The sequence below is a fragment of the Xylanibacter ruminicola genome (genome assembly GCF_900142525.1).
In the GTDB taxonomy this organism is placed as follows: Bacteria; Bacteroidota; Bacteroidia; order Bacteroidales; family Bacteroidaceae; genus Prevotella; species Prevotella ruminicola_A.
Window position 1 is genome coordinate 57,672 of the sequence record NZ_FRBD01000009.1, and the last position, 87,157, is coordinate 144,828.

Annotated in this window: 66 protein-coding genes and 2 tRNA genes (1 of these 68 running past the window's edge); 19 read left to right on the forward strand and 49 right to left on the reverse strand. The window is 44.7% G+C overall.

Annotation, left to right across the window (positions count from 1 at the left end):
* The 9 genes in view from BUB86_RS07070 to BUB86_RS07110 are tightly spaced (at most 49 nt apart) and all read left to right on the forward strand, a layout consistent with a single transcriptional unit that may run on beyond the window.
* Positions 1-657, forward strand: the 3' portion of a protein-coding gene (locus tag BUB86_RS07070) for an SIR2 family protein (protein WP_073207511.1). The gene continues 2,178 nt to the left of window position 1, outside the view; 657 of the gene's 2,835 nt are visible here — the last part of the coding sequence; the start codon falls outside the window, past its left edge; the stop codon is at positions 655-657.
* Between the two features lie 40 nt (positions 658-697).
* Complete coding sequence (locus BUB86_RS07075; RefSeq protein ID WP_073207516.1) at positions 698-3,244, forward strand: PglZ domain-containing protein; 2,547 nt, start codon at positions 698-700, stop codon at positions 3,242-3,244.
* 12 nt (positions 3,245-3,256) lie between these two features.
* Positions 3,257-5,329, forward strand: a complete 2,073-nt coding sequence (gene brxL / locus BUB86_RS07080; RefSeq protein ID WP_073207518.1) for a BREX system Lon protease-like protein BrxL — start codon at positions 3,257-3,259, stop codon at positions 5,327-5,329.
* Positions 5,330-5,335: 6 nt separating this feature from the next.
* Entirely contained in the window at positions 5,336-5,701 is a 366-nt protein-coding gene (locus BUB86_RS17850; protein WP_073207522.1) for a hypothetical protein, read from the forward strand.
* A 10-nt stretch (positions 5,702-5,711) separates the two neighbouring features.
* On the forward strand, positions 5,712-5,987 hold the full coding sequence (locus BUB86_RS07090; protein WP_175549432.1) for a hypothetical protein: 276 nt from the start codon (positions 5,712-5,714) through the stop codon (positions 5,985-5,987).
* A gap of 4 nt (positions 5,988-5,991) precedes the next feature.
* Positions 5,992-7,254: a DUF262 domain-containing protein gene (locus BUB86_RS07095; RefSeq protein WP_073207529.1), complete on the forward strand. Its 1,263-nt coding sequence runs from the start codon at positions 5,992-5,994 to the stop codon at positions 7,252-7,254.
* A gap of 10 nt (positions 7,255-7,264) precedes the next feature.
* Positions 7,265-9,163, forward strand: coding sequence for a DUF262 domain-containing protein (locus BUB86_RS07100; protein WP_073207532.1), 1,899 nt, complete (start codon positions 7,265-7,267; stop codon positions 9,161-9,163).
* A gap of 43 nt (positions 9,164-9,206) precedes the next feature.
* Positions 9,207-9,644 (forward strand): NUDIX domain-containing protein, encoded by a 438-nt coding sequence (locus BUB86_RS07105; RefSeq protein WP_073207534.1) that lies wholly within the window; start codon positions 9,207-9,209, stop codon positions 9,642-9,644.
* A 49-nt stretch (positions 9,645-9,693) separates the two neighbouring features.
* Positions 9,694-10,626: a PGN_0703 family putative restriction endonuclease gene (locus BUB86_RS07110; RefSeq protein WP_073207537.1), complete on the forward strand. Its 933-nt coding sequence runs from the start codon at positions 9,694-9,696 to the stop codon at positions 10,624-10,626.
* Between the two features lie 34 nt (positions 10,627-10,660).
* Here BUB86_RS07110 and BUB86_RS07115 read toward each other — a convergent pair whose 3' ends face one another.
* The 6 genes from BUB86_RS07115 to BUB86_RS07140 form a co-directional block, all read right to left on the reverse strand.
* A complete protein-coding gene (locus BUB86_RS07115) occupies positions 10,661-11,929 on the reverse strand; it encodes an ATP-binding protein (RefSeq protein WP_254795119.1) in 1,269 nt (422 codons plus the stop codon).
* Positions 11,930-13,120: 1,191 nt separating this feature from the next.
* Positions 13,121-13,435: a hypothetical protein gene (locus tag BUB86_RS07120; protein ID WP_027454886.1), complete on the reverse strand. Its 315-nt coding sequence runs from the start codon at positions 13,433-13,435 to the stop codon at positions 13,121-13,123.
* Positions 13,436-13,485: 50 nt separating this feature from the next.
* On the reverse strand, positions 13,486-14,142 hold the full coding sequence (locus tag BUB86_RS07125; RefSeq protein ID WP_073207544.1) for a ParA family protein: 657 nt from the start codon (positions 14,140-14,142) through the stop codon (positions 13,486-13,488).
* A gap of 31 nt (positions 14,143-14,173) precedes the next feature.
* Positions 14,174-15,619 (reverse strand): replicative DNA helicase, encoded by a 1,446-nt coding sequence (gene dnaB / locus BUB86_RS07130; protein WP_081373145.1) that lies wholly within the window; start codon positions 15,617-15,619, stop codon positions 14,174-14,176.
* A gap of 17 nt (positions 15,620-15,636) precedes the next feature.
* A complete protein-coding gene (locus BUB86_RS07135) occupies positions 15,637-16,869 on the reverse strand; it encodes a hypothetical protein (RefSeq protein WP_139261495.1) in 1,233 nt (410 codons plus the stop codon).
* A 153-nt stretch (positions 16,870-17,022) separates the two neighbouring features.
* Positions 17,023-17,424, reverse strand: a complete 402-nt coding sequence (locus tag BUB86_RS07140) for a helix-turn-helix domain-containing protein (RefSeq protein ID WP_073207554.1) — start codon at positions 17,422-17,424, stop codon at positions 17,023-17,025.
* A gap of 177 nt (positions 17,425-17,601) precedes the next feature.
* Between BUB86_RS07140 and BUB86_RS07145 the strand changes: the two genes are divergently transcribed.
* Positions 17,602-18,294, forward strand: coding sequence for a helix-turn-helix transcriptional regulator (locus BUB86_RS07145; protein WP_073207557.1), 693 nt, complete (start codon positions 17,602-17,604; stop codon positions 18,292-18,294).
* Positions 18,295-18,338: 44 nt separating this feature from the next.
* On the opposite strand, the gene BUB86_RS07150 is transcribed toward BUB86_RS07145, so the two are convergent.
* From BUB86_RS07150 to BUB86_RS07180, 7 genes are all read right to left on the reverse strand, one after another.
* On the reverse strand, positions 18,339-19,946 hold the full coding sequence (locus BUB86_RS07150; RefSeq protein WP_139261497.1) for a site-specific integrase: 1,608 nt from the start codon (positions 19,944-19,946) through the stop codon (positions 18,339-18,341).
* 23 nt (positions 19,947-19,969) lie between these two features.
* The gene (locus BUB86_RS07155; RefSeq protein ID WP_073207563.1) at positions 19,970-20,266 is read right to left on the reverse strand and encodes a DUF1016 N-terminal domain-containing protein; all 297 of its coding nucleotides are present in this window, start codon (positions 20,264-20,266) and stop codon (positions 19,970-19,972) included.
* Positions 20,267-20,607: 341 nt separating this feature from the next.
* On the reverse strand, positions 20,608-21,084 hold the full coding sequence (locus BUB86_RS07160; RefSeq protein WP_073207568.1) for a nucleoside deaminase: 477 nt from the start codon (positions 21,082-21,084) through the stop codon (positions 20,608-20,610).
* Positions 21,085-21,092: 8 nt separating this feature from the next.
* A complete protein-coding gene (locus tag BUB86_RS07165) occupies positions 21,093-22,919 on the reverse strand; it encodes a DUF349 domain-containing protein (protein ID WP_073207572.1) in 1,827 nt (608 codons plus the stop codon).
* A 115-nt stretch (positions 22,920-23,034) separates the two neighbouring features.
* Entirely contained in the window at positions 23,035-23,961 is a 927-nt protein-coding gene (locus tag BUB86_RS07170) for a magnesium transporter CorA family protein (protein ID WP_073207575.1), read from the reverse strand.
* Positions 23,962-24,296: 335 nt separating this feature from the next.
* Positions 24,297-25,754 (reverse strand): aminoacyl-histidine dipeptidase, encoded by a 1,458-nt coding sequence (locus tag BUB86_RS07175; protein ID WP_073207578.1) that lies wholly within the window; start codon positions 25,752-25,754, stop codon positions 24,297-24,299.
* Entirely contained in the window at positions 25,751-26,791 is a 1,041-nt protein-coding gene (locus tag BUB86_RS07180) for a lysylphosphatidylglycerol synthase transmembrane domain-containing protein (RefSeq protein WP_073207581.1), read from the reverse strand. The genes BUB86_RS07175 and BUB86_RS07180 overlap by 4 nt, the downstream gene beginning before the upstream one ends.
* 448 nt (positions 26,792-27,239) lie before the next feature.
* Between BUB86_RS07180 and rsmA the strand changes: the two genes are divergently transcribed.
* Entirely contained in the window at positions 27,240-28,034 is a 795-nt protein-coding gene (gene rsmA / locus BUB86_RS07190) for a 16S rRNA (adenine(1518)-N(6)/adenine(1519)-N(6))-dimethyltransferase RsmA (RefSeq protein ID WP_073207587.1), read from the forward strand.
* A gap of 2 nt (positions 28,035-28,036) precedes the next feature.
* On the opposite strand, the gene BUB86_RS07195 is transcribed toward rsmA, so the two are convergent.
* On the reverse strand, positions 28,037-28,255 hold the full coding sequence (locus BUB86_RS07195) for a hypothetical protein (RefSeq protein ID WP_073207590.1): 219 nt from the start codon (positions 28,253-28,255) through the stop codon (positions 28,037-28,039).
* A 144-nt stretch (positions 28,256-28,399) separates the two neighbouring features.
* Here BUB86_RS07195 and BUB86_RS07200 point away from each other — a divergent pair, with 144 nt between their 5' ends.
* Together BUB86_RS07200 and BUB86_RS17585 are read left to right on the forward strand one after the other, a co-directional pair.
* The gene (locus BUB86_RS07200; RefSeq protein WP_073207595.1) at positions 28,400-28,621 is read left to right on the forward strand and encodes a hypothetical protein; all 222 of its coding nucleotides are present in this window, start codon (positions 28,400-28,402) and stop codon (positions 28,619-28,621) included.
* 141 nt (positions 28,622-28,762) lie between these two features.
* Positions 28,763-28,864, forward strand: coding sequence for a smalltalk protein (locus BUB86_RS17585; protein ID WP_175549433.1), 102 nt, complete (start codon positions 28,763-28,765; stop codon positions 28,862-28,864).
* A gap of 2 nt (positions 28,865-28,866) precedes the next feature.
* Here BUB86_RS17585 and BUB86_RS07205 read toward each other — a convergent pair whose 3' ends face one another.
* The 8 genes from BUB86_RS07205 to BUB86_RS07240 form a co-directional block, all read right to left on the reverse strand.
* Entirely contained in the window at positions 28,867-30,609 is a 1,743-nt protein-coding gene (locus tag BUB86_RS07205; protein ID WP_081373140.1) for an alpha-amylase family glycosyl hydrolase, read from the reverse strand.
* Positions 30,610-30,696: 87 nt separating this feature from the next.
* Complete coding sequence (locus BUB86_RS07210; RefSeq protein ID WP_073207598.1) at positions 30,697-32,706, reverse strand: glycoside hydrolase family 97 protein; 2,010 nt, start codon at positions 32,704-32,706, stop codon at positions 30,697-30,699.
* Between the two features lie 3 nt (positions 32,707-32,709).
* Positions 32,710-33,894 carry a glycoside hydrolase family 71/99-like protein gene (locus BUB86_RS07215; RefSeq protein ID WP_073207718.1) on the reverse strand — a complete coding sequence of 395 codons (1,185 nt, stop codon included), beginning with the start codon at positions 33,892-33,894 and terminating at the stop codon, positions 32,710-32,712.
* Position 33,895: 1 nt separating this feature from the next.
* Positions 33,896-35,425: a RagB/SusD family nutrient uptake outer membrane protein gene (locus tag BUB86_RS07220; RefSeq protein ID WP_081373146.1), complete on the reverse strand. Its 1,530-nt coding sequence runs from the start codon at positions 35,423-35,425 to the stop codon at positions 33,896-33,898.
* Between the two features lie 32 nt (positions 35,426-35,457).
* A complete protein-coding gene (locus BUB86_RS07225) occupies positions 35,458-38,412 on the reverse strand; it encodes a SusC/RagA family TonB-linked outer membrane protein (RefSeq protein WP_073207604.1) in 2,955 nt (984 codons plus the stop codon).
* A gap of 38 nt (positions 38,413-38,450) precedes the next feature.
* Positions 38,451-39,779 carry a hypothetical protein gene (locus BUB86_RS07230; RefSeq protein WP_073207607.1) on the reverse strand — a complete coding sequence of 443 codons (1,329 nt, stop codon included), beginning with the start codon at positions 39,777-39,779 and terminating at the stop codon, positions 38,451-38,453.
* An 18-nt stretch (positions 39,780-39,797) separates the two neighbouring features.
* On the reverse strand, positions 39,798-40,295 hold the full coding sequence (locus tag BUB86_RS07235) for a DUF5004 domain-containing protein (protein WP_073207610.1): 498 nt from the start codon (positions 40,293-40,295) through the stop codon (positions 39,798-39,800).
* A gap of 198 nt (positions 40,296-40,493) precedes the next feature.
* A complete protein-coding gene (locus tag BUB86_RS07240; protein WP_073207614.1) occupies positions 40,494-42,092 on the reverse strand; it encodes a DUF6377 domain-containing protein in 1,599 nt (532 codons plus the stop codon).
* Positions 42,093-42,237: 145 nt separating this feature from the next.
* On the opposite strand from BUB86_RS07240, the gene BUB86_RS07245 reads away from it, so the two are divergent.
* A tRNA-Tyr gene (locus tag BUB86_RS07245) sits at positions 42,238-42,320 on the forward strand.
* 558 nt (positions 42,321-42,878) lie between these two features.
* Here BUB86_RS07245 and BUB86_RS07250 read toward each other — a convergent pair.
* The 13 genes from BUB86_RS07250 to lptB all read right to left on the reverse strand — a co-directional run bounded on the left by BUB86_RS07250 (position 42,879) and on the right by lptB (position 59,891).
* Positions 42,879-44,264 (reverse strand): MATE family efflux transporter, encoded by a 1,386-nt coding sequence (locus BUB86_RS07250; RefSeq protein ID WP_073207617.1) that lies wholly within the window; start codon positions 44,262-44,264, stop codon positions 42,879-42,881.
* 63 nt (positions 44,265-44,327) lie between these two features.
* Positions 44,328-44,402, reverse strand: a tRNA-Val gene (locus tag BUB86_RS07255).
* A 95-nt stretch (positions 44,403-44,497) separates the two neighbouring features.
* On the reverse strand, positions 44,498-46,339 hold the full coding sequence (mutL, locus tag BUB86_RS07260; protein WP_073207620.1) for a DNA mismatch repair endonuclease MutL: 1,842 nt from the start codon (positions 46,337-46,339) through the stop codon (positions 44,498-44,500).
* A gap of 7 nt (positions 46,340-46,346) precedes the next feature.
* Positions 46,347-47,909 (reverse strand): OstA-like protein, encoded by a 1,563-nt coding sequence (locus BUB86_RS07265; protein WP_254795120.1) that lies wholly within the window; start codon positions 47,907-47,909, stop codon positions 46,347-46,349.
* A 17-nt stretch (positions 47,910-47,926) separates the two neighbouring features.
* Positions 47,927-49,306: a peptidylprolyl isomerase gene (locus tag BUB86_RS07270; RefSeq protein ID WP_254795121.1), complete on the reverse strand. Its 1,380-nt coding sequence runs from the start codon at positions 49,304-49,306 to the stop codon at positions 47,927-47,929.
* The gene (locus BUB86_RS07275) at positions 49,303-50,739 is read right to left on the reverse strand and encodes a peptidylprolyl isomerase (RefSeq protein WP_081373142.1); all 1,437 of its coding nucleotides are present in this window, start codon (positions 50,737-50,739) and stop codon (positions 49,303-49,305) included. Before BUB86_RS07275 ends, BUB86_RS07270 begins: the two co-directional genes overlap by 4 nt.
* A 2-nt stretch (positions 50,740-50,741) precedes the next feature.
* A complete protein-coding gene (guaB, locus tag BUB86_RS07280; protein ID WP_073207627.1) occupies positions 50,742-52,223 on the reverse strand; it encodes an IMP dehydrogenase in 1,482 nt (493 codons plus the stop codon).
* Between the two features lie 85 nt (positions 52,224-52,308).
* Positions 52,309-53,364 carry a hypothetical protein gene (locus BUB86_RS07285; RefSeq protein ID WP_139261499.1) on the reverse strand — a complete coding sequence of 352 codons (1,056 nt, stop codon included), beginning with the start codon at positions 53,362-53,364 and terminating at the stop codon, positions 52,309-52,311.
* Between the two features lie 7 nt (positions 53,365-53,371).
* Positions 53,372-55,552, reverse strand: a complete 2,181-nt coding sequence (recQ, locus tag BUB86_RS07290; RefSeq protein ID WP_073207633.1) for a DNA helicase RecQ — start codon at positions 55,550-55,552, stop codon at positions 53,372-53,374.
* A 13-nt stretch (positions 55,553-55,565) separates the two neighbouring features.
* Positions 55,566-56,804 carry an ATP-dependent Clp protease ATP-binding subunit ClpX gene (gene clpX / locus BUB86_RS07295; protein WP_073207636.1) on the reverse strand — a complete coding sequence of 413 codons (1,239 nt, stop codon included), beginning with the start codon at positions 56,802-56,804 and terminating at the stop codon, positions 55,566-55,568.
* A 41-nt stretch (positions 56,805-56,845) separates the two neighbouring features.
* Positions 56,846-57,514, reverse strand: coding sequence for an ATP-dependent Clp endopeptidase proteolytic subunit ClpP (gene clpP / locus BUB86_RS07300; RefSeq protein ID WP_073207639.1), 669 nt, complete (start codon positions 57,512-57,514; stop codon positions 56,846-56,848).
* Between the two features lie 127 nt (positions 57,515-57,641).
* Positions 57,642-59,003 carry a trigger factor gene (gene tig, locus BUB86_RS07305; protein ID WP_073207642.1) on the reverse strand — a complete coding sequence of 454 codons (1,362 nt, stop codon included), beginning with the start codon at positions 59,001-59,003 and terminating at the stop codon, positions 57,642-57,644.
* 90 nt (positions 59,004-59,093) lie between these two features.
* A complete protein-coding gene (gene lptB / locus BUB86_RS07310; RefSeq protein ID WP_073207645.1) occupies positions 59,094-59,891 on the reverse strand; it encodes an LPS export ABC transporter ATP-binding protein in 798 nt (265 codons plus the stop codon).
* 147 nt (positions 59,892-60,038) lie between these two features.
* Here lptB and BUB86_RS07315 point away from each other — a divergent pair, with 147 nt between their 5' ends.
* The 5 genes from BUB86_RS07315 to BUB86_RS07335 all read left to right on the forward strand — a co-directional run bounded on the left by BUB86_RS07315 (position 60,039) and on the right by BUB86_RS07335 (position 63,351).
* Positions 60,039-60,785, forward strand: a complete 747-nt coding sequence (locus BUB86_RS07315; protein ID WP_073207648.1) for an MlaE family ABC transporter permease — start codon at positions 60,039-60,041, stop codon at positions 60,783-60,785.
* A complete protein-coding gene (locus BUB86_RS07320) occupies positions 60,782-61,555 on the forward strand; it encodes an ABC transporter ATP-binding protein (protein ID WP_073207651.1) in 774 nt (257 codons plus the stop codon). Before BUB86_RS07315 ends, BUB86_RS07320 begins: the two co-directional genes overlap by 4 nt.
* A gap of 125 nt (positions 61,556-61,680) precedes the next feature.
* A complete protein-coding gene (locus BUB86_RS07325; protein WP_073207728.1) occupies positions 61,681-62,088 on the forward strand; it encodes an ATP-binding protein in 408 nt (135 codons plus the stop codon).
* Positions 62,089-62,115: 27 nt separating this feature from the next.
* A complete protein-coding gene (locus BUB86_RS07330; RefSeq protein ID WP_073207654.1) occupies positions 62,116-62,427 on the forward strand; it encodes an STAS domain-containing protein in 312 nt (103 codons plus the stop codon).
* A 3-nt stretch (positions 62,428-62,430) separates the two neighbouring features.
* Positions 62,431-63,351, forward strand: a complete 921-nt coding sequence (locus BUB86_RS07335; RefSeq protein WP_073207657.1) for a sensor histidine kinase — start codon at positions 62,431-62,433, stop codon at positions 63,349-63,351.
* Between the two features lie 72 nt (positions 63,352-63,423).
* Here the strand turns inward: BUB86_RS07335 and BUB86_RS07340 are convergent, their stop codons facing one another.
* The 14 genes from BUB86_RS07340 to BUB86_RS07405 all read right to left on the reverse strand — a co-directional run bounded on the left by BUB86_RS07340 (position 63,424) and on the right by BUB86_RS07405 (position 86,588).
* Positions 63,424-65,337 (reverse strand): fimbrillin family protein, encoded by a 1,914-nt coding sequence (locus BUB86_RS07340; RefSeq protein WP_139261501.1) that lies wholly within the window; start codon positions 65,335-65,337, stop codon positions 63,424-63,426.
* The gene (locus BUB86_RS07345; protein WP_175549434.1) at positions 65,334-66,377 is read right to left on the reverse strand and encodes a fimbrillin family protein; all 1,044 of its coding nucleotides are present in this window, start codon (positions 66,375-66,377) and stop codon (positions 65,334-65,336) included. The genes BUB86_RS07340 and BUB86_RS07345 overlap by 4 nt, the downstream gene beginning before the upstream one ends.
* Positions 66,378-66,388: 11 nt before the next feature.
* Positions 66,389-69,016, reverse strand: a complete 2,628-nt coding sequence (locus BUB86_RS07350) for a hypothetical protein (protein ID WP_073207667.1) — start codon at positions 69,014-69,016, stop codon at positions 66,389-66,391.
* Between the two features lie 5 nt (positions 69,017-69,021).
* The gene (locus BUB86_RS07355; RefSeq protein WP_073207670.1) at positions 69,022-70,767 is read right to left on the reverse strand and encodes a hypothetical protein; all 1,746 of its coding nucleotides are present in this window, start codon (positions 70,765-70,767) and stop codon (positions 69,022-69,024) included.
* A 2-nt stretch (positions 70,768-70,769) separates the two neighbouring features.
* Positions 70,770-73,511, reverse strand: coding sequence for a hypothetical protein (locus tag BUB86_RS07360; RefSeq protein WP_073207673.1), 2,742 nt, complete (start codon positions 73,509-73,511; stop codon positions 70,770-70,772).
* A 5-nt stretch (positions 73,512-73,516) separates the two neighbouring features.
* Positions 73,517-74,674 (reverse strand): fimbrillin family protein, encoded by a 1,158-nt coding sequence (locus BUB86_RS07365; protein ID WP_073207676.1) that lies wholly within the window; start codon positions 74,672-74,674, stop codon positions 73,517-73,519.
* A gap of 18 nt (positions 74,675-74,692) precedes the next feature.
* Positions 74,693-76,558, reverse strand: a complete 1,866-nt coding sequence (locus BUB86_RS07370) for a fimbrillin family protein (RefSeq protein WP_175549435.1) — start codon at positions 76,556-76,558, stop codon at positions 74,693-74,695.
* A 10-nt stretch (positions 76,559-76,568) separates the two neighbouring features.
* Positions 76,569-78,608, reverse strand: coding sequence for a fimbrillin family protein (locus BUB86_RS07375; RefSeq protein WP_073207681.1), 2,040 nt, complete (start codon positions 78,606-78,608; stop codon positions 76,569-76,571).
* 9 nt (positions 78,609-78,617) lie between these two features.
* A complete protein-coding gene (locus BUB86_RS07380) occupies positions 78,618-80,750 on the reverse strand; it encodes a fimbrillin family protein (protein ID WP_073207684.1) in 2,133 nt (710 codons plus the stop codon).
* A gap of 30 nt (positions 80,751-80,780) precedes the next feature.
* Complete coding sequence (locus BUB86_RS07385) at positions 80,781-82,028, reverse strand: fimbrillin family protein (RefSeq protein ID WP_139261505.1); 1,248 nt, start codon at positions 82,026-82,028, stop codon at positions 80,781-80,783.
* Positions 82,029-82,044: 16 nt separating this feature from the next.
* Positions 82,045-83,406 carry a fimbrillin family protein gene (locus tag BUB86_RS07390; RefSeq protein ID WP_175549436.1) on the reverse strand — a complete coding sequence of 454 codons (1,362 nt, stop codon included), beginning with the start codon at positions 83,404-83,406 and terminating at the stop codon, positions 82,045-82,047.
* Positions 83,407-83,449: 43 nt separating this feature from the next.
* Complete coding sequence (locus BUB86_RS07395; RefSeq protein ID WP_139261506.1) at positions 83,450-84,613, reverse strand: hypothetical protein; 1,164 nt, start codon at positions 84,611-84,613, stop codon at positions 83,450-83,452.
* Positions 84,610-86,064, reverse strand: a complete 1,455-nt coding sequence (locus BUB86_RS07400; protein ID WP_139261507.1) for a DUF3575 domain-containing protein — start codon at positions 86,062-86,064, stop codon at positions 84,610-84,612. The genes BUB86_RS07395 and BUB86_RS07400 overlap by 4 nt, the downstream gene beginning before the upstream one ends.
* A gap of 125 nt (positions 86,065-86,189) precedes the next feature.
* Positions 86,190-86,588: a hypothetical protein gene (locus BUB86_RS07405; RefSeq protein WP_073207700.1), complete on the reverse strand. Its 399-nt coding sequence runs from the start codon at positions 86,586-86,588 to the stop codon at positions 86,190-86,192.
* Positions 86,589-87,157: the final 569 nt, after the last annotated feature.

An 87,157-nucleotide genomic window follows, 5' to 3' on the forward strand; every position in this document is an offset into this window, starting at 1 on the left:
TCAAGTCAGAAACCAACCAAAGAAGTGTTATACTCTATTTTGGATAAATTGACTTCGAATCTTGATAAATACGATCATTTTGCTGATTGTTATGAATGGATTGCACGTTATATGAAGGAAATGGATATAACTTATGACTTGGATATGGCGAGGTTAAAGGAGGATAAATATGCGAATGAATTGTATCATTTATATCCTGTACTAAATCCTTCATTGAAAGGTTTATTTTCTTCTTATTGTCAGAATAGACTATGTGAAATTAGGAAATATCTGAAATTCATAGTAGGCAATAATCTTGAAGTGGATTCTGTAATTGTCTTTAAGGAAAAACTAAAGAAATTAGATAATAATCCACAATACTATAAATTGGATTGTTATTGGATGCTGAGTAAAATGCGTCATAACAAACAATACCAGTGCGTGTATGAATCAATTGACGAGATTGCGAAAAAGAACAAATGTATGAAATTCTTTCTCGCGCCAACCGAGTATAATAAAAAAGCAGAGGTTGACATAGAGTGGATATTAACGACTGGAGGTGAAGGTGTTCCTGAACTTGCAAAGATTCCAGAATATAAAGAGAAATTAAAACAGTATTTAATTGAACAAAAATATCTAAACGAAAGAATAAGAAATAATATCGTAAGAGTTTTGTAAAAGTTATAATATAAACTGACTCCGCATAAGATATTACATTATGGTACAAGAAAGAATATACAACTATTTTGAACGTAACCCACAACTGCACGTTCTGTTCATCTTCGACAAGATGAATATCAACTTTACAGAGTTGGAACTGGTAGAGTGGCCCGAGAATTATATATACAAGGTTTTTGATGGTGCTTGGTTTAATATCAAGTACGCAATAGAAAATACTTGGAAGGATAAAAATGTTGTGCTGCTCTTTACGGACAAGACCTGTCCAAAGACAGAAGAACAGATGTTGGTGTTCCCACTGCTGGATATGCTAAAAGCTAATATGGAGTTCAAGGAGGACGACTATGAGAGCTTTATGCAGCAATATAACCTACCAGAGAAATTCCGTCTATTTATCAAGAATAATATTAGCGAGATACAATCTACCAAGATTAGTTCAATGTTAGCTGGACATCTGGCTCCTGAGACATTCAGCGAAGATCTGGTGTGTAGAGCGTTCATCTCTTCGTACTTGGGCGAGAAGAAATTGCTGGATTGGGAACCGATCATTGTACACATGCTGGTACTCGGCTTGCAGTCGGAGGAGAAGAAACGTAATGACTTCTTCCATCGATTATCTAAGAATCTTGATGCAAAGAAAGCCGTAGATGCGAAACTCAATAGTCTGTTTGACAGAACCTATAGTCCTAATTCTGACCAAAAGATGAAGGAGGTGGCTGAGTGCTTAAAATACAATAGTATCAGTCAACTGCTTGATGCAGCACAGGGTGATAATTATAAGCAATATAAGATAAAGAACCAGATGATGCTTGAAGGCCAGAATAAGGTGTATGAATATGGACTTCAGAATCGTCAGTGGTCGGAGAAATTTAGCCAAGCAATGGCAGAACTCGCAAAGGACATTAAGGAAGAGGAAATAATAAGTGTATATGGTATTGATGCACAATATAACTATATGCCCGAAGCTCTGTGTTGGCCAATCCTCAAAGAGATTCTTGAAAAGAAACTTATGACGGAGCCAGAAGACGTGAATGACAGAATGCGTAACATGGCATTGAAATTCTCGCCACAGGCTGATATTCAAGTGGTGATTAAGTTCATTGAACAGGTTGCCTTGTACTACGAAAAGGTTAAGAATGTGGGAACTATGAAACTTAACACCCCTGAAGAATATGTGCAAAAATATATAGACCGGGACAATGGCCTCTATTTGGCAGATATGATTTATCGTCATTGTTTGGAGGCATATCACGACTTGATAACAAAAGAGAATCCTATATGCCAGACCATCAACAATGTTAAGAACCAGTTGGATCAAGAATATGCAAAACTGGCCAATGTACTTAATCTGGAATGGTTGACATGCGTGAAAGAACGCGATGACATATTTGATAGCTTAAGTATCTGCAAACAGGAGGACTTCTATAATAACGAAAGTGAACCAAGTGCTAAGCAAGTAATAATCATTTCGGATGCGTTGCGTTATGAGGTAGCAGCAGAATTGATGCAAGAATTGTCGAAGGAGAAGCATATTGCAAAGCTTTACCCTTACAAGGCTATGCTACCAACAGAAACCAAGTACTGCAAAACAGCATTATTGCCACATCGCACATTAGAACTGCAGGGAACAGAGTTGGTAATTGACGGTCAGGTTCTTGTTACTACCGAACAACGAACAGCCCATTTGGCTAAATACAAAGAGGGAGCCGTATGCGTAAAATATGAGGATGTAATGAATGGTGACCAGACGAGTAACCGTGAACTATTTAAGCGTCCACTTGTCTATATTTTCCACGATGTTATAGATGAGAATAGTCACCCTCAGAATCCGTTCGAGATCATCCGTTCTTGCAGGACGGCGATTAATCAATTGGCGGTATTGGTTAAGAGACTTCACGCCACATGGAATGTAGCCAACGTGATTGTAACTGCTGACCACGGCTTTATCTATAATGATATTCATTTTGAAGAGAAAGATAAACATAGTATCAACGACCCAAATATTGAAAAGAAAACTCGATACTATCTTACAGACAGCACTGTTGAGGTGGAGGGAATAGCTAAATTCCCCTTAGAAAATGTTTCTGGCATTTCTGCAGCAAAACAGACCTTTGTAGCTGTTCCTTATGGAACAAATAGACTGGCGGCACCAGGTGGATATAATTTTGCCCATGGAGGTGCAACGCTTCAGGAAATGATTATTCCTGTAATCAAGAGCAGTCAGCGCAGAACCGATAAGACGGAAAAGGTCGGTGTTTCATTGATGAATCACAACCTAAATATGGTAAGTAGCCGTTTGAAGTTCCATTTAATCCAGTCGGAAGCTGTATCGATGACTATTATGGAACGTAGAATAGTTTGCCAGATTTTCAATGGTGATGACCCTGTAACGATTGAAAAAGAATTGTTACTGAATAGTACTGATTCTGCAAATCTGAATAATCGAGTATTCGAGGTGACACTAAACTTGAACAAATCTGTTACATCGAGTGTACTCCAGTTGCGTGTCTATGATGTGGAGGATAGGCTCAATCCTCTGATCAAAGAAACTGTGAAGAATAATACAATGATAGAACAAGATTTCTAAAAAACTATAGATATGACACTACAGCAGAAGATAATGAGTGCCTTTATAGGCAAAGTGGTAAGAAAAGACCTTGCTTTCCAAGTAAAAGGTGGTCTTCCTGTTCCGACATATGTATTGGAGTACCTTTTAGGTCAGTACTGCGCTACCGATGACGAAGAAGCCATCGAACAGGGACTGGAGAAGGTTAAACAGGTAATTCAAAATAACTATGTTCATCGTGCTGAAGCAGAATCTGTAAAAGGAAAGATTCGCGAGGCAGGTCGTTATCGCGTCATTGATAAGATATCTGTGACATTAAACGAAAAAGCAGACCAGTATGAAGCTGAGTTTGCTAATCTCGGATTGACTCATGTGCCAATTGGCACTCAATATGTCAAAGCTAACCCAAAGTTACTTTCAGGTAATGGCGTGTGGTGTATTGTCACCATCGGTTATATACAGGGAGAAGATATTAAAATGCGCTGGGACATCCAGACATTGAAACCTATCCAGATTTCCAATATTGACGTACAAGACTACATCGCCCAACGTCAGCAATTCACTACGGAAGAATGGATTGATTTCATGATGCATACCGTTGGTCTGAACCCTGAATTAATGAACAGAAGAGAGAAGTTCATCACATTGGCTCGTCTGCTGCCACATGTAGAAAACAACTTCAACTTTGTTGAACTTGGTCCCAAGGGAACTGGTAAGAGCCATGTTTTCCAGGAGCTATCACCTTATGGTGTATTGGTTAGTGGTGGTGATGTGACATCTGCTCGATTATTTGTAAAGATGTCAGGTAATAAGGAACTTCTCGGTCTGGTTGGTTATTGGGATGTAGTAGCATGGGATGAGTTTGAACAACAGAAAGGCCGTGCTGTAGAGCCGACCCTGATTGACATCATGCAGAACTACCTTGCCAACAAATCGTTTAACCGTGGTAAGGCTACTCACGAAGCGTCTGCTTCTATGTCGTTTGTGGGAAATACGAAACATACAGTCCCATACATGCTGAAGAACAGTCATCTTTTTGAGAGTATCCCAACCCCATTTGTTAAGGGTGCATTCCTTGATCGAATCCATCTGTATAACCCAGGATGGGAAATAAAGATGCTGAAGAAAGATAGTTTTTCTAAGGGATATGGCTTAATCACAGACTACATCGCTGCAGTTCTTCATGCCATGCGAAATACTGATTTGACGGGAATGCTGAAGGATTATGCTAAATTTGACGGTTCACTATCAGAGCGCGATCATTTGGCAATTCGAAAGACATTCTCAGGAATGGTAAAGTTAATCTATCCTGATCAGAAGATTACAGACGAGGAAGCTTTTGAATTAATTGAGTTCGCTGCAGAATGCCGTAAACGTGTGAAAGACCAGCTTTATGTCATCGACGAAACATTTACAGCAGAACCTGCCAAATTTGAGTATATCAATGTTAAGACAGGAGAAAAGCACAAGGTGTTGACACTGGAACAAATAGAAAACGAATTCGTTCCTGCTCATGAGCAGACTCTTCCTGATGATGAGACTTCTGAGTTGCCAGACACTACAGTAGGGAAAACCGCTGAGCCAGCATCTTCTAAGGAGGAGATTAAGGCTCCAGAAGAACAGGTCAAACAGAAAAAACTGGCTTCAAAATTCGTTGAGATCAGGGCCAATCAGTCAAATGTTTCATACAAGAAACTATTTGGGGACTATCTTGAAACTGCATCGCACATTGTTATAACCGATCCTTACATCCGTGCACCTTTCCAGATAGAAAACCTTGTGGAGTTTATACAGACTGTACGTGAATGTAGCAATAATAGTGAAGAACTTACTATTGAACTTCACACTCAGAATGATGAAGAGAAGGTTCCTGAAATGATTGATACCTTCGATGAGTTGAAGGATGAATTAGCTGCTGTGGGAATCGACTTTAGTTATTTCTTCGATGCAGATCATGACAGGAATATTGTTCTTGATAATGGTTGGAAGATAACTCTCTCACGTGGTCTGGACATCTTTGAGAAGTTCGGAAGATTCTCTTTAGGCAGCGTTCGTCAAACTAATCGTCGTTGTCGTGCATTCTCAGCAACATTTGTGCAAGAATAGACCAGCATGAAGTATCGTCTGTTTGTACCAATAGCGTTAGTTTTGCTCATCTTTGTATGTGCATGTTCTAATCGTAGTAAGTCAGAAGCAGGTATCATTGAGGATGATACTGTGATGGCTGATTCATCTTTCATTGCAGATTCTATCGACCGGCCACCATTTCCTGAACCTGGAATGGAACCACCGGAAATGAATGGCAGACCACTACATCAATCACGCATGGAGCCACCACCTCCGCCACCCCTTGGGAAAGGTCGTTCTCCCCGCAAACCTGATAATATGCGTGGTTTTGACCCTGCATCGGAAGATGACATGGAGGACAACGGTATGAGCCGATATATGGAGAATAATGACGAAGAAGGTTGGGATTAATATGGAGCATATGAAAAAGAAAAGATCTTTATCTGGCATTGTGTTTTCGAAGACACAACTAAATATGGACGCAGTCCTATCCTTTATAAGTGATTTAAAACCTGTAGATAAAATATCCAAGGAGGACAGAATCGCTGCGTCAAAACCCACCCCTAAGCCAATTATGCCAGAACCTAAGAAGCCTGAGACATATTTCAAAGCGGTGGATGAATACTGTGACTTTATGGAGCAGTTCGTACCAAAGCGTGGAAACATGATTGTTGAGAAACTGAAAAAGAAATTATAAACATATGGCAAATCAAAATCATATTGAGATTCTTCCTGTTTCTGAGTGTTTGCAGTTAAACCTGTCAATACCAGAATACCAAAGACCATATAAATGGAGCATTTTGAGTATAGATACTATGCTCTGGGATATAAACAACGCTATTCAGCAAAGTTTGGCTTTCTCAGATTACAAGTATCGTATCGGTACAATAATCCTTCATAAGTCGGACCAAATGCTTAATGTGGTAGATGGTCAGCAGCGATTAATTTCGCTCACATTGATATCCAAATATTTGGATGACGATTTTGACAATGCTATTCTGCAAACAAAGTTCTACGACAAAAGCACACAAAAGCATATTCACGACAACTACATTCATATTCGTGAGTGGTTTTCGTTGCGCGACAATGAAACCAAAGAATCTTTCAAGAAAGCATTGTCAAACGTGTTGGAGATGGTTGTAATACAGGTAAAAAAAGAATCTGAAGCATTTCAACTATTTGATTCGCAAAATACTCGAGGACGAGCTTTGGATCCTCACGATTTACTTAAGGCCTTCCACCTTCGAGAAATGCAGAACGATAAGTATGAGATGGAATATGCCGTAACGAAATGGGAGGCTAAAGATGTGTCACAAATCCGCGAACTGTTTTCTGCTTATCTGTTCCCGATTTGGAACTGGTCTCGTTGTACAAAGACCTGGACATTTACAGAACATGACATTGATACTTATAAAGGCATTTCTACCACTTCTTCCTACACATATGCTCGCCGTGCAAGCAAAGCATCACCGTATTTCCAAATAACTGAACCATTCATTGCAGGCTCAGATTTCTTTGATATGGTTGACCACTACCTCCGTACGTTAGCAAATATCAAGCATGAACTTGTCACCAATCCTGTGTTTGGACAGCTTTGTACATACTGTATTCCACAAAAGCACTCTTCCGCTGGACTTACACATGTTAGAAATCTATTCTTTGCAGTATTGTTGTTTTATTACGACAAATTCCATAATATGGATGAGTTGGCTGTTAAGAAACTGTTTATGTGGGCATTTATGCTTCGTATGGATTTACAAAGTTTAGGTGCAGACTCTGTTAATAAATATGCAATTGGTGAATGGTCACCTAATTATACCAATTGCATCGCTGTATTTTCCAAGATCAGTTTAGCACGATTACATACAGAAATTGGTAATCTTCAGATTAAGACAGAACCTCGACTCGATAAAAAATACTGGACAGATGAACAGATAGACTTATATGTACTATTAAAAAAATGAGTGGTTTAAGATGAAAACAAATAAAATCTCAGAATTACATATATTAGAAGGTGATTCGACGATATTTAAGTCAGTAAGATATAGTATACCTCTCTATCAGCGTGACTACGCATGGGAAGAGAAACAAATAGTTCAACTCATCGAAGATATAGATGATGTAAACTTGAAAGACAACTACTACATTGGTTCTTTGATTGTTTCGAATCAAGAAGGAGTATATGAGGTTGTGGATGGACAACAGCGTTTAACCACTTTATTTCTATTGCTGAGTTATTTAAGAATTGATACTGGAGATGAGGATGCTTTATCTTTTTCCTGCCGTGAAAAGTCAAACTATACTCTTCGACACATCATACCCATACTAAATGATGAAAGGGACAAGTATGATGCTGACAGTCTGCAGCAGAACATTATTAGTGGATTGAATATCATCAAAGAAACTATTGAAAAGTTTACAGATGAACACAAGGTTAATTTCGTTAGAAAACTAGAAAACATAGTGCTTTATCGAATAGAGGTACCAGAACATACAGATCTAAATCATTATTTCGAAATAATGAATACCCGTGGTGAGCAGTTGGAACAGAGCGATGTGCTTAAGGCCCGACTTATGAGCGAATTACTGGGAAGTAGGAAAGATCAAGCTATTTTCTCCACGATATGGGATGCATGCCGTGATATGTCTTGTTATGTACAAATGCATTTTACAACAACACTTCGTGGAGAATTATTTGGTTGGAATTGGGGGCAGATTCCTTCGCATAGATTAACCGATTACCGTCAACTTTCTTTATCATCAGTATCAATGTCAGGATCCCTAATTTCAGACATAATACGTCCTAACTATGCTGTCGACATAGAAGATGGATATTTGGATGATGATACGAGAGTTCGATTTGAAAGTATAATAGAATTTCCGCATTTTTTGCTTCATGTACTTAAGGTTTATCTTGCCTTGCATCCCGAAATTAAACATAGAGATGGAGATACGTTAGTATACGAATTGTTAGATGACAAGAAACTGATATCTTCTTTTGAACGTATTCTGGACTATGGAGTAAAGGATGGAAAACCAATCAATCGTTCCCAATTCTCTCGTGATTTTATAATCTGCTTACTAAGAACAAGATATCTGTTTGATAAATATATTATCAAACGAGAATACGCCAACGAATCGTCTGATGGCGAGTGGAGTTTAAAATCCCTGCACGTGTCTGGCCAACAATCAAATAAGCGAGCTTATTATGCAAATACTTGTTTCAGGGGATACAATCAAAGGGAATTAACTCACAAATGGCGTCATAAACACAACCTTATGCTACAATCTGCTCTCCGTGTATCCTACACTTCTCCGAAGGTTATGCACTGGATAACGGATTTATTAATATGGCTATCATCAAATGTGGAAGAATTATCTACAGAAATACCTAATTACACTTATAAAATCGATGAGATAGCGAAACGTCCAGTACGAGAATTCCTTGAAAATCAGGAATACTCACTGGGAGTAAATACTCCACATGCCGTACTTAACTATTTGGACTTCCTGCTTTGGAAAAGAGATGACAATGTGGACTTCACATTTGAGTTCCGTAACTCTGTAGAACATTGGTATCCACGCAATCCTTCGGAAGGAACATTTGAACGCTGGGATGATGATGTGGACAGATTTGGTAACCTATGTCTTATCCAACGAAATGTAAATTCACGCTTCTCAAACATGTCACCAGAAGCGAAGAAGAGCACTTTCAAGGATATGATAAAGAAAGGTAGTCTCAAGTTACGTATTATGAGTGAAAAGACTCAAGGTGTTAATGCAAGCCAACAATGGAAAGACACTATCTGTGCCCAACATGAACAAGATATGATAAATTTGCTTACAGAAGATACCATATCTGAAGAGTTTTGAACTTATGAATGCGCGTAACAAGGCACGTAAATAATAGTAATTTATGGCATATACTTACAAATACCCAAGACCTGCAGTAACGGCAGACTGCATTGTAATAACGAAGGAGGCAGAACCAAAGGTGCTGCTGATTCAGAGAGGCGATGAGCCTTTCAAGGGAGGCTGGGCTTTCCCCGGTGGTTTCATGAATATGGATGAGACAACGGAGCAATGCGCCATCAGGGAACTTGAGGAAGAGACTGGACTTCGAGTGACAGAGGTTCGCCAAATTGGAGCATACTCAAAGGTTGATCGCGATCCAAGAGGTCGTACAATAACTGTAGCTTATCTGGCTATCATTGATGAACCGACAGCTGTAACTGGTCAAGATGATGCTGCCAAGGCAGAGTGGTTCTTACTGTCTGACTTGCCAAATCTGGCATTTGACCATTATGATATCATGCAGGATGCGCTCCAAAAATATGAAGAGGGTAGGAAGTAAATGCTGGGATTAATCAATTATTAAGGATGAAATGCTTAAGTAAGACTCTATGACAATTAAAGAATTTACTCAGAAGTGCAGAGAACTACAGGGGAGGTATCGCGAACGTATGGGCGAGCCCATTGGAGTTGGGCCACACCTTAAGAAAGGTACGCCACAAATAAACATGTTGGTTGATGGCGACAAGACAGGTAAGAACTTTGTGAACGAGTTTACTTTTAATTATGCCAAACATAGAGTAGAAAACAAACAACCTCATGAGACGATTGACGAATATCGACTCTTCAACAATATGCTATCCAGTCAGCCAATGGCATTTAACCTCTTTTGTCCCTTTATAGAAATGCTACAGCAAGGTAAGGGCGACATTGTCAGCAGAATCTTTCAGAATATATTGCCCGACAAATATATAAGTGAGGTTACAGAAGTGGGATTAGAGTATCTGGATACAGACATTAAAAAATATCTGAACGATAATACCGCAATGGATGCTATCGTACGTTATAAAGATACGGATGGCAAACCTGCCTTTATTGCTATAGAAACAAAGTATACTGATGTGTTAGGCGAAAACACCAGTAGAAAGAGCAATGTGCTATATGATGTATGGATTAAGAGGATTGGTATGTTCAAACCTGAAACTGAAGCAGAACTGCTTAAGAGTGCAGAGGCAGCCAAGGATAAGAAAAAGAAGTTAGAAGGCATGAAAGTTGTGACGCAAATATATCGTAACTTCCTTCTTACCGAGTGCTATGGTATTATTGAGGGTGCACACAGATGCTATTCCGTTGTGCTCGCCCCCGCACAGCATCCTACTACAGAAAAAGAGGTTGCATCATTACGGAATGAGCTTAAACCTGAATTCCAGCATAAGATTTCTGCCATTTCTCTCGAAGATTTTATCACCAAGACTTTAGAGGTATGCCCCGATGAGGATAAAGCACCATTCGAGTATTTTAAAAATAGGTACATACCCAAATGAAAAGCGGCTCCCATTTGAGGAGCCGTTTTTTGTGTTAGTCTTTCAAACAACCAATGGGAACCACAAATATGCCATCTGGCCTTTGGTATGCATAGGGACCAACTGCAGTTAGAACCATCTTGAATGAAGGTTTCTTCATTTTTGTGGTGTCTATGGTGTCGGCAAGCTTATTCAAAGCATCTGCACCATCGTTTATCAGTTTTTCGCCACCAAGCTTCACCTCTATCAGTCCATAGGTGCCATTGCGACGATGCAACACGGTGTCACACTCCAGGCCTGAACTGTCGCGATAATGATATAGTTTCCCGTCGAGTGCCTCGGCAAAAACACGCAGGTCTCGCACGGCCATATCTTCGAAGATAAGTCCGAACGAGTCCAGATCATTTATTAGGTCTTTGGGACCTAAGCCTAACGATGCCGTACCTATGCTTGGATCAACGAAATGGCGTGTGTCGCTTGTACGAATAGCTGCCTTACTGCGGATATTTGGATTCCATGCATCAAGGTCTTCAATTACAAAAAGCTTTCTCAGTGCTTTGATGTAGTCGGCAACGGTATCCTCGTCAAGTGTTTGTGAGTCGTTTGACAGCATATCGGCCTTGATGGTGCTATAGGGTACTTGCTGAGAAATGTTGCGGGCATACGAACGGAGTAGTAGACGTGTACGCTCTGGGCTGCGTTTTACTCCGTCAACACGTTGTATATCTCTTTCAGAAATGTCATCAACATAGCCAAAGGCCTGATCCAGTGCAATATCACCTTCCAGCAGCGTTGCTTGTGGCCAGCCACCACGGCATGTCAGAAAGGCTATACGCTCCAAATCAATGCTATTTGGTTGCGGTTCGAACGTCTCGCCATCAAAGAGCTTAGCCAGGCTGACACTGCCGGTAGACTCGCCAGACTCATATAGACTCATCGGTCGCATTTTGACTCTGCCAATACGCCCCGTTCCGCTGTGAACAGTGTCTTCAGCCTGTGGAGCAACAGTAGAACCCGTCAGGATGAATTGAGAAAAAGCACTTCGCTTATCAACCTCATTTCTGATAGTGTCCCATAGTTCTGTTATTGTCTGCCATTCGTCAATCAGTCTGGGTGTTTCGCCTTGGAGGAGTGTCTTCGAACTGATTTCCATCATCTGTTTGCTCTGTTTCAAAACTTCAGTGTCACCTAAGTCAAGTAAACTCTTGGCGTGCTGGCGAGCGGTAGTTGTCTTGCCACACCATTTAGGACCTTCAATCAACACAGCCCCCTTGCCTGCAAGCTTGCGAGCTAATAGTCTGTCGGCAATTCTTGGTTTATACATACTGTCCATCATTTTATTTGTTTTTGATTTTGTGTGCAAAGTTACTGATTTATAATGAATTATCCAAATTTTTATGTAACTTTTCGGTTGTTTGCGGTGATTTTGTTCGGTTGTTTGTGGCGAATTTGTTCGGTTGTTTGTGATGAATTCGTTCGGTTGTTTGTGATGATTTTGTTCGGTTGTTTGTGATTTTTCGTAGAAATCCCTACGTGTTTTTCAGGCACCACCTACAAGAACCAACTAAAGCGCAGTCATGGCAACATGTATACATTTATACCTGTGTACTTGTATTCATTAACACCAATATACATGTAATCATTAATACTTGTATACACTATCCGTACCCATTATTACCCGAGTTCGTGTGTCTAATTACCCGAGTTCGTGTGTAAAAACATCCCAATTACCCGAATTCGTAGGCTATAAGCATCATAAATAGCCCTAAAACATGGTAGATTTCCCCCGAAAAACTCCTAATTCGGGTAATTAACAGGCTAAAAACTCCTAATTCGAGTAATAAGACAGAATTGGCTCCTAATTCGGGTAATTAATAGGCAAAACTACTAATTCGGGAAGATAACCCAGATACAGCTACCAATTCGGGAAGATAAAACGATGTTTAGCTGCACAAAAACGGCCAAATGAAGACTATCTGGTAGGTATAAGCATGATAAAAAAGTCATTATCGGCTACCAATTCGGGAAGATAACCCATTATCGGCTACCAATTCGGGAAGATAACTCAGATTCGGCTACCAATTCGGGAAGATAGCCCGAAAACCCTCTGTTTAAAGGGGAGTTGATGTATTTTGCTATAACGAATTATATTAAATCATAAATAAAGCTTTAATAAGTAAAACAAATAAAAGTATATGTTATATGATCGTTTGTTAACAACAAGGATGAACAGAAACTAACTGATTAACAGAATGTTACATAAATTTTATCACAAAAAAAGCAACTTATCTTCCCGAATTCGTTACTTTTACTTCCCGAAATTGTTGCCCATCTTCCCGAAATTGTTGCTTTGTTCCCGAATTCGTTAGTCTACACTTTTAAAAAAGTAGGCGAGAGCTTTCATCTTCTCCCGCCTACATTAAACAATCCAAGGCACAATCATGGCAACATGTATACATTAATACCAGTATACTCGTATTCATTTATACATAGCCACATATAGACATGTATACCTCTACATAACATCATCAATGGCTCGCCCCTTTTTAAGCTTTATCTTTCCGTTTTTACCTTCATAAGACGCAATTCCTGCTTGCATCCAATGCTCCATGACGTTACGCACAGAAAAGCGTTCTTTATGGGCTATAGCCTGTGCTTTTTCCCACAGTTCAGGACTACAAATGAAGGAACAACGTCGATATTCATTGTTATCTTGCAACTTTTTCACTGAGCGAACATATGTTTTGTCCTTTTGAGGAGTTTGCCCCGTTTGTTCCCTCATGATGTCATCAAGATTCACATTGACTGGTTTTATCTTTATCTTTTTCATGTTTTCATTTATTAATGTGTACTTGTATACATTCATACTTAACTACAATTCTACAATTTCTTAATCTTCTCTATAAGTGGCTTAAAGGCATTCTCTACAGCCTTCTCTTGCCAATAATCAAGAGTATTAAGCGTATTGTAGCTCTTTACGGCCACACCATGCTTAATTCGTGGTGTTACATAGCCGATATTACCAAGAAGCTTAACGGCTTCATCACGGTCTTTCTTTACTTGTTCCCTTCTCTCATCACTAACAATGATATTATTGGGGACAAAAACCATTTTAGCAGGACATACACGCTTAAAAAGGTCACAGAAGAGCATCGTAGCATCGACAGTGTCAGTATCGTAGCCAAATGGCACTATGGCCACATCAGCAGCCTGATAGATGTACTTTAATGCGTGGTCGCTGACATTGCCAGGACAGTCAATCAGGATCCAGCCAGGAATACTCTTAAGCTTCTCCATTAACGATTCTACCATCTCATCATCGGATGTATTGATGGATTGAATTTGCCATGGCAGCTCCTCTGTAGGATTATCCGACAAATCACGCTGACGGTGACGACACAAAGACTGCTGGATATCAGCGTCCATAACGGCAACAGGAATGCCCTGCTGAGCCAGATAAGTGGCAAATAGCCCGCAAAGCGTGGTCTTGCCTACTCCACCCTTAATGTTGGTGAATAAAATAATACGTTTTTTCATTTTTAATTCTTTTTTTTCGTTTATAAATAAGTTAATATTCGAGTTCCTCTATCTGTTTCATCCCTATTAAGCGTTCTCTATCAGGAGAAGAAAAACGGGTTAATTCTGCTCTAAACTCCAAGAGAACATCCCCGGTAGCTCCATTACGTTGCTTGGCTATGATAAGCTGTGCCATACCGTGCAGATCACGACCTTTATCATCTTGATAGATATGATAGTATTCAGGGCGATGCACAAACATAACCATGTCAGCATCCTGCTCAATAGCTCCAGACTCACGAAGATCACTGAGCTGAGGACGTTTACCTTCTAATCCTTCACGGTTCTCAACGCCTCTGTTAAGTTGAGAAAGGACTATAACTGGGATGTTTAGCTCTTTGGCAAGCCCCTTAAGTGAGCGAGATACCAGTGCCACTTCATCTTGCCTGGTACTATATCGAGTTGTACTGGCAGACATTAGCTGCAAATAGTCAATTATTATTGCCTTCACATGATGATCCTTTACAAGCCTTCTCGCCTTACTTCTTAAATCGTAGATAGACAAACCTGGGGTGTCGTCGAGATAAAACGGTTTTCCCAGTATGCGGGAGATGCCATTATCTATACGCTCCCAATCATATGGGGCAAGCTGACCATTGCGTAATTTTGCGGCTTCTACTTCACTAACATTTGAAACAATACGTTTCACCAGCTGTGTAGAAGACATCTCTAATGAGAAGAAGGCCAATGGTATCTCTTGATCTATTGCGATATACCTGGAAATACACAAGGCAAGAGCAGTCTTACCCATTGCCGGTCGTCCTGCGATGATTATAAGGTCAGAGTTTTGCCATCCGCTCGTTAAACGATCGAGTTCTTCATATCCAGTGGCAATACCTGTAATACCATCGGAATTACCAGCGGCAGCAGAAACCTCATGTATAGCATCTTTCAAGATCGGATCTATCTGCTTATAATCGTTCTTGATGTTTTCTTTGCTCAACCTAAACAGATACTCTTCTGCGTCTTGCATCAGGTCGTCAATATCTGTTGTTTCGTCAAAAGCCCTATTCTCAACCATGTTAGCGAACTTTATAAGTTTGCGTGCCAGTGCCTTTTGCGCAAGGACACGAGCATGGTATTCGATGTTTGCTGACGTCGCAACACCAGAACTTAATTCTGCCACATATCCAGGTCCCCCCACCTCTTCGAGTTTACCCTGCTTAGCTAACTGATCGGTTACCGTCAACACATCTATAGGTTTTCGACCTTCTTTGGAATTAAATAGTTTCAAAATAACCCCAAAAACCTGCTGGTTACGAGGATCATAGAAGCTCTCTGGAGTCAGGATGTTAGAGATAAGGTCGAAAGCATTAACATCAATCATTAGAGCACCTAACACAGCTTGTTCCATTTCAACCGCTTGTGGTTGCACACGTGCATACATGTTGCTGTTTATGGATTTTGCACGTTTCATGTTGGTCATTTCATTAGCCATTGTCATAGTGTAAATTTTTAATTATTTTTCTGTTCCTTTATTGTTCCACATTTCACTTTAATAGGAGAATCTGAATATTTTTCGAATTGTTCGTTTATTAATGCAATGTATTTCTCTTTTACTGTCTCCTTTACATCTCGAGATGGAGCCACAAGCGAGATGTCGTTGCCGCAGAATCCGAAAAAATTAAGTTTCCCAAGAACAGAAACACCATCAGGATACTGCATACAAAGATCTGCTTGTATAATATTCCATATCTCCCTGGCACTTGACTCATTACTGACAAGCAGTTTCCCTGGCTTTTCGTTCTTCTTCCTTTTGATGTTTAGAGTGTCTTGTACATGTTTTACGAGATGATTATAACTATCATGTGTGGGTTCTGACAATTCCCATTTTTTGCCAAACTTTTCTATCCACAGCATCACCTCATCTTTCGAAAATCCCGATTCTCTCTGGAGAAGCAAGAGACTTTTCCGATCACTAAGCAACTTACCAATACCGTATAAAGTCGATATTGCAGAACTATTGCCAGAACTCTTGTCGTTATTTCCTGTCGTACTCTCTAATGAATATTTTTTAGCCTTACTTTCGCGCGTCGTCGACGTCGATTTCTTTATTCTTTCTTCTTTATATATTATATAGCTGTCGGCAAGGTTGTCGGCATGGTTATCGGTCGTAACGGCAGGAAAGTTGTCGACAAGGTTGTCGGTCTGCTTACCCATCAAATTCTTGGAAAGTCTTTGTTTATCGGTATTCTGGATATGTTCAGGGTTGTCGGTAAGGTTGTCGGTCATTACGACAGAAAGGTTGTCGGCATAGTTGTCGGCAAGGTTGTCGGTCGTATTAAGGTTGTCGACAAGGTTGTCGGTTTGCTTACCGTTTAATCTCTTGAAAGTACTTTGTTTATCGGTATTCTGGATATGTTCAGGGTTGTCGGCAAGGTTGTCGGTGTCATCCTCTAAATCATAATCAAGAATAGTTATTATTGAAATGTTATTCTTGGTTGTTTTAATAATAAGGCCTTTTGTCTCCAAGACCTTTATAAATTTGATAATCATATCCTTGCTTCGATCCCAACGCTTCACGAGATCATTTATACTCGCAATAAGCTGTCCTCTATGTAATGATATGGGTATAGATCCTACCATAACGGTTTCGGACTTCCAGCAAGCACAGTGCATTAAATCCCCCCACCACAATAAATACTGTGGATTTTTAAAAAACCATTCATCATGAAGATCATTTCTCATTTTATAAAATGAATGCATTGTTACTGATAATTAATCTATTTCTTTCAAATAATTTGGAAGTTTCGCAGAAAATTCGTACCTTTGCATTTGGATGAATGGAAGGTATAACATCTGCGAAGATTATCCCGGGCAAATTGCTCGGGACCTTTCTTTTTATTTCGTTAGTTTTTCAATGTCGGAACGGCGATAATAGATTTTCTTTCCAACTCTCACAGGAACAAGAAAACCTCTCTGTTCCCACTTCCATAACGTGGTATGACTTACGCCCAAACCAGTTATTACACTTTTTTTACTAACCATATCCTTGTTCTGTTCCGGAAACAATCCGCAATCGTTTTTTTGCTCCATTTGAAGATTTGTTCCTTCCTCAATAGCAAAGGTCTGCAGAGCTTTTATGAAAGCTAATACTCCGTTACCAGTGAGAGTTACCGAGACATGATTGGGGCTCCGATGTACCTCTGATACCAATTTACTTGCAAGTAACTTTCTCTCGAAATCCAAATCCAAAGTTTGTGGATTGGAGACGTCGTTCAGATTGTTAACACTCTGTGTCATAAGTTTTTTTTATTTTATTTTGTTATATAATTATTTATTTGTATTTTTGCACCCAGATACGGCATGTGTATTATTGGGGCATTGAAACTTGCTGCAAATATACACAAAACACTTGAAACGCAATATATTTGCGTATATTATTTAATAACTTTTAACTGAGTTGCTGTATATTTGTGTATGATTGAAGATTTAAATATAGGAAAAAAAATAAGGGAAATAATTGCCGAGAAAGGTATTTCTCAGGCACAATTGGGACGTATGTTAGAGAAACCGCCAACATATGTTACCCGTCTTCTAAACAAGGAAACAATAGATACAGAAACTCTATGTGGTATATGCGAACACTTGAAATACAATCTCTTTGCGGATTTTTCTAAATCCGAATTACTTGATCCTGTATATCAATTATGTATTAATTTAAAAGGTGAAGATGATGACATATGGGCTGGAGGATGTGTCCTGCGTCATCCACATATCGGCAATAGAATAATAGACATTCTGAAAAAGAATAAAGTAACTCAAGCAGAACTTGGAGATTTCTTAGGTGTTTCACATCAAGAGGTTAGCAGACTTTTAAAGAACGACTCGATTGATACAGGAAAATTGGTTTTAATATCCAATTTCTTGAAATACGATTTTTTTAGCTGCTATTATTGGTTGGAGACCTGTAGTGAAATGATTGCAGGCGAGACTATAGACAATATTTTGGTTAAATATGTTGATGAACTTTCCATAGAAGACACTGTTACCGCCGTCTTGATGGATTATGATGTTATGGCCAAGTATGGAAAGAACATAAAAAACATGGTTAATCTTATTAATAGTCTATGGAAGGAGAACCAAGAGCTTAAAAGCATTAAGAAACCATAGCACATCTTTTTAAATATGCTATGGTTAAGTGCTTTGATTAAATACTACCCAATAAGATCTATTACATCCTTAAGAGTTTCATCTTCGATATTGCGGTAACGTTTAAAGGCCTTAGACCCTTCAACATGTCCGCTCATCTTACCGATCAAGTTAGGATCGGCTACCTTGAAGTAAGCATTGCCAATGAAAGTACGGCGAGCAAGATGACTTGAAGCGATCTCATTGATTGGTCGCAGTTCATATTCACCTGTCAGTGAATTACGAACCTCGACATTCCTGGTAATCCCGGCCATTGTGAATATCGCTTTAATGGCATCATTATATTTTTGAGCAGAAACAAAGGGGAAGAGTCTTCCTTTCTTGTCTTGACCTTTATATTTCTTTATCAGTTCAATAGCTTTAGGATGCAGTGGAACTCTGGCCTGAATTGCCTCCTCTTGATCATCCGTTTTTTTGGGCGTGTATGCAAGTATTTTATTTTCAATGTACTGGGGAGTAAACTTCACAAGGTCACTTACTCGACATCCTATAAAACATTGAAAAACAAAAATATCTCTGCATGCTATAATGGTTTCGATTTTCACGTTTATGCTCTTACGAAAGCCATCATCCATCTCCAACCATTTCTGTTCAAGATCACAGTCTGCAATTTTATTTCTCTCCTCAATACTTATGTAATAAGGTGTACCGACCTTGGCAGTACCAATCTTGACACCATCAAAAGGGCGATTTGAAGTCATGCCCTCTTCAACAAAGAACAGGAAGAGCGACTTCAGGCGCGTACGCATTTTGATAATAGTATTCTCACCTCGCGCCTCTATAACATTGCGTCCTTTCTTTACTGAAGCAGGATATTCCTCAATCAATTTTGCAAATAGATTTGGATACATCTCTGACAACTCTTTCTCATGGCGCATATATTCACTTAACTCCTCTATGTCGTCACGAGTAACGGCATCTATGGAGAAAGCATAATCCTTCCTCACTTTATCAGTAGCTCTGACATATCCTTGATATCTGGCTATAACACGAGATAGAACGCGAAAAGTTCTTGCATGAGACTCTGCAAGCTGATGACGACTGATATACAATTCAACAAGATCGAAAAATGACTTATCTGTCGTCTTTATGTTATACTTTTCCGGATGATGAAACATGTCAACCACCTCTTTAAGCCATTCACTTGAAAGACCACTCTTATCGACACTTTCAAAACGATCAAGAATGAATTTCTTCAATTTTTCAATGCGTTCAACCTGTTCACGATGGTATTTTACCTCAGGCGTTTCTAAACGCTGCTTGAAAACAATAGTACCACTCTTACGAAGCGCATAGCCATTTTTCTCAGCTTTCTCAACAGACGACGTAATAGCGTTACCAGGAACCTTTACACCTGCTTTCTCCGTTTTCTCACGATTAATATAATACTCAAAGTACTCAGGATTTACAAATATCCCACTTTTGGAATAAAGATCAAACGATGTTCCTTGAAAGAAACGCACCATGATTTCACTCCTTCCAGTTTCTTTCTGTACCTTACTCGATATTCTAAGTTCTATCTGTGCCATATCAAAAAAATACTCTTCACTGTCAATAGTGTTTTCAATTCTGGCCTTTGCGACCTCCAATGATTTTTGAATCTGCTGCATCAAAACATGACGAGGCGGCAGCTCTGTTAGGTAAAAAGAGAAGCAAACTGCATCATCCTTCTGATATTTCTTGTCTCAAATCCTCTCTTTCCATACTCCTCTTGTAATTGTGTCGCAACCTGCGTCACAATTTGTTTTCCATACTCTACACGTTGGTTACCAAGCAAATCGCGATTAATTCGTTCGCCAATATGCCAGTACATCATTGTCAGTTCATAATTTGCTGTAGCAGCCACATGAATACGTGCCTGCTTGACAATCTGTCGCAAGTCTTCTATCAGCATCTGTGCTTCTGGCTGCGCATATTTCCCGACCTCTTCCATAAGATATATCCTAATATGTTTGTTATTCTCAAATAAATATCGTACCTTTGCCACGAATATATAAAGCGAACTTTAAAATATTGAGCATTAAAATACGGCTGCAAAGATACACAAAAAAAGCCACGGGAATGCATAATTTTTCCCGTGTTTTTCCCGTGATAACGCAAATTTAACATTACTTAAGATAATACAAGCTGCTTGCAAAACCCCGGAAACACCTATAAAATCAGGCTTTTTAAAAAACTTCGATTTTTACTGATTTCTTTCAATCACCATATATTGAGTCCGGGTACCCCAACAGAAAAAAGATCGCTAAGCACTACGCTTAGCGATTTCTTTTTTTAGTATTCTATCTTATCAGTTTTCTCAGTCCACAGGCGGAAAGTTTTCAGCGCCTCATCACGCAACAGCGGCTTGATGGGCACGGTACGCTTCTCTAGTGGAAGTTCCAACTCCTCATAGATAAAGTCATCGGCAAAGTCGATATCGCGGGCATCCTTACGGGTGTTGCCATAGAATATCTTACCTATGCGCGCCCAATAGATGGCACCCAAACACATTGGGCAAGGCTCGCACGATGTATAGATAGTACATCCAGACAAATCGAAAGTACGCAACTTCTGGCATGCCTTACGAATGGTGTTCACCTCAGCATGAGCAGTAGGATCATTGTCGATTGTCACACTATTGCTGCTACCAGCCACTATCTCGCCGTCCTTAACGATGACGGCTCCAAAGGGACCACCGCCTCGCTCAACACTTTCGTTGGCGAGGCGGATGGCTTCTCTCATAAATTGTTTATCTTGTTCTGTTATCATCCGCTATATTACTGTTTGTTTTCTGCATCAATAGCCTTGATCTTCTCGCGCACAAGAGCCATATCATCCTTCAGCTTCTGCACCTTGCGGTTCATCTCGTCTATCAGGCTGTTGCCCTTCTTCGAGCTGGCATTCAGGAATCCCAGGTTGTTCTCATAGGTCTGGATTTCCTGCTTCAGAGCCTCATACTGACGGAACAAACGTGCACGCTCGTTGTCGAGTGCGTTCTCACCACGCTCAGCCACCTGCTTCAGGTTCTGCTTAAAGTTGCTCAACTTGCGCTTGGCGGTGCTGATGTTCAAGTCCTTATATAGCTTGTCGAGAACGGCATGATACTCCTTGTAGAGCTTATCCTTCTCTTTATAAGGCACATGACCTACGGCATTGTACTCCTCAACCAGCTTCTGAACCTTGTCGGCCAGATCGTCGCCAGTCTCTTCGGCAATAGCCTTCAGTTTCGCAATAATCTCCACTTTCTTATCCAGATTCTCACGCTCCTCACCACGCTGTCCTGCTCCTGCGGCATTACGAGCCTCGAAGAAGGTGTTACATGCAGCCAGGAACTCAGCCCACAGCTGGTCGCCAAGTTTCTTGGGCACCATACCGATGGTCTTCCACTCCTTCTGCAGGGCGATGAACTTATCACCAGTCGACTTCCAGTCGGTAGAATCCTGCAGAGCCTTTGCCTTCTCAATCAGGGCACGCTTCTTGTCGGCATTATCCTTGAATGTCTCCTTCAGGCCCTTGAAGTAAGCAGCCTTACGACCAAAGAAGTCATCGCATGCAGCACGGAAGCGCTCAAATATCTTCACGTTCATCTTCTGTGGTGCAAAGCCGATGGTCTTCCACTCTGTCTGGATATCAATAATCTGCTTGGTATGCTTTTCCCAGTCGCCGCTACCCTTGTTCTCCTCGGCAGCGATGGCCTCTACCTTCTCGCAGAGCACGGTCTTACGTGCCAGGTTGTCCTCCTCCTTGGCGCGAACACCCTCGAAGTGTGCCTGATGGCGCTTGTTGATAACGCTAGATGCGGCCTTAAAGCGATTCCATATGTCCTCACGCTGCTCCTTGGCTACAGGACCTATCTCGCGATACTCCTGATGCAGTTTCTGCAACTGGTGGAAAGCGCTGATCACATCCTCCTCGTCGGCCAACTTCTCGGCAGCCTCGCAGAGGGCGGTCTTCAGCTCAAAGTTCTTCTTGAAATCATACTCGCGGGCTTCACTGTTCAGGCGAAGCATATCGTAGAACTGCTCTACGTACAACTGATAGTTACGCCACAACTCGTTGGCCTTATCAGCTGGCACATTCTTAATCTCGCGCCACTGCTCCTGCAGGGCTTTGAACTCCTTGTAGTTCTTGTTGGCCTCATCGGGAGTGGTTACCATAGCCTTGATACGGTCGATGATAGCCAGCTTCTTAGTCAGGTTGTCCTGCTTTTCGGCCTCCATCTCCTTGAATATCTTGGCACGCTTCTCCTTGATAATGCCCATCTCGGCCTTAAACGACTCCTCTTCAGGGTCGGGTGTGTACTGATACTGCTCAGGATCGCCACCAGCCTCCAGATAAGCCTTGAGTTTAGCCTCACGCTCAGCCACGTGCAACTTGTAGAACGAAGCCTTCAGATACTCCACTTCCTCCTTCTGCGGTGTCTCGTCGCTGTGGGCGATGTCCTGCAGACGGTGCAACACGTCGGCTTTAGTCTCGTAAACTACACGAGTCTGCTCTTCGTTTTCAACTTGAGGTTCTGTCTCAACTGCCTGAGATGTAACTTCCTCATTAACTACTTCTTCGTTTGTACCCAACTCGAGGGTATTCTCTTGAGAGTCCATCATTTAACTATATTAATTACTACTAAATGATGCTTAGCATCATCAACATTTGGGTTCAAAATTAAGCATTATTATTGAAACTACCTAATTTTTTTTAGTTTTTTTGCGGTTTTGTGGCCTAAACTAGTCGTTTCCTGCGGAAAATACCCCATGCAATGGCCGAAATGGCAACCGAAAAGATGATGGCGATGACAAATCCCCATGGTTTCGACTCCATACCGTTTACCAGATTCATACCGAACATCGACGTAATGAGCGTAGGTATCATCATGATGATGGTTACCGATGTCAGCGTACGCATCACGGTGTTCATGTTGTTGTTGATAATACTCTGATAGGTATCCATTGTCGACTCCAGAATGTTCGAGTAGATACTGGTAGTCTCGCGGGCCTGTGTCATCTCGATGTTAACATCCTCAATCAGGTCGGCATCCAGTTCGTCAATCTGCAGTTTGAACTTCAGTTTCGACAGCAGTGTCTCGTTACCACGTATAGAGGTTTGGAAGTACGTCAGCGAGTCTTGCAGTCGGCTTAGTCCTATCAGGCTCTCGTTGTTCACCTCCTTATCCAGGTTGCGCTTGGCCTTGTCTACCAGCATCGATATCTGCTTCAGTCGCTTCAGATACCACACGGCACTACTCAGGAACAAGCGGAAAATCATATCCACATGGTCTGTAAATCCTTCGCCGCGCTTCTGCTGGAAGCTCACAAAGTCAATCATCACGTTGGTCTCGTAGTAACACACGGTGATGGTCACATCGCGCTTGTGTATGATACCAAGAGGCACGGTGGTGTATGGTGTCCTTGAGCGTATCTCCTTGACATAAGGTATACGCAGAATGATGAGCATCCATCCGTCGTCGTATTCATAACGGGCACGCTCATCAGTATCGCTGATGTCCGACATAAAGTAGTCGGGGATGTTAAACTTCTCCTCGAGTTCGCGCTGGTCTTCTTCGGTGGGGCATGTCACCTGTATCCAGCAATTGGGCTGCCACTCGTCTATTTGGGTCAGTCCGCCTTGGGTATTCCAGAATGTCTTCATTTTGCTAATCCTTTTTTTGATCGTAGGCGCATGAGTGCGAGGGCACGTGGGCGCGAGAAATGACTTAGCGGCAAGAGGATTAGCTATCTTGCTGCATCCTCCAGCCTAATAATTGTAATTATTCGCCGGGTAATCGTCCATAATTTTGTTATTTATTTGTTTTATCGGGTGCAAAGTTACGAATAAGCGAGTAAAAAACCAAATTTTTTTGAGTTTTTTTGAGCGTGAATAACTTAGAACGTAGTTCAAAGTTAAATAAAAAATGGCGATAATCAAAGAAAATCGCCATTTTTTTCGAAGGTACGGAGGTACGGGGGAACAGGACGCACCACCGTTTATTTCTCAGGAATATCCTCGAGTGTCTTCTTCAGGAGTTCCCAGAACGGAGCCACGGTCTCGATGAGTGCACGCTCGGTTGTGGTATGGGGCGACTTCATGGTTGGGCCCATGCTCACCACATCCAAGTGTGGATACTTACCCAGAATGATTGAGCACTCCAGTCCGGCATGGTCTACCTGTATGATACCGTCCTTGCCAAACAGCTCCTTATACTCCTTCAGCAACAGGTGCAGAATCTCAGAGTCGGGGTTTGGATCCCATCCGCCATAGCTACCTGCGGTCTCCACCTTCATGCCGGCCATGTTGAAGCAACTCTCCAGGGTCTTCACAATGTAGTCCTTCATATCCTCGCGACTTGAGCGGGCCAGAATCTTGATCATGGCGTGGCCACCGCCAATCTCGATGATAGCCAGATTGCTCGATGTCTCTACTACGCTTGGGTAGCTGGGAATCATACGTACCACACCGTCGTGGCAACCATAGATCACATTTATCAGGTTGTCCTGAATCTCCTGTGGCACCTCCATCTTTGGTGTCTCTACATCCTCGCAGATCACCTCGATACCACTCTCTATGCCCTTATACTCATCCTGGAAGTCCTCCAGCCAGTCGGCGGCCAACTCTTTCAGAGCAGCCACATTCTCCTTAGGCAATGTCAGTACAGCCTCGGCCTTAAATGGGATGGCATTACGCATGTTTCCGCCCTGCCAGCAAGCCAATCGGGCCTCACACTCCTCGATAGCCTCGCGAACCAAGCGAACCAACAGCTTGTTGGCGTTTCCACGACCTTCGTGAATCTCCAGTCCCGAGTGTCCGCCACGCAGTCCCTTCACGGTTACCTTTACAGCAGCATCGTCGGCATCGGTCTCCACCTCTTTATAGTCGAGTGTAGCGGTAATGTTGATACCACCGGCACTACCGATTACGAACTTGCCCCAGTGCTCTGAGTCGAGGTTCATCAGTATGTCGCCGTTCAGCTCGCCCTCGGGCAGTCCGTTAGCGCCAAACATGCCGGTCTCTTCGTCGGCAGTAATCAGTGCCTCTACCGGTCCGTGCTTCAGCGTTTTGTCCTCCATAATAGCCATGATGGCAGCTACGCCCAGACCGTTGTCGGCACCCAGTGTGGTTCCCTTGGCCTTCACCCACTCGCCGTCAATCCAAGGCTGTATGGGGTCGGTCTCAAAGTTATGGTTACTCTCGGGTGTCTTCTGTGGCACCATGTCCATGTGTGCCTGCAGTATCACGCCCTTCTTTTTCTCCATTCCGGCCGAGGCGGGTTTACGCATCACAATGTTATCGGCAGGATCCTTAAAGGCCTCCACACCTACCTGCTTAGCAAAGTCGAGCAGGAACTGTTGTACTTTCTCCAGATGTCCTGATGGACGTGGAACCTGTGTCAGTGCATAGAAATTTTTCCAGATGCACGTAGGGTTCAAGTTTTTAATTTCACTCATAGTTTTTCTATTTTGGGGTTTAATCTTTTAGTAAAAAGTAAAGCAGCCCAGGCGTAGATGCCAAGGGCGATGACCAGCATGGTCTGCACGGTATGCACGATGAGCACAAACCACAGCGCCTGTTCGTCGGCCACACCATAGAGGATGAGCATAGTCTTGATGGCAAAGTGCCACGGACCGGCTCCGTTTGGTGTTGGCACGATCACGGCGAAGTTGGCCACCACAAACGATACCAACGCGCAACCTATGCCCAGATTAGCGGTGAAGTCGAAGCAGAAGAACGTCAGGTAGTAATGCAGGAAATACATCACCCAGATGCCTACCGAGAAGAACAGGTATAGTGGCAGGTTGCGCACATCCTTCAACGAGAGCACACCCTCCCAGATGCCACTAAACGTCATTTTCACCTTATTATATATAGAGAAGTTCTTCAGTAGCAGGTGTAGCAATATGGCCACGGCTACACCGCAGATAGCCGTTACCACCCATCCCGTCAGCGAGAAGCTGTTCAGTATACGGTCCATCGATGTACCCGTCTTGCGGAAAAAGGTGCCGAAGATACTCATCTCAAGCAGCAGTATGATGCCCGAGTATATCATCACTATCAGCGTGTCGACGGCTCGCTCCGTTACCACCGTTCCCAGCGCCTTCGAAAACGATATCCCATCGTAGCGCTTCAAAATGGCGCAACGCGAGAACTCACCGATACGTGGAATCACCAAGCTCGCCGCATAGCTGATAAATATGGCGTAGGTGCAGATACTGCTTCGTATTTCGGGGGTGCGGGGTTGCGTGGTACCTTCGTCCCCCCGAATAATTGGCTCCAGCGTCTGCTTCCAGCGCCATGCTCTGAACATCTGCGCCAATATACCAAAGGGGAAGCTCAACAGCATCCACGTCCAGTCCATCTCTTCGGTCAGCACATGGCGTATCACCGAGAAATCCTCGCCTCGGTACATCCACCACAAAATAGCACCACCCAACACAAAGGGCAGCACTACCTTAGCCACGCTACTGATGATGTTTTTTAATTCCATGGGTGCAAAGTTACGAATAAACGAGTGAAATACAAAATAAATCCGAATTTATTTTTATTTCCGAGTGGTAGTAACTTCGGCAAAGCCAAAATTACGAATAAGTGAGCAAAATTCCAAATTTTATTTGATTTTTATTATTTATTGATACGTGTCAACGATTCCCCATTTTTTTACTGTTTTTATGCGAAATCTTTGGCTGTGTGCGCAAACAGCCGTACCTTTGCAGCGGTTTTAAGGATAACAATTATATTTTAGAGAAAGGAAATTTATTATGGTAACATTAGAAACAAGTTTTTTGTTGATGACTTTGGCCGCCTTTGCACTGGCCGTTTCACTGGTAGTAACCGTTGCTGTTAATGTAGACAACAATAAGTAATTCAATAGGTAACCGAAAAAAAATGAGTCGCAGATCTTATAATCTGCGATTTTTTTTATTATCTTTGCACCCATGAAACAAGTTCGCCCTAAGAAAAACCTCGGTCAGCACTTCTTGACCGACCTGAACATAGCCAAACGCATCGCCGATACGGTGGATGCTTGTCCTGATATCCCCGTACTCGAGGTAGGCCCCGGCATGGGGGTCATGACCCAGTATCTGGTAGAAAAGCCCCGCCCCTTCAAGGTAGTAGAGATCGACCGCGAGAGTGTGGCTTATCTGCAGGAGAATTTCCCTCGTCTAAATGACAACATCATCGGTGGCGACTTCCTGCGTATGGACCTGCATGAGGTATTTGACGGGCAGCAGTTTGTGCTGACAGGCAACTATCCTTACGACATCTCATCGCAGATTTTCTTCAAGATGCTCGACAACAAGGACCTCATCCCCTGCTGCACCGGTATGATTCAGCACGAGGTGGCCGTGCGCATGGCCTCGCAGCCCGGCAACAAGCAATACGGCATCCTGTCCGTATTGATTCAGGCTTGGTATAACGTGGAATATCTGTTTACCGTAGAGCCCGGCGTGTTCAACCCGCCACCCAAGGTGCAGAGTGCCGTTATCCGCATGACGCGCAACGAGGTAACCGATCTGGGATGCGACGAGCAGTTGTTCCGCCGCGTGGTTAAGACCACCTTCAACCAGCGTCGCAAGATGCTGCGCGTGTCGCTACGCCAGATTTTCGATGCTGCCCACCCCGCTCCGGCAGGGTTCTTCGAGGCCGACGTGATGACACGCCGCCCCGAACAACTCTCCATTCCTCAGTTCATCGAACTCACCAACATGGTTGCCGCCGCTATACGCTAAGATCAAGCATTAATAAACGCCACCTTCCTGCGATTTCCAGATGGCCGCACCGCAAAGTGCAGCCACATGGCGCCATGCTTATTCTTGGACGAGCCAAGCGGCGAAGCCGAGCGGCGTTCTATCAGCAGTTCGTCGAAATCCTGCTGCCAGTCGCGGCTGATGTCAAGCAGTATCGAGGCGTAAACTATCAACTTCTCTAGTCCACTTACGCGGATATCCACTGCGCAGCCAGTAAGATGGTTCGACGTAGCCCCCCCCACCAATCGCCCGATTCAACTGCGGGCTGCGATAGCATAACAGCATAACAACATAACAACATAACATCTGCTGTTTGAGATGGAGAGGTGGGCGGGAATTATGTTGTTATGGGTTGTCGAACGAGATGGCACTTGACGGGGCACAAAATTGCGGATTTCGAGGAGGAAAATTACGTTTTACAGCCCGAGACCAACATCTCGAGTCGTGAGTTCATCAAGAAGGCCGAGTTCGTGAATGCTGAGACATTCGCAGGTGCGCTGGTAGAGGATTCGGGTAGTGAGGAGGATGATGGCCCAACTGGTGGCTACACGCCTAATCCGGGGGATTAAGGAGCAATCGGGGGTACGGGGGCGCGGAGGCGCGTGGGCGCGAAAAAACTCCTGCCGCAGACGTACCTCGTACCACCGCACGACCGCTCCCTCGCACCACCGTACCACCGAATTATAAACCATTAAAATTCAAAATCAACCATGACCAAGAAAGAAACAGCAAAGTTTATTGTACAGCTTATCGCCTCCATAGCGTCGGCTATTCTGACGGCACTCGGAGCTACTAGCTGTATGGGTATTTAGAGTTACAACAGTTTTACTACTGCGTAAGAGGTAGCGGGCATATGGATAGTCATATTGCCCGCCTTTTTGTTGTGCAGGATGGTAAAACGGTCGCCAGCCAAAACCTTGGTCTTTTTGAACTTAACATTGATGCTGAACGTGGCATCAGAGGCCTTGGCCCTTGGATTGAGCATGACCAGTACCACATCTTTTCCAGCGGCACGGGCGTACACAAACGGATAGGGATCGCCATCGCCGGTGGGATAAAGTGGCACAAACTCGGCATAATCGGCCAAAGCGGGCTCACTATGATGTAGGGCTATCAGCTGTCGTGTCTTATTGAGCAGCGAGTTGGGATTCTTCTCCTGTTCGGCTACGTTGGGTGCATCGGGAGCGGGATCGACAGGCAGATACAGCTTATCGGCATCGCCGGTAGAGAAGCCCAGATTCTTGTCCTTACTCCACTGCATAGGCGTACGAGCGCCATTACGAGGCTGGTAGGCGCCCTCAACCTGCGGCCAACTGGTGGGCAACTGGCGCATGCCAATCTCGTTGCCATAATACAGGAATGGCACACCGGGCATGGTAAAGCCAAAGGCATAGATAATCTCCAGTTCCTTATCAGTGCGCTTGTTGCCCAGTCGGGCATTGTCGTGGTTTCCCATGGGCAAACTGATGTAGCCCTTACCAAGCGTCTTGTTATACTGGTCCATATAGCTAGCCAGGAACTCCTTGATGTCGCCCTTACCTTCGGCATCGAAGTAGCTATGTCCCTCGCTCACACCATTCAGAATGCGCCAACTCTCCTTCTGGAACAGGTCGTTATAGCCCTTAAACCAGTGGAAGAAGTCTACATGGAAACAGTTATCGAGCGCATCGGCTGGATACGACCACTCGGCCACCATGAAGCCCTGCGGATACTCCTTCTCGAGCAACTGACGAATCTCACGCCAGAAGAGCTTGGTCTCGTTCTCGTTGGTATTGAAGAACTGCTCGTTGCCCCTCACACGGCGAGTCTTGACCAGCGCACCGGCCATGTCGGCACGGAAGCCGTCGCACCCCATATCCATCCAGAATCGCAGCACATTCTTCAGGTCTTCGCGCATGGCCATCACATCGGGATGATTGGTGGGCAACTGCCACTTCTGCTTAGGGTCGGGATTAGCAAAACCGAAGTTCAGCGCCGGCTGGCACCAATAGAAGTTTCGCATAAACTGACCGTTGCGCTGACCATAGCCCTTTACAAACTGACCGGCAAACTCGAATGGGGGATCAACCCAGTTGGTCTCGGTCCAGATATAGTAGTTAGAGTACTTGTTCTTCTCCTGTTTCTGCGACTGCACAAACCAAGGATGATCGATAGCGGTATAGCTAATGACATAATCGAAGATGACATGCATGCCACGCTTGTGCGCCTCTTCGAACAGTTTCTTGGCATCGTCGTTAGTGCCATAGCGCGGCGCTATCTTATAATAGTCGCGAATGTCGTAACCGGCATCATTAAAGGGCGAGTCGAAGAAGGGGTTGAACCAGATGGCATCAACACCCAGGCTCTTCACGTAGTCGAGCTTACTGATGATACCCTTCAGGTCGCCGATGCCATCGCCATCAGAATCGCAGAATGTTTGCGGATAAATCTGATAGAACACAGCATTCTTGGCCCAATCAGGCACCTTGGGGATTTCGTACTTTCCAGTAATGGTTTGAGCTTGGAGCGTAAATGCGCCCGCAATCGTCACAAGACTTAACAACAATCTTTTCATCATTAAATAATGGTTTTACGAGTTCATAAATTGACTTTCGACCGCAAATATACAAAAAAATTTGGATTCCCAACCGGAAATCCAAACTTTTTACAAATATTTTTGAAGTTTAATAGCAAAACCACCACTGGGAGCTAAAGGAATGGTAATCCTAGTGGCCGAGTTGACGTCTTGCTGGAGGATGGTGAGCGGATAAGGATTGGTGCGATAATCGGCACCGGGACCATCCTGATAGATGGTGGCGCGATAGGTGCTACCCGCGTCGAGAAAATCGAGCGCAAAACTCAATGTGCGCGCATCGGCATCGGTGGCACCACCAATGAACCAGTTGTCGCTACGACGATCCTTGCGCGCTGTAACAAGATATTGGCCTATCTTAGCATCGAGCACGCGGGTTTCATGCCAGTCGGTAGGGCACGACTCGATAAACGCAAGTGCGGGTTGGCCCTCGTAGTTCTCGATCATGTCGGCGGCCATCTGCCAAGGCGAATACAGCAATACGTACTCGGCCAACTGCTTGGCCAGTGTGGTTTGCGGATGAGTGGTGGGCACGGCCTTGTTCTTAAAGTTCATGATGCCGGGCGTAAAATCCATCGGGCCAGCTAATCCGCGGGTGAAAGGCAGTATGCACACATGATAAGGCGGATTGCCACCATCGGCACTCCAGGCATTATACTCCTGACCACGCATGCCCTCGCCCGACACCAAATTGGGATAGGTGCGGCGCAAGCCCGAAGGCATGGCGGGTTCGTGGTTTACCACCATGAGATGATGGCGGGCGGCCGTCTCGACCACCTTGCGATAATGGCGCACGCCAAACTGCGAGTGTTGAAGCTCGCGGCCATCGAGCATGGTGTTGACATAGCCGGTTTTGACGCAGTTGATGCCAAGGCGCTCGTAAAGACTGAAGGCATCGTCGAGTTGGCGCTCGTAGTTGGTAACCGAGCCACCCGTCTCGTTATGGGCAATGATGCGCACGCCCTTTGAGGCGGCATACTGACAAAGGCCTTCAAGATCGTAGTCGGGATAGGTCTTACAGAAGTTAAAGTGATTGCCAATGCGCGTCCAGTCGCCATCCCAACCTTCGTTCCACCCCTCAACCAGCACGCCCTTAAACCCATGGCGGGCCGCAAAGTCGATGTAACGCTTGGTGTTCTGGGTGGTAGCGCCATGACGGGCACCTTGGCCCCACGTATAATCGGTCATGTGCATGCCCCACCAAATGCCCACGTAGCGCCCCACATCGAGCCACGATGTAGAGATGCGGCAAGGTTCGTTAAGATTCAGTTCGAGGCGCGAGGTGATGAGTTCGCCAGGTGTTGACGCCACGATAACCGTGCGCCACGGACTGACAAACGGCGCCTTGGCATAGACTTTGACGCCCGAGGCCCAAGGGGTGAGAGCCGTTATCAACCGAGTGCCACGCGGGGTGAGATTGATGCTGGCATAGTCGGTAAGGTTGGCCTCGTGGATGGTGAGATACAGATCGGACTTCACCTCCATGGTAATGGGGGTAGAAACGGTATCCTTCTTCGATATAGGCTCGCAAGTGTAAACACCCTCGTAATAGCTGGTGCCATTAGTGGGTTGGCTCCATGTGGGAGCATCCCAAGGCAAAGCAAATTCGGTGAGCTCGTCTAATATCTGAAACGACTTGAGATTGAGCTGTTTGGGAAACTCGTAGCGGAAACCGATGCCATCGTTGAAGACACGAAACACCACATCAAGACGACGCTTAAGTTGACCTCGCTGCTGCAATTTTACACGTAGTTCGCGGTAGTTATTCCTAACGTAGCGGCACTCGCCCCACGGCTGTTCCCACGTTTCGTCCTTAGCATCGCGACTAACGCCCACCAAGCGGAATTGGCGCGACAAATCGCCACTATCGAGCGTGAAACCGAGATAAGACGGCTGGATGATAGCCTCGCCACTACGCTGGAGCGAATAATACGGGCGACCACCAGAGATGCCGACGGTTAAGGTAAGTCGCCCATCGGGCGAGCTTACCTGTTCCGCCGCATCAGCCACACTTGGCATGAGGAAAAAACTACTAACAATTAAACTAACTCTAACGATAACGTTGCTAAAGAAATATCTCATTTTCTATATTTTTTCTAGTTCCTCGATAAGCACTTCAGCCTTCAAGGGTTGTAGTGCATTAAGATAGGTATAAGCCCGACTGACACGCTGATCCTTGGGATGAGCCACACGCTGAACATACCAACGGTAAACCAGTTCGAGATGGCTCTGAGCGTAGGACACGCCACAGAACTGCTGTAGCATCTTGAGATACTGATAGCCGAACTCCTTGGTGGGCTCTACGATGGTACCCTCGCCATAGTCGTTCCAGGTGCTTATCTGCAGCAAATCGAGGCCGGAGGCCTTAGCCGCATTCAGCTGGCGCTGGAACAAGGCCCCGTCTTCGCGATCGTAAGTGGTGTAGCCATTGCCCTGTCCAAACTGCTTATACACATCCCAGAAGCCGGGCATGGCACCTGCAATATATGTATCGAAAGTGTTGGCTTTTGAATAATCGGGATTGGGGTTGACCCACAGAAACTCGCCTTGCGCATTGGCACGACTGCTGAAGCCATTGAGCACCACAAACTGCGGTTTCGTGTTGAGGGCGCCAAAGGCGTAATCCCATCCTGCCGCCGTGGTGAGCTGTTGCGGACCGAAACACATAAGCAGTGGTTTATCGCCCACCTTGGTATAGCTATCGCTCTTGAAGTAATAGCTCTGCAAGTGGCGCATATCCGAACGGGCCTGTCCTTGCTTATCGCTCAATCCATCGAGCGTGGCATCCTCGTAGACGATGGCCATCTTCAGTTGTGCCTTCTCTACGGCCTTAAGCAGGGCGCGGGTGTTGGTCTCGTTCTGCGGATAGTCGTTCTTCTGCTGGGTGCCATACCAGTCGACCATGACGCCCTCGATGCCGGCATACTTCATGAGTAGGCACTGATAGTCGAGTATAGCCTCATCGTTAGAGGCATAGGCGCCCGTGAGCGGATGATAGTGCGAGGCAAAGTTAGACTGATCGACAGCGAGCGGATTGCCGCTCATGGTCCAGTGATTCCACACACCCGACGACTGAGGACTGACAAACCACGGCATGTAGTGCACATAGACCTTCATAGCGTTGGTCTTGGCGGGTTGCTGTGGATCGAGATTCTCGTCGGTAGGCGTAGGATCAACAGGTGCGGGTTCCGGCGTATCGCTGCTACCGCCGCAAGCTGCACAAAGGCAACTTGCGGTTAGGAACAGCACGTTCAGTATGAGTTTCTTCATATCAATAGCCTGCATTCTGCTTCAGATTAGGATTCTTGGCCAACTCCTCGGCTGGGATAGGATATACACCGGTGTGGTGGTCGGCAGCGTCGTCGGCCTTGTTCCACCATGCATTGAAGTAAGTGCCGAAGCGGATATTGGTGGTGCGGCGCAAGCCCTCCATAGCAAACTCGTGCAACCATTCGGCATCGAGCGACTCGAGCGACAAGGTGGTCAGATCGGTCAAACCAGCACGAGCGCGCAACTGATTGACAAAGGCCAAAGCCGACTGGGTATAACCCAAACGATAGTAGCACTCGGCCTGCATCATGAGTATCTCGGCATAACGCATCAGCACCCAGTCATTGTCGCGCTCCCACGAGTCGCTGGCACTCCACTCGTACTTGTCGAGTCGGGCACCCTCGTTCTGCAGGGCGTTGGTATAGTTATCGATAGTCTCGGTATAGTTGAGCGGTTCGCCATTGTCCATGTTCACAATGCTACCATCCTTGGCCGAATACTGCTGGCCAATGAGCAATGTCTTGTCGCGGCGAACATCGCCATCCTCGTATGACGACCATACTCCCGGTTGGGCACAGATGCCATTGCCGCACCACTGGTAGACACCGGCAGGATCGAAGGCATACTTCTGATTGTAGTGATAGGTCATAGAGGCCAGATAGTTGCCCACGGTGCCTTGTTTGTGATCGTAAGGAATGGCAAAGATAATCTCCTGATTACCAGCATTTTCGATAGCAAAGGGAGCTTTATAGTCGGCATTAAGGCTGTAGCCCTGTACCTTCTCGCAAGCATCGATACACTTCTGCCACTGGGCGGTACCTGTAAACACCTCGGCATTGAGATAGAGGCGCGCCAACAGGGTGTAAGCTACGTTCTGAGTGAATCGGCCATACTGTACGCCCGATGGGAGCACGGGAAGAATCTCGGTGAGCTCGCGCTCGATGAAGTTGTAGACTTCGGCACGGCTTGAGTTAGCCGGCAACTGCTTGGCGGTGAAATCGGTTGAGATGGGCACACTGCCAAACATATCGATGAGCTGATAATAATAGTAGGCACGCAAGCCACGTAGCTCGGCCTCTACATTACTCTTCTGCTGGGCGGTAAGCCCGCTCTGTTCTACCTGATAAATGATGGCATTAACCTTTGAAACACCTGTAAAGGCATAACGCCAACCGGCCAGTACGCAAGCATTGGTGGCATCCCACGTGTGATACTGCAACTCCTGATAGCGACCGCCATCATACCAGTCGGAACCACGGGTTGGAATACAGGCCTCATCGCTAGAGCACTCGGTCAGGAAGAACACGTACTCACACGTGGGGTAGCAGTTAACGCCGTTGCCCTCGTCGGTGCTGGAGCCGTAGCCGCGGAGTGTAGAATAAGCACCGCCCACAATGGTTTGCACCTCAGACTCAGTCTTTCCATAGTCGTCCATCGAAACGACATCAAATAATTCCTCGTCGAGATTAGTACAACCGGTGATGGCAAGCGCACCAAACAACAGTGAGGAAAGAATATATTTCTTGTTCATATTATTACGTTTTACAATGATCATTATTACTGTTAGAATGAGAGGTTGATGCCCAACGAGAATGTACGTGGACGCGGTGAATAAGTAGCACCGTTGCCGGTGTCGCTATCGGTAATAAGGCGATCGATACCAGGACCATTCAGCACGTTGTCGGGGATGTAAACCTCAGGATCGGTGCCCTTGTAGCCGGTGATGCAGAACAGGTTCTCGCCCGTGAGATAGAGACGGATGCGATTGAAACCGATTTTCTTGGTACCGGGAAGGGTATAACCCAATGTAACACTCTGCAAGCGGAAGAACGAAGCGTTCTCGATGAAATAATCAGAGAATACAGGATCGGCCTTGATGCCGCTAGAGAGGAAATCGTCGAGCGTGTTCTGAGCGGGGAGGCGCGATGAATCGAACAACTCCATACGGGTGGCATTAAGCACTTTCTGTCCGAACATGCCATAACCGGCTACGTTGAAGTCGAAGTCCTTATAGGTGGCACTAAGACTGATGCCAAGGTTATACTTGGGTTGAGCCGAACCGAGGTCGTAGCCGTTGCCATCGGGACCGTAGTCGAGGATATAGTTGCCATCGGCATCGATACCCGAGCACTTGGGGCCCCAGAATGTACCGGCCGAATAGCCTTCCTTGATGACCTGAGAATAGAGATTCGACATACCGCGAAGTCCGTGGAGCGAACCAGCCTGTAGTCCAACGGCCTCGTAGGTATCGTTGCTAAGCTTGGTGATCTCTTGCTGATTGTATGAGAACGAGAGGTTGGCATCGAGCGTAAAGTCCTTTTGGCGGATGATGTTATAACCAAGCGTTAACTCAACACCCTTGTTCTGCATATCGCCCACATTGGCCAACATAGTACCTACGATGTAAGGTGGCTGTGGCACGGGATAGGTCCAAAGCAGATCGGAAGTCTTCTTAGAATACAGCTCTACACTACCGGTGAGGCGGTTAAGAATGCTGAAGTCGATACCGATGTTAAGCTGGGCGGTTGACTCCCACTTCAGGTCGGGATTAACATTCTGTGCCTGAACATACGAGTTTTTCCAAGTGCCCGAGGCGGCATCGTAGTAAGCAGCACCCGAAGCGCTAAGCACGGCAATACTCTTATAGGCGGCCACACCACTCTGGTTACCGGTGATACCGTAGCCGGCACGCAACTTCAGATTGTCGAGCCAAGAGCGTGTGCCCTGCATGAACTTCTCGTCGCTGATGCGCCAAGCGGCACTTACTGATGGGAAGACGCCCCACTTGTGGTCTTCGCCGAATACCGACGAGCCATCGCGACGCACCGTTGCGGTAAGCATATACTTATTAAACAGATTATAGTTAAGACGACCGAAGAACGAAATGAGCTTGGTCTTGCTCTTGTAGCTATATACATCGGTTTGGCGATAATCGGTACCGGCATTGAGGTTGTTATAGCCAAAGGCGTTGGTCTCGAAACCGGAACGGGTGGCACCAAAGCCCTCGTTCACATTATCCATATACGAGTAACCGGCCATCAGGTTCAGTTTATGGCCATCGGCCACTTCCTTATCGTAAGTAAGGTAGGTTTCAATCTGGCGGTTGGTGTACTCGCCATAGGTGCGTTGAGCCCATCCCTTCTCACTTTGGCCCTCCATACGTGCGTAGGTAGGCTTGTAGGTGCCGCCAGTGGTATGCTGAAACTCGTAAGAAGTGTTGGCAGTGGCCTTGAGTCCGCTGATGATTTCGAACTCGGCCTTACCATAAGCCAGGAAGCGATGACGCTTGTTATCCTGAGTACGGTTGGTGTTAATCTCTACAGGGTTCTCGGTATTTGTGCCATTGAGTTGGGCAAACGATCCATCGGGATTGTAAACTGGGAATGTAGGATTAAGATTGAGTGTGCGTTCGAAGATACGGGAGTCGATGGGTGTCCAGCTGTCGAAGTTGGCGTTGATGCCGGCATCGAGACGCAAGCGACCGTTAAGACCTATCTCGTAAGCAGTGAGCGAACCAGCCAAGCGGTTCATGGAGTTGCGCTTTACCACGCCCTGATTGTTGTTATAGGTAATGTTGGCACGATAGCCGCTATGCTTGCGCGAATTGCTGAACGAGATATTGTGCGAGTGAGAAATGGCTGTACGCAGCAGTTCTTTCTGCCAATCGATAGAAGCACCATAGTCGAGTGCGCCGCCTACGTTGTTGTCGCGTACATAACCACGCCACTGATTGGCCGAGAGCACATCGAGCTGCTTAGCCACATTGGCAATAGCCACAAAACCATTGTAAGAAAGCGTCTTCTGCTCGGCATCGGAAGCTTGGCGATTGGTGGTAACAATGATAACGCCATTGGCACCACGGCTACCATAGATGGCTGCGGCCGAAGCATCCTTCAACACATCGATTGAAAGAATCTCGTTAGGTTGAACGCTGTTGAAGTCGACACCGGGAATACCATCGACCACCACCAACGGACCGTTAGAGGCACTAAGCGACGTACCGCCACGCAAGCGCAATGAAGCACCCGATTCGGGCGAACCGCTACTCTGGATAACACTAAGACCGGCCACCTTACCCTGCAACAACTGTTCGGTACTGGTGATAACGCCTTTCTTCATGTCCTTAGCCGAGACGGAGGCGATAGCGCCTGTAAGGTCGCTCTTACGCATAGTGCCATAGCCCACGCCCACCACTACGGTCTCGGCCAGCATATGGGCATCTTCGGTGAGAATGATGGTAAGGTTCTTACCAGCCTTCACCTTCTGCGAAACATATCCGATATACGAAATCTCGAGTATAGCGCCCTGACTGCATGCCAGTGCGAAGTTTCCATCTAAATCAGTAACCATACCCTTATCGGTACCGATCGTCTTGACCGTTGCACCTACCAGTGGTTCCTGATTGCTATCCACAACCTTACCTGTAGCGGTAAAGCCCTGTGCAAAACTGATTGATAACTGCCCCATGATGAATAACACGCAAGTAAGCAGTCGTCTGTTTATCTTTGTCATCTTCATTTGATTCTGTGAATGTTGTTTATTAAACTCATGATATATTACTCATCGGCACTTACCAATGGGATATCGGCCTCGGTTACCACCGCACCCTTGGCATTGGTTACGGTGAGGTGCATGCTATCGCTACTGATGCCGCTAAGCTCCTGAAGCAAGTTGGCACTACCTTGACGGCGATCGCGATTACCGCTCATCACACCCGAGAAGGTCTTGTCGCCCGCAGTAAGAATCCATGTGAGCTCACCATCCATACGGCCGTTATACTGACGGATGAAGGTGATGATATCCTTAGCACTAACCTTGGATGGGAAATAGCTGAACGAAGGATCGGGATAAGCTTCGGCGGTGCCGGCCTTGAACTCAAAGCCCCACTCACTGCCCCAATCCCAGTCGTTGCCCACGATACCGAACTTCAGCGATTCGGCTGTAAAACTGCCTACAAAGTCGGGGTTAACAGCCCACTTACCATTCTGCTCAATACCCATATCGGTAAGTATAAATCCGCGTGGATCCTCGTCGGCATTTACAGGATTATAACAGAAGTACTCCTGTGGGGTCATCAGATTCCAGCGCCACACACCATTGCCCACTTGTTTGAGCGAGGTCTTTTCGATACATCCGGGGCGCCACACGTTGAACTGCTGGTTAAGGTTTTTGGCTGGTGGATCAACAAAGTCGTACTCGATTACCTCGTCGTTGCCATCGGTATAGAATCCGTGAATTCCCGCGTGCGTACCTATATATTTAAAGCCAGCAGTAGCAGCCAACTCGTTCAGAGTCTTGCCACCAATCTTCTGGATATCGCCGTTAAACAGTATTGACAATGGCTTGTTCATGGTCCACTTATCGGTATAGCCCGTGGTCTTGTCGCCCGAGAACAGCTGATAAGCCGCGCCCGAATTAGCAAAGTCGGCAATCTCGGTACGGTTGTGCTCAACACAGAACACACCACTCTGCACGCTTCCATCGATGGTTTTAAGACGGCACCAATAGCCGGCCTCGCCCCACTCGTCCTGCATAAAGGCCAACAGATCGGCCTTGGTGGCAAAGCGGTCTTGATTCTGGAAGAAGTAATCTACCGGCACGAAGGTCTTTTTATAGATATTATCACCAACGTATTCAAGCTTGGCGAAATCGGAAGAGTGCTCCCAGTTGCCAGCATCGGGCTCAAGGGGTTGCCATACCCACCAATACAGGTCGACACCCTCCTGGAATCCAACATCGGTCATATCAAAATAGAATGTCACCTCATCGGTTGGCATATAGATAGATGGCACGGTATAGAACTTTGGATTACCCACCTCGGTTTGAGCCATAGCTGCAACCGACATCAACAAACAGATAAATGCTGCGAAAATTGTTTTCTTCATAATCACATCCTCCTGTTTTTACTCTGCGGGTACTAAGTTATACACATACGATACAAAAGCATTACCATTCTGCGTGCGGGTAAGCTTGAACTCCAACGACTGTTGTGCGCCGGGCATGGCGGTAACGGTGAGTGCGGTATTCTCGTTAAGAAGAACCTTAGCCGAAGAGCCATCGCTATTTACAAAGGGGTTCTCAAGTTTCCATTGTCCACTAACGGGCAACAAGGCTGGTGCGGAGCCGCTAATGGTGTAAGATGTAGGATTACCGCTTGCATCGGTACCTAAATGAATAGCAAACGATTCGAAATCGAACAGACCGGTAAGGGCCATCGACTTCTGATTCGTTTCGTCAATCTGGGTAACACTGTTTACTCTCCAAGTGCCACCCATCTTCTCGTACTGGGTGATAGGAGACACATAGTCACCATCCTCGATTGTTGAGCACGAACTCATCCACAAAGTGGGCGTAAGCGCCAACAATAGCATAAGTGCTTTTAATGTCGATTTTTTCGTCATAGAGAATTAATTTTAGTTAGGATATTAATGAAATAGAATTTCTGGGTGCAAAATTACGCCTAATTCAGCACTAACAGAAGAAAACTTGGGCTTGTACACCCAAAAATACGAAAAGAAAAACGTAACCCGCTGATAATCAGGCTACGTTTAAATGAGTCGGGTAGAAAATGTATACCCAAAATATACTCTATTTCTGCTCTATCCTATCTCCATAATGCGTTGTTCGAACAAGTCGTTATCAACAATCGACTTATTTTTGACTCGGGTTTTATAGGTCTTAATAGTATAAACGGAATAATCGAGGAAGTTTGCAATACGCTCAATCTCGGTGATACCCAAACGGATAAGTGCAAATATTCGCATCTCGCTGGTAAGCGATTTCTCATCTTTAGGTAATCGACGGTCTTTCTCGTCGAACAACAAGTTGAACTGGCGCACAAAGTCGGGGAAGAGTTTAAGGAACGTCTCGTCGAAATCGGCAAACATAGAATTACGCTCGGCATTCAACGTCGACTCCTTTAGCGTAGAACGCAGATCCTCGTATTGCCGCGCAGCTATCTTGCGATCAATCGTTTTATAGAGCTTTTCCACCTTATTAATATATTCGGCATTAATATAGAACGTTCTACCGATATATTCGTCCTTGATGGCGTTGGCCTCACATAGTTTATCGTTAGCGAGCTGCATCTCTTGGTTGCGTTGCTCAATGATGCGACGCGCTTCCTGCAGTTTACGCATCTGCCGACGGATGATCCAAGTACCAAAAAGAAGTATGACAATAGCCAACAAGGCCACTATCAAGGTTATGATGATGGCATTGCGCTCGTTTTTCATCATGTTATAACGATCTTGTTCAATGATGGGCAATATATCGCCTATCTGTATCTTTCGTTGACGAGCATCATAGTAGTTGGCATCGTCGAGCGAAAACTGCACATATCGGGTAGCTCGCTCAATATCACCTTCTTCGTACAGCATTCCAGCTAGGCCGCAAAGCGCAGTAGTCTCTTTGGTGGCCGACTCATTATCACAGATAGCAGCTTCGGCAAGGTATCTTTTCGCATCTTCGCGCTCACCTTGCATAAAATATATCCAACCAAGACATGACGTGACAACAGCCCGGGTATGCACATCAAGATCGGCGTTACGAAGCAACTGGCGGAAAGTATACACACACTCATCGTAATGATACTCCTTCATCTGGCGCATACCTTCGGCATAAAGCCATTCGGCCGAACGAGCGGGAAGCAGATGAAGCAATGAATCGGTGTAAACACTACCTTGTTTAATATACTCATCCTGATAGGGCATCGTGTGGTTATAGTCGGCCATGTCGTAACTCAGTCGACTAGCCATCCAATAATACTTTTTGAGACACTCTGTACTGACACCTGCAATACTGATGCTTCGCAACTCCTCAAAAGCTTCTCTATATAATCCAGCAGACAACAGACAAAAAGTAATGGCACACTTGGCCTCGATAATAAATTCGGGTTTATCAAGTCGCTTGGCCAGTTCCAAGCTCTTACATGCATAGACATGGGCAGAATCATACTTAAACGATTTATATTCATCATACAATCGGATACACAACTGAAACCTGGCAAAGTCGCTATAAGCCTTGTCTTCCTGTTTCTTGATATCGCCTATGCGCTGCTGCTTGGCACTTACATACCTATCTTTATTGGCAAGGCTCTCGTCGAGACGTTTGATGATAGATGCTAAACTATCAGTAGCAGAAAACCCATAACCAACGCCAAATATCAGCATCACGGTAAGTAATAACACCTTCTTCATTTTTTATCGGTAAAACACGTTTATGTTAAATCTTGGTGCAAATATAGCGATAATCTAACAAATAACCATATCTTTTTTAATTTTTCTGCAGGAAAATTTGCAGGGATGAAAAAAAAGTTGTACCTTTGCACCCGGTTTTAAAAATGGGTGTTTTCCAGAGTGGCCAAATGGGGCAGACTGTAAATCTGCTGTCTTTCGACTTCGGTGGTTCGAATCCATCAGCACCCACGAAAAAACACGAAGGATGTGAGCATGTTCACATCCTTTTTTTGTTTTCATAACCTTTCTACTTAAAAAGTGTAAAAACCACGTGTTTTCGCACACAATTTGGCTGTGTTCGCACACAACGGCTTGACATACATCAAAAGAAACGCATTTTTTAGAGGAAAGTACATATAATTTCTTTGCCAGAAACAAAAATCGTCGTACCTTTGCATCGTCAAAAGACAACAACATGATCTTCAATAGAAGCATAGAAACGAAATACAGAGGTATTAGTTAAGGTATATAAAGATTGATTGATTTAGGTTTTAGTTAGAGTTAATAGTTAGTTAGAATTTGGTTTTAGGTTTATTAGTTAGTTAGTTAAAATTTGAGATAGGTATTTCTAAGGTGTTAGAAAAAGATTAGTTAGTAAGGATAACAAAGACGCAGTGGTGACACTCCGTTTTTTCTCAGAAAAGGTTTTTAGTTATTCATAGATTGTTGGTGCCGCCCCGGAGTCGTTGATGACCCTTGAGCGGCTTTTTTTTGCGTATACTCGAAGAAGGATTTAATATTTAATGTTTAATGTTTAATCTTCAACTTCTCGGCCCAGCCGCCTTTGAACAATCGAACAAGGAAGATAGAGCCACGGAATGTGAGTTCGATGGCCATGGCTGTCCAAACGCCTTTGAGCCCGAACTTAGGTGCCATAGTAGCCGCCAAGCTGAGACGTACTGCCCACATAGATACAAGACTCATAATGGCTGGAACAATGGTATCGCCAGCACCAATGAACACGCCATTACATACAATAGCGGCGGCAAACATCGGTTCGGCCCAAGCCTCGATACGCAAAACATGTGTGCCAAGGGCGATAACATCATCGACAGGCGACATGAGCGACATGAGTTGTGGGGCAAAAATCCACATCAAGACACCCATGAAAGTCATAACGGCGATTCCCAAACCAACCGACATGCGGGCAAAAGACTGGGTAAGTAGCTTCTGACCAGCACCTATTCCCTGCCCTACCAACGTGGTAGCGGCCTCGGCAATTCCATAACCAGGCATATAACATAGGCTCTCGACGGTAATGGCCAATGAATGGGCTGCAATGGCAATAGTACCCAACGGCGCAACAATAAGCGTACTTACAACTTGAGCGGATCCCATCAACAGATGTTGCAAGCCCATTGGGGCACCTATCTTAAATGCCGTACGAACAGTATCGGCCTGAGGACGGAAAGACCCCGGACGACCAACCAACGAAAGCATCTTAGAGCGATACATGAGGAAATAGAACATAAGACAGGCAGTGACAAACATGGAAACACCTGTGCCTATAGCCGCACCAACAACGCCAAGGTTAAGAATATAGATAAAGAAGTAGTTGAATACTACATCCATCACACACATTCCAATATTAAGCATTGAGGGGATCTTCATATTTCCCGAACATTTGAGCATAGAACCACATAGCCCCTCTAATTGGAAGAAAAGTCCACATACACCGAAAATAGCGAAGTAGAGCGAAGCATCGCGGGCTATTTCTGGAGTGCCACCTAACCAATATGGAAGAAAAGGCGATATGGAGAGCGACGTGATAGATATGAGCAACGCCCATATGAAACAACAAACCAACGACTGACGGAGCACACGGCGCGCCGCCTCGAAATCGTTGGCACCAATGAAATGAGCCACCTGTACCGAGAAACCCATATTGGCAGCCGCGGCGAGTCCGCCTAGAAGCCAACCAGAAGATTCGACAAGACCAATAGACGCCGAGGCTTTGGCCCCCAAATGACCAACCATAGAGGCATCGATAAAAAACATGACCGTGGCTGAAATCTGCGCAAGAATAGAGGGAATACTAAGACTGACAATTAGCCAAAGCTTTTCTCTTTGGGTCATTGTGCGGCCTTCGCGAATATAGGAAAGCAGTACCTCACTATTCTTAACTTTCTTCATACGATAGTTGTTGTGTAAGAAATAAAAAAGGATGTGATTTCTCACATCCTAACTTTGTTTTTGTGGGCGTTGACGGATTCGAACCGCCGACCCTCTGCTTGTAAGGCAGATGCTCTAAACCAGCTGAGCTAAACGCCCTCATTTCTTGTAAGCGGGTGCAAAGGTAAGAAGATTTTTTGAAACCGCAGCATGTTTTGCCTAAAAAGTTTATTTTATTAACACTATTTTGCAATTCAACCCAATAATTGCTCAATATCGCCCTGTGGAAGGATGCAAAGTATAGCTTTTCCATCGGGAGTGTAATTGACGTTTGTGCAAGCAAAAAGATCGTTAATCATGCTTTCCATCTCGTCATTACTCAATATCTGACCATAAGGGATGGCAGCGGTTTGAGCAAGGCGCAAAGCCAATTGAGAATTGACAGCAGAGAGTTGAGTATTGGCAGGAGCCTGAGTTTCCCCAATCATCTCGTGCAGCAAAGTTTTAGGATCGAGACCATCAAGACCAGCGGGGATGCCGTTAATGGCAAAAGTGTTACCCCCTAGATCGGCAAGATCGAAACCAAGGTTAGTGAGCTCGGGCAACATCTGGTTCATTGATACCGCCTCGGATGGTGAGAACTGAACTGTCTCAGGGAACAATAACTTCTGAGTAGTGATGACATGCCCATCCTGTTGACTAACATAGCGATCGTAAAGGATACGGATGCTTGCACGATGCTGATCGATAATCATAAGCCCCGATTTTACAGCTGTCATAAGATACTTACCCTTGTACTGATAATGGGCTGGCGACTTCTCTGACAGAATCTCTGTAGCCGACTGCGGTTCCACGATATTGTCATCGTCGAACAATGAAGGCTGCTGCAATGGCATCTCAATAGTTGTGCCACGCTGCTCAAAATCCTCATAGAGTGATTCCCACTGATTTGGTACAGAATTACTGCGACCACTACTCTGCTTGAAGGGGTTGTAATCTGGATTATAATTAACTCGGGGAGCAGAATAATTATCTTGGAATGATTTATTATCAAAGATTGGAATATCAGGCTGTCCTTGGGTATCAAAGTCAATAGAGGGAACCTCGCAGAACTTACCGATACCATCGCGAACTGCTGCAGAGAGAATCTGCCAGATGGCCTGTTCGTTCTCAAACTTAATCTCGGTCTTGGTGGGATGAATATTCACGTCAATCTCACTAGGTTCAACCTCTATATATAAGAAATAAGGTATAGCCATGCCCTCAGGAACCAAACGGTCGTAGGCTTTCATAACAGCCTTGTGGAAGTAAGCATGCTTCATGAATCGACCATTGACGAAGAAATAATCGCAACCGGTCTTCTTGCGTGCGGCCTCTGGTTTACCAACAAAACCACTGACTTTACACATAGCGGTTTGTACCTCAACAGGCAACAGATCCTGACTATACTGTTTGCCAAAGACATCGGCTATACGCTGGCGAACACTACCAGCACGCAGGTTGAGCATCTCAACCCCATTATGATGCAGGGTGAAATGAATCTTCGGATAAACAAGCACAATACGCTCGAAAGCAGTAAGGATGTTATTGAGTTCTGTAGCATTGCTTTTCAAGAACTTACGACGGGCAGGAACGTTGAAAAACAGATTGTCGACCTTGAAGTTACTACCCACTGGACAGGAAACAGGTTCCTGCCGGGTAAGTTTGGAGCCAGCGATATTAATCAGCGTACCTATCTCATCTTCCTTGCGACGTGTTTGCAACTCTACCTGGGCCACAGCTGCGATAGATGCCAAGGCCTCACCACGGAATCCCATCGTATGAAGGGCAAACAAATCGCCTGCCTGTAATATCTTTGATGTAGCATGACGCTCAAACGACAAACGGGCATCCGTCTCGCTCATACCCTTACCATCATCAATAACCTGTATGGAGGTTCGTCCGGCATCTACCACAATAACATGTATGGTAGTAGCACCGGCGTCGACAGAGTTCTCGACCAACTCCTTAATAACAGAAGCTGGACGCTGAATAACCTCACCAGCAGCAATCTGGTTGGCTACACTATCAGGAAGAAGATGTATTAAGTCGCTCATTTACTTTTCATTTTTCATTTTTTCCACGCCAGTGGAATATATCGTCACGGTTTAGTGGACGTACATAGTTATACCAGGCAAATCCAGGCAATTGTTTGCGATTGGCAGGAATCTGATTAAGAGGATACATGGTACCGGAACTCTTAGGTGTCCACACCTTTTCCAACTTACGATCCTTAAGATACATGCGCATCTCGGCCGTTTCCTGATAATTATACACAATAGGAACACTATCGCCTTCTTCGAAATAATAGCCTATAAGGACATTGCCTTTTGCCTGCGTCTCGCGAATCTTACCATCGACGAAATAGGCAAACATTTCCTTTGATGACACCTGATTAAACCTGGTGGTATCGCTGAGAAGTTGCTGTATTGAGAAACAGTTGTTGATAACGTGGGCATGATCGACAAGCGAATCTCTCAAAAAGACTTCAATACGGTCGCCCAGCAACTGTTGGTTCTTGTTCCATACAATCGGATCGCGATAGAGTGTGAGGCACGAGTCAAGCGAGTTATATATGAGTGAATCGCAGACAGCCTGCACATCAGTACGATAAGCACGAACATGATGGAAACCGAAGATCTTACGATAAACCGAGTCGGTCTCAATGTTATATGTCACCACCTTCAATGTATCGGCATGCATGAAGAGCGAATCACCCTGTGAGTAATCGATGGCAACAGCACTATCGGTACATAGAGCGAAACCAGTATGCTCCCAGTATTCGCCATAGTTTCCAGTAAGTTTATTCTTGTTTACCGAGTCAACATATATCACATTTCGGAAAGCTTGACTAAATCCATCCTTACTATCGTAATAAACGCTATCGCCTACCAACATTTTGCCTTTATTCGACATGACAGAACGGTTCATGAGTCGGGCACGGTCCTTTTTGGTGTCATAATAACCTTGCTCGGAATAGATATGACTATCACCAGAGGTAATATTCGAAGGTCCTACGATATGTGCCATAGAAAGGCGGGTATCATAATAAAGTGTATCGGTAGTAAGATAGAACTTGGGACTCTTCATCTTTACATCATAGTTGAACACCGACATTTTTGTCTTGGTGTTATACTCTCCCCAATCGGATGTAAGAGTTGTCTTGCCATCTATCATTTTTCCGCCCTCAAAGAAGTAGGCGTTATCATAAAGTCGGTCGAAGTCGAGACTATCGGTATAAAGGGTCGTTTTCTTGTGTCTGAGCACCACGTTATAACGGGCACGGGCCATCTGTTCGTTTCCGTCGTAATAAGCGTAATCACTTAACAACGAAAGCGTATCGCCCTGATACATCTTAACATGACCGAAAGCCTCGAATGAGTTGCTTGCTTCGTAGAAATAGGCACTATCGCAATACAATCTGGCTCCCTGATGAGTAAAATGCACCTTGCCATTAAGGATGGTAGCGTCTGCATTCTTTGTTTGGTCATAATGAAGCACATCAGCATGCACAAGATAGACACGCGTATCTTGAACCTGCGACTTGCGAGAAGCAGGACGACGACGTTGCTGCTGTTTCTGTGCGAAAGCAGACACCATGCCCAAGGTTAGGACAAAAAGTAACAAAAAAACAGGTATTTTTCTCACTTTTTCCAGCCTTCGAATTCGAATTCGCAATCCTTATAATCGTCGTTAAGACGAGTATAGGTATTCTTTATTTTATCAACTACCCACTGATGAATACGATCCTCGCGACGCTTGTTTAAAACAACATCTTTGAGAATCTGGAAATCCTCTGTAACAGTAGCGCGATGGCCATCTGTACGACTCTTAAGCTTAGCAATTACGCAGACAGTTTTTCCACGCTGGTTAATCATCTGGAAGGCCTTAGAAATCTCGCCAACCTTAAGTGTATCAACGGCCTTTGCAATCTCAGGAGGCAGATCCTGCATACGGAACTTAGACGAAGTTTTACCAGTCTTCATCATATCGGTACTAAGTAAACCCTTAGCGTTACGGGTATCCTTATCGTCTGAAATAAGAGATGCTGCATCCTCGAAACTGAACTTCTCTGCACGCAAATCATCGGCAATAGAGTCCAAACGGGCGATAGAACGCTGGACAGCCTCATCAGAAACAACAGGTTTACGCAGAATGTGACGCACATTTACCTTATCGCCACGCTTTTCGATGAGTTGGATAATATGGTAGCCAAATTCTGACTCTACAATTTTTGACACTTTCTTTGGATCGGTAAGATTGAACGCGACCTGAGCAAAAGCTGGATCAAGAGTGCCTCGGCCCATCAAGCCAAGTTCACCACCACGACGAGCAGAACCTGGATCTTCAGAATATAGTTGAGCCAGAGTCTGGAATCGGGTTTCACCCTTGTTTACACGATCGGTATAGCTACGCAGCTCATCCTTAACACGGTTAACCTCCTCTGCATCAATTTTAGGAGTCAACTGAACAATCTGCACTTCTACCTCTGTAGGTACGAAGGGAACACTATCCTGAGGAATGTTACTAAAATAGCGTCGAACCTCGGCAGGAGTAACACTGATATCTTCAACCAACTTCTGGCGCATCTTCTGTACCATCTGGCGGTCCTTCATCTCCTCGCGCAGATCAGCACGTATCTGTTGCAGATTCTGGTGTTTGTACTCCTCAAGACGCTCACGCGAACCGTCGACCATCTCGAGCCAGTAACTAATCTGCTGCTCAACCTCCTGAGCAACATCAGCATCGGTAACCTCAATACTATCAATCTGAGCCTGATGCTTGAATAGCTTCTGTACAGCAATCTGTTCGGGAATAGTGCAATCGGGGTTTCCACTCCATTTCACGCCCTCCATAGCAGCCTGCATACGCATGGCCTCTACATCAGAACGGAGGATAGCATCATCGCCAACTACCCACACCACCTCATCGACAATAGTACCGATAGAATCTTTCTTCTGGGCATTAGCCAACAATGGTAAAGCCAGAAGCGCAAGGGTCATTACTTTCCTTATAATACTCATAGATGTTTATTTACTGTTTTCAATACTTCTTTATTAACTTCTACTTGATAACGACGGCGCAAATCAGTTACCCACTCCTTTTCGAGATAGTCCTGCAGATCATCTACAACCTGCTGACGCACATCGTTGTAATCGTCGGGACGCTTAACCTTCTTGCCGTAGACGGCATCGATGGGATAGTCAGCAAGACTATCATCACTAGCAGTGCTAGTTTTGAACACCATCTTATCGATAGTCTTATTATCGCCAGGCTTAAAGATGCCTTGCTCCACACGGATGCGAATAACAGAATCGGCATTAAAAGTGGTGCGCAGAACCTCGGCCCATTGATCGAAGGGCAGGTTCTTAACACTCTTCTTTACTGCCTTAACATCACCCTTCGTCTTTACATGATAGGCAATACCCTTATAACGAGGTTCGCTGTAGGCATAACTCTTCTTGTGGGTATCAAACCATGCCTTGAGTGCCGTTTCATCGTGTGACGCCTTATTCCATACCTCTCGGCTACTAATCTCGTATAGCAGCAAGCCATCGTGGTATTCAAGAAATAAATATTTCAAATCAGAATTGGTAGCAGCAAGCGAGTCGGCCTTTTGCTGCATGACCTCCTCTATTGTAAGTTTCCCAGCTGACTCAGTTACCTTTCGGCGCAACTTTATATCAGCAATATTATTACGTATACCACGACGTTCCAATGATGCAACAATAGTTTGCTTCAGCGAGTCAAACGGTTCCAACTGCTTGCGTTCTTTCATCAACACAATATGATAGCCCACAGGACTGAGAAACGGTTTACTCATCTCACCAGGAGCCAATGAATAGGCTACATCCTCGAACTCCTTAAGCGTCTGTGATGGAGCAATCCAAGGCAGTTCACCTCCCCTCATAGCAGAACCGTAATCTTCAGACACCTTCTTGGCAACCTCAGCAAAATCGGCTCCACCTTGCAAAACACGATATACAGAATCGATACGCTGCTTGGCATATTCCTGCTGTTGGATATTTGCCTTTGTAGACAACTTGATCAGGATATGTGCAGGATGAATTAACCCCCGGTTGCCTATCATCGTCTTAGTACGATCGTACATCTGTTGAGCTTCAGATAACACATCGGCATCGGTAACCAGAGTAGGTTTTATCTGCTGATCACGATACATGGCGTATTCTCGACGGAACGATGATAGTGTATCGAGTTTTGCGTCAAGAGCAGCGGCCACTTTAAGCTTATAATTTACAAACAAGTTAACATACTCATCAACCGTTAACTTATCAATAACCCCTTCACCATTATTCTTATTGTACGAATATTCGAACTCAGAACGCGATACAGGTACTCCGTTAATAGTCATCACCGTAGGGTCAGATGACTGAGCCAATGTTTGCTGCGAAAAAATCGCAGCAAACAAGGAAAGGGCTATGGTGAGCTTTCTCATTATCAATCGTTAGGACGGCTGTAGTTAGGAGCCTCGCTAGTGATAGTGATATCGTGTGGATGACTCTCATTAACACCAGCATTGGTGATGCGAGTAAACTTGGCATCGTGAAGCTTCTCGATAGTAGGAGCACCACAGTAGCCCATACCCGAACGCAAACCACCTACCATCTGATAGATAACCTCCTGAACGGTTCCTTTGTAAGGCACACGACCAGCAATTCCCTCTGGAACAAGCTTCTTGACATCCTTGGTGTCGGCCTGGAAGTAACGGTCCTTAGAACCATGCTCCATAGCCTCGAGCGAGCCCATACCGCGATAGCTCTTAAACTTACGACCATTGTAGATGATGGTATCACCAGGACTCTCCTCGGTACCGGCAACAAGCGAACCGATCATGACACAGCTACCACCAGCAGCCAGCGCCTTCACAATATCGCCAGAGTAACGCAGACCTCCATCAGCAATCAAAGGAACTCCTGTTCCTTTCAGAGCGCTGTAAACATCATAGACCGCACTAAGCTGAGGAACACCTACACCAGCTACAACACGAGTGGTACAGATACTGCCAGGACCGATACCAACTTTAACGGCATCAGCACCGTTCTCAACCAGCATACGGGCTGCGTCGCCAGTAGCAATGTTACCAACTACGATATCAATATTGGGGAACGAAGCCTTAGCCTCGCGAAGTTTCTCAACAACACTCTTTGAATGACCATGAGCAGTATCAATCACAATGGCATCAACACCGGCATTAACCAGCGCCTGCATACGATCGAGGGTATCGAATGTCACGCCAACACCAGCAGCAACACGCAGACGACCCTTATCGTCCTTACAAGCCATTGGCTTATCCTTGGCCTTGGTGATATCCTTATAGGTAATCAGACCAATAAGGCGGTTGTCCTTATCTACTACAGGCAATTTCTCGATCTTGTTCTCCTGCAGAATCTGAGCTGCTGCAATCAGATCGGTCTGCTGATGTGTAGTAACAAGATTATCCTTAGACATGATTTCCTCGACGGGACGATCCAGACGACGCTCGAAACGAAGGTCGCGATTGGTAACAATACCCACCAGATGCTTATCGTCGTCGACTACAGGAATACCACCGATATGGTATTCTGACATGATGTCGAGAGCCTGAGCCACGGTGCTACCCATAGGAATTGTAATAGGATCGTAGATCATACCGTTCTCAGCACGCTTTACGATAGCAACCTCACGAGCCTGATTCTCGATTGACATATTCTTATGAATAACACCGATACCACCTTCGCGTGCAATGGCAATAGCCATCTGGCTTTCGGTAACGGTATCCATAGCAGCTGTTACAAAAGGAACATTAAGCTCGATGTGCTTTGAGAAACGGGTTTTCAACTCTACCGTCTTAGGCAGCACTTCTGAATAAGCGGGAATCAACAGGACGTCGTCAAATGTCAGGCCGTCCATCACAATCTTGTCTGCAATAAATGAAGCCATAAAAATACTACTTTAAATTTTATTGCGTGCAAAATTACTCATTTTTTCCGAGATGGCAAGCGTTTTATCCTATTATTAATAGGATTTAACGTAGTGTAACGACTACCCTACCTTGTTTGTCGGCTGAAACCGCCACCGTCATGTTGCCCTGACGCCAGGTCTTCTGATCAGCCGAAGTAAAGCCATAGGTCTGAAGATCTTTGCAAACAGCAGTGATATCATCGGTTGCAATGATGGTAACCGATGATACCGATTGCTTTTTACGAGCAAGACTTACCGACGCCTGATAATCAGTCATGGAGAAAGTGGCGGGCACAACCTTAACAGTAGCCTTACCTATCTTATAATCATAGCTGCGGAGTACGGCTTGGGCAGCTTTTAATTGACGGTTCTGCACAAGTTTTACTCCCAATCCTACAAGATCTGTATGGACGCAAGCCTGAGCCAATCCATTTTCGATAACGCGTGGAGCCGTCTCATATTCCTTATCCTCAGCATCCATCTCGCTGTAAGCCATCTGATAGGCCTTAGCATCATCAAGCGTAAAACCGATAGTATAGCTACTAGTAAGTGAGCCACGCTCGTAATGCAGACTGATAGTTCCCAAGCGAGTCTGTATGGTATATGCCTCACCTTGATTATCAATAAAGCCTGGTCCGTAAACACCCGCAAGCGTATTTTTCAACTCTTGGAATCGCTGTTGTACGGCCTGAAGAGATGGATAAATCTGCTGTTCCTCTACATCGACAGCATATACACGTGTAGTCTGATCGGAGGTGACTAGAGTAACAACTGCCTTTGAACCATAAACATCGCCCTCGTAGATATACGACTTGGCAGTCTGTTTTCCTTCGGCCTTGCGCTCGACAAAGTTCTGTTCAAGCAAGAGTTTCTCAAAGCGGTCGGCCTTAATGCCCAAAGGAATATTAAGGAAAGCATTACGATTATTCTGATTGTTGCTTGCTGTAGCCCAATCAGCCATAGCGACCTGCGCCTCGTCATCAATGCCATCAGACTTAGAACCCGACTTCTTTTTTTTCTCGGTCTTTGTCTTCTTCTTAAACAGTTTCTTATAGAACTGTGCATCTACTGGTGGGACCACCAACAAGATGCCCAACACGATCAATATAAGTTTCTTCATCATCGAACTAGTTAGCCATTTCTGAAATGAACTTAATACGCACTAAACGGATTTCGTCCTCAGAATAATCCTCGCCAAGTTCCTCCTCAGCCACGCTCAACTTATCTGTTTCGCTCTCAGCAAAGTAATCATAAATATCATCAATATGATCTTCGTCCATCACCTCATCGAGGAAGTAGTCGATATCAAGTTTGGTTCCACTATATACTATTGCCTCAACCTCATCAAGCAATTCCTCGAACTCAATACCCTGGGCATCAGCGATATCGTCTAGGGCTATCTGACGATCAATGCTCTGGATAATCTTAACCTTTAGCATTGATTTCTTTGCCACGGTACGAACTCGCATGTCAACTTGGCGTTCAATCTCGTTCTCCTCGCAGTAAGCCTTAATAAGGTCCACAAACTCCTGAGCATACGGTTGTTTAACCTTTCCCTCGCCCACGCCCTGAATATTCTTCAGTTCCTCGAGTGTGATAGGATAGTCAGTTGCCATCTGGTCGATAGACACATCCTGGAAGATAACGTATGGTGGACGAGACAACTGTTTAGACCACTTCTTACGCAGGTCACGAAGCATCGCCGTAAGCACAGGGTCGAGCGAGCTAACCCCTCCCTCGTGATCGGCCGAATCGTCGTAATCGCTAAACTCGGCATCCTTCACAATCATGAACGATGTAGGATTCTTGAGGAATTTCTTACCAGCCGAGGTAAGTTTGAGCAAGCCATAGTTCTCAACCTCTTTCTTAAGGAATCCTGCAATAAGAGCCTGTCGGATAACCGGATTCCAAATCTTCTCATCATCATCAGCTCCGGCACCAAACAACTCTTGTTGCTCGTGACGATGGGCCAGTATCTCCTCGGTTTCCTTACCTATGATAAAGTCGATAACATAATCCGAGCGGAAATTCTCTTTGATGGTCTGTATCGTCTTAAGTACAAGAACCAACTGTTCCTGAGCCTCAATTTTAGTCTTAGGATGCAGACAGTTGTCGCAGTTGCCACAATTATCCTTTTCATAGGTCTCACCAAAGTAGTGCAAGAGCATCTTTCTACGACAAACACTGGTTTCGGCATAGGCAGCAGTCTCAACAAGCAACTGGCGACCGATGTCTTGTTCAGCCACCGGTTTTCCCTCCATAAACTTATCAAGTTTCTGTAGATCCTTATATGAATAGAATGCCAGACATATGCCTTCTCCTCCGTCGCGACCGGCACGACCAGTCTCCTGATAATATCCCTCAAGTGATTTAGGAATATCGTAATGGATAACAAATCTCACATCAGGTTTATCGATACCCATACCAAACGCGATGGTAGCCACAATAACATCAATATTCTCCATCAAGAACTCGTCCTGAGTGTTCGAGCGGGTATTACTATCAAGTCCCGCATGATAAGCTGCAGCCTTGATGTCATTGGCACGCAAAATAGCAGCCAACTCCTCAACCTTCTTTCTCGACAAGCAGTAAATAATACCACTCTTGCCAGGATGCTGCTTAATAAACTTGATGATATCCTTATCTACATTCTGAGTCTTAGGACGTACCTCGTAATACAGATTAGGACGATTGAAGGAACTTTTAAACTCTGCAGCATCAACAATACCGAGATTTTTCTTGATATCGGTACGCACCTTGTCGGTAGCTGTAGCAGTAAGAGCTATGATCGGAGCCTGCCCTATCTCATCTACTATCGGACGGATACGACGATACTCCGGACGGAAGTCATGTCCCCATTCCGAGATACAATGAGCCTCGTCGATGGCATAGAACGAAATCTTTACCGACTTAAGGAATTCGACATTATCTTCCTTAGTCAACGACTCGGGCGCCACATAAAGAAGTTTAGTACGTCCTGCCAAGACATCTGACTTTACCTGATCAATTGCAGCCTTATTCAGCGACGAGTTCAGGTAATGAGCCGTACCCTCTGTCTCGCTGAGACTGGAAATTACGTCAACCTGATTCTTCATCAGGGCTATCAGCGGCGAGATAACGATAGCAGTACCCTCCATCAGCAATGACGGTAACTGGTAGCACAACGATTTTCCACCACCGGTTGGCATCAGCACAAAAGTATCATGTCCATCCATCAAGCTCTGGATGATGCGTTCCTGATCGCCTTTGAATGTATCGAATCCAAAGTACTTTTTCAGAGCTGCTGTAAGATTTTTATTGTCACTCATATATCGTAGTTAATTAGGCTTCCAATTTCTGAAGATATGATTTTGCCAACTGTTTTTCAACATAGTCGGCAGTCACCTTAAACTTCTTTGTCTTCTTTGAAGGCAAATCGTACATAGCATCCATCATCACGCTCTCAACAATAGAACGCAATCCACGGGCACCCAGTTTGTATTCCACAGCCTTGTCAACCAAAGCCTCAAGCGCCTCTTTATCAAAGGTAACCTCTACACCGTCCATCTCAAATAGTTTTTTGTACTGACGGATAATAGAGTTCTTCGGCTCTATCAGAATCTTCTCCAATGCCTCACGGTCCAGAGGATTTAGGTGCGTAAGCACTGGTAAACGACCGATAATCTCAGGAATGAGACCAAACGACTTCAAGTCCTGTGGAACGATATACTGCATCAGATCGTTCTTATCAATCTTTCTGACGTTTGTCACAGAGTTATATCCCACAACATGGGTATTCAAACGTTGAGCTATCTTACGCTCGATGCCATCAAAAGCACCGCCGCAAATAAACAGTATATTTCGGGTATCAACATGAATATAATCCTGGTCGGGATGCTTACGGCCGCCCTTAGGGGGAACATTCACAATTGTACCCTCCAATAATTTCAACAATCCTTGCTGAACGCCCTCACCACTCACATCGCGGGTTATCGATGGATTATCAGCCTTTCGTGCAATCTTATCGATTTCGTCAATAAATACAATACCACGTTGGGCTGCCTCTACATTATAATCGGCTACCTGCAGCAAGCGCGTCAATATGCTTTCTACATCCTCACCTACATATCCTGCCTCAGTAAATACTGTGGCATCGACTATGGTAAAGGGCACGTCAAGCAACTTAGCAATAGTACGTGCCAACAGAGTCTTTCCGGTTCCAGTACTGCCCACCATGATGATGTTACTCTTCTCAATCTCGACGCCATCTTCATCAATAGGCTGTTGCAGACGCTTATAGTGATTATATACGGCTACTGACAGATAGCGCTTGGCATCATCCTGACCGATAACATACTGATCTAAATATTCTTTTATCTCTTTGGGCTTGGGCACCTTCAGTTTTGCGACCTCATCATCACTTTTTCCTGTCTTAGCAGTTTTTGATGTATCCTTTAAATTATCCTGCACAATCTGATAAGCCTGTCGTGCACAGTCATCACAGATTTGTCCGCTCAGACCGCTTATCAACAGCCTTACCTCCTTTTCACCTCTACCACAGAAACTACAAACGTTCTTCATTCTATATTTTTCACTTTCTCACTTACTCAGCTTTTTATTTCTCACTTCTTTCTGGTAAGCACTTCATCAATCATACCGTAAGCCTTGGCCTCTTCGGCTGTCATCCAATAATTTCGATCAGAGTCTGCATAGACCTTATCATATGGTGTATGCGAGTGCTCCGAAATGATGGTATACAGTTCTTTCTTGAACTTCAATATCTCTTTTGCCTCAATTTCAATATCCGAAGCCTGACCCTGTACACCACCCAGAGGCTGGTGAATCATAACGCGGCTATGAGGTAGAGCCGAACGTTTTCCCTCGGCACCTGCCACAAGCAATACGGCCCCCATAGATGCAGCCAAACCTGTACAGATGGTAGCCACATCGCTGGTAATAAACTGCATAGTATCATAAATTCCAAGACCAGCAGTAACACTTCCACCAGGAGAATTAATATAGATTGAAATATCTTTGCCTGGATCAGTAGAGTCCAGGAACAGCAACTGCGCCTGCAGGGTATTAGCTATATAATCATCAACCTGCGTACCAAGGAATATGATACGATCCATCATTAATCGCGAAAAAACATCCATCTGAGTAACATTCAACTGACGTTCCTCAAGAATATATGGATTCATATACTGGTTTTGAGCTTTGATAACATCATCGAGCACTAAACCGTTCATACCTAAATGCTGAGTAGCATATTTTCTGAAATCATTATTCATCTTCTTTCCTTTCTTTTAAATAACGAGAAAAAGGTTATCGACCTTTCACATCTTGCGTTTGGAACACAAAGATAATAAAAAAGTCGATAACCCTTGCATTTTTGGGGTTATTTTTTCCTAAAAAAGCTTATTTTTGTTGCATCAGCTTGTTAAACTCCTCCAAAGTGACCTCTTTTTGATTCAGCTTAACCACATTTTTGAGTGCTTCGGTAAGCTTCACATCAACGGCACGATCAACGAAGTTATCAACATTCTCACGCTTCTTCAACTGCTCGGCAGCATAGTTCTCGAGTACATCATCGGGAACATTGCTCATACCATACTGAGCAAACTGAGCACGGATAGCCTCCTTGGCAACAGCCTTCAAATCTTCTTCCTCTACCTTAATATTATTGGCATCAACCAACTGCTCCTTGATCAGGTGCCAAGCCAGCTCCTTAATGCTACCCTCGAAGTTCTTCTCCACATAGTCTGCACCCTTATCCTGGTTATTCTGCAGCATAACACGCTTCAGCAGAGCCTCTGGGAACTCGAGCTTACCAACCTTCTTCTCCATGTGAGCACGAACATCAAGCAGGAACTTGTAGTCGCTGTTCTGCTGCAGCTGTGGAGCAATGCTCTCAGCAATCTTCTCACGGAAAGCCTTCTCGTCCTTTACAGTACCTTCACCGAATACGCGATCAAAGAGAGTCTGGTTAACCTCTGCAGGCTGGAAGTGACGGATTTCTGTAATCTGATAGCTAAAGTCTGCATTCAGATCCTTTACATCCTCCTTCTTAACCTTCAGCAGGGCAGCCACCTCAGCATCGTTGTCGGGGTATGCCTTCTTTGGGTTGAAAGTAATGATATCACCAGGCTTTGCACCATCAAAGAGTTTCTTCTGGTCGTCAGCCTTGATATATGCAGGCATTACCATACCGCCCTCGGTCACGATACCACCTTCCTTGGTGTTACCATTCTCATCAAGCTCACGCAGATCACCGGTGATGGTGTCGTTACCACTGAACACCTCAGCCTTAACAAACTCACCAGCCTGTGATGCATACATCTGAACCTGATCATCGATCAGCTTATCGTCTGCCTTGATAGTGTAATAGTCAACCTTGTCTCTGCCTGTCAGCTCAGCCTTGAACTCTGGAGCTACAGCAATGTCGAATACGAATGTAAGATCATCATCCTTCTCAAAGTCCTGAGGAACCTGCTTCTCCTGATTTGGGAGGGGCTCGCCCAACATCTGAATCTTGTTCTCGCGAACATACTCATACAACTTCTCGCCCAGCAGCTTGTTAACCTCTTCAACCTTTACTGCTGTGCCATACTGCTTCTTTATCATGCCCATAGGAACCATACCTGGACGGAAACCAGGAACCTGGGCCTTCTTACGATAATTCTTCAGTGTCTTTTCTACTGCCTCCTGATAATCAGCCTTCTCAACGGTCATAGTAAGCAGACCATTGATCTTGTCGGCGCATTCAAACGAAATTTTCATCTTGTTACGTACTTATTTATATTATATATTTTCAAATTTGAGGTGCAAAAGTACAAATAATCGGTGATATACTAGCAAGTTTTTCATTTTTTAACTTTTATCCGCATCCTCTTTAGCCTTTCGTTCAGCTTCTATTTGATCAAAATCCTTCTTTCTTAACTCAAACGACTCTGTCAGATATTTTTCACGCACCACCTTATTAGCAGCCAACTCTTCCGGAGTACCTTGAAACAATATACGGCCCTCAAATAGCAGATATGCACGATCAGTAATCGCCAAAGTCTCGTCTACATTATGGTCAGTTATCAGGATGCCGATGTTAAGATACTTCAACTTATAAACAATCTGTTGAATATCCTCCACTGCAATTGGGTCTACACCTGCAAACGGCTCGTCGAGCATAATAAACTTTGGTTCGATAGCCAAACAACGGGCAATCTCGGTGCGACGACGCTCACCTCCCGACAATCTGTCACCAAGATTCTTACGAACCTTCTGCAAACGGAATTCAGCTATCAGTTCCTCCAATTTATTCAACTGGTAATCACGGGGCTTACCGGTCATCTCAAGAACAGAGAGAATATTATCCTCAACCGTCATCTTACGGAATACACTAGCCTCCTGTGCCAGATAGCCTATACCTGCACGGGCTCGTTTGTATACAGGGAATTTAGTGACATCCTCTTCGCCCAGATAGATATGTCCGCCATTAGGAACAATCAATCCGGTAGTCATATAGAACGACGTAGTCTTACCAGCTCCATTAGGTCCCAATAATCCCACAATCTCCCCTTGCTTCACGTCGAAGCTCACATCGTTTACCACCGTACGCTTACCATAGCGCTTAACGAGGCCTTCCGTTCGTAATACAATACGCTCTTCTTCCATAATCGGCTGCAAAGGTACAAAAAAAAAGCTACGGATGACACGGATTTTACGGAATTTAATCCTAAATAATTAAAAAATCTGTATAATCCGTATAATCCGTAGGAAAAAAAAAGTAACTTTGCACCCGAATTAATTAGTTTGTTTGCAATGTTATTACATAAATGGCTGACCTCCTTTGGTCGTTATATCATGTTGATGGGCCGTGTCTTTTCACGCCCTGAACGCATGAGGATGTTCCTGAAACAATACGTCACCGAGATGACGCAGTTGGGCATCAACTCTATCGGCATCGTACTCATCATCTCGTTTTTCATCGGAGCCGTTATCTGCATCCAGATGAAGCTGAACATCCAGAGTCCGTGGATGCCGCGATGGGTGGCTGGTTATACCACTCGCGAGATTCTATTGCTTGAATTCTCAAGTTCCATCATGTGTCTTATTCTGGCTGGAAAGGTTGGCTCAAACATCGCTTCAGAGCTAGGAACAATGCGCGTAACCCAACAAATCGATGCGCTCGAGATTATGGGTATCAACTCTGCCAGCTATCTGATTCTGCCAAAGATTATCGGCATGCTCACCATCATGCCGTTTTTGGTTATTTTCTCATCAGCCACAGGTATCATTGGTGCTTATGGCACAGCTTATTTGGGCCACATCATTACCCCCGACGACCTAACACAAGGTCTTCAACACGCTTTCATTCCATGGTTTGTATGGATGAGTATTATCAAGAGTCAGTTTTTTGCCTTCATCATCTCAAGCGTACCAGCATTCTGCGGCTATACAGTCGAAGGTGGTAGCGTAAACGTAGGCAAAGCGTCAACCGACGCCGTAGTAACATCAAGTGTACTCATACTTTTTTCCGATGTTTTCCTAACCCAGTTACTGTCATGATTGAAGTTAAACACTTATATAAAAGTTTTGGTGACAAAGAAGTCCTAAAAGACATCAATACCGTATTCGAAGACGGAAAGACGAATCTCATCATCGGACGAAGTGGTTCCGGCAAAACCGTTTTAATGAAAAATCTTGTCGGGCTATTCATACCCACCAAAGGAGAAATCCTGTACGACGGTCGTAATTTCGTAAACATGTCTAAGCATGAAAAAGTCATGATGCGCCGTGAGATGGGAATGATATTCCAAAGCGCCGCTCTCTTCGACTCAATGACAGTATTAGAAAATGTCATGTTTCCGCTCGACATGTTTTCGAGCATGACTCTGCGAGAAAGAATCCATCGTGCGAAAGAGTGTCTAGACCGTGTAAATCTAAGCGGCGCCGACGAGAAATTTCCAGGAGAGATTTCCGGCGGTATGCAGAAGCGCGTGGCCATTGCCCGAGCTATAGCGCTTAACCCCAAATACCTTTTCTGCGACGAACCGAACTCTGGCCTAGACCCCAAAACATCACTTGTTATTGATGATCTGTTGCATTCGATTACTCAAGAATACAACATGACCACCATCATCAACACCCACGATATGAACTCGGTAATGGGAATCGGCGAGAACATCATTTTTATTTACGAAGGAAATAAGGAGTGGCAGGGTGTTAGCAGTGAGGTTATGGGCTCAACAAATGCCAAGCTCACCGACTTTATTTTTGCCAGCGATTTGCTAAAAAACATGCGAAAAATCGTAATGGACAACGGTTTACAATTGTAGGCAAAAACAGAAAATTACATTATTATTAAATAAAAATTCCTTAAAATCTTGTTTGATTCAGTTTTTTTATATACTTTTGCAGCATAATTTAAACAATATAACCAAGATTGCATATTCTTATGAAAATGAAAAAAGAAATTAAAATCAAGAACCAGGTCGGTGAACTTGAGAAAGTAAACGCCTTCATCGAGCAGATTGGCGAGGAACTTCAGCTCGACATGGAACTCTTGATGAATCTGAACCTAGTGATGGAAGAAATGGTGTCAAACGTTATTTTTTACGCTTACCCTGAAGGAAAAACTGCCGACATCGAGCTTTCAGCTGAATGCAATGGCCGCCAGCTCACTTTCATCCTAAGCGACAAGGGCCGTGAATTTGACCCAACCATGAAGGATGATGCCGACACAGATGTTGACCCAATGGAACGCGAACTAGGCGGTATGGGCATTTACATTGTAAAGAACATCATGAACGAAGTTACCTACCAGCGTTTGGAAGGTAAGAACCTGCTCACAATGAAAAAGGATATTTAAAGAAAATAATTAAGATAGCACGAAATTATGACACAGATTATCAAAGAAGGTGGTAAGACCATTATTAAGACAGGATCTAGAATCGACACTATGAATGCCAACCAGTTCGAACAGGACATCCAGCCCGCTCTGCGCGATGGTGGAGTTGACCTTGAAATGGACTGCTCAGAACTTACATATATGGCCAGTTCTGGTCTGCGTATTATCCAGAAGACCATGCGCACCGTTACACAGCTAAAGGGTCAGTTCAAGATTACAAACGTATCGCCCGAGATCTATAAGATTTTGGCAATGACCGGTTTCACCAAGTTCATGAAGGTAGAACAGAAAAAAGACTAACGTATGATTTGGATTGTTGTCATACTTATCATAGCACTCCTGGCCATCTGCGTCATCCTGCAGATGAAGATTAAACATATCCGCGAACAGGAGGTAGAAAGCAAGCAGTTACTCGACGACTATCAGAAGCGCGTCAACGAGATGGAGAAGTTGCTCAAGGACTATCGTTCACTCGAGCAGAACTTCGACAACGTGGGTCAGGGCTATGAAGAGGCACTGATGGCTTTCGATAAGATGGAAGAGGAAAAGCAGAAGGTGCTTAAGGTAAAAGAGGCTATCGAGAAGCAGTCATCTGAGATAATGGCTGCCAAGCAACAGCTTGAGCAGACCATGCTTAAGAAGAAAGCTATGATCGAGAAATATGCCGAGAGCATCAAGCAAAGACTCGACTATACCCATCCGAATGCAGGCAACATAGCTCTGTTAGCAGACGGTATACTTAATGTTGCTGAGATTGAGATGGAGCAGCCCATCGAGTGCGACGATAATGTGATGGCACAAGACATTGCGGCATTGGCAATTCAGGAGTCAGGTATTGACAAGTTCCAGAAGGCCGATTTCAAATGTCAGATGGTAGAAGTGGCACAGGCCACGATGGTGTTCACTAACACTAAGCAGGCCGTACGTGCACTTGTTGCATTGCTCGACAATGCCATGAAGTTCACTGCTCAGGGCGACATTCTGTTGCTCATCAACATCGATGGTTCAAATCTTGAATTCTGTGTTGAGGATAGCGGTACTGGTGTTCTCTCTGACTATGCCGACAAGATTTTCGAGCCATACGTTAAGCTCAACGATTTCTTAGAAGGCAACGGAATAGGACTTACCGTAGCACGCAGCATTGCTCGCCGTCTAGGTGGCGATGTACGTCTCGACACTGAGTATCGTAACGGTGCACGTTTTATTCTCTCACTGCCTATCTAATATACCTCATATACAAAAAGCCCCTCGCATTTTGAAGTGCGAGGGGCTTTTTGTATATATAATAATGTATCGCTACTTTACTACAGTAGGATAACTACCAACGGTGTAGACATACTGATACTGGGTAAAGCCTAAATGATCTTTATACCAAGTGGTCAGTTTAGTATTCAGGGATTCAACTAAACCCTTCAGATAATCACTGCTCAAGGAAGTAATGTCTGAGGCCGTATAACAGCCGATAACTCCATCGGCACTGGTAGTGCCAACGAGCTGAGTGGTGCCCGTGTGATAGCAGGCATAGATGCTGCCTGTATTGGTGCCAACGAGTGCACCTCCACCATCGGCTACTGACACATCATCAATGACCTTACAGCCTCCGATGACGCCAGCATTGGTCTCGGCCAATGCACCTTTTCCAGAGATATTGCCAATACATGTAATCTGGAGTTGCTCAATACGTGCATCAGCACCCAAGTTGACAAACAGCGGACTGCCACTCAGGCGATTGATGAAACGGTCGCCCCCAAGGAAGGTGCCGTTGAAGGCGGTGCTGGCATCGCCGATACCTATCCAACTCAGAGGTGCGGTTGTCGATGTAGTGTCTTCGGCAGTGGTTCTTGCCGTGCTAGACTGCATCGTGATATCAGCATCTAGGCGAATATACTGTCCTTTGAAAGCGAGACCACCCTTCACCTCCTTGGCGAATGAAAGAAGTTGTGAGGCAGTAGAGATGCGATAAGGCTTTTCCTTCGTGCCGTCGTTGCCATAGATGTCTTTCAGTTGACTACCATCTTTATAGAGCCATGTGGCATCATAGATGTTGGCATTGGCATCAGTATGAATGGTGACGGTGCTATTGATATCAAGGAAGGTGGATTTTTTGCGAAGCTCACCCAGGTCGGGCGTAGACACGTAGTTCCAGTCGTTGTATTCCACATCCATATACATCTGCTCGTTCTTGTGGTTGAGGGAAATATTAAGTGTGGTGCATTGGCCAGAATAGAAGTTTACAATGCCGCTGAATGTGCCAGAGTAGGTCTTGGTGAGCGTCTCATTGGGATTCATGGCATTAGGATAGGTCACCGTGAACGAGAACTCTAATTTCTTATCGTTTCCATTGATAGCATGGAAAGTGGCGTCCTGAGGCGTGGTAAGCCCATAGAAGGTGAAGGTTTTGCTTTGTGCTGTTCCCTCACCAGCAGGTTTAGGACACCAGAGCTTCAGATCTTTGATATGCTCTGTACCCTGTTCGCTGAAGTCTTTCACCGTGAGGTCTTTACTGTTGGCACCCCACGAGAACAGACACGGCTGACTGCGAAGCACCATGTTGCTGATGCCTACCTGCGTATCCACAGCACTGCTGCTGGCGGCAAAATCCTTGATATTAACCACCACGCGCACATTACTCAGGGCGTGTGTGAACTTTATCTTGGTTGAAAGACCGTCAGACTCAGCCTTCGTGGTATCGCTATAGTTCACCAGCAGGTCTTCTGCCATCAACGCCTCATTACCTGAGGTGTAATCAAGTTCCGTGAGACCATATCCCAACTCGCCGGCAAAGGTGCAACTTCCCGTGGAATTGTCAATTGTCTCCCAATGGTAAGTGCTTGACGGCAAGCTATATCCTATAAATGTATGATAGGAGGCGCCATCAGTCCAATAAATCTTTTCGGGTATGTTACCCTCTGCACGTTCCCAACTGTTTCCGTCGTAATCGTAAATAATGTTACTGTATGTGAATGCTTTCAACGGATTTTCTGCACGCTGAATGTTGGTGAAAACAATTCTGTCGGTGGCAACAAATGCGTTGCGGCCTACGACATCACTTAATTTAGCTATAGCACGCGTCATAGGCAGCTCGTCGGAAACCGACGCACAAATACCTTTTATCTGCAAGGCAGAGTCGGGCACCAAGAAGTCGTCCTCGCTACTGCAAGCCGAGAAGAGCGCCATCAAGGCAAAGAGAAATATCTTATTGAGTTTCATTTTATATTCATCGTTACGTTATAGAGTTTACCAGCCTCAAAGGTGTCCTGGTTCAGCGTCATGCTATAGCGCTTCTCGCCATCGCGAAGCCAGAAAGTGGCCTTATTACTTAGAGTGCAGGGCGGCACAATGATTCGATAGGTCTTACTGCCGGCATTATAAGCGGTATAGGTGGCTGTCTGCGCAATCTGGTCAATCGCCTCAGTATATGCTTTACTTTTAGAATCATCGATTACTGCTACACCTATCACCTTACCATTCTGGAATACAGTGCAGTTATGCTTGTTCTGATATCCATAATCACTTGAGTTGACCTTGCTCTTGGCAGCGTAGTAATCACCCACAATAACCTCCGCTTGGTCAATATCAGGCATTCCCTCAAGGGTAAGAACTGCATCATCAGAGATTCCAAGACTTTCAGCCGCACTGACAGTGATGTATAATGCCGACATGACATGCTTGAAACTGAGATGCACGTTATAAGAGCCTGTCTGCTGGATGGTCTGTGCCCACATCTGGTCGCTAGCCTTATAATCGGCAGCCTTGGTTTGGTTGGCATGGAACACATTGCTATACTGCTCTACGCGGGTGCTACTGCCTGCAATAAAAATCTGCTCCTCACTCCAGGTCTGCGCCGTATAGACATAGGGTGTCTGTTGGGCTTCGTATCGTGCATAGATGTCTGGCGATGCCGAAGGACTGTAGTCACCATTGATGTCGTAGCCATCGGCAGCCGTCAGTGTGGCCCACTTGTTGCTTTCCCATTTCATCAACCAGAATGCATCGAAGCTGTTGCCATAGGTGGTTTCACCAAACTCAGTATGTGTAGAGAAAGGACAGATAATCTTCAGTTTGATCTTATCGCCAGCCTCAAAGGCATTGCCAGCAAAGTTTGTACGGGTAAATGGTTCGCCCTCGAAGTTCTCTATCGACGTAGAAAAAGATAGGATGCCCTGCTGCTGTTCCTCAGCGCCCTCGTCGGCAGAACAACTAGCCAGAAACACGGCTATTCCACATAGAATTATTTTATTGATGTTCATATCTGTCAGCATTAGTTGTTTTGTATGAGCGGATTCCAACTGCTTTCCACAGAGGGTGCTCCAGCGATAAGTGTGGGATAAAGATGCGTATAGCCTACCGAAGAAGCCTGATACTTCATGGTGCAGGGATACTTCTCGCCAATCTCGGACTGGTTGTACTTCCAGATGGCATAGTTCATGGCTTTCCAAGGAGCCAGGCCATACATTTCTTTCTTCATGTTAGCACTCAACTTAGCATAGTCGTCACTGGAACCAATCAGATAATCGTTCTTGGCTTTCAGAATATGCGACTTACTACCACGTATATACTGCTGTGGCTGATAAGCATCAGTAATGCTGCCAACGGCATTGGTTCCTTCAGACTTCTCCACATCATAGTAGTTGCACATAAACGATCCCCACGTCAGGTTCTTAGCCGACTGAGGAGCGAAGAAGTTGGACTTGGCATTTACAGAATAACTCCCCAGCAGTGCACCCGTTTTTTTTGCGATACCCGAGGCAGCCTGCATACATCCGAGCATGGTGAGATTACTTGCAGAGCCAACCAGCGCCCCTCCAGCATTGCCTACATGGATGCAACCTACCACGTAGCTGGTACCTTCCAGGCTTGTAGCAATCGTATTGTAAGTACTTGGGCATATCATAGAAATACCTGCAATATAACAACCCCACCCCATAGTGCCACTACTTTCTGCTATATTCAATAGACAAGTATTGTGTGTTGTCTCTATCTTTAAGTTGCTGATGGCGCCATCCTTCACATGGTCAAAGAGATAGCCGCTCTTCATATACAGATTGGAGATTGTATAACCATTGCCAATGAAATTGCCTCTGAAAGGATGGTTGCTATCTTCACCAATACTAGGCAGCTCCCAGTCATAAAAATCAAGGTCTTGCGTTAGTTTCACTTCATATCGATTGCCGAAGTCGGTATCATAGAAATCCATGGGACCTGTTACATAATCCTCAATTACATAAGCCTTCTGGGTTGATACGGTAGGATAGAAGTGAGGATAGAACACATAGCCCAGCCCCTCAGCCTCTTCCTTGGTAATCTGCTTGGGATTACCATCCTCATCGGTCTCGTCCTCCAGTATCCACCAATAGGTCTCGAAGCCATCCTCGTCCTTTATTTCATTGCCGTTATCGTCCGTACGCACCTTTCCACGTTTCAATCCACTCATTCTTGTAGCAGCAGTGCCATTGACCAGTTTGATGAAGGTGATGAACTCTTTTTGATTCGAAATACTGAATGAAGGAAGAAATTTGCCTCCAGCAAGAGCCGTCTTGGCAGCCTCACGATATGCCTTGGTCCACCAACCGAAATCAAGTTTTTCTTTTGGCTGTGCCTCATTATTGGCATTGGGCGATATAACATCCTGCTCGTTCCATGAGAAGTTGTCGACAGGCGTGATGGTCAGCTTGTCGTAGTGATAACCCACGCTGAACAAATAGCTGTAGCCAGCTTTCAAGGTGAGACCATTGGCATACACAGCATTACCCTGGCTGTCTTTGATTTCACTGAGCGCAAAGATATGATAATTACTCTCGCTGCCCGTAGAGCCATCGGTTGTGCTGCGGTCACCATTATTCACATCATAGAGCCACACCTTAAAACGGGTACAGGCAGGCAACACCAGTTCCTGACCAGCCCCAGTGCTACTCATATCCATTGGTATCGACATCATATACAATCGCCCATCATTACCATTGAACACGGGGTGCTGAACATAAGAAGCGATATACTCAGCGCTCTTGGTACCAATCTTCACGATACCGTCAGACACGCCGTATTTCTCAAAATTCTTAAAGTCCGTGTCTGTTCCATTATACAAAGACTGTGTCATCGCTGTCAGCAGGAAAGTCTTATCGTCAACGCCAGCAGGCATACACATCTTGTTATAAACGGCCATGACCTGATCCAGTTCTGCTTGAGCCTCTTCATCAGTCTTTGCTGTCTCGGCATCATCATGATCCTTGGTGTCGGCATTATCCTTGCGTTTATAATCTGCAACATCCGTGCAGATCTGTGCGCTGCCAAATTCATTGCCCGACTTACATGTCAGACCGATACGACAAGCAATGTGGCGCATGGTAAGAGGGATGCTCTTGGTAGGTCCAGATACGGTGACCCAATCCGAAATGGTATAGTCGGGATAATAGCTGCCTTTGGTACCATTGTCGAGCGCATTTGCCAAATTACTGCGTCCCCAGGCACGGAAACGAACTGTTTTACCATTCTCCCACATCAGTGAGTCAGCAGATGTTTGTATGGTATCAACTCCAGGCTTATCAGATTTCAATTTACCCGCCATAGGCACCCAGTCGGAATTAAGCGAGACAGAAGTACCTGTGGCATAGTCCATTTTCAAATAATAGGTACGAAAGGCTTCTGTGGTAGCATCGAACGATGTCCCGTCAGCATACTGGCGGAAGATGCGCATCTGGTCGCCCTCGTTGAACGAGCCATCATGATGATAGGTGGTGCGGGTAACGAAAGGTTCGGCTATAGATGTCTCGAAACAGATGCCCTGCCCCATCAAAGCATGTTGCGCATCGCTGAGTATCGCATCATCATCGGCAGTACAAGCTGAGAGTACGATGGCAGTGAATAGATATATAATTTGTCTTATCTTCATCTTTCTTAATTATATGTTGGAATGCCTGGGGCGTTTTCTACTGAGCCGGTAGCATCCTTGCAATTGTTGACATAACCAGTGATTTTAGCCCCATCTGTGAAGAACCTGCCACCAGAGATCGTGGCATTGACAATCTCAGCACGCCAGCCCAACGTGGGCACCCAGATTTTACCTTCCAGATGTACATTGGCTTCCCATGTTGCGGTCTTGTCATCTTCTTGAGCCGTCTTATATTCTCCATCCAAACCATCAAACAAATAGGCGCGAGAACCTGTGATGGTAATGGTATGGTCGAGAGCATCAAGATGACCTGTGAATTTGAAGTTTGTGGGGAATGCAAAGTTGTCGGTGTTGATGGTGATATCCTTCTTCAATATGAAGTAATCACCATGATGTGTGCCACCCTGGTAGGCCTGCAAGAGCATCTCTATCCATTTGTCATCATCCACATACTGTGCCTCAGCATCTTCTGAGTCAGCATTGTAGAAGTGACCATCTGTAACGCCTGTGTCTAAAATGCTGTTAGTATAAGCACGCTGCCAACTGCTACCAGCCACAGACAGGTTGTTACCATTTTGGTTGTTCACTCCGTAATAACTGTCGTTGCCGCTAGCTTCTACCCACAAGCGAGTACCTGCGCTGTTATAGTCGATACGCTCAGGACTCACACGCAGGAACACCACTGTTTCGTCGTTGGCATTCAGATCGAAGGTAAATTGCTTCTCGTATTCCAGATCATTGTCAAGCGTGAGCTCGAAGTCAATCTTGTTTGATTTTTCAGCTGTCAAGACACTTTCATCGTACATAACGTTTGAGCCTTCCGAAGGGTCAGATGGCTCTGTATAGGTAGGACGCACAATAAGATCATAGCTGGGTACCTTTCCATAGTCGGTACAAATATAGTTCTTATCACCGTTAGCCAGATAATCAGCATGGGCAGTCTTCCATTCTCCATCGGTAGGGAAATACAACGTGCCTGTTGACTTGTCCTTATAGGTACGAAAAGTCTCACAAGCCACCTTATTGTCTTCCACAATACTTCCAAGTTCGCCCAGATAATGAGGAATAGCTTTTCGCTCCTCCTTCCACACAGGCTTTCCGTCGCCATTCACATAATCTAGGGTATTGACGTTACAGAAACGCAACTTCGTATTCTCTACATTGTAGTTGTTGCTGATATCTTTGGTGTCATAACCTTTCAGATAGGTACCCATGCTTTTATCAATCAGCACATAGGCATGAACACGTGCCAGACGATGTTGCAGAGGGATAGTAATCTTTCCCACCGTAGCTGCAATTTCGGTAGAAGGAGGAATGGCAGTGTAATGAATCAGATCGTCGTAATCTTGTGTGTTGTTTTGCGTTTTCAGTCCACTGGGTACATAAACGCCTTCGAACACATGCTCACCGTTATCCAACCATTTGCAAACAGTTCCTGTAGAAGTCTTCATGCTATAAGTACCATCTGTTTCAAGTTTCAGGATAGCATGCTGTTGTGCAGACTCACCTTTGTAATATAGCATGTTCATGCCCTGCTCCAATCCCTCTTTCAGCCAGTCGAGCGTCTCGGCAGCCACAGCCGAACGGGTAACGGCAGCAGTAGTCACCATCTGGTCGGTATTCACACCGCCCACATGGATTATCAGATCGTCATCATCAGGAGCAAAGGCTTCATTCTGCGAATTACAGGCTGTAAAGAGCAAAAAGCCCAAGGTCAAACCTAGATATAATCTAATTTCCTTTTTCATCATGCTTAAAAGTCTTTTTCTGTGGGGGTAACGGCATTACGTTTACCGATGGTAGCCTCAACACTACCCACATATGTTCCTACGCCATTACAATCACTTGGCCACCAGTTACCCTGACAGTCCTTTGTCGCCGTCTCACTTGTTCCAAGAAGCGAATTACCCAGAATGCCACCATGCTTTTCGTCTTTTGTAACTGTCAAGAAGCTAGTACAATCGGTAATGGTCAGCGCAGGTGTATCGTTTGAATCATTTTTCTTTTCTATACCACCCACGATACCGCCATAATAAATAAGAGAAGATGCAGTTCCATTCAGCGTACTACCAGAATGGAGAATACATTGCGTAACAGTGCCCTTAGAGACTGTAGATACGATACCACCAGCAAATTTTCGCCCCTGAGTAACTGATGAGGATACGTTGGCATAAAGATTTACCTTCGCCTCACAGTTGCTGACAGTAGCGCCATTGTATGCCCAAACCACCACGCCGGCAGGGTTGGATGTCTTGATAACGGTGCCATCGGCCATCTTTACTTTAATATGACTGATTTCTGCTTTCTCACCATGCACCTCAAAGGCTAGTGGTGCAATAGCATCAGTAGCAGTTGCTGCATCCTGTGTCGTTTCCAGATTGCCTGTCACATAGACCGTCAGGTCGTGAACCTGACCTGTAACAGCATCGAAAATCATCGCTTTTGTGGTAATTGTTTTGTTATTACCATCCAGGTTGTAAGCCACACTACCTACTGTAGAATTAACCGTAATATCCTGAGCCAAGCGATAACGTTTATCATCTTTGTTATAGGTCGTTCCTACAGAAGCCCGCAACTCTTCGTCACTATCAATGATACCATGATAAAGATTTGTTCCAGCAGTGGCATTTTTTAGACTACCATTAGTATGATAGGTAGGCCATGCGTTATTCTCGGCCTTGAAACTATGATTGCTGTTAACTTCACCAACAATATTCTTATGCGTTATTGAATCCTGCAAGAGCGTGATGCCATACTCGAAGGTATTGTTAGTTACATAACCATTGGCCTGGCCCACGATACCACCACCGATAGCGCCGCCACACACACGGTTAGTCACGGTGCATGCATCAATAACAGCAGCGTTGCCATCAGACAGAGAGGTGGCAGCTATACCACCAATAATCTCTGTGGTAGTGGTGTTTGCTACTTTTAATGAAGAGTGACATCTGGAGATGGTACCTGTATTGCTGATTACAGCACCAGCCACAGTGGCATGAGCAGCAGCGCTTTCAGCAGTAATCTTCACATCGTCAATAGCACCATGATTGGTATTAGCGATGGCAGCATCTACAGTACCACCAATCTGGATGGTGCCGTTCTGCAGACTAGCCGCATTGCCTAAACTTTCCAAGAAACGATGGTTACTGATGATGGTGTTACCACCAAGACTCAGCGTACAGTTGAGGCCGTATGTGTTATAGGCATCCCACGTGCCTGTGTTCGTTTCAGAAATCTCCTCAAGATTGATGTTCTGTGTGACGAGCGCAATATTACCTGCCTTATTCTTATTCTCGTCTTTCAGGAATGCTATCAATTCATCACGATTCTTGATTTTGATAGGCTCTCCAGCATTACCGTAGTCATCGCAAATGGTGTTTGTTACTTCTTCTGTCCAGTCTTCAATGTAGGCCGTCATCATCACCTTGCGACTATCGCGACTCAGCGTCACCGTGATAATCAGATGCTTGCCTGCTTCTAGCTTGTAATTGTCTTTATTCGTATCAAAGTTATAATCGTTTTGGGCATAGAACGAATAATGCTGACCAGAAATCGATATTCTGGTTATCAAGTCAGTTGACGGATTAGCCGAATAATCGTATGGTTCCACGATGGCATCATAACGGGTGCTACTTACCCCTGATGCTGCTGCACCATTTTTGTCGGTTTCATAATCAATAAGTGTTTCACGCGCCAATGGCGTTATTTCTAGATTATTTGCAGAATACGAATATATCTTTGCGCTCAAATCATTCTCTGCTACATTAAAAGCCAATGCTTCACGACTCACACCCTCGCCCGCTTTCAGGATAATAGTGATAAGTGAGCGCTGGTGCTGCAAGTAAAGAGGAATCTTCTTATAGTCGGTGTCATCGCTCACTAACGAGGCCTGACTATTGAGTTTTTTCCATTGTTTGGCAGTATGATAGTTCAAAGTATCCAAATTATCAATAGGAGAATTATTATCATTATCCCACATCTGGATATAACCATAACCTTTCAAGCGATCTTGCTGTAGCCAGTTTTCTTTTGTTGACTGGTTTTCCGATAAAGTCTTAGAACCAGCAGTTGCTTCGAAAGCATAGGGAACAACAGTACTTGACCAATATAGTGCTTTGTTTGTAACTGAAACCAGTGTACCCACTTCGTCATACTCTACCTTTGTGATATTGCCTTCTTCATCCTTTGTTACTTTAGAGGCAGGTCGATATATTCCGCTACCAATGGGATCAGCGACGTTTTCTTCGAACATGTCAATGGTAAACTCGTAAGCCTCGTTGACAGTCTTATAGGCTGCCATTTGAGTTTCGTATTCTTCTTGAGTAGCACGAGTTGAAGGGGCACTGGGCAGCGAGGTGGTAAACATCACTTCCTCTCCATCGGCGATATCGCTGGGAAAGAGGTTTTCAAAGGTTTCACGACAACTTGTCATCAAGAAGAGAATACAAGTCATCAGAACCAGTTGTGATAGTTTATATATGTTGTTCTTTATCATAAATCTTAGTTTTGAATGGTACCGTCGGCAGAATAGTCAGTCTGATCCATTTCCCACGCCACAACTTCGGCTTTTACCTGAGCTATCAGACTTCGACGCAGCTCCATATTATAGATGTATTTCTTACCACTTTCAAGTGTCATATTCTTAACGCCTTTATATGTAGCAACATGCTTTACTGCATTTTCATCGTTTGATTCTTTCCAAGTGATACGGATACCTTGCAGTGTGCCAAAGGCAATACCTTCGAACGACTTCAGATAGCCAGGGACAGCCACTCGTTTAAACAGGCTGAAACACGAGCCATAAGGATTATCCTTTTCTGTGGCATCATATTTAGGATCATCAATATTGATGGGAGCAGATGTCGTTGCAGGCACTGTTCCATCGGGCTGAATGCAATAGGCCACGTAGCCGGTTTCTGCTACGCCCAGCAATTCTACACTTTCAATAAGTGTAGAGTCGATGGTTACCGACTCGTCTTGTGAGTTTTTCAGATTGACCTGAATCTGCGAGAACTGATGCTTGAAGAACAACTTCACACGGTTGGCCTCGGGGGTAGCTCCTGCAGGACTGATTGTTTCTACAGCCAGTATGGGATCAGGCTGTTCTGCCATACTGGTCTTAGTACCTTTGGTCAGGTCGTAAGCCTTCATATATTGATTCTTATACTGAGTGCTTACGTCAGGGAAAAGTTTCAGAGTACCAGTCCCATCCTCTGTGCTAAGCTTGTTATTATCTGCCAGCGCCAAGAAGATATGGTTCAATCGGTTCTGCCAATAGAAACACTTGGCATTCTCGTCAAAGCCATAGATGTCTGTTGCCGAAGCATCTGCATAGGCGCTGTTCCAATACACCGCATTACCAGTCGCATTGTTAATCTTCAGCCAAGCTGTGGTCATATTGACATCTGATATGGGGGCGCCAAACTCTGAGTCGTTTGTATCGTTGGCACCTGCATGGAAGAACATCGAACAGACGAAACGACTATCTTTGGGCATATAAGATGCCGTGGCACGAGTCAGCGCCACATCAGTATTTCCTGCCGAGAACAATACAGGCATACGACTCACCGTTTCTTGTGAGTCGTTGATAATGTCCTGTCCTGAGCAGGCTGTCAGCAACAGTGCGATTGCAGCGATATATAATTGTTCAATTTTCATTATTCACTCACGTATCTCTTAGTCCCAATCGAGTGTTGCATTTCCACTGCCGGGATTTTTTGTCCATTCTTGAATCAAGGCACGGAAAGACACCTCTTCTTTCTTCAAAGTGATAGTATAGGTATACATATTACCACTTTTCCAATCGGCGATGAGAGTAGTGCCATCGGTCTTATCTGTACACTTGTTCAACTGCAGCGAGTAGGTGGTGCCATCAGTAAGAGTGATAATCAACTTGCTGTTATCATCAATTGTCTGAGGGATCATAATTAAATCATAGTCTGTGGCTTCCTTTACCGCTTTTGCTGCTTTGGCACTACCATGTGTAATGTCGCCTGAAGCGATGTCGATAGAACCATCATTATAGAGGTTAGTCAATGTAATCTTGGCACCAGTCAGGTCAACAGCCGAAGCATCGCTACTTGTCGTCAAGTTGATCACCACATTACTCATCACATGTCTGAAGGTCAGAGGTACATCGCCAGTACGAGGATTGATAGCTGCACCTTCGGCATAGTCATGAGTTGTTGAGCCACCTGCCTCAGTACCTGTATGGGCTGCAGTTGTAGCCCAAAGCAGATCGGTGCCTTGTGAGACATTGGCTGATGTGACAGCTCCTAGCGCATGTTCTATTGTTTTCTTTGCCAAAGCACGGAAATAGAAATTATCCGAGCCATTAGGCCAGTAGATAGCGGGCGAGTTTACGAATTTACTGCCATTATATTCTGCAGTTGTTGCGACAGAACCAATATTGGCGAGATCTGTTGTCATCCACAGCGAGAAAGAGTCGCCATTTTTTAGAGCTGCGCTGTTGGATTTGTCAATGCTTGTCACATCAGCAGCGAAGTTAATTTCGCCTGTACCAGTGGCACTTACATCGGTCCAGCCGGCAAGAGAGGCAACAACACTGATGGCTTGCTTGTTCAGGGTGACGGTCAGTTTGTAGTTGTAGCCACTCTTGCTGGCATCGTTATCAATGCCAGTAGCCCAATCAGAAAGAATGTTGTTAGTAAGATGAATCTCATAATCATTGCCATCCACATCTGAAATAGTAGCCAGGTGTTTGTCGAGTGAGAGCGCTGTTGTTGGTACTACCACAGCCTCGTAAGCACGACAGGGTTTATTGTCGGTAGTTGTAGAGGCGGCATTGGCAAACATCTTCACAGTGGTAGTTCCTGTAGCTTCTACCTTTGCAGTAGGAGCCGTAAAGGTACCTTTCAGGTTCATACCATCGAGTGTTACCGTTGTGGCATTCAAATCGTCAGCCTTAAATCCTTCACCTGCCACCACAACAATGGTAAACTTACTCATAGCGTGAGTGTAAGGAATAGTCAAACCACTACGGCCTTCTTTCGCATGCTGATAGGTGACAGGCTCTTGAGCTGCAGACCAAAGCAAATCGTTTGCCTTCATAGCACCATCAGCAGTCTGGTCGACAGCAGTTGTCCAACCAAGCACGCCTGTAGCTTCAACAAGTGCTGGTGATGGTGTGCCACCATTATAGCAATAGCCATAGAAAGACTGCAGAGCATGATTCTTTGTGCGGAGGTCGTTGTTCGAATCACTATAATCGTCCCAATACTGTTTCACAGTAGGCTCACCATTCTTGTTGATAGTAACCATCTTCTTGTATGTCGAAACTTCTTGGTAGTTCTTGTCTGTGCTAAGATTGCTACTAGAAATATGACGTACATAGCACAGCAACTCATCGTTCGCTTCAAACTGATTGCCTATAGCACGCGTCACAGTACGACTACCCGACAGACTTGTTTCGAATGTCAAGGGCAGACGATCCTCTGTCAGCGAGTTGTTGGCGTCATCACTGGCACAACCTGCAAGTGTCAGGGCTGTTAATGCGAGGGTTATATATTTCTTTATTGTCATCTTCTTATCTTTAGAACCAAACCTCTTCTTCTGCATCTACTACACTCCAGTCCGTAAGCGAGGCAGTAGCCTTGATCTCCGTCTTAGTCACCTTCAGGTTATAGACATAGTGCATGCCAGATTCCCATTTGCCATTGGGAGCGATTAAGTCTGTTGTACCTTTCTTCAAGATAGGATTCACGTCAGCATAATAGATATCCTTTGTAGAATCACTATTTGTGACAGTGATTTTTATGCGAACATTCGTTGAGGCACCAGCAGTGGTGTAGGTTAACTCCTGTGGTACGATAACACCCAGATATTTGTGATCTGCGGTGTTCACTTCTTTGAGAGGGTTGTTGCCTGCGTCGCCAGTCACCACAGCTGAGCGATCCTTCAAAAGGATATTACCACTGTTGTAGACATTCACCAGTTCTACCACAACGTTGCTGAGGTCCACATAGTTGTGAGTTCCTTCGGCACTTGTACTCAGGACAACCTCTACCTGACTCATCATATAACGGAAGTTCAGGTTGATCGCAGCCTCACGGGCGCAGATGCCACCAATACTCATATCCACCTGAGTATGGTCAGGATTGCCACACATCGTTCCAGCAGCAATCTCTGGCATACCCATCACGAAGTTGCTAGGGAATGTGCTGGCATCGTAATCACCATTCGTTACAACTACACACTGACGGTCTTTATCGTCTGTGGTTACAGTTATTGTTTCAGGATAGATGCCTCGGAAGTGATAGTGCTGGTAGTGGCTGGTCCAGTACAGCGTAGTCGTGCCAGTCCAGTCTATGGAGCCATCAGTCTTCGCCGTTGGAGAGGCTGCTTTCACATACTCTTTCTCGATATTCTCACTACGATAGAACGCAAAGACGTTTTCCTTGGTAGGCGCTGTATCACCATCTCCTATCGTTGCATTTACGTTGATGACTGGGTGCACCTCTTCGGAGTTGACATGAACCCAGTTGGTGACAGTAGCAGTAAGTGCGAGACCCGACTTATTGACTGTAATATTAATAATGTAGTTATGACCAGCCTTTGTCGTATAGTCTGTACTTGCATCGTCATCAAACATTGCTTTACGAATCTCAGCAGCCTTGATGTAGTAGATATTATCATCTGCATTCAGCACGGCAATCACAGCATCATTGCTGGCACCCAGTTGTGTTCCTGGATAGACGATAGCCTGCTTGATGACGGTGATATCTGCATCTGTTGTGCTGGTTGTACCAGCAATAAGCTTGGCCTTATTTCCGTCACTCTCGGCATTTGCATTCTTGATGCTTACGGTACCAGTAGTAAGAGCATAGTCATTATTAGTTCTCTCAATGTCCTCCAATGAAGTTGAGTTAGAAAGCCAAAGCGTTGGGTCTTTCTCAAACTTATTGGTGGTAGCACCAACTGTTCCTTTGGTGAAACCAGCACCAGCCTTGAGGTTGAAAGTAATCTTGCTCAAGGGGTGAACAAACACCATCTTCTTGGCTGCATCGTCATTTCTTTTAGCAAACGTATATTTTGTCAGGTTGTTTGAAACGATGATGTCGCCATTCAGTACATTCTTGCCATCGGTGATGACAGGCCACGACAGACTCTCCCACTCTGCATCAGTCGTAATAGCAGGAGCCTCAGCCATACCGTCGACAGCGACGCCTAATACATTCACGCCACTGGCAGTATTTGTGGCATTGGCAGGATCGCCTGCTCCATAGTCGTCCCAATAGAGCATCTCGCTATCTGTAAACGACAGTTCGTTGATGCTGGTAGTTGAAGCTTCAGTTGTGCAAGTTGTCTTCTGGCTGATGGCTTCAGGTGTTTTGCCGGCCCATGTACCATCTACCTTCAGGCGCACCTGTGTACCTGCCTTCATGGCGTAATATGTGGGGGTAACGGCACGTGTCATCGTCTTCCTGCTTGGAGAACTTTCTACGCCAACGATGAAATCTATAGAACCATCAGCGGTCCTATCGAAAGAACCTCCCATTTCCTCATTAGTGCAGGAACCAAGTCCCAGCACAAATGAGGTTGTGAGAGCATATATGATATTCTTTCTTATCATTGCAAAGAATTAATCTTCCAGTGAAATGTCCTTATTGTTTGCAGTTATGTTAACCCATCCCTGAACGGTACAGGTAATCTTATCAATACCAGACTTCTTCAAAGTGAATGTATAGGTGTATGTATGACCAGGGAACCAGCGAGTAATTGCAGCACCTTGAGCCTGATTCTTTTGATTAGTAACAGTTTCTGCTTTTATTTCACTCAATTTCTTTACGATATAATACTGGTTGTTGTCGCCTGTTACGATAGTAATGCCTACATAGTCATCGTCTGTTGGATTGTCTCCACGAACAAGAGCCTGAGGAACAATTGCATAAGAAAACTCTGTTCCTGTAGCATTTTTAGGGGTAATCTCCTGTTCACCAGTAATTGTACTGGTAGGTATTACAAGACCATTACCCATCTGAACATGAGCTGAATTGCTGAGTTTAGTTATATAAACCTTGCTATTGTCAAGAGTAACTTTGTCTGAACCAGTAGTGGTCTGAAGCTTAATTATAATATTACTCATCATGTGCTGATCTGTGATATTGATTTTTGCTTTTGTGGCACCGATTGCACTTGAGAGTGTAGCCTCATAACCATTTGTTACATTATAAATAGGTTCAGTTGTCATTGGAGCGCCCCAATGAAAATCTGTTGATGCAACAGGGCCTGATGTAATCTCGAAGTAGTCTTTGGCTGCAGATGTTTCAATCGTTGTGTTTTCATTAACTGTGCGGAAGTGGTAATATGCTTTGTTGCTTTCAAAATACCAGTCTGTGCTCCAACTGTTATCGCCATTGTCGCGCAATGTAGCATAATCAGTATAATCGCCATCCCATTTTTTGCCGACATAGTTGTCGGTTATAGTTGAACTTTCGTCGAGAAGTCGATACAATTTGAAGTCTTTACTATATTCACCTGATTGTGAGTCGTAGATTCCGTCAAGTGTTATACGAGCATTTGATGGGTTAAAATTTACTGCATCAACATCTGCCCATGGTTCTACAACAGCAGTTACATTAATAATATTTGTCTTGCCGACAGTAATTTGGTAATTGTAATTCAGCCCCTGCTCCATGATGATTTTGTCAGCATCCTTCTTTGTCATACCCGTAGCATTCTTCAAGGCATCATACATTTGAGCCTGAGTAATGAAATACTGGTTATCATCGATGGTGAAAGTCAGCATATTTGTTGTAGCTGTCGAACTGATTACATAGTCAGGAAGAATCTGTGCCATCAAAGAATAAGTCATGTTTGAAGCTGGTGTCTGTTCTGCCATGAGATCAATATCTTTTTTCGTCACATTTGACCATGTACCTTCTTTCAAATCCAAATCACCATCAACAGGAACGTTTAGGATCTTTACATTGGTGTTATCTGCGAATTGAAATGAACCTGTTCCTGTAAAGCCATCACCCTTCTTTAGATTAACAGTGATTCGGCTCAGAGCATGATTGAATACGAGGTGTCCCTTGTCAAACTTACCAGGGCCGTCTGTTTCTAATGTGTTCTGCAAGCGAAACTGCATTCTACCATTCTCTAGATTAGTGTTGTCCTCAGGATATTTTTGATTTGTGAAATCGTATTTGTAGACTCCGTTTAAACCATCTTCCTTGATATTGTTGCTGTAAGTAAGGTCCTCGTTGGCAAGAGTGGTGCCTGTCTGTGTTGTAGATACTACCCAATTAATCTTCTCATTCTCTGTAGTTTCTGTAAACCAGATAGTACTTCCATCTGTAAGTTTCTCTTCGACGGTTTTGCCGTTGTTCAAAATATCAGTTTTATCTGGAACAGCCAAAGCAAAAACAGAAAGGTTTGCTTTACGTCCAAAAGCATCATCCCAATAACGGACATAAGCTCCATCCACGGAAATTGCAGAATAATCCTTGCCCGTTGCTGCTGCAGCTGCATTTGCTACGGTACGAGTATAACGTGTATTACCACTACCATCCTCACTTTTGATGCGCATAGCCATCTTTGTACTCGCTTTAAAACCAGCGCGAGTCATGGGTTGTTGACTCTCCTCGACAGAGAATGAGATAGCAGTCTTGTTGCTTGGATCTACGACGTCTGTGTTACTCTCCAGGTCGTTGTTACATGCTGTTGTCACCAGTGCGGTGGCTAGAACCAGCGGGTAGAAAAGTTGTTTCATATCGTTTATTTATTCTATTATTATTTCTTGTTATTGTTCGAGATTGGTATCTATTGATCCATAGACTTCTGTCCATGGAGTTAACGTGGCCGTACATTCAATTCGGATGGGATAAAACTCCGTAATCTTCATCTTGTACGTATATATATAGTTCGACTTCCAAGTAAATCTACTTACTTCCTGATTGTCAACATAAGCAGTCACTGGTATATCGGTATAGGTCAATGTATGAGTAGATTCATCATACTTTACCTGGTCTGTCTCTTTAATATATTCCTTCACAAAGCCATCATCCTTTAAAGTGAACGAAATCATCAGTTCCACCTTGTCTTGAGGAATCTGCAATATGCCATCCTCGCACTGACACCAATAGGCATTCGACTCTTCATTGTATTCTGCGAATTTGTCAGTACCAGCATCTGTAAGTAAGGTATAATCACCACTCACAGTTGTTGGATTGGTGAACTCGCCCTCAATCATCGTCTTCTGACTCAAGTCAGCAGAATAGCCATTGGCCGATGTCACGAAACCACCATCACGCTTCACCTTGATTACAATGTTTCTGAGTTGTAGCTCTGCTGGGTCGTTCGACTCGTATGTACTATAGAGGGCAAAACGCACTTTCGTGGTAAAATGATGGAACGGCAGAGCTACGTAGCGGCTTAATGTTGTTGTTGCGCCGTTGCCACTCTTGTTAATGTTTTTATCGCCATTCAGCAGGTCGTAATCCGAATTATTACTCTCTGAAGTACAGCGTATCTGAGCAGGCATATAGGGTTCTTCGCCCTTAGTCACTATTCCATTAGCGCAAGTTTCACTCTTAAATGTTACAGTATTAGGTATTATGAGTTGATTGGCTGATAATGTAAACTGAGATATCTGATTACTTGGAGGACAAGGGGTGATGGCGTAGAAACGATAGGGCATCGATGCGAAATCCCAGTATCGCATAATCTGTGTCTGATAAAAGGAACGAGATTCCGAAGATACATAATCCCATTTGGTATTGTTATTCCAGTTATCAACATAGATGTTTACCTGATACTTATCCATCACCACCTGCTGGTTAGAGGTTCCGAAACCTTTCCAACTGCTCACCAGAAACCCTTGCGATAATGGCTCTGCTGCACGTGTTGCCCTTGTTACAGGAGCATTGAGAGCCGCCTGACTGAACTGCATAGGTGTATCGCCCTCATGGTTTTCTGTTTGCTCGATGATTGAATCAGATGAACACGCGGTGAGGTTGGCACACAGCAATAGTGTGCCAATCCACCACATGGTTTTAAAGTTATATTTAGAAGTCAGAACCATTATCACTAGTACTATATGCCTCAACAGTAGCGCCATCGAATACGATGGGATAAAGAGCCTTTTCTGTTGGAATAGTAGGATCCTCTATGTTAGGAGTAGTCGTGCTAGTAGAACCTGTTGAATTATTAGTAATCTTGAAGGTGTATGTATATGCGGTGTTAGGCTGCCAAGCTGCGATATAAGTTGTTGTTTCTCCTGAAACACTCTTCGCAGGAACATATACGCGTGCATCGTGAACGGTAATCTCCTCACCATTATCCTCAGCTATCAGCTTATATGACACGTGGAAGGTAAAACCAACCTCACTAGTTGTAGGCTGAGCTACAGGATAGTATGTTTTTGGTGATGCGGCATATGTTTGAGTGCCAGAAGTAACCTGCTCAGGGATAACATTGTATTTGGTGCCTGTGACTTTAGCAGTGTATGCTTCCAGATTTGTAGTAGGAACATCGAACTTCAAATTCTCCTGAGTCTTGTTTGCAGCGTCATCAACATGGCTCACAGTGGCAGTAGGTTTCATATCAGTATCATAACTGATGGTAGCGCCACAGGTGGTATAGTAGTCAGTCTTTGTATAGATGGTACCGCTCTTGGTGGCAGGAGTAGCCTGAATACCAGTTTCTTTAGTCGTCACATCGATAATCTGTACTTTATAACCAGGAATATCCTCATAGAATTGCAGGTTTACCTTTGCGCCAAGGTGATAAAACTGCAGTAAAACATCTTTCTTATCTGAATTTAAAGCTTTGTAACCGGCATAAAGAAATTCCGTCTTGCTGTTGTCAGTGTAGCCAGCTGTCTGAGCACCGTTCTCTACGGTTATCTTACCATCGGCATAGCTTACGCCACTAGCCTTGTAAGGAGCATAAGCATAGAAATTGGTATTTGTATATGCCAAGTCCCAATAGCGGAGATACTGGTAATCGTTGGCTGACTTGTACTCAGTCTGAGTAGCGAGATAGCCCTTAGAAGAATCTGTATTCTTATATTCTGCTTTACCGAGTTTCTCATAGAACCAAGGCGACTGGTGGTCATCAAGTTTACCGGCACTTGCATCCCATGTTGAGGCGCCGTTCAGAGCATAACCCTTACCATTGCCATCAGAGTATCCCACCAAGTAGTTGTTCATCACCTGCTGGCTGTTAGTACCATTAACCTTGTAAGCCCAAACACCAAAGTTGTAGCGCTCAAGGGTTTCAAAATTTGTACCACGCGTAATGTTCTTTTTCTCCACACCGAAAGCGATGGGTGCTTCCTGGTCTGCAGCAGAGTTGTTTACCAACCCATCACTACTACAACTGGCCAAGGCCATAGCAGCTACTGCAAAAAATACTTGTTTCTTCATCTTTTTTTTATTCATTTATTTGCTTTATTACTAGTAATAATAATTATATCTCTATATGCCATTCCACCTGGTCGTAATCCTCTACTGTGGGAATAAACAGGCTGCCGCCACCTTCTTCTTCATTCTGGGGTTTTTCCAGTTTACTGCAGTCTATCCACACGGTTATCACGCCGCCATGCGAGTTTGCCTGCATCTGACTGGTCACATCGGCCTCGTAGGTCTTTACCTGATTATTGTTCCATACCAGGTCGTAGTACACCATATTCTTCAGATTGGCGCGACCGCCTTTATATTCGGCCCCCGAGCGGTAGTATGGTTCGTTGTCGCAAAGGCCGAAGGTGGTCAGCTTACCACCGAACACATCGCAGAGCTTTCCCTCTACTTCGATGTTCTGTTTCATGCGGGTGTTGAAGTACACCAGACTTGGTGTGTTGCCTGTATGGCCCGTATTCACATTTGTACTGCTGGCCATCGACGATATAGCGGTATTACCGTTTATTCCCTTTATTCGACCGTCGTCGTTGTTTAGCAACACAAACTGCACCAGATAGATATACACCAGCGGGTGCAACTCGGCTTCTAAGTGCTTAATATAGATATTCTCAACCGGATCGTACTCGTAATCGCTCAGATCGGGCGATATATACACATTCTCCGAGTAGGCGCCATAGAAAATCTCAGGCTGATTCAGAATTCCCAATGGAGTTTCGTCGCCGTTCGACCTGCTTGCCTCCAGTATGCTGCGCGCTATGCCTCGTGTACCGGTTGTTGTCGCTATAACAGAGTCGCCATCCTCTTTTATCAACAACACCTGGGTGCCATCCTTCGAGTCGATGTTACTATACAGCAACATGTCGTAGTATCCAAACTGGAAGTAACGTCGGAAACGGTTTGTATTGATGGTGAACATGTCTACACTGGTGTGTTTGTTATGGATATCATCGCCCTTGTAGTAGCGATACACCTCATAACTCGTTGGTATTGGATAGTCTAATCCGCCCCAAATGGAGTCGTCTTTTATATCCCAACCGTAATACCATTCATGATTCAGCTGCACCTCATTATCCCAAACAATGTTCATTTCAGTCTGTGACACCTGCACCTCCACGCCTATCTCCTGTCCAGGCAGATGCAATGGTGGCTCAATGCATCCCACTAAGCCCTGCATTACTGCTATTATATATATAATAAGGTGTAAACGTTTCATCTTACAACCTCCTTTCCACGCTTTCGGTAAATAATATCGTAGGTTATATGCACACCTGCATTGGTAGGTCCGAGCCACATAAAGCGGTGGTTGCGCTCCTTAAATTCACTTGTGTTACCATGATAGTCATAATAGTAGAGACCATCAATAGACCCATTAACAGGATTTCCCCACACATACGGGTCGTATCTAGTCACAAAGAAGCCCAGACTGGCACTGACCTCCAACCTCAGGTTACCTCGCTTGTTCAGGTTCCATGTGTGACCTACTCCTATGCCGGCGCCGCCACCTTCGCCCTGCCAACCTTTGTCGGGACCGAAACCTATACCGTATTTCATAAACTCTGCATATCCGTCAAGATAGGGACCTACGAACTCTCCCCCACCCTTAAAATATCGACGCACCGACAGTTGGAAGTCGCGAATCTGCATAAAGTTCTGCGTATCCCAATGTCTGTGGTTGGTAAAAGTAAAACCAGCGTTGAAAGTATAGTGGCCGCTCAGCGGGTAATATTCTGCCTGAATGTTCGCGCCCGGTGCAAAGCCAAACTGAGGTACATAGAGGAAGTCATGTAAGAGATTAGTTCTCACAGCAATCATATGTCTACGAGGATATTCACTTTCCATTTCTGCAGCAGGTATCTCTACGATTGTATCACCTGGCAGCACAGACAGTTCCTGTGCAGTGGAGTCAACAGCCGACACGCTGGATGGAGTCGACATCTGACAAGGCTTGGCTACATACCACAACACCACACGACTTTGACGTAGCGTGGGGAAGTATTGTTTCAGCAGTCGCTTCCAAGTACGTCCGCCATTCAGGGCCATCAACATTTGTTTGCATCGACGTTCATCAGCGTTACTTTTCTCCCAGATATCCTTTACCTGCTTATATTCCACGTCGCCAGCCTGCTCCATCAATTTCACCAAATAGGCATAATCCTCCGTTACGCACTTAGCACTTACGGGATAATCAGAAACGGGAGCATCCTCATGTCTGTTCAGAAATTCTATCAAACGTTTCGTACGCTCACGACTTAAGCGAACATTATTATCGTAAGGGCCCTCTGGAGAAGCTGCACCTTTTACAAATACTTCACGCAACACCAGATGATGCTTCTTGACCCAAGGCAGCAAGCTATCGTTATACAGACTGATAAAAGGATCATCCTTTTTAATTTCAGTACGGTTAACCTCAAATCTCAGACCTCGAGCAATTTCATCAAACAGAGAATCACAAATAACTGGTGGAGTAGTAACCATTGAGTCAGACACGAAGACAAAAGGATAGTCTGGAAGCTGCCTGTATGATTTAGCATAGCTCTCATCGAAGATGCGGCCATCACCACACCCACGTGTCCAATCCGTCTGAGCCAATACGGTCAGCTGGCAGCGACAGATTAATACGAACACAATGAAAAACTTCAGTCTACAGCTGAATTTTGTTTTCACCTTAATCCTTTAAGTAATGTTTTATTATATCAATCCCTAATTTTGCAAAAATGCAAATGCAAAATTACACAAATTATGCAAAAAACACAAAATTAATTGTCAAGTTAACAATATTTAGCTTTCCCTTATCTACGTTTGTACGTTATTTCCTGATAAATGCCTTGGCGCACCTCCGTTCTCAGTAGCATTTGTTGTTTGGTCAGCGTCACCACCTCATGTTCTTCACGTCCTTCTATGTTCAGTTTCCGCCCATCAAATGAATATCCTACTGGCGGACTGGCCTCGTCTGTACGGTCGTACTGGGTGATGGTGCGATCGGTAATCACCCAATAACCTACGCCAAGCCCTGGTTTACTGTACCCCTCTCCCTCGGCATAAAACTGAGTGCTGATGGCATCCCATGTACCTATCAGCTCGGCATCGTCGTTATCATAACCATTATAATCTGCACTGCATGCCGTCATACTTAAACTCATAATTCCTGCCATCGCGGCAGCCATCAAATACTTTAAATTCCACGTCATAGGCTAACATGTTTTAGATTGTAGTACTTCCTGAGGCAAATATAAGCAAAATCCTTAAAACTTCCAAGCTTTTTTGCAAAAAAATAATCGCAAAGTTTTTTTATATCAAAGTTTATTTTTCACGCCATTGTTGTTTTATTGTTAGCGCTGACGTAACCTTATCATAATCAAGTAGTTAGCAATTAGAGAGTATTGGTAGCAATAACAACAAAGTCGGACTAAAAAAAGTTTTATTCAAAGAAATAACAAAAAACGATCTGATTTCAGCGGAAAAGTGATCGAGAGGACTGCCCCTATGATTCTTATAACGAGAAAATCAATAAATTACGGCCAACTATTCATAAAAACGTTGTATATTGCTGAGTATCAGCATTTTAACACTATGAATAGTTGGCGTCAACTATTCATACACTATTCATAGTGATGATACAATATGTATATTATTTGACATAACAGATGTGAATAAATGGCAGCAAAAAGACTGTTTCCAACAGTGATAGAAATGGGTTACATACCGTCACATCGGCGGTGACACTCTGTCACACCCACGGTTACAGAGTGTCACTCCG

Excerpts from the sequence above, each read along its gene's own strand:
- BUB86_RS07350 (WP_073207667.1), bottom strand. The coding sequence starts at position 69,016 with ATGAAGATAAGACAAATTATATATCTATTCACTGCCATCGTACTCTCA.
- BUB86_RS07100 (WP_073207532.1), top strand. The coding sequence starts at position 7,265 with ATGAAAACAAATAAAATCTCAGAATTACATATATTAGAAGGTGATTCG.
- BUB86_RS07275 (WP_081373142.1), bottom strand. The coding sequence starts at position 50,739 with ATGAGAAAGCTCACCATAGCCCTTTCCTTGTTTGCTGCGATTTTTTCG.
- BUB86_RS07115 (WP_254795119.1), bottom strand. The coding sequence starts at position 11,929 with ATGTATAAACCAAGAATTGCCGACAGACTATTAGCTCGCAAGCTTGCA.
- BUB86_RS07155 (WP_073207563.1), bottom strand. The coding sequence starts at position 20,266 with ATGGAAGAGGTCGGGAAATATGCGCAGCCAGAAGCACAGATGCTGATA.
- BUB86_RS07405 (WP_073207700.1), bottom strand. The coding sequence starts at position 86,588 with ATGACGTGGAATTTAAAGTATTTGATGGCTGCCGCGATGGCAGGAATT.
- BUB86_RS07220 (WP_081373146.1), bottom strand. The coding sequence starts at position 35,425 with ATGAACAAGAAATATATTCTTTCCTCACTGTTGTTTGGTGCGCTTGCC.
- BUB86_RS07330 (WP_073207654.1), top strand. The coding sequence starts at position 62,116 with ATGACACAGATTATCAAAGAAGGTGGTAAGACCATTATTAAGACAGGA.
- BUB86_RS07395 (WP_139261506.1), bottom strand. The coding sequence starts at position 84,613 with ATGAAACGTTTACACCTTATTATATATATAATAGCAGTAATGCAGGGC.
- BUB86_RS07175 (WP_073207578.1), bottom strand. The coding sequence starts at position 25,754 with ATGAGTGAAATTAAAAACTTGAACCCTACGTGCATCTGGAAAAATTTC.
- BUB86_RS07105 (WP_073207534.1), top strand. The coding sequence starts at position 9,207 with ATGGCATATACTTACAAATACCCAAGACCTGCAGTAACGGCAGACTGC.
- BUB86_RS07230 (WP_073207607.1), bottom strand. The coding sequence starts at position 39,779 with ATGAAGAAAACAATTTTCGCAGCATTTATCTGTTTGTTGATGTCGGTT.
- BUB86_RS07345 (WP_175549434.1), bottom strand. The coding sequence starts at position 66,377 with ATGAACATCAATAAAATAATTCTATGTGGAATAGCCGTGTTTCTGGCT.
- BUB86_RS07120 (WP_027454886.1), bottom strand. The coding sequence starts at position 13,435 with ATGAAAAAGATAAAGATAAAACCAGTCAATGTGAATCTTGATGACATC.
- BUB86_RS07315 (WP_073207648.1), top strand. The coding sequence starts at position 60,039 with ATGTTATTACATAAATGGCTGACCTCCTTTGGTCGTTATATCATGTTG.
- BUB86_RS07390 (WP_175549436.1), bottom strand. The coding sequence starts at position 83,406 with ATGAAGAAACAAGTATTTTTTGCAGTAGCTGCTATGGCCTTGGCCAGT.
- lptB (WP_073207645.1), bottom strand. The coding sequence starts at position 59,891 with ATGGAAGAAGAGCGTATTGTATTACGAACGGAAGGCCTCGTTAAGCGC.
- BUB86_RS07270 (WP_254795121.1), bottom strand. The coding sequence starts at position 49,306 with ATGAGTATTATAAGGAAAGTAATGACCCTTGCGCTTCTGGCTTTACCA.
- BUB86_RS07335 (WP_073207657.1), top strand. The coding sequence starts at position 62,431 with ATGATTTGGATTGTTGTCATACTTATCATAGCACTCCTGGCCATCTGC.
- brxL (WP_073207518.1), top strand. The coding sequence starts at position 3,257 with ATGACACTACAGCAGAAGATAATGAGTGCCTTTATAGGCAAAGTGGTA.
- BUB86_RS07370 (WP_175549435.1), bottom strand. The coding sequence starts at position 76,558 with ATGACAATAAAGAAATATATAACCCTCGCATTAACAGCCCTGACACTT.
- BUB86_RS07385 (WP_139261505.1), bottom strand. The coding sequence starts at position 82,028 with ATGTGGTGGATTGGCACACTATTGCTGTGTGCCAACCTCACCGCGTGT.
- BUB86_RS07075 (WP_073207516.1), top strand. The coding sequence starts at position 698 with ATGGTACAAGAAAGAATATACAACTATTTTGAACGTAACCCACAACTG.
- BUB86_RS07140 (WP_073207554.1), bottom strand. The coding sequence starts at position 17,424 with ATGACACAGAGTGTTAACAATCTGAACGACGTCTCCAATCCACAAACT.
- clpP (WP_073207639.1), bottom strand. The coding sequence starts at position 57,514 with ATGAATAATGATTTCAGAAAATATGCTACTCAGCATTTAGGTATGAAC.
- BUB86_RS07365 (WP_073207676.1), bottom strand. The coding sequence starts at position 74,674 with ATGAAAATTGAACAATTATATATCGCTGCAATCGCACTGTTGCTGACA.
- BUB86_RS07180 (WP_073207581.1), bottom strand. The coding sequence starts at position 26,791 with ATGGAATTAAAAAACATCATCAGTAGCGTGGCTAAGGTAGTGCTGCCC.
- BUB86_RS17585 (WP_175549433.1), top strand. The coding sequence starts at position 28,763 with ATGACCAAGAAAGAAACAGCAAAGTTTATTGTACAGCTTATCGCCTCC.
- BUB86_RS07380 (WP_073207684.1), bottom strand. The coding sequence starts at position 80,750 with ATGAAACAACTTTTCTACCCGCTGGTTCTAGCCACCGCACTGGTGACA.
- BUB86_RS07285 (WP_139261499.1), bottom strand. The coding sequence starts at position 53,364 with ATGAAGAAACTTATATTGATCGTGTTGGGCATCTTGTTGGTGGTCCCA.
- dnaB (WP_081373145.1), bottom strand. The coding sequence starts at position 15,619 with ATGGCTAATGAAATGACCAACATGAAACGTGCAAAATCCATAAACAGC.
- BUB86_RS07160 (WP_073207568.1), bottom strand. The coding sequence starts at position 21,084 with ATGATAACAGAACAAGATAAACAATTTATGAGAGAAGCCATCCGCCTC.
- BUB86_RS07095 (WP_073207529.1), top strand. The coding sequence starts at position 5,992 with ATGGCAAATCAAAATCATATTGAGATTCTTCCTGTTTCTGAGTGTTTG.
- BUB86_RS07165 (WP_073207572.1), bottom strand. The coding sequence starts at position 22,919 with ATGATGGACTCTCAAGAGAATACCCTCGAGTTGGGTACAAACGAAGAA.
- BUB86_RS07340 (WP_139261501.1), bottom strand. The coding sequence starts at position 65,337 with ATGAAACTCAATAAGATATTTCTCTTTGCCTTGATGGCGCTCTTCTCG.
- BUB86_RS07170 (WP_073207575.1), bottom strand. The coding sequence starts at position 23,961 with ATGAAGACATTCTGGAATACCCAAGGCGGACTGACCCAAATAGACGAG.
- BUB86_RS07205 (WP_081373140.1), bottom strand. The coding sequence starts at position 30,609 with ATGATGAAAAGATTGTTGTTAAGTCTTGTGACGATTGCGGGCGCATTT.
- BUB86_RS07145 (WP_073207557.1), top strand. The coding sequence starts at position 17,602 with ATGATTGAAGATTTAAATATAGGAAAAAAAATAAGGGAAATAATTGCC.
- BUB86_RS07110 (WP_073207537.1), top strand. The coding sequence starts at position 9,694 with ATGACAATTAAAGAATTTACTCAGAAGTGCAGAGAACTACAGGGGAGG.
- BUB86_RS07225 (WP_073207604.1), bottom strand. The coding sequence starts at position 38,412 with ATGAAGATGACAAAGATAAACAGACGACTGCTTACTTGCGTGTTATTC.
- BUB86_RS07135 (WP_139261495.1), bottom strand. The coding sequence starts at position 16,869 with ATGAGAAATGATCTTCATGATGAATGGTTTTTTAAAAATCCACAGTAT.
- BUB86_RS07215 (WP_073207718.1), bottom strand. The coding sequence starts at position 33,894 with ATGAAGAAACTCATACTGAACGTGCTGTTCCTAACCGCAAGTTGCCTT.
- mutL (WP_073207620.1), bottom strand. The coding sequence starts at position 46,339 with ATGAGCGACTTAATACATCTTCTTCCTGATAGTGTAGCCAACCAGATT.
- BUB86_RS07250 (WP_073207617.1), bottom strand. The coding sequence starts at position 44,264 with ATGAAGAAAGTTAAGAATAGTGAGGTACTGCTTTCCTATATTCGCGAA.
- BUB86_RS07090 (WP_175549432.1), top strand. The coding sequence starts at position 5,712 with ATGAAAAAGAAAAGATCTTTATCTGGCATTGTGTTTTCGAAGACACAA.
- BUB86_RS07320 (WP_073207651.1), top strand. The coding sequence starts at position 60,782 with ATGATTGAAGTTAAACACTTATATAAAAGTTTTGGTGACAAAGAAGTC.
- guaB (WP_073207627.1), bottom strand. The coding sequence starts at position 52,223 with ATGGCTTCATTTATTGCAGACAAGATTGTGATGGACGGCCTGACATTT.
- recQ (WP_073207633.1), bottom strand. The coding sequence starts at position 55,552 with ATGAGTGACAATAAAAATCTTACAGCAGCTCTGAAAAAGTACTTTGGA.
- BUB86_RS07200 (WP_073207595.1), top strand. The coding sequence starts at position 28,400 with ATGGGTTGTCGAACGAGATGGCACTTGACGGGGCACAAAATTGCGGAT.
- BUB86_RS07240 (WP_073207614.1), bottom strand. The coding sequence starts at position 42,092 with ATGAAGAAGGTGTTATTACTTACCGTGATGCTGATATTTGGCGTTGGT.
- BUB86_RS07235 (WP_073207610.1), bottom strand. The coding sequence starts at position 40,295 with ATGACGAAAAAATCGACATTAAAAGCACTTATGCTATTGTTGGCGCTT.
- rsmA (WP_073207587.1), top strand. The coding sequence starts at position 27,240 with ATGAAACAAGTTCGCCCTAAGAAAAACCTCGGTCAGCACTTCTTGACC.
- clpX (WP_073207636.1), bottom strand. The coding sequence starts at position 56,804 with ATGAAGAACGTTTGTAGTTTCTGTGGTAGAGGTGAAAAGGAGGTAAGG.
- BUB86_RS07125 (WP_073207544.1), bottom strand. The coding sequence starts at position 14,142 with ATGAAAAAACGTATTATTTTATTCACCAACATTAAGGGTGGAGTAGGC.
- BUB86_RS07375 (WP_073207681.1), bottom strand. The coding sequence starts at position 78,608 with ATGATAAGAAAGAATATCATATATGCTCTCACAACCTCATTTGTGCTG.
- BUB86_RS07360 (WP_073207673.1), bottom strand. The coding sequence starts at position 73,511 with ATGATAAAGAACAACATATATAAACTATCACAACTGGTTCTGATGACT.
- BUB86_RS07325 (WP_073207728.1), top strand. The coding sequence starts at position 61,681 with ATGAAAAAAGAAATTAAAATCAAGAACCAGGTCGGTGAACTTGAGAAA.
- BUB86_RS07355 (WP_073207670.1), bottom strand. The coding sequence starts at position 70,767 with ATGATGAAAAAGGAAATTAGATTATATCTAGGTTTGACCTTGGGCTTT.
- BUB86_RS17850 (WP_073207522.1), top strand. The coding sequence starts at position 5,336 with ATGAAGTATCGTCTGTTTGTACCAATAGCGTTAGTTTTGCTCATCTTT.
- tig (WP_073207642.1), bottom strand. The coding sequence starts at position 59,003 with ATGAAAATTTCGTTTGAATGCGCCGACAAGATCAATGGTCTGCTTACT.
- BUB86_RS07210 (WP_073207598.1), bottom strand. The coding sequence starts at position 32,706 with ATGAGATATTTCTTTAGCAACGTTATCGTTAGAGTTAGTTTAATTGTT.